The organism is Paenibacillus xylanexedens (assembly GCF_001908275.1).
Lineage (GTDB): Bacteria > Bacillota > Bacilli > Paenibacillales > Paenibacillaceae > Paenibacillus > Paenibacillus xylanexedens_A.
In genome coordinates this window covers 5,995,760-6,111,102 of record NZ_CP018620.1, presented here as the reverse complement: position 1 = coordinate 6,111,102, position 115,343 = coordinate 5,995,760, and the positions used below count along the sequence as shown (strand labels likewise).

The 115,343-nt window shown below is 42.0% G+C and carries 89 protein-coding genes and 1 pseudogene (2 of these 90 running past the window's edge); 75 read left to right on the top strand and 15 right to left on the bottom strand.

The annotated features are described in order from the left end of the window. Positions 1 to 924, bottom strand: the 5' portion of a protein-coding gene (gene fabV, locus BS614_RS26610) for an enoyl-ACP reductase FabV (protein ID WP_074096161.1). It extends 270 nt beyond the left edge of the window; the window shows 924 of its 1,194 coding nt (coding positions 1-924); the start codon lies at positions 922 to 924; its stop codon lies beyond the left edge, outside the window. A gap of 203 nt (positions 925 to 1,127) precedes the next feature. Here fabV and BS614_RS26605 point away from each other — a divergent pair, with 203 nt between their 5' ends. From BS614_RS26605 to BS614_RS26595, 3 genes are all read left to right on the top strand, one after another. Next, the gene (locus BS614_RS26605) at positions 1,128 to 2,408 is read left to right on the top strand and encodes a transcriptional regulator (protein WP_074096160.1); all 1,281 of its coding nucleotides are present in this window, start codon (positions 1,128 to 1,130) and stop codon (positions 2,406 to 2,408) included. 458 nt (positions 2,409 to 2,866) lie between these two features. Continuing rightward, positions 2,867 to 3,283, top strand: a complete 417-nt coding sequence (locus tag BS614_RS26600; protein ID WP_074096159.1) for a hypothetical protein — start codon at positions 2,867 to 2,869, stop codon at positions 3,281 to 3,283. A gap of 122 nt (positions 3,284 to 3,405) precedes the next feature. After that, complete coding sequence (locus BS614_RS26595; RefSeq protein WP_074096158.1) at positions 3,406 to 4,200, top strand: hypothetical protein; 795 nt, start codon at positions 3,406 to 3,408, stop codon at positions 4,198 to 4,200. Positions 4,201 to 4,298: 98 nt separating this feature from the next. On the opposite strand, the gene BS614_RS26590 is transcribed toward BS614_RS26595, so the two are convergent. Together BS614_RS26590 and BS614_RS26585 are read right to left on the bottom strand one after the other, a co-directional pair. Next, a complete protein-coding gene (locus BS614_RS26590; protein WP_074096157.1) occupies positions 4,299 to 5,114 on the bottom strand; it encodes a class I SAM-dependent methyltransferase in 816 nt (271 codons plus the stop codon). Positions 5,115 to 5,187: 73 nt separating this feature from the next. Next, a complete protein-coding gene (locus BS614_RS26585) occupies positions 5,188 to 6,129 on the bottom strand; it encodes a helix-turn-helix transcriptional regulator (RefSeq protein WP_074096156.1) in 942 nt (313 codons plus the stop codon). Positions 6,130 to 6,474: 345 nt separating this feature from the next. On the opposite strand from BS614_RS26585, the gene BS614_RS26580 reads away from it, so the two are divergent. Next, on the top strand, positions 6,475 to 7,908 hold the full coding sequence (locus tag BS614_RS26580) for a glycoside hydrolase family 1 protein (RefSeq protein WP_074096155.1): 1,434 nt from the start codon (positions 6,475 to 6,477) through the stop codon (positions 7,906 to 7,908). Between the two features lie 163 nt (positions 7,909 to 8,071). On the opposite strand, the gene BS614_RS26575 is transcribed toward BS614_RS26580, so the two are convergent. Continuing rightward, a complete protein-coding gene (locus BS614_RS26575; protein WP_074096154.1) occupies positions 8,072 to 8,737 on the bottom strand; it encodes a phosphatase PAP2 family protein in 666 nt (221 codons plus the stop codon). Between the two features lie 172 nt (positions 8,738 to 8,909). Here BS614_RS26575 and BS614_RS26570 point away from each other — a divergent pair, with 172 nt between their 5' ends. After that, positions 8,910 to 9,488, top strand: coding sequence for a hypothetical protein (locus BS614_RS26570; RefSeq protein WP_074096153.1), 579 nt, complete (start codon positions 8,910 to 8,912; stop codon positions 9,486 to 9,488). 308 nt (positions 9,489 to 9,796) lie between these two features. On the opposite strand, the gene BS614_RS26565 is transcribed toward BS614_RS26570, so the two are convergent. Beyond that, complete coding sequence (locus tag BS614_RS26565; RefSeq protein ID WP_074096152.1) at positions 9,797 to 10,582, bottom strand: AraC family transcriptional regulator; 786 nt, start codon at positions 10,580 to 10,582, stop codon at positions 9,797 to 9,799. A gap of 19 nt (positions 10,583 to 10,601) precedes the next feature. Continuing rightward, complete coding sequence (locus BS614_RS26560; protein ID WP_074096151.1) at positions 10,602 to 11,183, bottom strand: LysE family translocator; 582 nt, start codon at positions 11,181 to 11,183, stop codon at positions 10,602 to 10,604. A 203-nt stretch (positions 11,184 to 11,386) separates the two neighbouring features. Between BS614_RS26560 and BS614_RS26555 the strand changes: the two genes are divergently transcribed. From BS614_RS26555 to mmsB, 6 genes are all read left to right on the top strand, one after another. Then, positions 11,387 to 12,394, top strand: a complete 1,008-nt coding sequence (locus BS614_RS26555) for a substrate-binding domain-containing protein (protein ID WP_074096150.1) — start codon at positions 11,387 to 11,389, stop codon at positions 12,392 to 12,394. Positions 12,395 to 12,485: 91 nt separating this feature from the next. Continuing rightward, positions 12,486 to 14,354 carry a cache domain-containing sensor histidine kinase gene (locus BS614_RS26550; protein WP_074096149.1) on the top strand — a complete coding sequence of 623 codons (1,869 nt, stop codon included), beginning with the start codon at positions 12,486 to 12,488 and terminating at the stop codon, positions 14,352 to 14,354. Between the two features lie 8 nt (positions 14,355 to 14,362). After that, positions 14,363 to 15,661, top strand: a complete 1,299-nt coding sequence (locus tag BS614_RS26545) for a response regulator (protein WP_074097005.1) — start codon at positions 14,363 to 14,365, stop codon at positions 15,659 to 15,661. A gap of 318 nt (positions 15,662 to 15,979) precedes the next feature. Continuing rightward, a complete protein-coding gene (chvE, locus tag BS614_RS26540) occupies positions 15,980 to 17,065 on the top strand; it encodes a multiple monosaccharide ABC transporter substrate-binding protein (protein ID WP_036674459.1) in 1,086 nt (361 codons plus the stop codon). Positions 17,066 to 17,086: 21 nt separating this feature from the next. Next, positions 17,087 to 18,652 carry a multiple monosaccharide ABC transporter ATP-binding protein gene (mmsA, locus tag BS614_RS26535; protein ID WP_036674456.1) on the top strand — a complete coding sequence of 522 codons (1,566 nt, stop codon included), beginning with the start codon at positions 17,087 to 17,089 and terminating at the stop codon, positions 18,650 to 18,652. Then, complete coding sequence (gene mmsB, locus BS614_RS26530) at positions 18,621 to 19,784, top strand: multiple monosaccharide ABC transporter permease (RefSeq protein ID WP_036674453.1); 1,164 nt, start codon at positions 18,621 to 18,623, stop codon at positions 19,782 to 19,784. The genes mmsA and mmsB overlap by 32 nt, the downstream gene beginning before the upstream one ends. Before the next feature lie 70 nt (positions 19,785 to 19,854). On the opposite strand, the gene mgtE is transcribed toward mmsB, so the two are convergent. Continuing rightward, on the bottom strand, positions 19,855 to 21,225 hold the full coding sequence (gene mgtE, locus BS614_RS26525) for a magnesium transporter (RefSeq protein ID WP_051447459.1): 1,371 nt from the start codon (positions 21,223 to 21,225) through the stop codon (positions 19,855 to 19,857). A gap of 190 nt (positions 21,226 to 21,415) precedes the next feature. On the opposite strand from mgtE, the gene BS614_RS26520 reads away from it, so the two are divergent. The 12 genes from BS614_RS26520 to BS614_RS31875 all read left to right on the top strand — a co-directional run bounded on the left by BS614_RS26520 (position 21,416) and on the right by BS614_RS31875 (position 29,306). Continuing rightward, positions 21,416 to 22,162 carry a DNA alkylation repair protein gene (locus tag BS614_RS26520; RefSeq protein ID WP_074096148.1) on the top strand — a complete coding sequence of 249 codons (747 nt, stop codon included), beginning with the start codon at positions 21,416 to 21,418 and terminating at the stop codon, positions 22,160 to 22,162. Next, positions 22,159 to 22,713 (top strand): methylated-DNA--[protein]-cysteine S-methyltransferase, encoded by a 555-nt coding sequence (locus BS614_RS26515; protein ID WP_036617114.1) that lies wholly within the window; start codon positions 22,159 to 22,161, stop codon positions 22,711 to 22,713. Before BS614_RS26520 ends, BS614_RS26515 begins: the two co-directional genes overlap by 4 nt. A gap of 219 nt (positions 22,714 to 22,932) precedes the next feature. Next, positions 22,933 to 24,159 (top strand): amidohydrolase, encoded by a 1,227-nt coding sequence (locus tag BS614_RS26510; protein ID WP_074097004.1) that lies wholly within the window; start codon positions 22,933 to 22,935, stop codon positions 24,157 to 24,159. Between the two features lie 128 nt (positions 24,160 to 24,287). Beyond that, positions 24,288 to 24,698: a GNAT family N-acetyltransferase gene (locus BS614_RS26505; protein ID WP_074096147.1), complete on the top strand. Its 411-nt coding sequence runs from the start codon at positions 24,288 to 24,290 to the stop codon at positions 24,696 to 24,698. Between the two features lie 26 nt (positions 24,699 to 24,724). After that, complete coding sequence (locus BS614_RS26500) at positions 24,725 to 25,180, top strand: GNAT family N-acetyltransferase (RefSeq protein ID WP_167544424.1); 456 nt, start codon at positions 24,725 to 24,727, stop codon at positions 25,178 to 25,180. A gap of 17 nt (positions 25,181 to 25,197) precedes the next feature. Next, positions 25,198 to 25,626, top strand: a complete 429-nt coding sequence (locus BS614_RS26495; RefSeq protein WP_074096145.1) for a GNAT family N-acetyltransferase — start codon at positions 25,198 to 25,200, stop codon at positions 25,624 to 25,626. A gap of 41 nt (positions 25,627 to 25,667) precedes the next feature. After that, complete coding sequence (locus BS614_RS26490) at positions 25,668 to 26,369, top strand: DUF1361 domain-containing protein (protein ID WP_074096144.1); 702 nt, start codon at positions 25,668 to 25,670, stop codon at positions 26,367 to 26,369. A gap of 39 nt (positions 26,370 to 26,408) precedes the next feature. Further along, positions 26,409 to 27,038, top strand: a complete 630-nt coding sequence (locus BS614_RS26485) for a hypothetical protein (protein WP_074096143.1) — start codon at positions 26,409 to 26,411, stop codon at positions 27,036 to 27,038. After that, positions 27,035 to 27,364, top strand: coding sequence for a hypothetical protein (locus tag BS614_RS26480; RefSeq protein ID WP_244898207.1), 330 nt, complete (start codon positions 27,035 to 27,037; stop codon positions 27,362 to 27,364). The genes BS614_RS26485 and BS614_RS26480 overlap by 4 nt, the downstream gene beginning before the upstream one ends. Positions 27,365 to 27,440: 76 nt before the next feature. Next, positions 27,441 to 28,385 (top strand): GNAT family N-acetyltransferase, encoded by a 945-nt coding sequence (locus BS614_RS26475; RefSeq protein ID WP_074096141.1) that lies wholly within the window; start codon positions 27,441 to 27,443, stop codon positions 28,383 to 28,385. Further along, positions 28,382 to 29,122 (top strand): metallophosphoesterase family protein, encoded by a 741-nt coding sequence (locus BS614_RS26470; RefSeq protein ID WP_074096140.1) that lies wholly within the window; start codon positions 28,382 to 28,384, stop codon positions 29,120 to 29,122. Before BS614_RS26475 ends, BS614_RS26470 begins: the two co-directional genes overlap by 4 nt. A gap of 34 nt (positions 29,123 to 29,156) precedes the next feature. Continuing rightward, positions 29,157 to 29,306, top strand: coding sequence for a hypothetical protein (locus BS614_RS31875; protein ID WP_167544423.1), 150 nt, complete (start codon positions 29,157 to 29,159; stop codon positions 29,304 to 29,306). 110 nt (positions 29,307 to 29,416) lie between these two features. Here the strand turns inward: BS614_RS31875 and BS614_RS26465 are convergent, their stop codons facing one another. Beyond that, positions 29,417 to 30,319, bottom strand: coding sequence for an ArsR/SmtB family transcription factor (locus BS614_RS26465; protein ID WP_074096139.1), 903 nt, complete (start codon positions 30,317 to 30,319; stop codon positions 29,417 to 29,419). Between the two features lie 180 nt (positions 30,320 to 30,499). Here BS614_RS26465 and BS614_RS26460 point away from each other — a divergent pair, with 180 nt between their 5' ends. From BS614_RS26460 to BS614_RS26400, 13 genes are all read left to right on the top strand, one after another. Further along, a complete protein-coding gene (locus tag BS614_RS26460) occupies positions 30,500 to 31,990 on the top strand; it encodes a glycoside hydrolase family 43 protein (protein WP_074096138.1) in 1,491 nt (496 codons plus the stop codon). Positions 31,991 to 32,140: 150 nt separating this feature from the next. After that, positions 32,141 to 33,631: an IS1182 family transposase gene (locus BS614_RS26455; protein ID WP_244898206.1), complete on the top strand. Its 1,491-nt coding sequence runs from the start codon at positions 32,141 to 32,143 to the stop codon at positions 33,629 to 33,631. 285 nt (positions 33,632 to 33,916) lie between these two features. Beyond that, positions 33,917 to 34,462 (top strand): GrpB family protein, encoded by a 546-nt coding sequence (locus BS614_RS26450; RefSeq protein WP_074096137.1) that lies wholly within the window; start codon positions 33,917 to 33,919, stop codon positions 34,460 to 34,462. A 41-nt stretch (positions 34,463 to 34,503) separates the two neighbouring features. Next, on the top strand, positions 34,504 to 34,926 hold the full coding sequence (locus BS614_RS26445; RefSeq protein ID WP_074096136.1) for a hypothetical protein: 423 nt from the start codon (positions 34,504 to 34,506) through the stop codon (positions 34,924 to 34,926). Positions 34,927 to 34,956: 30 nt separating this feature from the next. After that, complete coding sequence (locus tag BS614_RS26440) at positions 34,957 to 35,478, top strand: cysteine hydrolase family protein (protein WP_074096135.1); 522 nt, start codon at positions 34,957 to 34,959, stop codon at positions 35,476 to 35,478. Between the two features lie 47 nt (positions 35,479 to 35,525). Continuing rightward, complete coding sequence (locus tag BS614_RS26435) at positions 35,526 to 35,960, top strand: hypothetical protein (RefSeq protein WP_074097002.1); 435 nt, start codon at positions 35,526 to 35,528, stop codon at positions 35,958 to 35,960. 538 nt (positions 35,961 to 36,498) lie between these two features. Continuing rightward, complete coding sequence (locus BS614_RS26425) at positions 36,499 to 37,035, top strand: GNAT family N-acetyltransferase (protein ID WP_074096133.1); 537 nt, start codon at positions 36,499 to 36,501, stop codon at positions 37,033 to 37,035. Between the two features lie 27 nt (positions 37,036 to 37,062). Beyond that, positions 37,063 to 37,542 (top strand): DinB family protein, encoded by a 480-nt coding sequence (locus BS614_RS26420; protein WP_074096132.1) that lies wholly within the window; start codon positions 37,063 to 37,065, stop codon positions 37,540 to 37,542. A gap of 37 nt (positions 37,543 to 37,579) precedes the next feature. After that, complete coding sequence (locus BS614_RS26415; RefSeq protein ID WP_074096131.1) at positions 37,580 to 38,452, top strand: aminoglycoside phosphotransferase family protein; 873 nt, start codon at positions 37,580 to 37,582, stop codon at positions 38,450 to 38,452. A gap of 135 nt (positions 38,453 to 38,587) precedes the next feature. Then, complete coding sequence (locus BS614_RS26410) at positions 38,588 to 38,935, top strand: hypothetical protein (RefSeq protein ID WP_081746078.1); 348 nt, start codon at positions 38,588 to 38,590, stop codon at positions 38,933 to 38,935. A 240-nt stretch (positions 38,936 to 39,175) separates the two neighbouring features. Further along, complete coding sequence (locus BS614_RS26405) at positions 39,176 to 40,177, top strand: endo-1,4-beta-xylanase (RefSeq protein WP_074096130.1); 1,002 nt, start codon at positions 39,176 to 39,178, stop codon at positions 40,175 to 40,177. A 204-nt stretch (positions 40,178 to 40,381) separates the two neighbouring features. Then, the gene (locus BS614_RS31660) at positions 40,382 to 40,552 is read left to right on the top strand and encodes a hypothetical protein (RefSeq protein ID WP_157116213.1); all 171 of its coding nucleotides are present in this window, start codon (positions 40,382 to 40,384) and stop codon (positions 40,550 to 40,552) included. 165 nt (positions 40,553 to 40,717) lie between these two features. Then, positions 40,718 to 41,536 (top strand): purine-nucleoside phosphorylase, encoded by an 819-nt coding sequence (locus tag BS614_RS26400; protein ID WP_036617166.1) that lies wholly within the window; start codon positions 40,718 to 40,720, stop codon positions 41,534 to 41,536. 119 nt (positions 41,537 to 41,655) lie between these two features. Here the strand turns inward: BS614_RS26400 and BS614_RS26395 are convergent, their stop codons facing one another. Further along, positions 41,656 to 42,732: a LacI family DNA-binding transcriptional regulator gene (locus tag BS614_RS26395; RefSeq protein ID WP_074096129.1), complete on the bottom strand. Its 1,077-nt coding sequence runs from the start codon at positions 42,730 to 42,732 to the stop codon at positions 41,656 to 41,658. A gap of 539 nt (positions 42,733 to 43,271) precedes the next feature. Between BS614_RS26395 and BS614_RS26390 the strand changes: the two genes are divergently transcribed. From BS614_RS26390 to BS614_RS26365, 6 genes are all read left to right on the top strand, one after another. Next, positions 43,272 to 44,132 (top strand): ABC transporter permease, encoded by an 861-nt coding sequence (locus BS614_RS26390; protein WP_223200008.1) that lies wholly within the window; start codon positions 43,272 to 43,274, stop codon positions 44,130 to 44,132. Positions 44,133 to 44,148: 16 nt separating this feature from the next. Beyond that, the gene (locus BS614_RS26385; protein WP_036617174.1) at positions 44,149 to 45,030 is read left to right on the top strand and encodes a carbohydrate ABC transporter permease; all 882 of its coding nucleotides are present in this window, start codon (positions 44,149 to 44,151) and stop codon (positions 45,028 to 45,030) included. Between the two features lie 55 nt (positions 45,031 to 45,085). After that, positions 45,086 to 46,696, top strand: a complete 1,611-nt coding sequence (locus BS614_RS26380) for an ABC transporter substrate-binding protein (RefSeq protein WP_157116211.1) — start codon at positions 45,086 to 45,088, stop codon at positions 46,694 to 46,696. A 25-nt stretch (positions 46,697 to 46,721) separates the two neighbouring features. Then, a complete protein-coding gene (locus BS614_RS26375; RefSeq protein WP_074096126.1) occupies positions 46,722 to 48,194 on the top strand; it encodes a glycoside hydrolase family 32 protein in 1,473 nt (490 codons plus the stop codon). 28 nt (positions 48,195 to 48,222) lie between these two features. Continuing rightward, complete coding sequence (locus tag BS614_RS26370; protein ID WP_074096125.1) at positions 48,223 to 49,122, top strand: ROK family protein; 900 nt, start codon at positions 48,223 to 48,225, stop codon at positions 49,120 to 49,122. 245 nt (positions 49,123 to 49,367) lie between these two features. Further along, entirely contained in the window at positions 49,368 to 49,811 is a 444-nt protein-coding gene (locus BS614_RS26365) for a GNAT family N-acetyltransferase (protein WP_074096124.1), read from the top strand. 242 nt (positions 49,812 to 50,053) lie between these two features. Here the strand turns inward: BS614_RS26365 and BS614_RS26360 are convergent, their stop codons facing one another. Next, on the bottom strand, positions 50,054 to 51,304 hold the full coding sequence (locus tag BS614_RS26360) for an MFS transporter (RefSeq protein ID WP_074096123.1): 1,251 nt from the start codon (positions 51,302 to 51,304) through the stop codon (positions 50,054 to 50,056). Positions 51,305 to 51,360: 56 nt separating this feature from the next. After that, on the bottom strand, positions 51,361 to 52,266 hold the full coding sequence (locus BS614_RS26355; protein WP_074096122.1) for an ArsR/SmtB family transcription factor: 906 nt from the start codon (positions 52,264 to 52,266) through the stop codon (positions 51,361 to 51,363). 254 nt (positions 52,267 to 52,520) lie between these two features. Here BS614_RS26355 and BS614_RS26350 point away from each other — a divergent pair, with 254 nt between their 5' ends. The 8 genes from BS614_RS26350 to pstB all read left to right on the top strand — a co-directional run bounded on the left by BS614_RS26350 (position 52,521) and on the right by pstB (position 61,579). Further along, positions 52,521 to 53,753 carry an MFS transporter gene (locus tag BS614_RS26350; RefSeq protein ID WP_084174946.1) on the top strand — a complete coding sequence of 411 codons (1,233 nt, stop codon included), beginning with the start codon at positions 52,521 to 52,523 and terminating at the stop codon, positions 53,751 to 53,753. 71 nt (positions 53,754 to 53,824) lie between these two features. Continuing rightward, entirely contained in the window at positions 53,825 to 55,147 is a 1,323-nt protein-coding gene (locus tag BS614_RS26345; RefSeq protein ID WP_074096120.1) for an LLM class flavin-dependent oxidoreductase, read from the top strand. A 133-nt stretch (positions 55,148 to 55,280) separates the two neighbouring features. Then, a complete protein-coding gene (locus tag BS614_RS26340) occupies positions 55,281 to 56,108 on the top strand; it encodes a sugar phosphate isomerase/epimerase family protein (protein WP_074096119.1) in 828 nt (275 codons plus the stop codon). 301 nt (positions 56,109 to 56,409) lie between these two features. Continuing rightward, positions 56,410 to 57,810, top strand: a complete 1,401-nt coding sequence (locus tag BS614_RS26335; protein WP_244898205.1) for a stalk domain-containing protein — start codon at positions 56,410 to 56,412, stop codon at positions 57,808 to 57,810. Positions 57,811 to 57,882: 72 nt separating this feature from the next. Continuing rightward, positions 57,883 to 58,746 carry a phosphate ABC transporter substrate-binding protein gene (locus BS614_RS26330; protein ID WP_017686974.1) on the top strand — a complete coding sequence of 288 codons (864 nt, stop codon included), beginning with the start codon at positions 57,883 to 57,885 and terminating at the stop codon, positions 58,744 to 58,746. 105 nt (positions 58,747 to 58,851) lie between these two features. After that, positions 58,852 to 59,820, top strand: coding sequence for a phosphate ABC transporter permease subunit PstC (pstC, locus tag BS614_RS26325; protein ID WP_074096118.1), 969 nt, complete (start codon positions 58,852 to 58,854; stop codon positions 59,818 to 59,820). Then, on the top strand, positions 59,817 to 60,728 hold the full coding sequence (gene pstA, locus BS614_RS26320; RefSeq protein ID WP_074096117.1) for a phosphate ABC transporter permease PstA: 912 nt from the start codon (positions 59,817 to 59,819) through the stop codon (positions 60,726 to 60,728). Before pstC ends, pstA begins: the two co-directional genes overlap by 4 nt. 95 nt (positions 60,729 to 60,823) lie before the next feature. Continuing rightward, positions 60,824 to 61,579 carry a phosphate ABC transporter ATP-binding protein PstB gene (pstB, locus tag BS614_RS26315; RefSeq protein ID WP_074096116.1) on the top strand — a complete coding sequence of 252 codons (756 nt, stop codon included), beginning with the start codon at positions 60,824 to 60,826 and terminating at the stop codon, positions 61,577 to 61,579. 210 nt (positions 61,580 to 61,789) lie between these two features. Here pstB and BS614_RS26310 read toward each other — a convergent pair whose 3' ends face one another. After that, on the bottom strand, positions 61,790 to 62,785 hold the full coding sequence (locus tag BS614_RS26310; protein ID WP_074096115.1) for a DUF3986 family protein: 996 nt from the start codon (positions 62,783 to 62,785) through the stop codon (positions 61,790 to 61,792). 1,263 nt (positions 62,786 to 64,048) lie between these two features. Between BS614_RS26310 and BS614_RS32655 the strand changes: the two genes are divergently transcribed. From BS614_RS32655 to BS614_RS26275, 8 genes and pseudogenes are all read left to right on the top strand, one after another. After that, the gene (locus BS614_RS32655; RefSeq protein ID WP_210436952.1) at positions 64,049 to 64,321 is read left to right on the top strand and encodes a DDE-type integrase/transposase/recombinase; all 273 of its coding nucleotides are present in this window, start codon (positions 64,049 to 64,051) and stop codon (positions 64,319 to 64,321) included. A gap of 10 nt (positions 64,322 to 64,331) precedes the next feature. Next, complete coding sequence (locus BS614_RS32650) at positions 64,332 to 64,625, top strand: IS3 family transposase (protein ID WP_210436951.1); 294 nt, start codon at positions 64,332 to 64,334, stop codon at positions 64,623 to 64,625. Between the two features lie 285 nt (positions 64,626 to 64,910). Next, a pseudogene (locus BS614_RS32645) lies at positions 64,911 to 65,054 on the top strand (hypothetical protein); the annotation flags it as partial. Between the two features lie 39 nt (positions 65,055 to 65,093). Then, a complete protein-coding gene (locus BS614_RS26295; RefSeq protein WP_074096114.1) occupies positions 65,094 to 65,522 on the top strand; it encodes a hypothetical protein in 429 nt (142 codons plus the stop codon). A 41-nt stretch (positions 65,523 to 65,563) separates the two neighbouring features. Further along, a complete protein-coding gene (locus tag BS614_RS26290; protein WP_157116209.1) occupies positions 65,564 to 66,067 on the top strand; it encodes an S-layer homology domain-containing protein in 504 nt (167 codons plus the stop codon). Positions 66,068 to 66,279: 212 nt separating this feature from the next. Beyond that, positions 66,280 to 67,227, top strand: a complete 948-nt coding sequence (locus BS614_RS26285; RefSeq protein WP_074096112.1) for a helix-turn-helix transcriptional regulator — start codon at positions 66,280 to 66,282, stop codon at positions 67,225 to 67,227. 67 nt (positions 67,228 to 67,294) lie between these two features. Continuing rightward, a complete protein-coding gene (locus BS614_RS26280) occupies positions 67,295 to 67,831 on the top strand; it encodes a DinB family protein (protein WP_074096111.1) in 537 nt (178 codons plus the stop codon). Positions 67,832 to 67,844: 13 nt separating this feature from the next. After that, positions 67,845 to 68,339 (top strand): EVE domain-containing protein, encoded by a 495-nt coding sequence (locus tag BS614_RS26275; RefSeq protein ID WP_244898204.1) that lies wholly within the window; start codon positions 67,845 to 67,847, stop codon positions 68,337 to 68,339. 42 nt (positions 68,340 to 68,381) lie between these two features. Here BS614_RS26275 and yidD read toward each other — a convergent pair whose 3' ends face one another. Together yidD and BS614_RS26265 are read right to left on the bottom strand one after the other, a co-directional pair. Continuing rightward, a complete protein-coding gene (gene yidD / locus BS614_RS26270; RefSeq protein WP_074096999.1) occupies positions 68,382 to 68,609 on the bottom strand; it encodes a membrane protein insertion efficiency factor YidD in 228 nt (75 codons plus the stop codon). A gap of 295 nt (positions 68,610 to 68,904) precedes the next feature. Next, complete coding sequence (locus BS614_RS26265; protein WP_036617217.1) at positions 68,905 to 69,126, bottom strand: hypothetical protein; 222 nt, start codon at positions 69,124 to 69,126, stop codon at positions 68,905 to 68,907. Between the two features lie 261 nt (positions 69,127 to 69,387). Between BS614_RS26265 and BS614_RS26260 the strand changes: the two genes are divergently transcribed. Further along, positions 69,388 to 69,981, top strand: a complete 594-nt coding sequence (locus tag BS614_RS26260; protein WP_074096110.1) for a YdeI/OmpD-associated family protein — start codon at positions 69,388 to 69,390, stop codon at positions 69,979 to 69,981. Here the strand turns inward: BS614_RS26260 and BS614_RS26255 are convergent. Continuing rightward, positions 69,978 to 70,277, bottom strand: coding sequence for an alpha/beta fold hydrolase (locus BS614_RS26255; RefSeq protein ID WP_074096109.1), 300 nt, complete (start codon positions 70,275 to 70,277; stop codon positions 69,978 to 69,980). The two genes, BS614_RS26260 and BS614_RS26255, sit on opposite strands and share 4 nt — an antisense overlap. 3,122 nt (positions 70,278 to 73,399) lie before the next feature. On the opposite strand from BS614_RS26255, the gene BS614_RS26250 reads away from it, so the two are divergent. The 16 genes from BS614_RS26250 to BS614_RS26170 form a co-directional block, all read left to right on the top strand. After that, positions 73,400 to 76,477, top strand: a complete 3,078-nt coding sequence (locus BS614_RS26250) for a cyclic peptide export ABC transporter (RefSeq protein WP_074096108.1) — start codon at positions 73,400 to 73,402, stop codon at positions 76,475 to 76,477. Between the two features lie 269 nt (positions 76,478 to 76,746). Then, a complete protein-coding gene (locus BS614_RS26245) occupies positions 76,747 to 76,995 on the top strand; it encodes an acyl carrier protein (protein WP_074096107.1) in 249 nt (82 codons plus the stop codon). A gap of 56 nt (positions 76,996 to 77,051) precedes the next feature. Continuing rightward, positions 77,052 to 81,560: a non-ribosomal peptide synthetase gene (locus tag BS614_RS26240; protein ID WP_074096106.1), complete on the top strand. Its 4,509-nt coding sequence runs from the start codon at positions 77,052 to 77,054 to the stop codon at positions 81,558 to 81,560. 499 nt (positions 81,561 to 82,059) lie between these two features. Further along, positions 82,060 to 82,779, top strand: a complete 720-nt coding sequence (locus BS614_RS26235) for a thioesterase II family protein (RefSeq protein WP_074096105.1) — start codon at positions 82,060 to 82,062, stop codon at positions 82,777 to 82,779. Then, on the top strand, positions 82,776 to 83,630 hold the full coding sequence (locus tag BS614_RS26230; protein WP_074096104.1) for a 3-hydroxyacyl-CoA dehydrogenase family protein: 855 nt from the start codon (positions 82,776 to 82,778) through the stop codon (positions 83,628 to 83,630). The genes BS614_RS26235 and BS614_RS26230 overlap by 4 nt, the downstream gene beginning before the upstream one ends. 327 nt (positions 83,631 to 83,957) lie before the next feature. Further along, on the top strand, positions 83,958 to 85,013 hold the full coding sequence (locus BS614_RS26220) for an HAD-IIIC family phosphatase (RefSeq protein ID WP_074096102.1): 1,056 nt from the start codon (positions 83,958 to 83,960) through the stop codon (positions 85,011 to 85,013). Next, a complete protein-coding gene (locus BS614_RS26215; protein WP_074096101.1) occupies positions 85,000 to 86,100 on the top strand; it encodes a KamA family radical SAM protein in 1,101 nt (366 codons plus the stop codon). The genes BS614_RS26220 and BS614_RS26215 overlap by 14 nt, the downstream gene beginning before the upstream one ends. 23 nt (positions 86,101 to 86,123) lie before the next feature. Further along, on the top strand, positions 86,124 to 87,434 hold the full coding sequence (gene fabD / locus BS614_RS26210) for an ACP S-malonyltransferase (RefSeq protein WP_074096100.1): 1,311 nt from the start codon (positions 86,124 to 86,126) through the stop codon (positions 87,432 to 87,434). Then, the gene (gene panD, locus BS614_RS26205; protein ID WP_074096099.1) at positions 87,427 to 87,792 is read left to right on the top strand and encodes an aspartate 1-decarboxylase; all 366 of its coding nucleotides are present in this window, start codon (positions 87,427 to 87,429) and stop codon (positions 87,790 to 87,792) included. Before fabD ends, panD begins: the two co-directional genes overlap by 8 nt. A gap of 43 nt (positions 87,793 to 87,835) precedes the next feature. Continuing rightward, positions 87,836 to 94,732 (top strand): non-ribosomal peptide synthetase, encoded by a 6,897-nt coding sequence (locus tag BS614_RS26200; RefSeq protein ID WP_074096098.1) that lies wholly within the window; start codon positions 87,836 to 87,838, stop codon positions 94,730 to 94,732. A 30-nt stretch (positions 94,733 to 94,762) separates the two neighbouring features. After that, positions 94,763 to 99,955, top strand: coding sequence for an aminotransferase class III-fold pyridoxal phosphate-dependent enzyme (locus BS614_RS26195; RefSeq protein ID WP_074096097.1), 5,193 nt, complete (start codon positions 94,763 to 94,765; stop codon positions 99,953 to 99,955). 96 nt (positions 99,956 to 100,051) lie between these two features. Beyond that, on the top strand, positions 100,052 to 101,860 hold the full coding sequence (asnB, locus tag BS614_RS26190) for an asparagine synthase (glutamine-hydrolyzing) (RefSeq protein WP_244898203.1): 1,809 nt from the start codon (positions 100,052 to 100,054) through the stop codon (positions 101,858 to 101,860). Between the two features lie 59 nt (positions 101,861 to 101,919). Further along, positions 101,920 to 102,936 (top strand): LLM class flavin-dependent oxidoreductase, encoded by a 1,017-nt coding sequence (locus BS614_RS26185; RefSeq protein WP_074096095.1) that lies wholly within the window; start codon positions 101,920 to 101,922, stop codon positions 102,934 to 102,936. Positions 102,937 to 102,976: 40 nt separating this feature from the next. Further along, positions 102,977 to 109,213: an amino acid adenylation domain-containing protein gene (locus tag BS614_RS26180; RefSeq protein ID WP_074096094.1), complete on the top strand. Its 6,237-nt coding sequence runs from the start codon at positions 102,977 to 102,979 to the stop codon at positions 109,211 to 109,213. A 24-nt stretch (positions 109,214 to 109,237) separates the two neighbouring features. Next, entirely contained in the window at positions 109,238 to 113,173 is a 3,936-nt protein-coding gene (locus BS614_RS26175) for a non-ribosomal peptide synthetase (protein ID WP_074096093.1), read from the top strand. A gap of 50 nt (positions 113,174 to 113,223) precedes the next feature. After that, positions 113,224 to 115,343, top strand: the 5' portion of a protein-coding gene (locus tag BS614_RS26170) for a non-ribosomal peptide synthetase (RefSeq protein ID WP_074096092.1). It continues 2,059 nt past the right edge of the window; 2,120 of the gene's 4,179 nt are visible here — the first part of the coding sequence; it begins with the start codon at positions 113,224 to 113,226; its stop codon lies off the right edge, out of view.

The following is a 115,343-nucleotide window of genomic DNA, read 5'->3' as shown; positions in this document are numbered from 1 at the left end:
TTGCAATTGCTCGATGCATCCTTCATGCAAGCCTTTTTCTTTCATGACCTTGTACAATGCTGAGATGTACAGCGGCACGACTGGAATCGCAGAACTGGATTGAGTCACCAGCGCTTTGGCTACAGTTAAGTACGCACGTCCACCTTTTGCACTTAGGCGATCATTCAGCTTGTGTGCAGTCGCTTCCAGATGATTCTTGGCTTGACCGATGGAACCATCACGATAAATGGCATGGGTAAGTTCAGGACCGATGTAGGAGAAAGCGATCGTTGTTGCATCGTCGGCAAGCACGCCGCCTTGTTGCAGGGCATCCATCCATAGTTCCCAATCATCTCCGCCCATAACAGTTACCGTCTGACGAATTTCCTCTTCGTTTGCCGGTTCAAGGGTAACGGAGCTAATTTCTCCTGTGTGGAAGTTCACCGTTTTGTTCGTGTAGGATTGTCCGATAGGCTTCAGCACAGAGTTAAATACTTCACCCGTGTTCGGATCGGTACGGCGTGCCGAGGCGACGCTGTATACAACCAGATCGACTTGACCGAGTTCACTGCGAATCAGTTCAACGGCTTTGTCTCGTGTTTCGTTTGCAAATGCATCACCTGTGATACTGTACGATTTGAGGCCTGCTTCTTCAGCGGCTTTTTCGAATGCAGCGGAGTTGTACCAACCTGCTGACGCTGTACGTTTCTCTGTGGAACTGCTTGGACGATAAATGCCGACTGTATTCGCTCCAGCTCCAAAGGCAGAAACAACGCGTGACGCCAGACCGTATCCAGTGGAAGCACCGATCACGAGCACATTACGCGGTCCTTTCAGCTCAGGCTGGGATTTCACATAATCAATCTGTTCCTGCACTTGCGCAGCGCAACCTACAGGATGGGAAGTGGTACAAATAAAACCACGTGTTCTTGGTTTAATAATCATTTATTTGCATCCTTTCATATTCAGCTCATGTTTCAGCATTTCGATAAAATGCTCTTACACATACTTTCTTATTGTAAAACAATTACCTCGGAAACGGAAACCGTTTCGTTTGATTTCGCCGGAAGGGTGGCGTTATATCTCTAATTTTGCGATGATGTGAATAGAATGTACTCGCTAGTTAGGATAGAAAGGACAGGGATACCATGCTGAAGGAACGCATTGAACTACTAAGCAAAAGAAAACAAATCTCCCGTAAAGACCTTGTGGAAGGTCTGGTCACGCAGGCACACTTTGCCAATATCCTGGCGGATCGTTATCCGCTACCTGAGGACTTGGCAGAAGCCATCGCCGGGCGTCTTGGGGTATCCCCTTCCTATATTCTAAAGGCTGCGGCTCAGGACGAGGAGACACTTGAACGGGCAGAGGTTATTTTCGAACAAATGTCTGTTCCAGCGTCGGCGATATCCGAAGATACGGTGCATGCACAGGCAGATCGGGATGACACGCTGACCGTTGAGCTGACAACGGCCTTGATGAAGGCGGTCTACTATCAGCAATTAAACGATGCAACGGCTCATGAGTATATACATACGTCCTACCTCAATTTTTACCTGGAGAAATACGGACGTCCAGACGATATTGATCTGCCGCGTCCGTTAGTCAAGGCACTTTTATTCTATAAAATACAATATTATCGCTCCAAAATGGCTTTTGTGGATGTATTAACTCATGCAACCAGGCTCAGTGAGCTGGCACTCCCTGGCAGTGAATTCTGGCTGTCTGTGCAAAATATCAAGATGGAAGCCTACATCCAGGTCAAACGGTATGAAGAGGCAAAACAGGTATTTGAGCTTACAATGCGTCATGTCTATGATCAGCGGATGTTCCATCGGTTGTCCGGGTTATATGTGGCATATAGTGGGTATTGTTTCGCGATGGGGCTGGTTCAGGAGGCACTTTCGGCATTAACCATGGCGGAGGCAAACCTCGTGTATGCCGGCAACCAGGGAGATTTGGTGACGGCGATTGCCAACAATCGGATTGTCATGTTAACGATGACAGGTGAACTGGATCAGGCACAGGCGGAGATTGAACGATTTGAGTCGCTATTGCAGCAGGAACCGGAAGAAACACAGCAGGCGATGCAGCCGCTCATCGGTGTATATCGATGCGAAGTAGCTCTGGCATGGAAGAACTGGGGCGTGCTCGCGCAGAGTGTAGATCAACTCTTAAAATGTGCAACGACACAGGACCAGCAGATGAGCGCAACCTTCTACCAGAGCCATCTGGCTCTTGCGCATGGAGATCGCGAAGTTTTTATGGAGCGGGCGCTTGCCTGTCTGCCTTATTTTGAATCCGCGCAGCATATCATGCGGCTTGAACCGTTATATGAGGGGATGGCCGTAGTATCGGAGGATCAGCGGAAATACAAGGAAGCAGCCATGTATTATCGGAAACTGGTCTATCTGTTACGCAAAAAGTAGAGCGGAAAAGAGCATGAAACTTCCTAAGTGAGGCATTATTTTGTCTACTGCCTACGTATTTTCCACAAAATATAGCTGCCAATCATGAAATGAAGATCGGTTAAGCAGATCTTTTTTTGTGAAATAAGTATAAGACTTTACCAAAGAAACGATTATCCGGTCATTCAAATACCGGATTTTTCGTTTTTTTTGTATACCGCCAGAAGGGTATTCAAGGACAAGCCGCGGTGTTTATAATTTAATTATAAATACGTGTTCAAAAAGTCTGGTTTTCAGTACCGAGAAGATGGAATGAAGCTAGAAATGGAGTAGCGGAGCGTAGGAGACCTACGTGAGCAACGGACATTTCGGCTGAATTTCATATTCGATGCTGATGATGCCGCTAGGCATGATTCGTAATCAAAAGTGGACTTTTTGAACAACTTCTAAAAACAAATAAAACAAATGAGGTGCTTGATATGGGATGGTTCGGTAAAAAGAACAAACAGGAAGATGCGATTGCCAAAGCGGATAAAATGATGAATAAAGGACTCACTGGCATGATGATGAAAGGTTTTGTATCGAAAGAACATCGGGAGGCCATCAACCAAAGTCTGGATTCGGCGAAGCAGGCACAGTTGGCAGCGAGTGGTTCTCTGCCTTTAACAGCTACGGCTACGGTGGTGACAATCACCGATACAGGCAAACTGATCAACTTTGATCCGATTGTTGTGCTTGTATTGGATGTGACAGAGACAAACGGCAACCAGTATCAGCGAACATTGGAGACATTGGTGTCCAAAATGCAGATTCCACGAGTAGGCGATCGGGTGGGATTAGGTCAGAATCCAGCGAATCCGTCCGAACTGATCTACATGGGTCTAGTGTCCATCTAGAAGGTATTTGGTTATAGACAGCGATACTCTATTTAAATAATGCGTATAACAACGATTAATAGATACATCATTAGAGGTTTTGATAGAGATATTAAGAGAAGGATTAAGAGAGGGTGGGTCATATGGTAGGTTTCCTGAGATTGATTGGCGTATTAACGGTGTTCGGAGTGGGGTTCTCCCCATTTCTGGCACAGCAGCTGTGGAATGATCCGTTTATGATTATGCAGGCATGGTGGTATACTCCGGCAATCTTTGCCGGGTTTGCACTGATCTTTGTTCCTGCGATTTTGAGCAATATTTTTGGCGTAGGTCGAGTGAAGACAGGTTTACCAGCAGTTGGGGTCATTAAAACTATACAACAGACAGGTACGTATATTAATGAACAGCCTGAGGTTCGGTTGGGTCTGACGGTTTCGCGTAAGGGGCGGGAGAAATACGATACGGAGATGAAAAGCGTCATTCCACTGACCTCCATGGCACAGTTTCAGCCGGGCAGTTTTATTCCGTTAGTTGTCTCCGTAAAGGATGAGCGCAAGGTAGGGCTTGATATGAAGGGGCAATTATCACAGGAGGATATGCAGCAATTGTTGGATGAAAAGATGGTACAGCAAGGGGTATCACCTGAAATGATGGATATTGCAAGAACAGGGGAAAAAGCGATGGCCAAGATCCTTGATGTCACTCCACTTGGAAGTGGAGGCAGTAACAAGATCAAGCTTCAGCTCAAACTAAGCATAACGAAAACGAACGGTGAAACCTTCAATGTGACAACGCAAAAAGAAATTTTGTCATCTGCGCTGCCGCAGGTGCAGCAAGGCCATATCATTAACGTCATCTATTCAAGACAAGACCCAACAAAATTGGTGTTGGCATTGAATGTACAGGAGCGACAATTAAGTGACTTATTCTCCTCTTGAGGATGTAGACAAAAGGAGGTCCTGCAGATCATGTTTATGATGTGTAGGACCTCCTTTTTCATTTTGGTATGTACGGAGATGCAAGCAACGGACGGTTTTCAAACAATACCAAGGCGCATGCGATAAGAAAAGAGTACTTTTCTTGTTTCTCCGTCAAATACACGATTAGCCAGCGCTCTGAAGTCGTCGGCCGCTGTTAATAGATCTTCCGCTCCGAGCTTCAACGCCGTTTGCAAGCCGCCTTGACTCAGGGCGAGATTGACATATCGATCGGCAGTGAATGTCTCGTGGTGATGAAATACAATTTCCCGGACATATCGGAACAGCCCGGACTGCTGAATCTGCTGCAAATGCCCATCCTTGCTCCATTTGTGTGCCTGACTATCTTGGGGAGCCAGACTGGCTGCTCGTTGATCTGCTTCCTTATTCAGCTGCAGATAGGCCTGTTCCAGCTGCCAGTCCAGCATTGGCGGCCAGTCGCAATCGTAGGCTGCAAATATGCCCCCTGTACGAAGTACACGTGCAAACTCGCGTAGTGTGGGTTGCGGCTCCATCCAGTGAAATGATTGGGAGCAGGTCAGCACGTCGACACTGCCATCTGGTAGTCCGAGGTCGTGAGACAAGCCGGACACAAACCGCAGGTTATCCGGCTTCCCGGCAGATTCCCACTTGGATTCCGCTACAGACCTCATGTCATCGCTGGGTTCAAAGCCAATGATGCGTTCTGCCTCATTAAGCCAGATCCACGATGATAAACCGGTGCCACAGCCAACATCTGCGACCATCCGCGGTGTGCTGCCAAGATATGTCGTTAGAATATCCACGACTTCAGTGGGAGCGGCTGGTCGGTTCTGATCGTATAACGTACCAAAACCTTTGAAACGTTCCACATTGTTGCGTCTAATGTCTTGCATGAATAAACCTCCTTCGGTCAGATGGATGACGGAGAGTCAGCTGTGATCAAAAGTTGTATAGGCCTATATTATATCATTCATTGTTGGGAAGTTTGTTCATGACGTTCTGCAAATGTTCAACGGCTTTGATATGACGCCTGAGCAATTCCTGTCCAACATGAACAGGCTCGATGACGGTCAACTCGGAACCAAACGACAGCAGGAAGGAGTAGAGCCATTCCCCTACATTCAAGTCGAGAGACACACGGAGCCTGCCATCAGGCTCTTTTTCAATGAGGGAAGGTTCGAAAAAATCATACACTCGGTATGCAATGATGCTGGAGAACGAGAGTGTAAGAGGAGTCAGAACAGGAGCTGCTTCTGATTCAGGGTCGTTTGATCCGACAGTAACAGAGTGATCGTGTTTTCTCGCCAGAAAAGTCAACTGGGTGATCCGTTTCATCTTGAATGTCTCGAATTCTTTACGATCAGGATCATCATGAATATAGCCTTTGAAGTACCATGTACTGTTTTTGAAAATAAGCTTCTGTGGCTCCACGGTCGGAATGCTCTTCTCACCATCCGAATTAACATAATGAAACGTAATCAGTTGATTCGTTAATATAGCCTGCTTCACCTGATTGAACAGTTCTCTCTCCTGCAGAGGGATGCTGCCCCATGGTGAGAAATTGAATTCGATCCAATCCAGCTTGTGATCAAAAAGGGCGGTTAACCGTTGCAGCATATGGGCACTGTTAAGATGTGGGATCGCACTGATGCTATATAGTCCCATCAAAATTTCATTCTGGTCTTCTTCCGACAACAGGGACTTGTCCATGACATAGTTGTCCATCAGATGGATACCGCCATGCTTGCCGGTCGTTGTATAGACGGGAATGCCCGCAGCACTCAACCGATCTATATCACGGTACACCGTGCGTACAGAAATCTCGAACATACGGGCGAGTTCGGGTGCAGTGGCTTTCTTTTTCTCCAATAACAAAAGCAACATTCGAAATAGTCGGTTATTTTCCATGCCATAATTATACCATGACAATAGGTGTCAGGGTATGGGTGGTACACTGGTGTAAAAGTCTTACCAAGACATTTTGACTCAGATTTATAATCTGTTCTTCATTTATTGGGGAGTAGTGAAGGGGACGATATCGATTCTGAAGAAACGAAGTGTTCGCTAAAAGCTTTCTGTAAGAAAGCTACTTCGGAAGCAAACGCTATCATGGGATTTTTCCATTTAGAAATGGGAATAAAAGAAATCCGAGGATAACAGCGATCAGAAGAACGATTCGTGACCGGAACGGCTACTCGCATAATATCAAGCACTTTATATCGAAATGAGTTAAATACGAAGGAGGAACTGGTCATGACAATGAAAGAAGGATTCTACTGGGGTGGCGCAACGGCTGCCAATCAATTCGAGGGTGGATGGAACCAGGGTGGCAAGGGGCCAAGCACGTCTGACATGATGACAGGAGGAACCCACACGATTGCACGCCGGATTACGCCTGTATTGGAAGAGGGCACGTATTATCCGAGCCATGAAGCGGTTGATTTTTACGGACATTACAAAGAAGATATTGCCATGATGGCAGAGATGGGCTTCAAAATGTTCCGCATGTCCATCAACTGGTCACGAATATATCCAAACGGTTATGATCTGGAGCCAAACGAAGAGGGATTGCAGTTCTACGATAATGTTTTTGCCGAGTTGAAAAAGTACAATATTGAGCCGCTCGTAACGATCTCCCATTATGAAACGCCATTCGGTCTGACACAGAAATATAACGGCTGGGCTTCCCGTGAAGTAATCGACTGTTATATCCGTTATTGTACAACCCTCTTCAACCGTTACAAGGATCAGGTCAAATACTGGCTGACGTTCAACGAAATCAACTGTCTGACGATGCCGATGGGTGCATATATGGCTGCAGGTATTCTGTTTGAAGGCAAAGAGACACTGGTCGACGGAGTGGATGATCCACAGACTCGTTTCCAGGCATTACATCACCAATTCGTTGCGAGTGCAAAAGCAGTGAAGCTGGGACATGAGATTAACCCTGATTTCCAGATCGGCTGTATGGTCGCTTTCATGACCACTTATCCAAATACTTGTAACCCGGACGATATGTTGCTTGCACAGAAGAAAGATCAAATCTCCAATATGATCTGCGGTGATGTACAGGTTCGTGGAGCGTATCCTGGTTTCGCCAAACGTTTCTTCGCCGAAGAAGGTATCCAGATCGAGATGCAACCGGGAGACGAGCAGACTTTGCGTGAAGGCTGCGTAGACTTCTATTCCTTCAGTTATTACATGTCTTTGGTTGAGAGTGCGGACGAGTCCCTCGAGAGAGCAGAAGGTAATCTGCTGGGCGGTATCAAAAATCCATATCTCGAAGCTTCCGACTGGGGTTGGCAGATCGATCCAAAAGGACTGCGTTACACACTGAATCATCTGTATGATCGTTATCAGATTCCATTGATGGTGGTTGAGAACGGTCTGGGTGCTGTCGATGTGGTAGAGGAAGACGGCTCCATTCAAGATGACTATCGCATTGATTATCTGAAAGGTCACATTGAACAGATGAAAGAAGCGGTAGCTGACGGCGTAGATCTCATTGCCTACACCATGTGGGGATGTATCGATCTGGTTAGCGCATCCACTGGAGAGATGAAGAAGCGTTATGGCTTCATTCATGTCAACAAGGACAACGACGGTAACGGAGACTTAAGCAGAACACCGAAGAAGAGTTTCCACTGGTACAAAAAAGTTATTGAATCCAATGGTGAAGAGTTATAATTTGGTGTAAAAAAACCAGATCCGTCTGTTCCCTTAAATGGGACAAGCGGTCCATGTGGTCCTGAACGAGTTCAGGACTACAATATATGAATATAAAAATACCCGGCGATCCTTCAGTTAAGGAAAGCCGGGTATTTCTTTGTGTAGTTCAATAGCGGGCCGCCTAGGCCAGCCTTCTGCTTTGCAGTTGGGACATGCGCTCCAAGTGCCGCCGATAAAACCATATGCATGTGGAGAGCCAGCAACCACTCAAGAAGTATCCGCCTACGATATCACTTGGATAATGCACCCCCAAGTAGATACGACTTATACCAATGGTCAGTATAAATACGGCGCTGGCAACAATCATCAGCACACGTCCTGTGACGGTGGGTACATGTTTCCAGATTAGAAAGGCCAGTCCACCATACAGGCTAAATGCTGCCATAGAATGCCCACTGGGGAAGCTATAGCCGCTCACTTCAATGATCCGGTTAATGGTAGGTCTGGCACGCTGGAATACCAGCTTGAGCAATGCATTTAACAGGGTTGAACCTGCGAGCACACAAGCCAGGAAGAGCAGTTCGCGTTTGTGTCGCAGGAAAATGTATAACACAATCATGGCGATGATGGTAATGAAGACCACTGGCATTTCGCTGCCGATCCAGGTGAAAAGGTGCATGAATTGTGTCATACCAGGGGATTCCAACCCCTGAATCCATCCGATTAAGGTATCATCAAATCGATGAATTTGGTTGTCGCTGATGGACAGGGCGATGCTTATAAAGGCGATCATGCATAACGCTGCAACGAGCAGCGGGAAGGAGATATTCTTTTTCCAGTTGTGCATCAAATGTTGAGTTCCTCCGTGATGGTTGATTTCGTATGTTGTGTCCTTGTGTATCTCGGACATAACGATATTTGTATTGTGCTATAATTTTACAATAAATATAGCAGCAATAAAAATATGTAACCTTAACAACGGTTGTTCAAGCAGAGAATGTAGGAGGGGAGCGGTCGGAATGAAACGACGTTTGGTGATGTGCATGTTGATCTTACTGTTGGTTACGTCTGGGTTAGCTCTATTTCCCGGAGAGAAAGTGTATGCTTGCAGTTGTGTCGAGAGTGATGTTCAAGAGAGATTGAAGACAAACACAACTGTATTTACAGGAGAAGTGGTGAAGAAGGGACGTTCTCAACAGTCGAAGCATGATGGCTTATTAAGAGAGTATACCTTTGATGTAGATACTGCATGGAAGGGGGTTAATGCCAAAAAGATGAAAATCCTTGCGAGTGACGGAGGGTCTGAATCCTGTGGCATTCAATTTGAAAAGAATCAGTCCTACCTGATCTATGCTTATCAATATGAAGTGGATCATAAGCTACATACGAATCTGTGCAGTCGCAATGTTCCAATTGAACAAGCTGGAGACGATCTGAAATTGCTGGGTGCAGGAAAGGTTGTAAGTAAAGAAGATTTTGGAGAAACCAATGATGGTGGTGGGCGAACTGGGCCTTTCTATCTCATCTTATATGGCGGAGTCATTTTATTAGCAGCGTTGGCAATCGTGTGGACCTGGAGACGAAAGAAAAGAATCTGATTGCCCAACGGAAAAAAAAGCTAATCCCCGTACAGAACGTTAAGAAACATTGACGTTCTATACGGGGATTTTTAGGAGTGGCGGCAAAATTGTATCCATTTGGAGTCGGTTCTATCGATCCGATGGAAATATATAAATTAAACTAAACATTTACACAAAACGGAGAGGACAGAAAGAACTTGAAGAAGCGGAGCGTTCGCCTTTATCACCGGATTTTCCCTTTATAAAAGGGATCAAAAAAATCTGGGGATAACAGCGATCAGAAGGTTATTCTGTCATCGGAGTGGCCAGTGTAAATATTCTTTAGTTCAATTTTTATAGTTTAGCTGCAACATGTATTCATAAGCTGTGACACCAAATACCCGTTTGAAATGTCGGTTTAGATGGGTCAGATCGACGAATCCGCAATCGGCAACAGCAGCATAGACGTCCTTCTGCATTTCGATGGATTGACGGGCACGCTCCACCTTGCAGTTTAAGAAAAACTGGTAGGGGGATATGCCTGCATGTGCCTTGAATTCACGGATAAATTGAAACTTGGACATGCCAAATTCGGAGCTCAGGTTGTCCAACTTGAGCAGATCTTCGGTGCTGCAAAACATGATTTCCTTGGCTTTTCGAACCAGACTGTCCTGAGGCAACCAGAGCTTGGTGTCCATTTCCTTCTGAGCCAGAAGGTGAACCAGATCGAAGACCCGTTCGCTGCACTCGGCTTCGTTCTGTCTGAGTTGAACGGCATCGTTCAGCATCAGGATACTACGTGCAAGCTCGGGATCATAGACGATGGGACTTCCAAAACGCAATTCCTTTTTGCCTATAATCTCCTCTACTAATTCAGGCTTCAAATACAACATCACATAGTCAATGCCAGCCTTATCATAGGAGCTTCCATCATGGGACTGTTCACGGTTAAACAACATGACACCATTTTGGTGAGAGGCCTGATATTGTCCGTCCAGGTTGTATTGTTGAATGCCACGCAGGGTTACGCCGACCGCATACTCTTCGTGGCAATGTTTTTTGTATGCAAAATCGGTAAAGCTGGCGGATAGTGCCAGCACGTCTTGCGACTTTTTATAGTTAAACCGTTCCATGCAGCACACCTCCCAAGCTTTAGATTAATCCGGATACTATAATGGCTGAGTATAACAAAAAAAGAGCCATGAGAATACTCAGTAATTTTTGGTGGCGATTCAGCAACGTTCTGAAAACCGTGCCAAAAACAACCCAACTGGAATATGCCAGAAAACCAATGAAGGTAATGAGCACCACGAACAGAAACGATGAGAATGAGCTTTGATAAAAGGGCAATACATAGCTTGGAATGACAGTGAAAGTAAACATGACCACCTTTGGATTCACAAATTGCATGACGAAACCGTTCCATAATCCGGTAACTTGTTTCGGTTCATCCTCGGTGGTACCCATCTTGTAGATCTGGTACGCCAGATACACCATGTAAAGGCCGCCGACAATCTGCATCACCTTCAGAATTCCGGGTAACACTCCCGCAAGAAGCTGATTAAGAAAAGCTGATGCGGTAAGCAGCAGACCAAATGCCAGCGTAGCTCCCCACACATAGTGCATCGTTTGACGTGCCCCAACGTGTTGTACGGAAGAAAGAATTACGATATTGCTGGGGCCAGGTGTGAACGTAACGACGATGCAGTAGATTAAAAAAGATGCAAGATTCATGATGGTGCTCTCCTCTGGTTGTAGTCTAGTTCCATGATCATACGTCCAGAGAGAGAAACCATATAGTACATTATTGCAACAGGTACACGGATAACAACAGGAGCTTCCGTTTAAAAGATAAGGGGTAGTTTTCTTTTTGAATGATTGCGTTTACAATTTAAACGAAGTACAAGGTGATCAGACGACTTGAGGAAGTGAACGGAATGAAAAAAATGCTGCTGGTTTACATTTTACTAATATCAGCATTTGCGTTGTATGTGTTGAGATTTGAATACACCAGTCAGGTAAACAGTTCTTGGGAGGACCGTGGGCTGCGCGGTGATATCGGAGAGACGTATATCATGATTACATTCCAGTCCGGGCTGGAGTATTGGAAGAGCCCGCTCAAAGGTTTCGAGGATGCCGCGGATGCGCTTGGCGTGACCGTAGAATATCGCGGGGCTACCCGGTATGATGCGAAGGAACAGACCATGGTAATCGAGCAGGCTATCGCTCGCAAACCCGCGGGCATTGCCATATCTGCAATCGACCCACAATCGCTAGTTCCAGTGATTAACAAGGCAATCGACGCAGATATCCCTGTTGTATTATTTGACGCGGATGCACCTGATAGCCAGGCCTATTCTTTTCTTGGGACAGATAATTACAAGTCGGGTGTAATGGCTGCTGATAAAATGGCTGAACTGCTGGGGCGTGAGGGAGAGGTCGCGGTATTAACCTTGCCTGGGCAACAAAATCATGAAGAGCGGACGAAGGGCTTCCGCGATACGATCAAGGAGAGATACCCTTCCATGCAGATTGTTGAAGTTGCAGACGGACACGGTGATGCGATGGTATCCAGAGACGAAACACAGAGAATGATGAAGGAACATCCCGAGCTGGCGGGAATTTTTGTGACTGAAGCTACCGGAGGGGCAGGAGCGGGGGAAGCCGTTCATACTGTCGGGGACAGACATCCATTGCAGATTATTTCGTTTGATACAAATAAGACTACATTGGATATGATCAAGAACGGTACGATCTCAGCTACAATTGCACAGGGAACCTGGAATATGGGATATTGGTCACTCCAATATCTGTTCCATCTGCATCACCAGTTAACGGTTCCGGCCCCATCCTCATCCGGTGAAAATGCACCGCTTCCCGTGATGGTGGACACAGGGATCTCTGTGGTGACACGCTCGGATGTGGATGATTACTATGCCAAATAACAAGGGAGATTTCAAGAGTCCAAGGCCTTGGAGCAGGAGAGCAATTCTCTCCACTTTCAGGAACGGGATTCGGCGTTTACGCTTGCGTAATATGCCCCTTCGCTACCAGCTGATGCTGCTTTTTCTGTTATTCGCCATTGTACCTTCTGTAGGACTTGGGTTGCTTGTGAACTGGACGGTGGAGCGCGTAGTTGAGCGACAGGTTGAAGGGCATACCATGCAACTGATTGGCAAAGTGAATGAAGCTCTTAACAGCAAAATGGAGAATTTGCAAAACATGACCTACCTGATTGCCTTTGAGCCGGATATTGATGCTTTTATGAACGACAAAATGCCACCGAATGATGATGCAGGCATCGAACCGATGAACATGGACATAAATGCAGCAACGGAGCAAAATCGGTTATATGGTATCAAGCAGACCTTGCAGGGGTTCACAACATTGTATCCTGAAATCGCCGGGATTGTTCTCGTCAATGCAAGTGGTGACTATATTAGCAACGAGATGTATCCCCGAGCGGAACAGAGCCTGATCCAGGAAAATTGGTATCAAAAAGCTTCGGCCAATCCGGGCATCTTCATGGTGTTGGGTCAGCCGAAAGAGCGTAATCTCACGACACATGTACGGTACAAGGATGATGAGATTGTATCGGTTGCACGTTCCATAACGGATGAAGCGTCAGGACGTGTGCGGGGCGTGATTATGATTGATCTTAAACTAAGGTCCGTCTCTCAGGCTGCCCGTAATGTAACCTTGGGGAAATCCGGTTATGTGATGGTGACTGATGCAGAAGGTCAAAGTGTATACAAGCCGGAGCACCCGCTAATAGAACACATTCCCACAGACTGGTTCCCCTCCGGTGAGAGTGGAACATTTACCGCCGATACAGAAGGTGGAACGTTATTATTCATGTATCAGTCGTCTACCTTTACAGATTGGAGAACGGTAGGGGTATTTCCCACAAGAGACTCGATATCCGAAGTACGCCAAATCCAGTTTTACGTGGTTAGCTTTGTATTTGTGGTGTGTTTGTTTGGCCTGAGCGCCTCTTTATGGTTCTCCCGTTCCATTGCTCAGCCCATTTTCCGGCTCATGTCCTATATGCGCAGGGCGGAGACCGGCAATCTCAGACCAGGCCGCTGGAGCGATCGTGCTGACGAGATTGGCATGCTTGGCAACAGTTATAACCGAATGCTGGCACAGATTAGACAACTGATATCATTAAATGAATTGCGGGAGCGGCAGAAGCGCGATGCTGAAATGCGGAGTTTGCAGGAGCATATCAAACCACACTTTTTGTACAATACCCTGGATACGATTCATTGGATGGCACGCAAAGAGGGTGCAGAAGATGTGTCCGGCATGGTTGGCGCGTTATCTCGATTATTTCGCATAGGGCTTAGTAAAGGACAGGATTACATTCCGCTGCATTCCGAGATTGAACATATGACCAGCTATATGCAAATTCAGCAGACACGATACCGCGATCGTCTTCAGTATACATTGAATATTCCAGAGGAACTGCGGGACCTTTTGGTGTTAAAGCTGCTGCTTCAGCCCCTGATAGAGAATGCAATCTATCATGGAATCAAAGGCAGGCGTGGGCCGGGACACATTCGGGTGGAGGCCAGATTGGAACATAACAGACTGCTGCTGACCGTTCAGGATAATGGAGCAGGCATGTCCAACGAACGGCTTGCCGAGATGCAGCATCTGCTCGAAGCTCCTTTGGCAAGTTTGGAAGCGTCTTCGCCTGGGATGACAGGCAAAAGTTATGGAATGTTGAATGTGCAGGCCCGTCTCCGGCTGTCCTTTGGCGATGAGTACGGTATTGTGCTGGAGAGCCAGGAAGGTGAAGGAACGAGTGTGACCATCATTCATCCGTTGATGCGAGAGCTCCCACCAACCAAGCAAATCAATAACGAAGAGAGGCAGGAGAGTGAATGGGAAAATTCATGAAATCGACCGTGACAGCTTCCACTGAAACAGATGAGACATCCGCATTGACTACAGTAATGGAGATTACGCCGGATAGCCACATGGCTAAGAAATACCGCGTGCTCATCGCTGATGATGAACCGATCATTCGTGAGGGAATTCGGGATGCAATTGACTGGACAACTCTCGGGATGGAGGTTGTTGGTGAAGCGGAAGATGGCGAGGAAGCGCTGGAACGGGCGGCTGACTTGGGTGTGGATATTGTTCTCGTTGATATGAATATGCCATTCCTGAACGGAATCGAACTAATCCGTGCCCTTCAGCAGAAGTGCCCGGGCTGTCGTTACCTGATCATCTCGGGACATGATGAATTTGCATATGCGCAGGAGGCGGTTCGACTTGGCGTAGAGGATTACATCTTAAAGCCTGTGCAAGCAGAACAATTATATACTGCACTTGAGCGATTACATAAGCGACTTACTGAAGAGCACCAGAGGACGGCATATGTACAGCAGGCAGCTCATCAGATTGAACGTAATATCCCGTTGCTTCGCCAGCGATTTATGCTGGAGTGGCTGGAGGGGCAGGCTGAAAGGAGGGATCTGACGGAGCAGCTTGTGTTTTTGCGGTTGCCCCCCGTCCCACCTGTGCAGATTGGGGTCGTACGGTGGCCTGCCGCTGAAGCGCGTCAGACGATACTGAGAGAGAATGATCGTCAGTTGTTTCTGTTTGCAGTGGAAAATATAATTAGTGAACTGCTGGGGGACGTGCCACATGTCCTGTTTCGGGACGTAAGCGGGTCGATCGGCATGTGTCTGTGGCAGGAAGCTCCCGAAGAAATAGAGTCCCTTCTGGAACAACAGATCAGTTCTTGCCTGAATATTGCCATTCATGCTCATGTGGCGACGCATGCAGGGACACTGGAGGAGACGCCGGATACGTACCGTCATTGCCGTGAACGGGTATACGGGGAAGTGCAGTTGTCCCCTCTGGTGCGCCGGGCAAGACAACTTATTCACGAAGAATATGCGGAGCGGGAACTGACCCTGGAATCACTCGCTTCCCGTCTACAAGTATCTGCCGTATATCTTAGTCGTGTGTTGAAGAAAGAGCTGAATGATTCCTTTGTCACGCTTGTCACCCATGCTCGCATTCGTAAGGCTATACAGCTGTTGGACTCAACAACACTGCCGATCCACACCATCGCTGAGCGTGTAGGTTATGACACCCAGCATTATTTCAGCACTGCATTTAAGAAAACAATGGGCATTTCGCCAGTGCAGTATCGAAAGAACGGGGGAACGGCTTATCATCCTTCTGCGAATTAAATATCGTATTACAGTGGTTCATTCAGACGTATGATAAATGAGATGGATATGTTCTACTTCGTGTGAAGCGAAGTGGAGCATGTCCTTTTTTTTGACTCTGGAATGGTAACTCATGGATCACACTTGTACTTTAAGCGTTTCTATCAAAAGTTAAATTTTTATAAAAAAAGTTCAAAACGTGCAAAGACCTTATGGCTTCTCCAATGCTACGATTGGTCTCAGATAGGAACAGCAAGCAACAGGATGCACTACATGTATTGTAAGCGTTATCTTATAACTCATTCAGAACCGTATGACGTGAGGAAAGGGGAACTTCATATGAAAAAAGGAGCAATGCTCATCTGGCTTCTGGTGATGACCTTGATGCTTTCGGCCTGCAATCTGGCAGAGAGTGGCCCAGGCAGTAAAGAAAAGGGATATGTCGGTATATCTATGCCAACCAAATCATCAGAACGATGGGTGGGAGACGGGGAGAACATGGTCCGTCTGTTTCAGGAGCAGGGGTACAAAACCGATCTTCAGTATGCTGAGGATGTGGTCGAGAATCAGATTTCACAGATTGAAAACATGATCACCAAAGGTGTGGATGTGATGGTCATCGCGTCCGTGGATGGCAACACATTAACGGATGTAATAAAGAAAGCGCATGACGAAGGGATACAAGTGATCTCGTATGATCGGCTCATTCGCAATACGCCATACTTAACCTATTACGCCACGTTCGACAATTTTAAGGTGGGTGTGCTTCAAGCCTCCTACATCGAACAAAAGCTTGGACTCAAGGATGGAAAAGGACCGTATAACATTGAGCTGTTTGGTGGCTCTCCTGATGATAATAACGCCTATTTCTTCTTCGACGGTGCGATGTCTGTCCTGAAGCCGTACATCGATTCCGGCAAGCTGGTCGTGCGCAGCAAGCAGATGACGATGGCTCAGATTGCGACCTTGCGCTGGGACGGAGCACTGGCCCAGTCACGGATGGATAACCTGCTGAGTGCGTATTACTCGGGTGATAATCTGGATGCAGTATTGTCTCCTTATGATGGAATCAGTATTGGTATCATTTCATCTTTGAAAGGGATTGGTTACGGTACTTCGAACAAACCGCTGCCCGTTATTACAGGACAGGATGCCGAACTTGCCTCAATCAAGTCCATTGTGGCCGGGGAACAGACGCAGACGGTGTTTAAGGATACACGGAAGCTAGCGGAGAAGACGGTAGAGATGGCCAATAGTATTTTGCAAGGAAAACAGGCGGAAGTTAATGATAAAACATCATATAACAATGGAATTGAGGTTGTTCCGGCGTATCTCTTGGATCCGATCTCGGTGGACCGTACAAATGTGGAGCAGGATATCGTTGGTACACAGTATTACACGAAGGAAGAGATCGGACTGAAATAATAAATGAAAGGAGCACATCCCATGGCCGGAATCATTCTGGAAATGAAAAACATCACCAAAACCTTTCCTGGCGTCAAAGCGCTGGAAAATGTCAATCTGAAAGTCCGTGAAGGCGAAATCCATTCCATATGTGGTGAAAATGGCGCAGGTAAATCTACGTTGATGAAGGTACTGAGTGGTGTATATCCACATGGCACGTATGAAGGCGACATTTTATTTCAGGGCAAAAATTGTGAGTTCAAGGATATTAAGCAGAGCGAGGATCTGGGAATCGTCATTATCCATCAGGAGTTGGCCCTTATTCCCTACCTTTCAATCGCGGAAAATATATATCTGGGCAACGAGCGTGCGAGCAGAGGAATTGTCAACTGGAAGGAAACTTTTGTAGGTACACGAGAACTGCTCTCGAAGGTGGGACTGAGCGAAAATCCAAACACGCTGGTATCCAGCATTGGGGTAGGCAAGCAGCAACTGGTCGAAATTGCGAAAGCGCTCTCCAAAAAGGTGCGGCTGCTTATTCTGGATGAGCCAACCGCTGCGCTGAACGAGGACGACAGTGAAAATCTGCTGCAGTTGATGCTGGAATTCAAGAAACAGGGCATCGCCTGTATCCTGATCTCACACAAGCTGAATGAGGTATCCAAGGTATCCGATTCGGTGACTATTTTACGGGATGGCAAGACAATTGAGACGTTGGATATGAAGAAGGAAAAAGTGACGGAGGACCGGATTATTAGCGGAATGGTAGGACGTGATCTCACTAGCCGTTATCCGGAGCGTCATGCCACCATTGGAGAAGTTATCCTTGAGGTAAAGGACTGGACGGTATATCACGAACATCATGCCGAGCGAAAAGTACTGGATCAGATCGATATGAATATCAGACGTGGTGAGATTGTAGGGATTGCTGGGCTGATGGGCGCTGGGCGTACCGAACTTGCCATGAGCATATTTGGCAAATCCTATGGCCGGAATATTTCGGGTCAACTCATTAAGAATGGTAAACCGATCCACAACAATACCGTCACAGAGGCTATTCAGAATGGGTTTGCTTATGTGACAGAAGACCGCAAGGAATACGGACTCATTCTGATGGATGACATCAAGCGCAATATTTCCTTGACGGGTCTGAGCAAGCTGACGCGAAACGCGGTAGTGAACGAGCGTGAAGAAGTACTGGTAGCGGAAAAGATGAAGAAAAGCATGAACATCAAAGCACCAAGTATTTTGCAGAAGACCGGTAATCTGAGTGGAGGCAACCAGCAAAAAGTGGTGCTCAGCAAATGGATTTTTGCCGGACCAGATATCCTTATCCTGGATGAACCTACCCGCGGTATTGATGTGGGAGCGAAATTCGAAATCTATACGATCATTCATCGGCTTGCTGCTGAAGGCAAGGGCGTACTGGTAATCTCATCCGAGCTTCCGGAGGTTCTTGGCCTGTGTGACCGGATCTATGTGATGAATGCCGGACGAATCACCGGTGAAGTCAGCCGGGAGCAAGCATCGCAGGAAACGTTGATGAGATATATGACCAAGTCTGGAGGCGGCAAGCATGGAAATGATAACAAAACTGTTCAAAAATAATATCCGTCAATATGGCATGATTATTGCCCTGGTAGTGATTATGCTTTTGTTCGAGGTACTTACAGGCGGGCTGTTGCTCAAGCCGATTAATATTACAAATTTGATTTTGCAGAACAGTTACATTTTGGTGCTGGCGATCGGAATGGTGCTGGTCATCATTACCGGGCATATTGACCTGTCTGTTGGTTCCATTGCAGCCTTTGTTGGTGCCGTTGCCGCAATTATGATGGTTGATTGGCAGCTTCCGGCTTGGCTTGCTGTCATCGCTTCCTTACTGGTTGGCGCTTTGATCGGTGCATGGCAAGGCTTCTGGATCGCCTATGTGCGAATTCCGGCATTTATCGTGACGCTGGCAGGTATGCTGCTGTTCCGAGGCTTGACGATGATCGTGCTGGAGGGACAATCGATCTCTCCTTTCCCGGGTGGATTCCAGAAAATAAGCTCTGGCTTCCTGGCGGACATTCAATTCTCAGGTTTTGGTCTGGTATCCATCATTGTGGGTCTTGTGCTCACCGTCTGGTACATTGTCAATGAACTGCGGGAACGCCGTTCCCAGCGAAAATATGGATTTGAGGTCGTGTCACAGGGACTGTTCTTGCTCAAGTTGATTGTGGTGGCTGTTGTGACAAATCTGTTTACGTTTGTACTCGCAAGTTATGCAGGTATTCCGAATATCCTGGTCCTGCTGTTTGTCCTGATCGTTGTGTACTCCTTCGTTATGAATCGTACTGTCATGGGACGGCATGTGTATGCGCTTGGAGGTAATGAGAAGGCCGCAGGTCTGTCTGGGGTCAAAACAAAAAAGGTAACCTTCTGGGTTTTCGTGAACATGGGTACACTTGCCGCGGTATCCGGGTTGATCTTCGCCGCACGTCTGAATGCGGCTACGCCAAGAGCAGGTACCAACTTCGAGCTGGATGCCATTGCGGCCTGCTTCATCGGTGGTGCTTCCGCTTCAGGGGGCATAGGTACGGTATTTGGTGCCATCATCGGTGGTTTGGTTATGGGTGTGCTGAATAACGGGATGTCCCTGATTGGTCTTGGTATTGACTGGCAACAGGGGATTAAGGGATTGGTACTGCTGCTCGCTGTAGCGTTTGATATCTATAATAAAAATAAAAGATCAGCGTAAAACTTGGTAAAATGAAAAAAACAGACCTTGATCTCAGGATCAGGTCTGTTTTGCTGTATGCCCAACTTATTTACATCAAGGCATCGAGGAAACGTGTGGCGATGCCAAAATAGATAAACAGGGACAAGATATCATTCAATGTGGTGATTAATGGGCCAGAGGCAACAGCCGGGTCGACTTTGAAACGACTAAGCAGAAGCGGGATGCATGTACCGGTCAGTGTACCAATGACCAGAGTGAGGAACAGAGATACCCCAATAATGGCACCCAGCAGCCAGTCCCCTTGCCAGAAATAAGCGATGACGGTGATCAGTAATCCACATACCAAGCCAATCATGATGCCTACCTTGATCTCCCGACCAATCAGTGCGAGTACGGTGGCTTTGTCGAGTTTGCGTCCGATCAGTCCGCGTACCACAACAGCCAGAGACTGCGTTCCTGTGTTACCGGTCATACCTGCGATCATCGGCATGAAAAATGCCAATGCCACAACCTGATTGAGTGTATCCTCAAAGAAATCCACAATACTTCCCGAGATTAGACCAATCAATAGAAGCAAGATGAGCCAGGGAAGCCTGCGTCTGACGGCCACGAGTGGTTTGGTATCAAAGTCGATATCCTTGCTGCCGCCCCCCATCTTGGCCAAATCTTCACTTGCTTCATCCATAATAATATCGATGACATCATCCATCTGAATGATACCGCATAACCTGTGATTTTCATCCACCACCGGAAGTGCAATAAACTCATAACGCTGTAGAAGCTGTGCTGCTTCTTCCTGGTCCATATCTACCGTTGCATGGATCACCCGCCGGGTCATCAGTTCTTCAACCTGGGTCTTATCGTCAGCCAAGGCAAGGGATCGATAACTCACGACACCGACCAGTTTGCCTTCATTATCGGTTACATAGAGATAACTGGAGGCTGAGATATGCATGGTACCTTGCGATTGTCGTAAGGCTTCCTTGGCTGTCTCATGAGCGAGCAGGGTCCGATATTGATCTGTCATGATGCGTCCTGCCGTTTCCGGCGGGTAATTAAGCACGGATCGGATAATGGCAGAGTGATCTAGGTTCATGTTGGAAAGCAATTCTTCTCTGCGTTTGGCAGGCAAATCGTGCATGAACCGGATCAGATCACTTTTGTCCATCTGCTGCATGACTTCAAGTGTTCGTTCCGGCCCAAGTCGTTCAAACAGTTGAATCTGTTCGTGCAGCTTTAAGGTCTCGGCGAGATCCGCCAGAGCATCGGGTTTGAATAGAAGCAAAAACCGATTGGTTTCTTCTTCAGGGAACTTTTTATATACAAGTGAGAGGTCGTAGGGATGCAGTTCTTTCACCAATTTATAGAAATCGGGAAGGTTCCGGGATTGTACATGTTGCACGAGTTGTTCGGTGATCTCCTCCACGGAGAAATCTTTCTTAGTATGAGGTCCGTTCATATCGATACTCCTTTCTATTCGGTCAGCTTCATATTTTTAAACGAAATGGGTTGGGAATTAAACAAATGGAGAAAAAATGAGAGTCCCAAAATGATATTGTAATCTTGCTCAAACATTCGATATGGGCTTACAAACAGCCACTTCAAGGATATACTTGTTGTACAGCAACAGACGAGGAGGACATGCGCTAGTGGAAGTAGATATCAGAACACAATTGCTCAGCATGGTTGAGCCGGAGTATCAGAAATTCTCGGCTGCACTTATTCCCAACATCACGAATGTACTAGGTGTAAGGTTGCCAGCCTTACGAAAAATTGCCAAGCAACTTGCCGCCGGGGACTGGCGCACGTATCTGGAAACGGCAGAGGATGAATATTTTGAAGAAGTGATGTTGCAAGCAATGGTCATTGGACATGTACAGGCTGATCTGGACGAACTGTTAAAGGCTATTGAAACATTTGTACCGAAGATTGACAACTGGTCGGTGTGTGACAGCTTCTGTGCTGGACTGAAATATACGAAGGTTCATTCGGAGCCCATGTGGGCGTTCTTGCAGCCGTATCTGAGATCTGATCAGGAATATGAAATCCGGTTTGGTGTGGTAATGCTGTTGAATTTTTATCTGAATGAGAGATATATCGATCAGGTTCTATCTGCATTGGATCAGATTAGACACGAGGCGTATTATGTGAAAATGGCAGTTGCTTGGGCCATCTCAATGGCTTATGTGAAACAACCTGAGGTGACTATGCGTTATCTGCACCATAATACCCTGGACGATTTTACGTATAATAAGGCACTTCAGAAAATCACGGAATCTTATCGCGTGGATCCAGAGAGCAAGCAGATGATCCGCAGTATGAAACGTAAGGTGAAGAAGCAGATTACTAGTTCTAGCATTAAGCATTCCACCAGGGAGAGGGCGGTAAACGAATGAGAAAAAAGTTGATGTACACCACGATGCAGTTGGACGGTCGTCCATGGGTGCTGCTCGCTACGGAACAGGGATTGTGCCGAGTGGTCATGCCCAACGAAACACTGGAGGATTGGAACGGCTGGATACAGAAAGTTGCACCTGGCGTGGAACTGGAAGAGAACGAGGATGCTCTGAAACAAACAGGTATGATGGACTGGTTACAGTCCTATTTTGCAGGAGAACCCATGGCTTATACAGATGCGATCCCACTGGACTTGATTGGAACGAACTTCCAGCAGGAGGTATGGAGAGAGCTAGGGCGTGTGCCTTACGGTGAAATTCGGACCTATGGTGATATAGCTGCTGCAATTGGAAGACCTTCGGCTGTGCGAGCAGTTGGGGCCGCAAATGGGGCTAATCCGATTCCGGTTCTGCTACCATGCCACCGCATTATAGGGGCTAATCGCAAGCTGACCGGGTTTCGTGGAGGTCTGGAGATGAAGCGCAGACTGCTGGATATCGAACAGATTGAAGGCGTGACCGATGGAGGACATGCGCGGTTTCATTTTTAATAGACTCGCGTAATCAAGAAGATTAAGGTGATTGGACAGGGCAGGCACTTTATTGTGCCTGTTTTTTGCATGTATTAAGGTAGCGTAATGCAAACGTTTCGCATATGGAACACCAACGTTTTACGTATTTTTGCCCGGTGAAACCGTATGGTACCATGGATCATAGATCAATCGGTATCCGGGGGACGTAATGCCGGGTAAGAAAAGAGGGATGACATGATGAAGCAGGCTTATTGGTTAACAAACGTGACTGTGGAGCGGAGTTATGTTCGGGAGGGAGAACAGGTGATGGGGACACGGACAAGCCCCGCTCATCTGCGGATTAAAGATGGAGTGATCGCGGAGATTGTGGAAGGAAACAACCCGCTGTCTAGCGATCTACCACAAGTAGATGGCAAGGGACTTCTGCTGTTGCCTTCGTTCGAGGAGGCACATATTCATCTGGATAAAACCTACTACGATGGGCCATGGACAGCCGTTAAGCGTATCTCTAGTATTTTCGAACGTATTGAAGAAGAGAAGGTTCTGTTGCCCAAACTGCTACCAGATGCTAAGCGTCAAGCGGAGAGTATTCTGACCTTGATCCAGGGGTACGGCTCCACTCATGTACGTAGTCATTGCAATATTGAACCCGTCAGTGGCTTGAAAAGACTGGAAGCGACGCGGCAGGCTCTGGAATCATTTTCGGGCAAAATCTCTTCGGAGATCGTGGCTTTCCCGCAGCATGGACTGCTTCGCTCCCATTCAGTGGAGCTTATGGGCCAAGCGATGAAGGAAGGTGCAACGCATGTGGGCGGACTTGATCCTCATACGGTGGACGAACAGATCGAGAATTCACTGAACGCCATAGTTGAACTGGCTGTTCAGCACCAGGCGGGCATCGATATTCATCTGCATGATGGCGGGCAGGCTGGCAAACAAACGCTGTTGGAACTCGCGAATCTGACCGAAACAGCAGGGCTTCAGGGTAAAGTTACGGTAAGTCATGCGTTCTGGTTCGCCCGCGCAGAGCAGCAGGAAGCAGAAGATATGGCGCAGCGAATGGCCTCGCTTGGGATGAGCATTGCTTCCACGGTGCCCATTGGCAGAACGATGATGCCTCTTCCCATGCTCCACCGTATGGGCGTGAACGTGAAGCTGGCCACAGACAGCCTTACGGATCATTGGTCTCCTTTTGGCAATGGGGATATGCTTGAGAAAGCGGGACGATTCGCAGAACTGTACGGATATAGTGACGAACTGTCCTTGTCTCAATCTTTGGCATGGGTAACAGGCGGTATTACACCGCTGGATTCACAAGGGGAACAAGCTTGGCCGAAGGTAGGAGACACCGCGAGTTTTGTATTGGTGCATGCGAGTTGTTCGGCGGAAGCCGTTGCGCGGCGATCTGCGCGGCAGGCCGTATGGTACAAGGGGCAATTGGTCAGCGGATCAACAGCGGATTGAGGAAAATAGAGCAGGTGCAGCCACGGGAAACCGTGGTTTTTTGGCATGGGAGAAAAAGAGGAAAGAACTGTTCGCATATACCACATTTTGGGTTATGATGGACGTAGTTAATGAAGGGAGTATTACAAATGAAGATTGAATACGCAACGGAAGCTGACTACGACTATATCATTGAAAGAGATCGGCATATCCATCAACCACTTGTGAAAACGAAGATTAGTGAGAAAGAAATATTCATCCTATGGGACGAGGACGAGGGATCAAGAGTTGGATGGATGAGGTACGGGTACTTTTGGGATAACCTTCCCTTCATGAATATGATCTGGATTGATGAACCCTATCGAAACGGCGGATATGGCAAAAAAGTCGTGCATCACTGGGAAAATTTAATGAAGCAACAAGGCTTCGATACGGTGATGACTTCAACGCAATCAGACGAACATGCCCAACATTTCTATCGAAAGCTGGGGTATGTTGATGCAGGGGCTCTGTTGCTGGATACACAACCTTTGGAGATTATGTTAATCAAGAAAATTTAGTGAGTTAGCTGCAAGGAGAAATGATTGTGGATGTGAAGAAAGTAACCCTACAACCCATAACCAAAGAAAATGAACTCGAGTGCATCCACCTTAAACCACGGGAAGATCAGCTAGATTTGGTCGCTAGCAATGCCGATTCATTGATTCATGCAACGAAGGAAATTACGTCCAAGCCATACGGCATTTTGGCAGAGGATCAGATGGTCGGTTTTATTTTATTTGATAACGAGATCTACAATGACGGATATTACTGGATTCTGCGCTTCATGATTGATGAGAAGTACCAGGGGAAGGGTTACGGCAAACTTGCTATTCAAGAAGTGGTTCGTATGTTGCAAGAGAGAAGTGACTGCCAGCAAATCAGGGTATCCCATGTTCCGCATAACATCGCGGCAAATGCGCTGTATAAGCGTTGCGGGTTTCAAGAAACGGGAGAGTTTGAAGACAACGGTGATATCATTTTAAGTTATCAAGTGAGGTAACAAGGAGGGGAAGCTTGATGATAAGAGAGGCAGAAGCTAGAGATGCAGCGGTTATCGAAAGATTGTATAAAGAATTATTGCCAAACAACTTAAACACGAAGGTACTGGCAGAACGGATTGAAGAGGTTCGGAATAACCCAAACAGTTTCTTGTTTGTGTATGAAATGGATGATCAGGTAATCGGCACGGCTCATTTACATATTTGTCTGGATGCTTTGGTGGAAAATAGACCATTCGGCGTAGTTGAGCGGGTTATCATTACGGAACATGTGCAGAGCAAGGGATATGGATCTGAATTGATGAAACATATAGAGCATGTATGTGTGCAGAAAAATTGTGTGAAGGTGTTTCTTACGAGCGGATCATCCAGAAACGAAGCACATCACTTTTATACGAAATTGGGATACAACGGAGAATCCAGCAAGGCATTTAAAAAGTATTTATAACTTATAACATTCATCAAGGAAAAGGAAGTAGAAGCAAAGAAATGAAAGATAACAAACATCCAGTTCAAGATCTCCGACTCATCGTTACTTTGCTCGTGGCTACTCTTTGTAGTCTAGGTGTTGTGATGTATTTACGTGCCCAAACAGATACAAATATGTATCGATTTTTAAGTTGGGATATGTTCCTGGCATGGGTACCCTTCATCATCTCATCCTGCATTAGATACATATTCAATAAGAAATTAACGACAACGAGCATGATATGTATGGGGCTGATGTGTGGAGTATGGCTCTTTTTTCTGCCCAATGCGGCCTATCTTTTTACGGAGATTCTGCATTCATTCAGATATTTTGATGCTCAAGGGGAGGTTAGATTTTGGGTTAATATTGATTTTTGGTATGGACTCACCCTGACGTTTGCCGTAGCGATCATCGGATTGCTGCTCTCGACTTGTTCAATCATTCAAATCCATGGCATGTTAAACAAATTAATAAATAAGTACATTAGCATGATGGTTGTCGGTGTTATTTTGCTATTGAGCAGTATAGGGGTCTACATTGGTAGATTTAATAGGTGGAATTCGTGGGATGTATTATCCCGACCTGGGAAGATCTTCGTGGATCTTGTGAATGATTTTAATGCAGCGAACAGCATAATGGTTGAGTTTGTTGCCATTGTATTTACGGTTCAACTTTTTGGCTACGTTATCGTATCTTTGCTAACCGCAAGGTCGGGTAACTAATTATTCCATTTGAAAGGGTGAAGGAGGCAATATCACACGATGGGTAATCTTAATTTTATCGATAAACTTCCTCACATTAGTGAATGCAAACAGATTCTAAAGGCAGCAGCTATGCTGGATGCCATTTTGATGCCGGAATGGGAGTACAGGTATTACTCGTATAATTCCCAGTGGGACACGAATGAGCAAATGGCATCCATGAGAGATGGGCAAGGAGATCATTATTTTGCAATATTCAGTCCGAATGGGCTGATTATTAAAGGCTTTGATAAAGAGTATACACTTCAGCATAAGGTTGATAGAAGTGAGGTGGTAAAAAGCGTTCCAGAAGCATTTAATACTTTTGTGGTAGAGCCGGCATTTGTAATGGATCAGACGACGTTCTGTATCTGGAGTGTGGCGGATCAGGAAGGGTGGTCTGCGGGCACGGAGCTTGGGGATCATGAATACGAACTGTTAGAGATTTTGGTAGGCGGCGCGAAATATTATCATGCTTGGGCACAGGATTACTACGAGATAGCGTTGGATATCAAACTGGTTGAACAGGTATTTGATATGAAGCCGATCGATGAGGTCTTACTACAGCAATTAAATGATGAACTGAAATTAAGTGATATCGAAGGTGAAATTGCAGAAATTGGATACCCGGATAAGGATATGAAGGTGTGAAGGTGATAACCCAAGAAATCACGGAAGAATTGTTGGCTGTGATAGATATGTACCAAAGAAACGCGCGGCAATTGATCGACCAACTGATATTGGAAACCGATCAGCCTGATCGGGCGGAAATTCTCGAAGGTGCGTACCATTTGCTGACCAATGCGGATGTAATCCACGGAGAAGAAGAGTTAACGGGAAACTGGTATTTTGATGTTCACGGCGAGCACTGTATGTTCAAGACATTAGAGGTTTTCATTGGTAGTCTTCGTATTTCGAGAATCCGTTTAAGGACATGTTGGATTTTTTCGAACTTTTGGAGACACAGCATGTGTTAATTCATGTTCACGGGGTGGCGTATAGAAAAATGATTTGATTGCTTGCCATTTAATTAAAACTGAGGAGGAATTACATATGGGTTTAACTGAGTGGTCTACAGATATTCTTCAATATAATCTGTCGGATGAATATTCGATTCGCAAAGCTGATTTTGCTGAATGGGGATTATATTGCACGGTTTATTATGATATGCGTTATGTCGGATTTTTCAGAGAAGAAGAGTTCAGTTCTTCCAAGATCAGTGCGTACTGGATTTACAAGGGGGAAAGCAAAATAGGTGGCGTGAGAATGGAGCCTAACCAGATGTATCATTTGTTTTTTATCCCGCCATTCCAGCAGTGCTTTGAGGTATTGAAGCTTCTGAAGCATAAATTATTACAGTGGTCGGATCGCACCAAACGTATTCTGACCTTTGAGATTCTTCCAGACCAAGTTGATCTATATGCAAGAGCTGGATTCTGGCCAGTGGAGTTTAAATGTCGCTGGATGCAGCGGCCTACAGATCACTTTGAAATCGAATGGGACAGCAGGGTAACCGTGAAGAGTCCAGAGATTATTGAAAGTGAAACCGGCAATAGAAAATATGTGAATGAAGATGAAATTGCTCAATGTGACCTGGAGAGTTTTGCAGGAAGTCTTGAAGCTACACGAAGAAAACATACCACTCTTGCAGATTTTATACCAAGTGATGACCCTAATTATACCAATGAAATTCTGACCGAAGCGTCCACGCTTGTATATGACAAGGAAACGGGACAGCTTATTGCAAATTGTCGCTTGTGCTTGCAAGATAATCAGGCTGCTGTGTATAGCATAGGTGTTCGTCCGGCCTATAGAGGCAGAGGTCTGGCTACGCTGATGTTACAGAGAGCATTAAATGCACTTAAGGGTAAGTATCCCGTTTTACGCTTGTATGTGATGCAAGGAAATGATGCGGAGTCCGTGTATCTGAATCTGGGCTTTATTCCGGGTGTGCAGGAGATTCAGACGATGTATATTCCTGAGGAGGAATCACAATGAAGGTTGCCATCTTAACCGATATTCATGGGAATGTTCCTGCGCTTCAAGCGGTATTGGTTGATATCGATTACAGAGGAGACATTGAGCATACATTTTGTTTGGGGGATATGATCGGTATTGGCCCGTACTCCAATGAAGTGATCGAGATGTTGTACAGCCGCGAAAATATGATAGCGATTTCCGGGAATCACGAAGAGGCCGTATTGAGTTTGCTTCAAAATAAGGGTCCATTAGAAGGGCACAAAGGCATGGCCGAGCATCACGAATGGATTGGTCGGCATTTGAGTGCAGAATCGATCAAGAAAATTCAAGCTCTACCGAAATTCGTTGAAAAAGAGGTAGAGGGACATCGGTTCCTTCTGACTCACTATCATATGAACCATGACAAGCTGGATGTCATCGATAAAGAACCATCCGGAACCAAATTGGACGCGAAGTATCAGGGGACGGCCCATGATTTGGTTTGTTTTGGTCATTATCATATTCTTCATTATTATAAGACAGATCAAAGAGTATATATGAATCCGGGAGCTTTAGGCTGTAATGATCTTGCCATAGCTAGATATGGCATCGTGGATCTCCAAGAGGGCAAAGTGGACGTGAAATTCATTGGCGTTTCATATGACAACAGGGAGTATCTGAAATCGTATGAACGGTTAAACGTTCCGGATCGGGCTTTTATTTTGAAGGCATTCCATGGGAATCAGTTGGAGAGAGAGGATAGTGAACGTTCGTAGCAATGTGCTGCTACTTTGGAAAGGAGAGATTTACATGGGAATGATCATTATGTTGGTGGTGTATCTGTTCCTCGGTATTTATGTTGTGAAAGTTGGAATAGATAACTCAAAAAATAGCCAGCACACCAAAGAAATATTATCAGAGTTAAGGGAGATTAAGGAACTGTTAAAAGAGCAAAGGTAAGGATTGATTAGGCTTGTGCTTTAAAATTTGCTAAGGAGCAGCATTTTCGGGTGCCTCCCTCTCCTGTAGGTCAGGAAAGGGAGGATTCTTGTGCAGCACAGCTAGCCACTTTAACCCAATACGCGAATAACAATATCCTGATCATGATTACCAAAACCAGCACCATAGATCGTTAATCCCCCTACATTGGGGCTTTCTTCGTCAACCGTGAAACGTAGCGTCCAGAACGGTTCGCCTAGTTTGACATCTTTGAGAGTAATGTCTGACATCCGCTCACCATCCATATAGGTACCGTAGGCATCAATACGAATAGTCTTCAATAATCCATACTGATTTACATTACGATGCCACCATTCCGGCGTATATTTGCCGCGTGCTGCTCTGCCAAAGTCGGCAGGGCTTGTCCACGTTCCAAGAGAAACGCCGTTGAAGGTGAAACGAATATCCGAAGGCCAATGATCTCGCAATCCCGGAGCCTCAGAGGCTAGTTCCATCGAAATTTCAATAGCATCGGTTATCTGGTCAGGAAGGACAAAATTTGGTGTTTTATATTCAACATAGCCCTTCCCAAACCACAAGATAGCAGCGTGTACACGCTCAGGATCAAGGAAGTAACGGGGATCATCCCATACGCCGATTTCTTTCTCAAGTGTCCCTAGCCCACAGGTAGGATGAATATCAAAAGCAGTGTAGTGTCCAACGGCTATCGTCTGTTCTCTGGTTCGTGATGTTTGGCTTGCGGATGGCAGCTCGATCTCAATATGATTTTGCTTGAGGTAACATAATTTATGCGTCCCTCCGTTGATCCGAACTCGTCTGCTCCCAATTAGACCCGCATCCTCCAGTTTGCGAATATGCATCGTGACAATGGAGGGGCTAAGCTCTAATACTGCGGCAATATCCTTCACATTCATTTCGCGATCTGCAATCATATCCATGATTCTCCATCTGACTTCACTTGCCAGCGCCTCATATAAAGGAAGGAACTGTGGCTCCCCGTTTGCTTTGATCATCTGTACAACTCCCTACCCTCAATCTTCTAAAATCACATATATATTAATTTAATAAAATTAACTCCAAGATGCAATCTAGGTTCATTGCAAGTTTACAGCCAATGGTGTTTAATTTTTTTAGTTGTTACGAATTTGAATTCTTATATTTATGAATTTTATAATAAGAGGTGGAGTGGAGTAATGATATACAATAACCCTGTTGTAAAAGGTTTTTATCCAGACCCTAGTGTGATTAAGGTGCACGATACATACTATATGGTGTGCAGTTCTTTTCAATATTTTCCGGGCGTACCGCTCTTTGAAAGCAAGGATCTGCTGAATTGGAAGCAGATTGGTCACTGCCTGACTCGTAAAAGCCAGATTCAGCTGGAGACGGTGAACAGCTCCGGGGGTGTATTTGCCCCAACCATCAGGCATAATGACGGGCGTTTTTATATGGTCACAACGAATGATACGACGCATCAGAATTTCTATGTCTGGACGGATAATATCTACGGAGAATGGTCTGAGCCTATCTATGTGGATCAAGGCGGAATTGATCCGGATTTGTATTTTGAAGATGGAAAAACCTTGTTTATGAGTAACGGGGTGGATGATGAAGGCGTTGGCGGAATTGTCCAGTGCGAGCTTGAGATTGAAACTGGCCGCAAACTAACCCCGAGTCGTTCGATATGGAACGGAACAGGTGGACGATATCTGGAAAGTCCGCATCTCTATAAAATGAACGGTTATTATTACCTGCTTGCAGCTGAAGGAGGCACCGAATATGGTCATATGGTTACGTATGCTCGGGGAACTTCTTCTTCGGGACCGTTCGAAGCTTATGCGCACAATCCGGTTCTAACCAACCGCAATCTGGGAGGTTATGAGTTGCAAGGTGTGGGTCATGGTGACCTGGTTCAGGATGATTTGGGAAACTGGTGGCTCTTTCACCTGGGATTCCGTCAGATTGGCAGATGGGCTACGTACCATCATCTGGGCCGAGAAGTATTTCTGACTCCAATTACGTTTGGTGAAGATGGATGGTTTACAGCTGGGCATGAAGGCACAACACTGACGAGTTTTGAGACCAATCGTATCCCGGATACGGTGATCCAGCAGGATAAGAAGCATTATACGTTTGCAAATACAGACTGGAACCTCGACTGGTGTTACCTTCGTCATCCAAATACAGAGCATTATCAGCTTGAATCAGACAAGCTTACGCTAACAGGAACCGATGTAACGCTGGACGTTCCAGCATCCCCGACGTTCATCGGACTACGTCAAAAAGACTTTAATGCAACAATTTCAGTCGATGTCAGTGTAAAGAGTGAAGAAGCCGGGATCACGATCTACATGGATGAGAATCATCATTATGAAGTGGCTATTCGTGGGCTGCAGGACGGTTATAAGGTGATTGAGCGTCTAAATATCGGTGATATCAAATCGATAGAACATGAAGTGGATCTGGGAAATAAACAGCATGCAACGCTGGTGATCCGCTCAAGCCAAGAACGCTACAGTTTCCTGTTCCAAGCAGATGGTGAAGAGATTCTGCTGGGCACGGCACAGACGAGATACCTATCATCGGAGGTGGCAGGAGGTTTTACAGGCGTACTTATTGGGTTATATGCGAACGGGCAAGATACTTTAGCTGAGTTTACAAATTTCAAGTGTGATTATCATTAAGAAGTTAAGGGGAGGCCCTAACGGGAGGCCACTGAAAAACGATTACAGAATATGTAAGTGAGGCTGATGAGCGATCATCAGTCTCTTTTTTTACCATTAACTTTATTAATTCACCGCGGCAATATGATATAATTAATTGAGGTGACCATAATGTTAGAACTTAACAAACAACAAACGCTCTCCTTTCATAGCGAGCTATATAATTTCATTCCCCAAAATCATTTACTTATTCGGATTCATCAACTTATCGACTTTTCATTTATTCTTGAATTTGTTGGAGAGCAATATAACCTCTTTTATGGCAGGCGTGCGAAAGATCCCGAGATGTTGTTTCGATTGATCTTCATTCAAAAGTTGTACAACCTCTCCGACGAGAGAGTCATTGAAGAAACCAAAGTTAATCTGGCGTACAAATGGTTCATTGGGCTGAACCCGGAAGATCCTTTGCCCGACTCTTCGCTGCTTTCTCTCTTTCGTGTTCACAAAATTGGGGCCGGTGAGGTTGAAAATCTGCTGACTGAGGTCGTTAAACAATGCGTAGAAAAAGGGCTTGTGAAATCGTCGGCTATCCTCGTGGATGCAACCCATAGCTATTCTAAACATGAAGCCTCTAAACCGCTTCAAGTCCTGAAACAAGCTGCCAATCGTTTGCAGCGAGCGGTCAAAAAGCATAATAGCAAACTGCTAAAGCAGTTGCCCAAAATGCCTGAATTCGAGGGGGAAACCAGGGATAAGGAAAAACAGGCACTTGCTTATCTTGCTGATCTAGGCGATACCGTAGAACAACTGCTTCCCGATGCCGAAGGATCATTGAGGTCACGTCTGGAAGAAACGAAGAAGATCGTAAGCGATGAACGATTATTAACTTGGAAAGGGGTACAGTCGGCAATCGATCCCGATGCCCGGTTTGGCTGGAAAAGCGCGACGACCTCATTTTTCGGCTACAAAGAAAGCATTGCTATGACCGAAGATGGCATTATTACGGCTATGAAAGTTGAGCCGGGCAACGCGAGTGATTCTAAAGCATTCCCTGACCTGATCAAGCAAACCGCCGAAACCGGACTCGTAGTAAATGAAGTACTCGCAGATAAGGCCTATGGTAGTTTTACAAACCTCAAACTTCTCGCGAAGGAAAACATAATTCCTACCATTCGGCTGAATGAAATGATGCTGTACGGGCATCAAGATGAGCAACGTGAGAAGTTTGTTTACCACAAAGATAGCGAATCGGTCGAATGCCCGGGAGGGCATCACAGTATTCGCAAAGCGAAAATGGGACGTAAAAACGGGAATGAATGCCAGAGGTTGACATTCTTTTTTGACGTTGAGAAATGCAAGGCATGTCCGCTTCAAAAAGGCTGTTACAACACAGGTTCGGATTCCAAGACATATTCGGTTCCCATCGTGCCCGATTTTAAACAAAAGGCGGTGGAGTACCATGAATCTGAATCCTTCAAGCTACGGTACCGGATGCGGTACAAGATTGAGCAGAAGAACCATGAGCTAAAGAACCATCACGGTCTGGCGATTTCACAGTATAGCCGAGGCCTTCTTGGCATGCGAATACAAGCAGTCCTGACCGCGATTGCTGTAAATGCGAAGCGAATGGTGAAGCTGGCCAACCCAAAAGTGGCTCGATAGTTGGGTAGCCCCGTTCTCTGCAAAGCAATGGATGACAAAAAAGTCTTGGCTTTGTTGCTTCAGGCAACAAAGCCAAGACTTTTTCAGTGCTCTCCCTAACGGGCCTTCTCTTTTTTTTAATTTGTGTAAAAATATAGATATATTAATAATTGCGAATAAAGATCTAAACTTGGAAAAAGCTCCTGTTATTTATATGGCATCACTAAATAATCTACATGTAACAAAAGGTTAAAAGAACGTGTTATTTAATTATAAAGCTTGATTGGATAACCAAGGAGGAGTTGTATGGAGGATCAATGGAGAATCGCAAAATATGACCCGGCATGGCGTGATTTGTTTCTCGAAACGGGTTCGAAATTAAGAGAAGCGTTAGGAGAAAAGGCCGTGCGGATTGACCATGTTGGGTTCACTTCAATTGTGGGAATAGATGCGAAACCCATCATAGATATACAAATATCTGTTTCCCAGTATGAAAATCTGTTGGACTACAAACATGAGATCGAAACAGTCAGATTTGTATTCAGAGCAGAAAATCCAGATAAGACTAAACGTTACTTTCGTGAAGAACCCGGAAACAGAAGGATACATATACACGTTAGACAGGTAGGCAGTTTCTCCGAGCAGATGACCTTGCTGTTCAGAGACTATTTAAGGGAGCACCCAGAAGATTGTTTGAACTATGCGGAAGAAAAGCACAGACTCATGTCACTGTATAAAGTTGAGCGTCCCAAATATGTTGAAGGAAAAGGGCCAACGGTGTGGAGGATATTAGAGAGAGCACATCGTTGGTCTCAAGAAATCGGATGGCAACCGGCAAAATCTGATGCATGAGCACATCCAATGAATAGAGATAACTTACTTGGAGTGATGAGATGAACATGGGAAGAAAGCTGATGACAACGGTTCTAACCATCATTTGTTTTACTTTGGCTGCAAGTCTCATATCGATGAATGAATCCTACAGTTTTGATTTTTACATTCTTATTTATCTGGTATACGCGACTCCCTTGATCCTGTTGATCGGGCTACCTTTATCGATATTGCTAGACTATCTGCTCAGCCGAATACAATTCCCTAATCATGTGTTGTATCTAAGTACGAGGATATTAGGCTATGCATGTGCTGGAGTTTTGGGCATGTACATCTATTATCTGGTCATGGGCGCAGGAGAAGCAATCTTGGATTTCAAAGAGACATTAGTTCTGACCTTATTTGGCGTTCTTGCCGCTATCCTATTTGTACTGATCGATATGGGATTGGAAGTTTTGTCGAAGATGCAAAGAAGAAAGAGCTGAATTAAATTGAATTGTCAGGAGGAAAGCAAGATGACAACGCATTGTGCACTTCTAATCATTGACGTACAGGTAGCGATGTTTGATGAAGCAGATCCCGTATATCAGGGGGAACGATTGCTTCAGAAGATCCAGGTATTAATTGCCAGGGCCCGTGAAGCAGGGCATGCCATCATATATATCCAGCACAGCGAAGGGTCAGGCAGTCCACTGGAACGAGGAACTCCGGGGTGGGCCATTCATCCATCCATTGCACCTATAGCTGGTGACCTCGTTATTGAAAAGGAGACACCGGATTCGTTTCACAAAACCGATCTGCATCTGAAATTGCAAGATAATGGCGTGAAGGAGTTAGTCCTTACGGGAATGCAGACCGAGGTATGTGTAGACACGACATGCCGCAGAGCATACAGTCTGGGATACACCGTCAATCTGGTTCAAGATGCGCACAGCACATGGAATTCAAAGACGCTTCAAGCGGAGCAGATTATTGAACATCACAATACGGTACTGAGACTGTTTGCCAACGTGGTGGATACGGAGAATGCGCTGTAATGCTAGGAAAACGTAGGCGATTCTGGTTTTTCATAGGTGCGGCAATCATGTTTCTGTATTTTCTATTTACGAGTAACCCTGATCCAAATAAACCGATTTCAAGAAATCAAGTGATAAGCACAGAGATGAGCATAGTCGTGTACACTAGGACAGGCGACGGTGGAGCACACGTTAGCATTGACAATGTTACGTTAAGTAAAGAAGACATTAGCCGTATAGTCGGCTGGCTGAATGCAGCCCCGGAATCAGACAGAATACCAGTAGATGATGTCACAGGAAGCATTAGTGCGGGAATTGCTTTGAGATTAAAGCATAACGCTGAAATTAAAATTCAATACAATCGGAAACAGATTATTGTATCCACAAAAAGCAGATTTAATAGAGATTCGAAATATATACTTGATCAAAAGGACTTCAGAGACTTTTTGGATCAAAAGTTGGAAGGGACATATTTTGGTGAAGATACCGTTAGTGTTGAATAAGGGGGAGATGTATTGACGATTAACAAAAGAATAATGAATCTATCAGCCTGGCTTGCTGTATTAGCCATCATATGTATTCCTGGAACTTTACATACTGAAGATGGACCGCTCCGAACAGAGTATGGTTTCCCGCTCCGATTCTTTACGGATTATCATTATGCTAATTCTGAGGGAACAATCTGGTTTATATCTGGCATCTATTTAAATGTACTTCTATATTTGTTCAATGTCCTGTTTATTTATGCAGGAATTCATGTAATCTTGTATATAAAAAAGAAATTAACTAAATAAATTCAACAGAATATTTACACGAAACGGAGAGGACAGAAAAAACCTGAAGAAGCGAAGTGTTCGCCTAAAAGCTTTCTGAAAGAAAGCTGCATCGGAAGCATAGGCTCATCCCCGGAGTTTCCCATTATAAAATGAATCAAAAAAATCTGGGGATAACAGCGATCGGAAGGTTGTTCTGTCATCGGAGTGGTAAGTGTAAATATTCAATAGTTTAATTTATATAGAATATCAAGATGGAGTGATTACGATGAAACAACTTCCAGTAGAATGGAAGTCAGACCGACTTATTATCTCGAATGTGGAAGAATCCGATATTCCTGAACTTGAGTCCATATATGAAACCAGTCGGTACTTGCATCAATGGGATGGACAAGAGCATGATGGGAACTATGTGAAAGAATGTTTTGAAGAAGGCCACCTTCCGCCGGGAGGCAGGCTGGAGAATTATCGAATTCAATCCATTCGCACGAATGAGGATGACCGCTATATTGGTTTGTTAAGTGTATACCATGGGTATCCCTCCGAGGATTCGATCTATCTCGAGTTTCTATATATCCAGAGCGAGATCCAGAAGCAGGGATATGGACAAGAATTAGTTCAGGCGTTGACGCGTCACTTTTCCGAACTTGGTTACAAGGAAATTCGAATCAACGTAGCGCTCAAAAATTGGACTGCATTACGCTTCTGGATCAAATCCGGATTCAATCAGATTAGTAGAATTTATGGTGATCTTGAACATTCGGAGGATACCTTTGCCCATACAGAATTGATCAAATCTCTATGAAAAACATCGATAAAGGGGAATATACCAATGGAAACATTCTTTCGTTATAACTGGATGGTGCGTGAGCAATGGTATGTGTGGTGTGAAGATGTACCGCTTGAAGAATTGCTTCGGCCTCGGACGGGCGGAGTAGGCAACATATTACAAACATTATTTCATATCATTGATGTAGAGTGGAGCTGGCTTCAGTTGCTTCAGGGCAAACCGGATGATGCGGAAGATTTTGCAAATTACCAGAATCTTGAGGCAGTAAGGCGACTCGATCGCAAGTTACGTCCTGATGTGGAGGCATTTGTTACAGCATGGGAGTCGAGTATGGAAAAAAGAGCTTTTATTGATCATCGCTCAGCTGGCAAGGCCATTACAGATTCATGGGGAGAAGTTATGCGACATGTGATCGCCCATGAGATTCACCATATGGGACAGCTGTCGGTATGGGCCAGAGAACTAGGCAAGCAGCCAGTATCCGCCAATGTCATTGGCAAAGGCCTAATTATACCTGATTAACAGGGATAGGCTGTCATAACATGGAAGGAGGAGAACGATGACGATTCAACTTAACCAGGTTAATTGGGTAGAACTGGATGAACGTATTCAGCAGGTGATGGAACAGGAGTATCAGATCATTCCCTTGCCACCCGGACTGGAAGCAACTGTGATGAGAATCGAAATGGAAGATCAGCGGTACGTATTGAAAGTTTGGGACAAGGATTCTAAACCGGATATCGCCAAACAATATCGACTATTGTCCAAGCTTTATCAAAGTGGAATTCGTGTTTCCAAACCCTACGGTTGGGGATTAGACGAGCAAGAGAATCAAGTGCTGTTAACGAGTTATGATGGAGAGCGGATTACCCAATTAACACAAACCAAACTGGCACATTTGGCTGAGCGATTAAAGGAGGTCCATCGTTATCCGGTGAATGAAGTGAGTACTGGAGAAGATGAAGAATACATATTCAGGTACGATTTTGTTCAATACTTTTTTCCTCAAATTGAATTACATGACGATATAAATAATCTTCTGGCAAACTTGATCCAGCAGGTCCAGATCAGACAGGACCGCTTGATTCATGGCGATTATAATCTGGGAAACGTTCTTGAGATGGACGACGATTACACCATCATCGATTGGACTAATGGGCAATATGGTGATCCAAGGTACGATCTGGCATGGTCTGTGTTTCTGATCACCGTCTATAATGGGGAAAGTTATGGCGAGATGTATCACGCTCAATTTGCACGTTCTGCAAGTTATACGTACACGCTGGAAGAGGAGCAGGTTTTTGAAGCGATAGCTTGTCTGCGCTGGATTCTGTTAAAGCGTGTTGGGAATGTACCCATGGGGCCAAATGTAATTGAACGGGCTCACAGCATGACTGTCCATAATCCATATTTGAATGAAAATCTGCTGTAATCGTAATACGGGGATACACAATGACGACAATATACGATTAAGTAATAGAAAGACCACTTTTTTCGAATAAAATAAACAACCAGTCCTAAACTAGCGATCCTCGCATACCTATGATAGTAGAGGAGCGTGATCGATATGGAGCAGAAAGTGCAAACCTACTTTGAACTGAAACAGCAGCAAAAAGATATTGAGCAGCAGTTGTCTGTACTACGAGATGAGATTGTCGCGTATTGTGCGGAACAAGGGGTGTATGAGACGCAGGTTGGTGGTTACACCGTGAAAACAGTGCTTCAGAACCGGAAGGAATACGATGATCAGAAGCTGTATGCTTCTCTTCCAGACCCGGACATCTGGCGATTGTTGTCCAAAGTAGACAGCCATAAGCTGAAAAGCCTGATCAAGCTGAACATTCTGTCCGAGGAACAAATTAACCCGGCATGCACAGTGAAACAGGTGACCTTGTTACAGGTGGACAAGCTGTAAGGCTTCATATCCTCTTTGTACATGAGTTGAATTTAATTGAACAGCCCGATCACAAAACACCTTCCGAGAAATGTTCTGTTTAGATGAGCAGTGGAACATACGTGGAGGTGTTTTTTGTTGCGCGAACAGGGCCCGGGATCATAAATAGTTAAATATGAGGGGGAAGAAGTATAATTTGTTCATTGTAAGCGTATTCAACAAACGATATGATGGATAAAAACTGGCAGGGAGGAATTGTAAATGCCAACAGAAGTTCCATCACTACATGCTGCGTACGCTAATACGTTCAAAATAGGTGCTGCTGTACATACCAGAATGTTGCAGTCCGAAGGGGATTTCATCGCCAAACACTTCAATAGTATCACGGCTGAAAATCAGATGAAATTTGAAGAAATTCACCCGGAAGAGAATCGTTATGATTTTGAGGCGGCGGATAAAATTGTTGATTTTGCTGTTGCCCAAGGGATTGGGGTTCGCGGACATACTCTGGTCTGGCATAATCAAACATCGAAATGGGTCTTTGAGGATACCTCAGGTGCTCCCGCTTCCAGAGAGCTGGTATTATCTCGCTTGAAGCAACATATTGATACGGTAGTAGGTCGGTATAAGGGGCAAATATATGCGTGGGATGTCGTTAATGAAGCTGTTGAAGATAAGACCGACCTGTTCATGCGGGACACGAAGTGGTTAGAGCTGGTGGGGGAAGATTATTTGCTACAAGCGTTCAGTATGGCTCATGAAGCTGATCCAAATGCTCTTCTTTTCTATAATGACTACAATGAGACGGATCCGGTCAAACGGGAGAAGATCTACAATCTGGTTCGGTCTTTGCTCGACAAGGGAGCGCCTGTACACGGGATTGGGTTGCAGGGGCATTGGAATATTCATGGTCCTTCGATTGAGGAGATCCGAATGGCTATTGAGCGTTATGCTTCACTGGATGTGCAGTTGCATGTTACGGAGCTGGATATGTCCGTGTTTCGTCATGAGGATCGTCGAACGGACCTCACCGCGCCAACTTCAGAGATGGCTGAGCTACAGGAGCGTCGATATGAAGAAATCTTTAATTTGTTCCGTGAGTATAAATCATCCATTACCTCTGTGACGTTCTGGGGAGTAGCGGACAATTATACCTGGTTAGACCATTTCCCGGTACGCGGACGCAAAAATTGGCCCTTTGTTTTTGATCAGCAGTTGCAGCCAAAGGAATCATTTTGGCGTATCATTAACCCTATGTCCTGAACATCAGGGAAGTGGAGAGAATCGGTCACGATGTGGCCGATTTTTTGCTGTAGTCAATATAGATTATACAGTGCGGTTATCTCGTGCATGATTAGAGGCGTTGATTTGTATGGATGATAAGTATATGGTTTTTTATGGAAGTTTATGATAGGGTAAAAGAAAGGCAATCTCGAACAATATTCTTTTCCGAAATGAGTTGAGAAGATGGATCGCACCCGCAATTATCTGTTAATATTTGCAGGAAACTTGGTCGCTGCGTATTGTATTTTTGAAGAAGGTACTTTTGCCAAACCGCTGATGTTTGCTACATTGATGCTGTTACTGATCATGACAATCGATTACATGAAAAGTAGAAACAAATATACATTGGATTAGGGTATGTCCATGTTTTTAAACGATTCTGGAGCATAGGGTCGTTTTTTTATTGTATATAGAATAGCTTCCATTTACATCATGACCATTGTTCATTACACTTGATGAGTAACACCTCATTAACTCAGTTTTTGTTAACTCAATTCAGATCATCAGGAGGATATCATTATGCATCAATCCGCACATATTCAGGAAGCAAGAGATTACATATTAAACCGAATCCATACCAAACCTGCCGTAGGCATGATTCTAGGTTCGGGACTGGGAGCGCTCGCGGACGAGATTGAAAATGCGACCGTTATTCCGTATACAGATATTCCGTATTTCGCTCAATCGGAGGCTATCGGCCATGCCAATGAATTGGTTATTGGTGAACTGATGGGCAAAACGGTTGTAGCGATGAAAGGCCGCCTTCATTATTATGAAGGTTTTACATTGGACGAAGTGACTTTCCCCGTTCGGATCATGAAGGCGCTGGGTGTCGAGCAATTGCTTATCACCAATGCATGCGGAGCCATCAACACAAGCTTTGAGCCGGGTCAACTAATGCTCATTACAGATCATATTAACCTGGTAGGCAATAACCCATTGATGGGACCGAATAATGCTGAACTGGGTGTTCGTTTCCCAGACGTATCACAGGTATACAATCGCGAACTGCGCAGCATTGCCCTTAAGGTTGCAGAAGAGCAGAATGTTGGCCTGCAGCAAGGTGTCTATGCATGGTGGAGTGGCCCGGCATATGAGACACCAGCGGAGATTCGCATGATTCGTACGATGGGTGCGGATGCAGTGGGTATGTCCACAGTACCTGAAGCTATTGTTGCCATTCATGGCGGTATGAAAGTACTAGGCATTTCCTGTCTGACCAACATGGCCTGTGGTATTCTGGATCAGCCGTTAAGTCATGATGAAGTTATTGAAGTGGCTGCGCAAGTGAAAACAACCTTTATAGGACTTGTAAAAGGCATCTTGAAAGAGATCTAATCGCGAGATAATTTTTTATCTATGCCACGATGGATAGGATAGAGTTTTCATCCAACCAAATCGAAACCACAAAAAAACGTATGCTTCACGAGCTGTTACTCGTGAGACATACGTTTTTTTTATTTTGCAGAACTATGAACCATCTGAGAATGATCGGCCATGATTGCTGGTGTGGACTCCCTGATAATGGGTTTGGTCACAATGTGGGAGACCTGATACGGCTGTGTCGGGTTATTAATCCGGGATAACAGCATCTCCGCAGTCTTAATGCCCATCTCATTACTATAAATATGAACCGTTGTTAATGCTGGCTCAATAATTCGAGATTGGGGTGCATTATCGAATCCGCATATCGCAATATCCTGCGGCACAGCGACATTTCTGTCTTTTAACGCCCTGATCAGATCGACTGCAATGAAGTCATTAGCGCATACGTAAGCGGAAGGTAGGGATGCCAGCTCTGCCACTCGCTGGTTCAACCATCCTGGCTTGGAGAAACAAAGGCGATCATTATCTAGGATGCAATGGGACAGGTCGACCTGCAACCCCGCTTCCAGCATAGCACGGTGATATCCAACCCATCGTTCATTAAAGCTCTTGCAGTGATTGTAATCTCCGACGAATCCAATACTTGTGTAGCCGTTCTCAATTAATTTTGTGGTTAACTGATAGATGCTATGTTCATTCTCCATGAGTAGCAGATCTGCTTGGAATTCGGGATAACATATGTTGGAAGCGCAATCGATAAAGATGGTGGGAATGCCCAGATCGGTAATCAGCTGTGTATATTCCAGATCAAATAATTCAATGCAAATGATGCCGTCTACTTTGGCTATATCAAAATTGTTGGGAAGTGTAAGTGTATCTTGATCGTCTTCACGCACGATATGAATCGAGAGATTGTATCCCTCCGCACTGATTCTTTTCTCCAAACCACTGATTAACAACGAACCAAAGTGAGATGTATTAGGCAGGTTTTCAGTTAACAGGGCGATATTGCCCGGAGCCTTGGATAGAACATGCTCATTGTCCATATAGGCAAACTGTTTATATTTAAGTTCAATTGCTTTTTTAATTACACGATTTCGGGTCTCATCCGGGATGTTTCCGCTATCATTTAATGCTTTGGAAGCCGTATTCCTGGAGATCCCCAAAGCATCAGCAATGTCTTGTATCGTGACTTTTTCCTTTGCCATCTAATGCTTCACCTCTAATCCTCAATAGTTATCCATATTCTTCTCTAAGTCAAATGTATAATAGAACGGGACAAATAGCAATCTCTGTTTTACAAATGCACAATTGTATTTACATTTAGATAGTCGAATTCTATTTTCATAATGTTCCAGAATTTTCGTTGACTAGTGTAACAATGATGATCCATTACAGTAATAATATAGAAATATCTATGCGGGTATTAACGATTCAGTGCTGTATATATGCAAATTCAATCCTCTTTAGTTACATTAATGCAAAGATAAAATGATCAAATGCACAAATATTTTTTTACAAAACGTATTGACTAAATCCGTTGAAACCTGATAAATTGTAAATTATTAAATAGGCAATTGTAAATATTGAAAGCCCTTACTGAAAACAATTGTCAACTTCTAGAATGAACGGGGGTATCGTGTTGGATAACATAGCCGACAGCAAAAAGGGCGGAGGAAGGGTACTGAAAGTGAGGACGACAAGCGGTCATAGGTTACAGCAGCTCAAAAAAAATTACTTTTTATATATGTTGCTTGCACCAGCCTTAATTTTGACTCTTATCTTCAAGTACATTCCGATGTACGGAGCCATCATTGCGTTTAAGGATTTCAGTCCGATCAAAGGCATCATGGGCAGTGATTGGGTGGGACTGAAGCATTTTGAGAAATTTATAGCTTCACCCAATTTCGATATCATTTTAATGAATACGCTTAAACTCAGCTTTTTGGGATTGATATTCAGTTTCCCGGTGCCCATCTTACTGGCACTCATGCTGAATCAGGTACGCAAAGCTGGCATCAAGAAAAATATTCAATTGTTTCTGTACGCACCCAATTTCATCTCGGTTGTCGTTGTTGTGGGTATGCTGTTCATCTTCCTCTCACCGACAGGGCCGATTAATCAATTAGCCACATGGATTACAGGTCAGCCGATTATGTTCATGTCTGAACCGGAATATTTCCGCTGGATCTACATTTTGTCCGATATCTGGACTGGAGCAGGCTGGGCTTCCATTATATACGTCGCGGCCTTGGCCAATGTTGATCCGGAGCTTCACAATGCGGCTAATCTGGATGGAGCGAATCTCCTTCAGCGTATTCGCCACATTGACCTTCCAACGATTCGTCCGATTATGGCTATCGTCTTTATCCTTGCAGCTGGCGGGATTATGTCCATTGGATTTGAGAAGGCCTATCTGATGCAGACGTCCATGAACCTGCCTTCCTCCGAGATTATTGCCACGTATGTCTACAAGGTGGGACTACAGTCTGGAGATTACGCTTATTCTGCGGCAGTTGGATTGTTCAACTCGGTTATCAATGTGATTTTGCTGGTGACGGTGAATCTGATTGTGAAGAAATTGAATGAAGGCGAAGGCCTCTATTAGGAAAGGAGTATTATCCATGGTTGTTAAACACACGGGAATGGATCGGTTGATCCTCACACTCAATGCTATCTTTCTCACCTGTGCTGTACTGGTTGTGGTTGTTCCCCTGATTTATATTGTTATCGCCTCATTCATGGACCCCACGGTGTTACTGAATCGTGGACTGTCCTTTAATGTATCGGACTGGAGTCTGGACGGATATCAGATGATTTTGTCCAATCCAGCCATGATCCGGGGGTTTGCAAATGCGGTATTGTACTCGGTTTCCTTTGCACTGATCACCGTGACCGTATCCATATTTGCAGGTTATGCATTGTCGGATGATAGGCTCGCGGGACGTGGATTTTTCATGATTATCTTTATCATTACAATGTTCTTCGGCGGGGGATTAATCCCTACATATCTACTCATACGTAATCTCGGCATGCTGGATACGGTGTGGGCGATCATCATCCCTGGAGCCGTTAACGTCTGGAACATCATTCTCTCCAGAACCTTTTTCAAAGGAGTCCCTCGAGAACTGAAAGAAGCTGCAAACGTGGATGGCGCCTCTGAGATGAAGATTTTCTTCCAGATCGTCATTCCATTGTCGAAACCGATCATTTTTGTACTCGCGCTCTATGCGTTCGTTGGTCAATGGAATTCCTATTTTGATGCAATGATCTATCTCGATAATCCGAACCTGCATCCGTTACAGCTCGTTCTGCGTTCGATTCTGATTCAGAATCAAGCTGCTCCGGGAATGATCAGTGATCAATTAGCAATGGCTGAATTGAAACGGCTCTCCGAGATGATTAAATACTCAGCGATTGTCATTTCGAGTCTGCCACTCATCATCATGTATCCGTTCTTCCAGAAGTATTTCGAAAAAGGTGTCATGGTCGGTTCCCTCAAATAGTGAACAGCCTGCGATACAGTAAGTTGATCCAATCCAACTCATGGAGGTCATTATTATGAAAAAAGTGAACAAATCCAGAAAAGCCGTTACAACGGCATCCATTTCCATGTTATCTGCAATGCTCTTTTTAACCGCCTGTGGCGGAGGTGGAGGCGGCGGCGCGGCAAGTGAGGCGCAATCCCCTGATGGCAAGGTGACATTGAATTTTATAACACAGAGCTCTCCGCTGGCTCCCGCTGATCCAAACGACAAGCTGATTAACAAGCGACTCGAAGAGAAAACCAATGTGCATATCAACTGGAAGAACTATACGAGTGATGTGTTTGCAGAAAAAAGAAACCTGGCGGTCGCCAGCGGTGATTTGCCGGATGCCATTTTTGATGCAGGTTACGGGGATTATGATCTCCTGAAACTGGCGAAGGACGGGGCGATCATTCCACTTGAGGACATGATTGAACAACACATGCCCAATCTGAAAAAGGTGCTGGAGGAAGCTCCCGAATACAAGAGCATGATTACGGCTCCAGACGGACATATTTATTCATTCCCATGGATTGAAGAACTCGGAAGTGGCAAACAACGGATTCAGGCAGTGGATAACTTACCCTGGATTAATGTGGAATGGTTGAACAAGCTTGGACTGAAGATGCCAACGACAACCGAAGAACTGAAAGAAGTACTGATCGCGTTCAAAACTCAAGATCCAAATGGCAACGGTAAGGCCGACGAAATTCCGTTATCTTTCATTAACAAACCGGGCGGAGAAGATCTGACATTTCTCTTTGCGGCATTTGGACTCGGAGAGAACTGGGATCATACCGTGGTAACCAATGATGGGAAAGTGGTCTTCACGGCAGCTGATGAAGGCTACAAGGAAGCGGTTAAATACATTCATGAGCTGGTTAAGGAAGGGCTGATCGATGTCGAATCGTACCAACAGGATTGGAACACGTACCTGGCGAAAGGCAAGGATAATAAGTACGGCATGTACTTCACATGGGATAAGGCTAACATTACAGGCATGAATGATACGTATGATGTTCTGCCTCCGGTTGCCGGGCCTAACGGAGAGGTCAATGTCACAAGAACAAACGGAATAGGACTTGATCGTGGTCGCATGGTCATTACCAGCAGCAATAAGAACCTGGAATCCACAGCGAAGTGGGTAGACCAATTGTACGATCCGCTCCAATCTGTGCAGAACAACTGGGGTACCTATGGAGACGAGAGTCAGCAAAATATTTTTGAATTCGATGAAGCCAAAGGCATGCTGAAACATCTTCCGCTGGAAGGATCTGCACCTGTGGAACTCAGACAAAAAACCAGTATCGCAGGACCATTGTCCATTCTCGACAGTTATTATGACAAATACACAACCAAACCGGAAGATGCGGCTTGGCGCATGGAACTTCTCGACAAGGTTATGGTTCCGCATATGAAAGCGGAGAACGTATATCCAAGTGTGTTCTTCTCCATTGATGAACTGGATCGATTGTCCACAATTGAGACCGATCTCTTCGCCTACGTGTTACGTCTGCGTACAGAATGGTATCAGAACGGGAAAGTAGATCAGGAGTGGGATGCTTACTTGAAAGAGCTGGATCGCCTTGGATTGCAAGAATGGCTACAGATTAAACAAGCGGGATATGACCGTAATAACAAATAAAGAAAAGTACGGAGGAGAAACCATAATGTCGACAATTCTTAAACAAGATTACAGAAATGAATACCATTTTTCACCGAAAGAGAAGTGGATGAACGACCCGAACGGCATGGTGTTTTTCAATGGGGAGTATCACTTGTTCTATCAGCATCACCCACATGGAACCACATGGGGCCCCATGCATTGGGGTCATGCAGTGAGCCGGGACCTGATCTCCTGGGAGGAACTTCCGATAGCCTTACTCCCCGATGAGAATGGCACTATATTCTCGGGAAGCGCCGTAGTGGATTGGAATAATACGACCGGATTCTTTGAGGGTGAGCCAGGATTGGTTGCTATTTTCACCCATCATCTTGAAGTTAAAAACCAAGATGCCATACAAACCCAGAGTCTGGCATATAGCAAAGACAGCGGCAGAACCTGGACTAAGTACGAGGGTAATCCGGTATTAAAGCATGAGTCCTTTGTTGATTTCCGTGATCCCAAAGTGTTCTGGCATGAGCAGAGCAAGGAGTGGGTTATGATTATCGCTTGTGGTCAAACGGTATGTCTGTATCGTTCTCCCAATCTGAAGGATTGGAAGTTAGGAAGTGAATTTGGCGCCGGGATTGGTTCACACGATGGCGTATGGGAATGCCCCGACCTGTTCCCGCTTGCAGTGGATGGCGATTCAGGGCAGGAGAAATGGGTGATGCTCGTTAGCATCGGTGCAGATCCTGCTTTTATTGAAGGCTCCAGAACACAATATTTTACCGGAGATTTTGATGGAACTACATTTGTCCCAGACGAGGCATCCCATACGGTTCGCTGGATTGATTATGGTCGGGATAACTACGCAGGAGTTAGTTGGTCTGACGTTCCTGAGGAAGATGGAAGACGCCTCATTATCGGCTGGATGAGCAACTGGATGTATGCCAACCAGACGCCAACCAATAACTACCGTGGAGCAATGACCATTGCCCGGGAGTTGACACTGGAGACAAGAGCGGGAGAAGTTATATTAATTCAACGTCCTGCACGTGAACTTGAGCAAGCCCGTACGCTTGTATTGTCCCTGCAGGATGCTTCGATTCAGCAAGTGAGTGAGGAGTTGAACACTTTGCAACTCGTGAACTATGAGATCCATGCAGAGTGGACTCAGGATCAGTCGTTCCATTTTGCACTAAGAAGCAGCGCAGATCACGAGACGGTCGTTGGTGTAGACTCGATCCGAAGTGAAGTGTACGTTGATCGTAGTCGATCGGGCATCGGCAATTTTCATGAACTTTTCCTGAGCCGTCATACAGCTGAGTTAAAAGAAGTGAACGGAAATCAAAGTTTGCGTATCTTTGTAGATCATTCATCTGTGGAGGTATTTGCAAATGATGGTCAGGCGGTTATTACGGATCTGATCTATCCGGATGCGGATTGCCAAGGCATCTTTGCTCATGCAGAAAATACAGATCTGGTTTTCTCTTCACTTCATATCTATGAGATATCATCAACCAAGGCTACAGGTTAATTGTAATGAAGGAAAGGGGCCCAAAACGATGCGTATTGGAGCTATAGAAGCGGGCGGAACAAAGTTTGTATGTGGTGTAGGTAATGAGCATGGACAGATTGAAGATCGGATCAGCTTTCCAACAGAACATCCGGAGACTACCCTTGCCAAGGTGATCGACTATTTTAGGGATAAAGATGTGGAAGCCATAGGGATCGGCTCCTTTGGTCCGATTGATCTGCAACCGGATAGTCCCACCTATGGTTATATTACGACCACACCTAAGCCTGGGTGGGGAAACTGTAATGTGGTTGGAACTTTGAAGCATGAATTTCCGGTTCCTTTTGGATGGGATACGGATGTGAATGCTGCCGCGCTCGGTGAAGCGACGTGGGGAGCGGCGCAAGGACTGGACAACTGTGTATATTACACGATTGGTACAGGAGTTGGTGTTGGACTTGTGGCAGGGGGCCAGCGAGTCCACGGATTGCTACATCCCGAGGGCGGACATATTCGGACAAGACGCCATCCAGACGATCACTTTGCCGGATTATGCCCATATCATGGCGATTGCCTGGAGGGGATGGCTGCAGGACCAGCCATTGAAGCTCGCTGGCAAATCCCTGGCAGTGAACTGCCGGCAGATCATCCGGCGTGGGAGATCGAATCCTTTTACATTGCGGAGTCGATTACTACGGCCATCTTGCTTCATTCGCCGCAGAAGATCATCTTGGGCGGTGGAGTGATGCAGCAAGATCATCTGTTTCCTATGATCCGGGAGCAGGTAGTGCGGAATCTCAATGGTTATGTAAATGTAGCCCCAATCACGCAACATATCGACCAATATATTGTGCAGCCCGGATTGGGCCAGCATGCAGGCCTATGTGGTGCGTTAGCATTGGGTCTGGAAGCATTGCAGCATGCAGCACAAGCGCCACATGCTTCGTAGTTTTCTTAAATAATCTTCATCCCAGAAGGGACGGTTGCGGATTCGCTTATTTGTATAAGCAAGACTGCACCGTCCTTTTTGGGCTTTTTTATTTTTTTGAGGAGTTCAATAGTTTTGAAAAAAAATAGTGCGTTCTAAAATCCGGTGTTGCTCAAGTGAGTTGCCAAAGGTATGATTTTTAGTGTTCTATAGTGCGATAAGACATTCAAAAATTAACGTGTCTCTAATGGAAAGGAATTCAACAAATGAACCCAATAACAATGCGTCAAGCTGTACAGGCAGACCAAGAGCAACTCGCTGATTTGCGAGCCTTGGTATTATACGATGATCTAACCAGACTGGGAAGGTACGATGATGTGAAGGTGCGTGAACGTTTCCGGAATACATTCAATCCTGCCCAGACACAGATTATTGAAGTGGAGGGTTCAATGGTAGGTTGTGTAGCGTTGAAGTCCAAGTCTGAGGCATATCTATTGGAACATTTCTACATACATCCCGATTATCAAGGCCAGAGAATAGGAACTCAGGTACTGAACATGCTGCTGGAACAGGATGAAGTTCAGGGGAAACGTGTTATTTTAAATGTTTTGCAGGGAAGCCCTGCTCGTCGATTGTATGAACGATTTGGATTTGTGTTGGATAGTGAAGACGAGGTTGATGTGTTTATGTCGGTCCAAGTGCCGGAATAGTATGATTACCATACGTAATCAAGTTCACTTCATATTTACAGGTTAATGGAGAGTATAGAAAAAAATATTAAGAAGCGAAGAGTTGGCTTTTATCTCACAATTACCTATGTCGGGATACCGATCCCGCATGTTTGGAAAGTGAGGATAGATGTTGTATCATGGCATGTTTGAAGTGAACTGCTATCGTTGTCACACGTCAAAAGCGTCGTTCCAATAAAAAGGGACGGCGCTTTTAGTTGTTATTAACTGCTGGTAATACAAACTTTATTGGATGGCTTATGTAGTAGAGTATCGAGGTCACCATTCAAATCTTTCAGATTCGGGAGAAATGAAGCAGCTATCGAACAGATGAAAGGAAGAAGACCTAAAGACAGAAAGAGGAAGGGAAGGCCAAAGACTTCTGCAACCGTTGCACCTGCAAAAGCGCCTACGGGTTGTAACCCTCCACCAATCAGAAAACGGATCGAATTAACCCGGCCTTGTAGAGAACTGGGCACAAGCGTACCATGTAACGAAGAGCTTAGAGAACCGAAGAAAGGTCCGGCTGCTCCTGCAGCACATAAGGCAATAAGTGCAAATGGGTAACTCGGAAATAGTCCCAACAAAGCGTTGAAAAGCCCAATCACAGCTAAACTGCACAGCATGACCGTGCGTCTTCTCTTGATTTCACCCATCCACGAGATAATAGCTAGTCCTGCTAGTGTGCCAAATGCAGAAGCGGTGGTCAGAGTGCCCATGGCGGCGGCATCCCGGTGAAGTACTTCGCGGACAAAAGGAATCATCATGGTCCAGATGGCTACGGAGGACATATTGCTGATCGAAACCATTACCATAATCGAGAGCATGGCTGGGAATCGCCGATAAAAAGAGAAACCCTCTCCAATATCTCGGATATAAGATTTGAGAGAAAAAGATGCTTGAGCTGCTGGTTTCTGCATTGTGGGCAGATAGAGCAGTGCGGTGATGGCTGCAATGTAGCAAATAGCGTTGATGCCAAGTGTTGGTAACGCTCCGGATGCAGCCGTTAGAGCTCCGGCAATGGCAGGTCCCAGCAAAGCAGCGGCATTTCGACAACCATCGATCACTGCGAATGCCCGCAGAAGTTTGTGTTCGCCAGCTACACCTGGTACAGTAGCCATGGCCGTTGGCATGAAGAGGGCGGAGCAGGCTCCGCTGAGTGCTGCGGCGAGAAACAGGTGCCAAAGTTGTAATTGGCCCGCAATACCCATACTCAGTGGCAACAAAAGAGCCAACAGTCGTACTGCAGCCAATCCGGCCATGAACCGTCCACGATGCAGTCGGTCTGACAGCGGTGATCCAAGTAGCCGGAAGACTACCTCAGGAATGCTGAAGCTTAGTGCCATAGCACCCATGGCTAGCTTAGAGGCAGTTAATTCATAAACAAGCCATTCCATGGCCAAAAGACCAAACACATCACCTAGAGAACTAAGAGTAACAGTAGCCAATAAACCGTAGTAACTTCGCTTCAGCATTAAGTTTCCTCCATATGATAGAATAGTGCAATTTGTGGAGAAGGAAATGCTTGAACTCAACCTTCAATATAAGCTCCAATCTGCCGTGGAAGGTTGTTTAGAGCTTCCAAGCGCAGGCTATATTCGGTGTTTTTGTAATCATAATGCACGATAATTAGCCCGGCTGCTCGCAAGGCTATTAGATGGTAATGCACCGTGCTCTTGGACAGTCCAACCTCACGGACAATTTCAGTGAAGGTCAGCTGTTTACCAGCCAGTAGTCTTAAAATGAACAGTCTGTTTTCATCGGACAGTGCCCGGGTTAGACGCAGTAACCCAGGGTCTGGTCGTCCCGGTTCTGTTGGAAGAATATCGCAAGAATAATTAGTGAAGATCATCTCGTCAAAGATCACTGAGGTGACAAATGGACGTGCATGATATTGAGGGATGAGGATTATTTTTTTTAGCGTATGGTTGGGATATATCCTCATGCCCTGTGTAGCTTGTTCATAGACCTCTTGGTCATTCGTCCCGTTCAGACTGGAACGTCTCGATTCAGCTTCCAAAAAGAGTCCCTCAATAATTGCCGGATCGATGTGCCCAAAATACTGAGTATCCCATTCTCGTAGCACTTCGGATGTCCGACTGCGCAATTCGGACAGATTGGAGGGGACAGATAACTTAAAGCGAGCGGCGATGTCATACAATTGTCCTGAGGACAACTCTTCAAGCCAATTCAAAAAGCCATTCACCGAACGTTCCCCTGAACAGCTCCATATATATGGCGCAAGGCTGAAATTGTCTGTGGCTTTCATCGTATCTCGCATTTGTTGAAGTTTGGCTGGAGAGAATCGATCCTGTACATCACGAACCCACCGTTTCCCGGCATCCAGGTTAGTATGATTTTGTTTACTCATAAAAGCGCTCAGGGTGCTTACACATTCATAAATTGGCGCAAAATCAACTTCTACTGTGTAGTTCATAAGAGTATAATTCCTTTCTGGATTAGTTCTATATTTATAGAACAAGTGATTAGTTTTATACTATACGAACTTATTTGTTGTTTCAACATAAATTTTCCATGTTCATACCAAACATCCTATTTCCACAAAACCCATTCATTTAATTCTTGAATGGGTCTATTGAACTTTTCTATTATACTTTCTGATGACGTTACCCTAATATGGATAATAACCTACTTTTTATATAGGAATTATATAGTATGGAGAATGCCAAGATGCCACAATGGAAGAGAAATCTGTATATTCTGTGGTTCGGCCTGTTTTTCAATCATATGGCGTACTCGCTATCCGTTCCGTTCTTTCCTATATTCCTGCAAAATGATCTCGGTATCCAGAGTGGCTTGGAAGCTTGGTCGGGTATCTCCATCTCCATCAGCTTTCTGATCAGCGGATTATGCGCACCCTTCTGGGGATCACTGGCTGATAAATATGGCAGCAAACTGATGCTGGTCCGTTCCGGAGTGGGGCTAGGCATTGCACATCTGGCTAACTTCTTTGTGTATGATCCGTATACGTTTATCGCGGTGAGGGTCTTTCAGGGACTCATGGCTGGTTTTCATCCCGCCTCGATTACTCTGATCGGCACCAATACTCCGGAGAAACAGGTGGGTTATGCACTTGGCGTGATCTCTACGGCCAGCGCTGCGGGCGGAATTCTTGGTCCTCTTGTCGGTGGTGTATTGAGTCACTGGATCGGACTGCGGGGATGTTTCATTGCATCCGCTGTAATTACATTGCTCGCGGCTCTGATGGTCCTCGGTGTTAAGGAGTCACGACAAACTCGTACGATCGTTCCAACGAAGATCATAGGGGATTTGAAAAGAGCGGCTTCCACGCCGGGTTTGATGCGAATCTACGGTTTGATTCTCTTAGTCTCGACCTCCGTGCTCATCATCGAACCGGTGCTGACGCTCTATGTGGTCCAGATTGGCGGAGATGTTGGCAGTGCAACACTCAGTGCAGGAATTGTCTTCTCGGCGATTGGTGTGGCAACCGTCATTATGGGGCCGCGATGGGGGAAGATTGGTGGAAGGATCGGATACGAGAAAACCCTGTTTATCGGTCTGATCGGCGGTGGGATTGGCAGTCTGCTGCAAATGACAGCAACGAATCTGATTTATTTTGGCAGCCTGCGATTTGTTTATGGTCTATTCTTTGCCGCGGTCTATCCGGCGCTTAATGCCCTGATCATCAAATATGCTGATCACGATTTTCGTGGGAGGGCTGTCAGTCTGAGTCAGACGGCGAGTCAGTTCGGTATTGTGCTTGGACCGTTAATTGGTGGTTTTCTCGGTGGATGGATCGGCATTCCGTATATTTTTCTATTTACAGGGATTGTATTGCTTGGAGCGGCTTGGGCAGTCCGGGTAAGTGATGTGAAACAGGCGGATAAACCGGGATTAGGCATGGCAACAGCAGAAGTTAGCGGAAACAGCATAAAGAAATGATGAAACGACTCTCAGAGATAAAAGGATACTCGAACTGAATGGTCATCACCACAATATAGGGAGGAATATATATGTCGCAACGACAATTGAAGTTGGGAGCCAATCTGAACGGAGTGGGTAACAGCATTTCCTTTTGGCGTCACCCGGATATTCCAATTAACGCGAGCGTTAGTCTGGAATTCTACAAGAAGCAGGTGCGTATCGCGGAAAAAGGGAAATTTGATCTGCTCTTTATTGCAGATGGCCTCTTCATTAACAAGAAGTCCAATCCACATTTTCTCAATCGCTTCGAACCTCTCACGCTTCTGTCCGCACTCGCCGGGGCAACTTCCCATATCGGGCTGGTTGCTACATTGTCTACTTCCTATAGTGAACCCTTCACGGTTGCGAGGCAATTTGCTTCGTTGGATCAATTAAGCGGTGGGAGAGCCGGATGGAATGTGGTCACTTCACCTCTGGAAGGATCGGCACTTAATTTTGGCAAAGGCGAACATCCGAACCATGCGCTGCGCTACGAGATTGCGGAAGAACATCTGAATGTGGTCAAAGGCCTTTGGGATTCCTGGGAGGATGATGCCTTTGTCGGAGACAAGGAACAGGGCGTATTCTTCGACCCTGCCAAGCTACATACGCTGAATCACAAGGGAAAGCACTTCTCCGTACAGGGTCCGCTTAATGTGGGGCGTTCGAAGCAGGGTCACCCGGTGATTTTTCAGGCGGGCTCATCCGAATCTGGTAAAGATCTGGCCGCCCGATCCGCAGATGCCGTCTACACAGGACATGAGACGCTGGAGGAAGCAAGGGAGTTCTACCGGGATGTGAAGGCAAGAGTGGTGGCTTATGGACGCAAGGCAGAAGATATCCTGATCTTCCCGGGCATCGGCCCCATTGTGGGTAGAACAGCGGAAGAGGCTGAGCAGAAATATCAGGAAATTGCCGAACTGGTGAGTATTGATCAGGCGTTGAATTATCTGGGACGTTACTTCGATCATTACGACTTCTCCCAGTTCCCGCTGGACGAACCTTTCCCTGAGATTGGGGAGATCGGCAGCAACAGCTTCCGCAGTACAACAGACAAGATTAAGCAGCAGGCACGGGAACAGGGGCTGACCCTGCGCCAAGTCGCGTTGCTGGCATCCACTCCACGTACATCGTTCATTGGTACACCGGATCAGATCGCAGATCAGATTCAGGAATGGTTTGAAGGCGAAGCGGCAGACGGATTCAATGTTCGTACCGTGGTGCCCAATGGATTGGAAGATTTCGTGGAGCTGGTTGTTCCGGTTCTGCAAGAACGAGGGCTGTTCCGTACGGAGTATGAACATGAGACGCTAAGGGAGAATCTGGGTCTTGAGATTCCACGTAATCGGTATACGTTGGAGAGTGTGAGATAGAAAAGATAGAGCGGTAATGACGTTAAATTAACGTTGTTGCCGCTCTTTTTAATGGTTTCTTTTTCGGAGAGTACTGCTATTATAAAATGATATACAAGCTGCAATTCCAGACGAGTCACAGGAGGCGATTGGGATGATTAGAGGGTTAACGAATGCGGGACTGGGCAACATCGAGTCTGATGAACAATATATCATAGATGCGGCCAAGCACGGATTCGGATCTGTAGATTTGAATCCGCTCTCATTGATTGAAACGTATGGCAAAGAACAGGCACAACATCTGCTGGAAAGCAATCAGGTGATTATCGGTTCATCGGGGCTGAGGGTGGAGTGGCGGACGACAGATGAGCAATTCCGTGAGGGATTGCAATCGTTGGTCGCTATGGCAGAAGCTTCTGCTTCGCTGGACTGTTACAGCTGCTGCACGTATATTTTACCCTCAACGGATCAACCGGCAGCGCAATTTATGGTCGCGGCTACGAAACGCTTGAGACTCTGCGCAGATATCTTGGACGCTTACGGGATTAAGTTGGGTCTGGAGTTTGTGGGATGCCACCATTTGCGGACGCAATGGAAGAATCCGTTTATCTGGCGTGTGGACGATACGCTGGATTGGATCGAGACGATCCATGCGCCTAACGTAGGTTTGTTGGTGGATTCCTATCACTGGCATACAAATGGTTTACCGATGGAAGATCTGTTGAAGCTGAAGAAAGAGCAGATTGTTCATGTGCATATCAACGATGCTTATGATTTGCCAATCGAGGAATTGAAGGATGGAGAACGCTTGTACCCCGGCGAAGGGGTCATTAATCTGGGTGGATTTCTGAGAAATTTGCAAGCGATTGGCTACAACGGTGTGGTGGCTCAGGAAGTACTGGCACCGGCATCGAATCTTAGTACGAACGAACTATTCGCCAAGTCAAAGGCTGGTTTCGATCAGGTGTTTGTCACAGTATAATGTGTGAGAAAATATATAATGAGAGCAAGGGCCCATACATTCTGTATGGGTCATTTTGTTGTTTTAACAATATGAATGTGCTGATATGAAAACATTGACAATTCGTTAACAATTCCAAGATTTTCCGTTTACAATTCGCTCCTATAATTACAAACGTGATAGGTCATTTTTACTATGAACGTGGAAGTTTGGGGGGATGAGGCGGACAAGCTCTCATATTGATGATACATGCAGCATACCAGACAACAGGGCACGGCATACAAGGCAAATTATATGGAGAAAAGAAGGGTGACCAAAGCCAATGTCAATGAAAAAGGTGTTAGTAGTGTCCATGGTAGCCACAGCGTTAACAACTTCTGTGGTTAGTGCAGTATCAGCTGCTCCTGCAGTGAAACCTGCAGCTAGTACAGCTCAGGTGCAAAACTCCACGCTTACAATAAACGGAAACAGCGTCGTCGTTCGTTCCATCGTGAAGAATGGTGAGACCCTTGTGTCGCTCCGTGATGTGATCAAGGCTATTGGCGCACAAGCGGAAGTACAACGTGGAACGACCATAATCAAGCTAAATGGTCACACGGTGACACTCCAGAACAATGCGAAACAACTTCTGGTGGATGGCAACAAAGTGAATTTGAATCAACCGGTTACAATCATTGGAGGTACAAGCTACGTTGCGCTCCGACCATTGGTATCCAGCGTTGGCGGTACAATCGTCAAGAGAAGCGGAGCGCTGGAAGTTAGCACGGTAGCATTGCTCGAAGGTGCGGATAATCCCCGTTTTGCCGGAGCGGATAAGCTGATCGTTTCCAAGAGTGATGATAATGGCCGAACCGATTATCTCGTGAATACAACGAGTGGTAAATACGAGCTGTTGTTAACGACAGATGGCGGATCGGATCTGGTTGTTTCCCCGAGTGGTGATCAAGCTGCGTATACCAATGCGGAAGGTTCCGTCTACGTTATTGATCTGAAGACAAAGGCTTCGAGATTAATCACAAGTGACACAAGTATTAAACCGGAATTGGTATGGTCTGCGGATGGAAGCGCCATTTATTTCCTGCAAGGAGATAAAGGGTCGGTGATTGCAAGTCTTAATCTGGCTGATGGCGTAATTAAGAAACTGGTTGAAGACAAAGTGGATTACAAAGAAAACCTGAATGTGTCTGCGGACGGCAAAAGATTTATCTACACAGTGACGACACTTGGCAAGGTAACCTCCGATGCAACCAATGTAGATGAAGATAACGTGTCTATCGACTTTTCAGCCAATCAACAGCAAATATTTTCGTATAACAACGGTATAACAAAAGCGGAAGCGACGCAGTTAACGACTACAACGGATGACAAAGTGTTTGTATGGTCCGTTGACGGGCAGAAAGCCTACTACGTAAGTGTACCATCCGAGGACGGCAATGCTTCGCTGCAATCTGTGGATGCATCCCAGAAAGCAACAACGGTGTATGGTGCGTACGATGTAGAGCAAGTGATTCTGTCGGGTGACATCTTGTATGTATTGGCTGCACAGGATGACAGCAACAGCGTCATTATTTCCATCGACACAGTGACAGGAAAACAAACCAAGTTATATACCGTATCTTCCGATGTATCCTCCATTACCGTTGCTGGATCACAAATCGCCGTGATTGAAGACGACCGAGTTCTGGTACAAGCGGGTGGCAGCTGGAGAGCCGTTACGAAGTGATTTTTTTGATCCAAGAGTGATAAGCACATAATCGCAATTAACTATTTTATAATTCGAGAGGAGTTTATAAAAATGAAAAAATGGATCAAACCTTTCACGGCAATGCTTATGGCAGTATCCCTAATTGGTGGACTTGGAGGCGCAACGACGGCATCTGCTGCCAAGAGCACGGAGAAAGGGAAAATTGTCATTAACGGTTCCTCGGCATTGCTCCCACTGACTCTTCAGGCTGCAAGTGAATTCAAGAAAGATAATCCAAAAGTCAAAATCTCGGCTTCCGCCGCAGGTTCCATTACAGGTCCTCAATCCGTACGTAAAGGGATTGCTGACATTGGTGCTGTGGACTGGGATGCATCCAAGGATGTACCCGGCTTCAAGAAATTTGATGGAATGGTAGCCAATCCAGTAGCAGTAACGGTATTCACGGCTGTTGTTAACACGAATGTGGGTGTAAGCAGCCTGACCACGAAACAATTGCAGGACATCTTCTCCGGCAAAGTGACCAACTGGAAAGACGTTGGCGGTGCGAATGCCAACATCGTTGTTGTTAACCGTAAGTTTGGTTCCGGCACACGGGTCAACTTCCAGCAAAAAGCGCTCGACGGTAAAGATTTCATGAGCAAAGGTGACAATTATAAAGAAGTTGGTTCCAGCGGTGATATGAAAACAACCATTGAAACCACACCCAATGCGATCGGTTATATTGACCTTCCTTATGTAACTAGCAAAATGAAGGCTGTATCCATCAATGGTGTGGCACCAACTGAGAAAAACGTTCTGAACAAAACCTACAAAGTATGGGGTATCGGATATTACATGACCAAAGGTCAACCTACCGGTGCAACCAAAGCGTTCATTGAGTACATCCAAAGCAGCAAGTTCCAGAACGGTTCCCTGAAAAAGCTGAAATTCATTCCGCTTGCGGCTGTAAAATAACGGCGCTTCAAACGTTCGTCATTCTCACATTTCATAAGAAAAGGGATAGCCAGCTTCTGCGCACGGTCGCAAGCTGGCTTCTCTATGTGAAAGGAAGAGCACTTCATGATCGATTTGAATCCATCCCCGAACAGCCCCGCCCCGAGTGAGCTTGGTACGAGCCTTGGTAAGGCCGCTGAATCGGGCACGCGGTTTAACCGTAAGGCGCGTCTAAGGTGGTCCAATAACCTGTTTCGCATGGTGTGCATCGGCAGTACGATCTTTGTATGTCTGGTTCTCTTATGTATCTTAATTCTCATGTTTCGTACGGGCGTTCTTACTTTTGCGGATGTATCGCTGCGTGAATTCTTTTTCTCCACCAACTGGGACCCGGAAAATGAACATTATGGTGCACTGACCTTTATCCTCGGAACACTGGCTCTTACGGGTCTCACCATGTTGTTTGCCATTCCACTCTCTGTCATCATTGCTGTATTTCTGGCCGAAATGACACCCAAATGGCTTCGCCATATTCTACGACCTGTATTGGATCTGCTGGTGGGTATTCCTTCTGTGGTGTACGGTTTCCTGGGACTGACGATCCTCATTCCATGGCTAAGGGATATTAGTGGACGTGATCTGGCTGACGGGTTACTCGCTGCGTCCATTGTATTGACCATTATGGTACTTCCCACGATTAGCCGGATCAGTGATGATGCCATATCTGCTGTTCCGAACAAATACCGTGATGCTGCCTATGCACTCGGCACGAACCGATTCCAGACTGTGACTCGTGTCGTCTTACCTGCTGCAAAAGGCGGGATCATGTACGCGGTCATTCTTGGAATGACTCGTGCGATCGGTGAGACGATGGCGGTGGTGATGGTCATTGGTAATACAGCGCAGCTCGCCAACAGTCTGTTCACGCCAACAGCTGTACTGACCAGTAATATCGTCATGCAAATCTCTAGCGTCGAATTCGACTCCACCTGGAATCATGGTCTGTACATGATGGGCTTTATCCTGCTCGCCATTTCGATCCTGATGATCGTTATCGTAAGATTGCTTCAGAAGAGAGGGGACCGAAACGTATGAGTGTGAAGAAGCAGGCGAACGCTGTCGTCCCGTCTTATTCTTTTGGCAAACGGAGAAGTTCATCGATGGTGATGGATCGGCTCTTTACCGGCATGGTATGGGGCGTTGGTATTGTCGTCATTTTGTTTATTGTTGGACTGTTATTTTTGCTGTTGAACAAAGGATTGCCGCTGCTCAGCTGGGATTTCCTATACGGTGTTCCGAGTGAGATTGAAGAAGGCGGAGGGATCGGCCCGGCACTGTTCAACTCGTTCTATGTGTTAATTCTGTCCCTGCTCATTTCCATCCCGATTGGTATGGCGGCAGGCATATATCTGGCAGAGTTTGCACCAAACAATAAGTTAATCGAGACCGTTCGTATTTGCGTGGAGGGATTGTCCTCTGTGCCATCCATCATCTTTGGATTGTTCGGTATTGCTCTGTTTGTGGAGTTTTTCGAAATTGGTCTTACCATTCTGGGCGCAGCCGTCAGCCTTGCTTTCCTGAACCTGCCTGTGCTTACCAGGGTAACAGAGGAATCCGTCAGGGCGGTTCCGGTGGAACTTCGCAATGGATCATTCGCACTGGGTTCAACACATCTTCAGACGATCCGCCAAGTGTTGTTGCCGGTAGCTATCAACGGGATCATGACGGGTATTTGCCTGACCGCAGGCCGGGCATTTGGTGAGAGTGCTGTCATTATTCTGACCGCTGGGGTGTCTACATCCGGGGAAATGTGGGACTTTAATTTGTTATCGCCGGGAGGAACCCTTGCGGTACATCTCTGGTACGTTCAATCGGAAGCCATTGTGCCGGATGCCGAGGAAATTGCGCAGAAAACCACAGCGGTGCTGATCTTTGTAGCGTTACTCATTAATGTTCTGTTCCGTGTACCCCTGTGGTTGAAAGCACGCAAAAATCAAGCCTGATAAAAGAGGATACCGCTAATCGGTATCGTCTGGAACAACGCCAATTTTCTAAGCTGAATCTGCAAATCATTCCATTCAACCCGGGAGGGCACCTTGTGCAACCTATTATTGAGATCAACAAATTGAATTTGTATTATGGTCAGTTTCAAGCGCTGAAGGATGTTTCCATTGAAATTCCTGAGCGGGCAATTACTGCGTTTATCGGACCATCGGGTTGTGGCAAATCAACCCTGCTACGTACGCTCAACCGCATGAATGACCGGATACCCGGCACACGGATAGAAGGTACAGTGGCTGTAGGGGGAACCGACATCTACAATGGGGAAGTTCATGTGGAGACCCTTCGCAAGAAGATCGGCATGGTCTTTCAGCAACCGAACCCCTTTCCAAAATCCATCCATGACAATGTGGCATTCGGTCCCAAACAGCACGGTATCCATGGCAAGAAAAAGCTGGATGAGATTGTGGAGCAGAGCCTGCGTTCCGCTGTCTTGTGGGATGAGGTAAAAGACAACCTAAAGCGCTCCGCACTAAGTCTGTCCGGTGGACAACAACAACGTCTCTGCATCGCACGTGCGCTGGCAGTGGAGCCGGATATTCTGCTCATGGATGAGGCAACCGCTTCACTTGATCCTGTGTCTACCTTCAAGATTGAGGAACTGACGCATGAATTGAAGGAGCGTTATACCATCGTGATGGTGACGCATAACATGCAGCAAGCCGCTCGCGTATCCCAGCAGACGGTCTTTTTCCTGAACGGCGAAGTCGTGGAATATTCCGCTACCCAGAGCATGTTCGCCGAGCCAGTCGATGTGCGTACACAGGATTATATTAGTGGTAGATTTGGGTGAGAAGTGAGTTGATCGTGGAAACATGTGAGCCTTCCAGAGATGATCTGAAAGGCTTTCAATGTCCATCGACTGACAGAGTGAGTGAAGTATGAGATATGATCCCTACTGGAATTATAGTAGTAATACTGGAATATGGCCAATCCCTATGCAAAGGGATCACTTTTAATATTCTTTTTTAAAAGGATAATTTATCATACCCAATAGCCTTACTTAATTGTACAATTTTATGCTTGCAAGTAAATTACATAAAGCGTGTGTTTCTTGTTCTTTTAATTCCTTTACATATTTGATTTGTGAGCTTAAATCAAGTCCTGAGATTAAATTTTTAAGAGAAGAGTTTCTCATTACAAGGGACAACCGATATACTTTTTCAAACAGATAATACAAATTTTCATCATTGATAATTTTATGCTCGTATAAATATTGAATCCTCTTTAACATTAACTTTTTATGATCGGAAACTACATGAAGTGCTTTTATCATACTTGCATTAGATGGCCTAGTAATTAACTGTTCTGTTAAAACATCATAAACATTCATTCCGAAGGTATGATCAAAAGCATAACTATCTATTAAACGATAGGTATCAAATGTTTTATTAGAGTGTAGATAATCTTCAATCATTTTTTTAAAATAGGGGACATCAAATATATACTTTTTACTGGAATTTAAAGATAGCAATTGTATAGAATCAAACTCAACATTTTTCTCTGGATATTGACTATGAAAAGCATTTTCAATTTCTTTAAAGCTGGCTGAACGAAAACTATACTTCCCATTCTCGAAAAAATCAGCAATATAAAATATATTTTCTGTTATTGAATAACCATATATAAATAAATCATGGGCATAGTGTTCTGTCGGATTGGAATAAGCTGAAATATAGTAGGTGTCCACACTTAAATAAATATAAAAATTCTTGTCTAGGTTAGTGGTCAAGAAGCTAATAAGATCAATTTTCAATTCAACAAAAGTTTCTTTTTGTAATTCTTGTTTATTTAATAATGGATGGTACTGTCTTGAAAGCGGTTCATAAAAATAAATCCAAAAATTTTGCTTCTCATCGATGGTCGATGCCAATTGAATGTGATTCATTAAAAGCCAATCCTCGAAATAAGGGTGCTGTCCACTAAGCATTGCTATGAAATTTGCATTCCTAGGATAAGATGTGATGATAGGCGTTTCTATATGCAATAATTTATTCATTGTGATCTCCTCTTTTAAAAACCTTGTGTTTTTTAATTGATAATGTAAATAGTGATTAATCAACCAGCCTCAGAAGATTATATGTATAAAACTATACGGAAAAGGATCAAACGCAGTTACAAAAAGTCTTTAAGTAAAATAGTTATTCTAGAATTGGATAACTCTAATGTATAGAAGACGGTTCATGACTGTGTTGGCACAATCCAGATTTTCTGGAGTTAGTTTAAACTCAGTCCGATTAAGATATATTTCAATGATTCAGATTTTATATTCTCCTTTCTCATATTTTATTAATATTGTACCTCAAATCATATTTTTATAGATAGTACTTTTCCGTGGGATTTAGATTGGATTTGGATTGTTGGAATATTCAATAAATATGAGTTGGACGCTCATACTCATCGAACATGATGGATATAAAACTGGATTAAACTTAAGTATATTATCTTTAGTAAATCTGAATAGCTATAAATTAGGTCGAAGTATTGCTATAAAAATTATAAACTTAACTCTAGGAATAATCAGTCCGAATTATAACAACGTTAATATGGTTAGCGCAAAATCATGTGATTTTAAACACAAGTAAAGTATCTTAATCGAAACAAGCGTATCAGAAATTGTGAAAAATTTAAAAGGTAGAAGTGTAAAGAAAGTGGTATTATCCTCTCAAGATAGTCAGTAAAAAAAGGGATGACGTTAGAGTGATCTCAACACTGAGAACCGGAGGTGATTTTTACTATGCCAGCAAAGAAAGGTCAGACTTATAATGGATACAGTGGAGAAACGAAGAGTGGAGGAAAGTTGGGTGTACAGCCGAATTATGGATATTTTTGGTTTTAGAAGGAAAATTCGGTTATCGCATGTGTGCTTAAAAGCCAAAACGAAGAGGGTTTTGAGGATTAGCGGGGACGCTGGAGAAGAAGCATTTTAGCAGTACCTAAGAAGAAAATGCCTATTTGAAAGCACAGGTAGATTATCTAAACAAGCTCAATCCAAACTTGCACGGGGAGGGAAGCTGGGTTTCGAAGCCCGGTGCCAGTCCATTCGAGAAATAAGCACGTGGGCTCCCGTAGTTTGGCTGTGAAGAAGTTACTACAAGCGGAAGAAGAACACTGCCTGTAGAGAGAAGCGAGCAGAACGGGATGCGGATCTTAAAGCACACATTCTAGGGACTCACCGACTCCGCCCGTATTTCGGTCACAAACGTAGCGAATCGCCTTGGGAAAAAGAGGTTTCGTGGTGAATCACAAGAAGGTGAGTCTTTTGATAAGAGAACTTCACATTCGTTCCGTGATTCGAAAAAAGCCTCTGTTTGCTGACCGAAAACGGTCGGTTCTGTTCCACAATATCTTAAACCGGGAATTTTTGGCCAACACTCCTCCTCAGAATCTGGTGACTGACATTACGTATGTACAAATTGGACATGAGTTTGCTTATCTCTGTGTCGTGATGGAGTTGTATAACAATGAGATTATGGCTTGGGAACTTTCCGAACGAAATGACTTAAAACTCGTGACGAATACGTGGAGAAGTTGAAAAGCGGCCAATGCTCCATTCAGATCAGGCATTTCAGTACAACATCCAAACATATGCCAAGCATCTTGAAATGAAAAAGATGATAGGAAGCCATTCTCGCCGTGGAAATTGTTTCGACAACGCTTCTATTAAATCGTTCTTTTCCCGTCTAAAAATGGAAAAGTTGTATTTGGAGAAACTTCAAAATCTGGGGGAAGCACGGAGCAAAATTACGAATTATATTTCGTTTTATACCGAGGAGCATATCCAGAACAAACTCGGCTACGTTTCCCCGATTGAATTCCCGAATAACGTAGCCGCATAATAGAAAACTCTTTTATTATTGTCTACTTCACGGGTCTATGACCAAAGGGGTCATGAGAATAAATTTAATTTGTTTCTGAGTGTAATACACGTGTTCTCCAGCCCAAAACATACTTTCATCTAAATAAATAGATTCTGAGAAAGTCGATTCCTCTTATAAAATATATGCCCTTGTGAAGATACAACTAATATTTGTATCTTCTTATAATTTCAAAATTAAAAATCCATCAGAATTTGTTTAGATCCTATTCGTATAATGATGAAAATTGGCATATGGTTTTGATATATAGAGGCATTTAAACCCAATCTTCGTGAGTGTGCCAAACCTTACAGTGACGCACAGGCGGTAACCGATACATTTCAAGCAATCGATCTGGGCGATCTGAACGCGGTCCATTCCGATCTTACCCTTCCTGTTGAAGGGAAGCATGGAGCAACCATCAGCTGGTCCAGCTCCAAGCCGGAACTAATGAATAACGAGGGCAAGCTACTGACGCTTGAGGTGGAAGCGAATCAGCCGGTCCAAACGGGTTTGAAAGACATCGTGCAATTCAATGTTCCATCGGGAGCCATTGGTTCCAAGGATGCGTTGCAAATATCTGTGGTTGCGAAGGATAAGTTGCAGAATACATCTTCCCTGAATGTACTGGGACAAGCTGTACAGATTAGCCGCAGTGGCGGAAGAACGTTGAATGATCAGGCGGAGTTGAGTATAAATGTGGCTTCGGCAGATTTGCCGAATGGTACCCAACCTGCAATCTACTATTATAATGAAGCTCGCCAGAGCTGGCTATTTATCGGTGGCAAGACGAATGCAGCAGGAAGCATAACAGCCAATGTAAATCATCTGGGTACATTCGTTGTGTCCAGTTACACACGAGTGAATCTATTTACCTGAATGGACACTGGGCTTCTGACTACGCAGATCGCTTGTTGGGCATGAACGTAGTTCAAGGTTGCACAGATGGTACATTCCAACCATCGAAGAAGATCACACGGGCAGAGTTTGTTACGTTGCTCAGTAAGGCGCTGGCATTGAAGTCCGTGGAGTCGGATCTGACATTTGCAGATCAAGGTAGTCTGCCAGACTGGGCAAAAGGTGATATTGCCGCAGCCGTGCAAGCCGGAATCGTGAAAGGCTATGGTGATAACACATTTAAGCCTGATCGGACCATTACCCGTGCCGAGATGGCAGTCATGATGGCGAATGCGCTGAAAGTAAGTTCAGATGCACAAGCCGGAATGTCCGGTAATACCTCCGTTAAACCAAGTTTCACTGATGCATCGCAGACGCCATCTTGGGCACAAGAAGCACTGGATGCAGCGGTGCAGGCCAAGATTGTGAGTGGATATACAGACCATACGGTTCGTGCAGGAAGTGAAACGACTCGAGCGGAAGCTGCGACGATGATCTATAACTTGTTGCTGGCCATGTACGTGTAAGAGGTAACGAAGATAATTAACCGTATATAAAGCAGATATAAAGCAGATAAAAAAACTGATATCCTTTTGGGGTATCAGTTTTTTTGGGATTAAGACTATCTCATCTTGGATGGTATTTGAGAAGTTCCATAGCATTAATTCACGAAACGAAAGGGCAAGTTACTGTGATAGAATGAGTTAGGTTTGGATGATGAAACGGTGGGGGCTAGAAAATGAACAAAACAGAGCGGCAGCTTGCGATTACGCTTGAATTGCAGCGAAGAAAGATGTTACGAGCAGAAGATTTAGCTTCTCAATTTGAGACAAGTGTACGTACGATATATCGAGATATTCAGGCATTAAGTGAGGCTGGTGTTCCGATCATGGGAGCTCCGGGTCATGGGTATTCCCTCATGGAAGGATATTTTCTGCCCCCGGTAAGCTTCACCGCAGAAGAAGCCGTATCCCTGCTCATGGGAGCTGATTTTATCGAACAGAGAATGGATACAGAATACGCGATGGAGGCTAAGTCGGCTCAACGCAAAATTGAAGCGATTTTACCTGAATCCGTTCGTGACGAATCAACACGTGTTCGGGAAACGATGAGACTGCTTCATACGGTTGAACCTTTAACCCGAGCACGGGTGAAAACATACCTTAACCAGATACGTAATGCCATTCTGGATCAGCGTAAAATCAGCTTTATGTATCTGAAAAAAATGCCAGGAACGGATGGAAATCGGTATAACATGCGAGAGGTTTCACCCTATGGCCTCTCACTTGTTCAGGAGAATTGGATGTTAATTGCACGTTGTGATATGCGACAAGACATTCGTCATTTTCGTTTGTCACGGATGACTGAACTTTCCGTGCTGGAGGATCAATTCCTTTTGCCACCGGATTTTGATCTTAACAGTTATCGACCTCCTGACGACCGTAACGAGCAAGTATTAATTAGGGCTAAACCTGAAATCACTGACAAAGTTATGGAGGCCCTGCATTTTTATATGGATGCATTTGAGGAGCAAGAGGAAGGTTTCATTTTTCATTTTCGTGTCCGCTACCCGGAAGAAATATTGCATTATTTACTTGGCTGGGGTGGAGATATCGAGGTCTTGGAGCCGGAGTCTTTACGCTTCCGAATGCAGGAAGTAGCCAAAAACATCTTAAAACACTACTGACATACACCTGTCAGTAGTGTTTTTTTATACTTTGATATATCACAGATCAAGAGGAGTGGGTTGAAGGATGAGAAGTACAACGGAAGTATTGAAATCATTTGAAACGGCAGTAGAACGATATTTGGCAGAACTGAACAAATTGGATATGGGGAGCTTACATAAAAAACAAAGTGAAGAGGAATGGTCCATTGGACAGATGTATGTACATTTGATTCAATCAGCGCTTTTCTTGCATCTGCATAATATTGAGCACTGTTTGAGCAGCGGGGATTCAACATTAAACTCGGGTGAGGAAAAAACAGAACTGGGCAGGCAAGTGTTTGAATTAGGACAATTCCCTCCCGTGCCTGTTAAAGTCCCTGCTTCCCCGCAGTACACCCCGCAACCACCCGAGAGTATAGAGTCCTTGATCGATGGGCTTCACGAGGTAGTGGATCGGATGAGAAGCACGGCATCTGTTTTACACCAAGCGTCCGTAAACAACAAAATACGTCATCCAAGGCTTGGCGTTCTAAGTGCTCAGGAGTGGTTTTTGTTGATAGAGATGCACTACAGACATCATTTTTTGCAATTGGATCGATTGAAATCCAATCTGGAAATGTAAATGAGAGAAGGGAATGGAATGGAATGTATCCATGAAACCAAATCAGGACAGTAGATATTGGATTGGTGTTGTATCTGCTTCTCATGTAAATGTAGCCGTAGAGGGAGGGTTTGCGCAGTTGTGCCATGGCAAGTCAGCGCTGTTGCGACAAATGTCCGCGGGTGATTGGCTGATATACTATTCTCCACGCACAGACATATCAACTGGAAAGCCACTTCAGGCTTTTACTGCTATTGGTCAAATTACCGACGACAGGATATACCAATATCAGATGTCGGAATCCTTTATACCCTTTCGCCGAGATCTGCGTTATCTTCCGTGTCGAGAAGTAAAGATCGCAACGTTGTTAGACCAACTCAGTTTTACACGCGGTAATCGCAATTGGGGGTTTCCATTTCGTAAAGGTCATTTTGAAATTGGGGCTGAAGACTTCATGATGATAGCTTCCTCCATGTTGGAAGAAGAGATACAGCCACTGCTCGGTATTAGCTTAAGCCAGAAATGTTAACCAAAGCAAAAGGCCCATAGATTGTCTATGGACCTTTTAATTTTAAGGATAATCATATCCTCCACCGTTGATATTACATTTGCGAAGACGCTGGATGCCCAAGGATAGACCTTTAATCGCCCCGTATTTCTCAATAGCTTGAATCATATACACAGAACAGCTTGGTTCAAAACGACATTTGTTCCTCACCTCAATGGGGGCAAAACGTTGATAAATTCTAATACTCCATATCAGGATCACTCTAACACGTCGTAGAACTATGAATAACATACTTGCTATGAAAACAATCTGGGCACTCAGCAAAGCATATACTGGAATGAATGGATTCAAGAGATAGAAACATATCATAGAGATGATTAGACCTGCGAATAATGCAAGTGTAACGTTAAGCAAAGACTTCAACCAATCGATTTCTGGAATAACATGAGTTCTTATATAGAAACTGCTTCGAGGATCGTTTTCTTCATGATGTGTATGTAAGAGTCTAATAAGTTCTTCTTCGGATGGCATGTTATTAAATATCAGTTCCTCAGATTCTGAGTTTCTCATGATTGTTGTACTATTATTAAATCTCTCTGTAGAAAATAAGCATATAATGATGCGTTGTAACAGGTTGCTGGAGACAACCGGGCTTCTCAGTGACGGATAGCGACTCCATCGATTGATAGGTCCATCCAGATTGTGCTTTGTGATTAATGATATCCGCAAATAAATTAACAGCAGCCTGAGTATCACCTCGGTTTACTTGAACATTTTTCGGACCTGGAACAACTGTGTACTCTCTCATTTAAATCTTCCTTTCGTATGTTGGAATTATGGCAATAGACATTCCATTATTTTACTATGGGGATGGTAAACTGTCGATTGAAACTTATTAGATGGGATTGGATTAAATGATAGGCCATCTAACAGGATGGTCTTTGTTGCTATTAAGGTTTAAATTCAAGTAGAAAAGTCAATAAAAGCTCTGTAAGCAACGCTGTACAATCCACTGAAAACCAGTACAATTGAACCTATAAGAACATGAGATAAAGAGAGGTATTTCTCCATGACGGATACAAGTGGGAATCGCAAAGTTGACGGCTATCTAAAGAAACTCAAAACGTGGAAGGAAGAGTCCACGAAGCTGAGAGAGATTATTCGGGATTTTGAACTGACAGAGGATATGAAGTGGATGCATCCTTGTTACATGCTGGATGGGAAAAACATCGTTTTAATCCATGGGTTCAAAGAGTACGTAGCCATTCTATTTTTCAAAGGTGCTCTGCTGAAGGATACGCACGGCATTTTGGTCCAGCAAACGGAGAATGTACAGGCAGAGCGCCAGCTTCGCTTCACCAGTCTGGAGCAGATTGTGGAGCAGGAGGCTTGGATTAAAGCCTACATCCAACAAGCGATTGAGGTGGAACAAGCCGGACTGCAAGTGGAAATGAAAAAAACTGCCGAATATAGCGTTCCCGAGGAACTTCAGCAGCAATTCGATGAGAACCCTGCTTTCCGAGATGCATTTGAAGCACTGACACCCGGACGTCAGCGGGCATATCTCTATTATTTCTCACAACCAAAGCAATCCAAGACAAAAGTGTCACGAATAGAGAAGTATATGCAGCCGATCCTGGAGGGCAAAGGATTGAATGATTAAGGTGTTTGCTTAATAAAGGTATCTACCATCCAATCCAAAAATCTACGCTTCTCTTCATAATGTGGGTAGTGAGCCGAGTTTTTATAGGCAATGAATTCCTTTTGGCTTCCTTCAATGTGATCAAAAAACACCTTGGCGGCATGGGATGAAGTCATGAAGTCGTAATCTCCCATAACAAAATATAAGGGGAGGTCCAGCTTCGTAATCAAGGATGGCAAAGGACGGCTGAGGGCTTCACTTATCAGTATTTCTTGAGAATAGATGATCCCTTTATTAAAACGAATGGCATCCAGCATATTATATTCATCGCTGAAGAGTCCAACATAATTTTTCGTAAATAAGCGAATTCTTCTTAGGTGTGAATCTTAACTTGAGATACGTGTTCTACAATACAGTAATTAAAGTGAAAGAGAGATCATTCCTATCAGTTTATTTTTCTAAACATTGTATTAAACGTTCTCGAAATAAAATAATTATCATAATATACAATTTTATGTATAAATGTTTTTATTGAAAATTAAAATTTGTATGATAACCTATATTTAATTTGAAAGTCTTTTAATTCAAATAATTCAAGTTTAGGAGCATTCTATATCACTAATTGTATGCCTTGGCATCATTATTAACTTACAGGATGGCATGGTATAAAACTTTTGCTTCGATCTTTGTTACTGATTTGAGTGACTCTGACAGGATGTTTAAAGATGGCTACTCAGCCACTAATATTACAATTCAAGCTTTTAAACTAAAAGAATATACAATTTAATTCTCCTGAGAAAGAACTAGGTGGGTAATTTGGTTACGCGTATATTATTGAAAATCTTTGACTTTTGTCTGTGTTCCTAATATATCAAGAGTGTCATAGCTAACTTTTTTTGATACCTGTGTGTATAAAAAGCCTATTCTCCATTCTTAGACATGCTCCCCTCATAGTAGACAGTAGAAAAAAACAAAACTTAATCTACACTGAGAGGGAGGAGTGTCAAAACGAAGTCAGGTTTCCCTCGAAGCGAAGTTACGCAATGCGGTGAAGCAGTGCCTTGCGTTGCGTTTGTGTCTAGTTCAAACCAGGAGCCAAGCAATTAGGAGATGTAGTCCGTATAAAATTAGGCAATGAATATGGAAATATAAAGAAGAGAGGGGTTGCGCGGATTTGTGGAATCTAGAGCTTAGCATGTGTACCCCAATGAGCGCTTAACAAGGTACGGTACAAGAAGTATTGCAAGGGTGTTCCTCCATAGAAAAGTCAATCCAGACCTATCTTATTTCAAGTCGAAGCGTTTTATAGAGATGGATTTCTAAGTATAATCAAGAGATAGTATGGAGAAACATCCTTCATGGTAGAGGACGATCTCACATAAAAAGGATGTAAAACCACATTGGAGGAACAAATCAAAATTATAAGATATACCCTCACACGTGAACTTGACTATCAGTAAGCGGCTGAGAAGTATGACATAACTTATTCGCAAGTATGTGCATGGGAGGGGAAATATCAATCGGGTCAAGAAGAGGCTCTCCTAGATCATCGGGGCGTAATAAGTATGTAGAAGACTGAGCGAACATGAACGACTCAAGTTGCTGATCAAGGAACTGTATGCCTAAAATGAATATCTGGAGATGGAGAATAAAGTTGGCAGAGATATGGCGATGAAAATTACCTTAAACCTTGTTCGACATGTAGAAAGGTATCAAGCAATGCAAGAACTACATCGTGAAAAGGTATGATCTGTCTATTACAGATGGTCAGAGTGTGAAAGCTTCTGCGAGGGAACGTGAAGTACGTATACTGACTAAAGAAGTGAACCATCATAGACAAGAGTATGGAAATTTGGGCTATCGTCAAATACGTACCCAATTAAATCGAAAATTGAACAGAAGTACAACAAAAAGCGCTATTGCCGAGTTATGCGTGCTCTGTACAGAAATCAATGTGGCTGAAAATAAAATGAACCTCAACTTCGAACCGTTGCTCCGAATGTCAAATGGTGTACCGATGTGAAAGAGCTGAACTATGGTAACGGGCGTAAAGCGTATTTAATTTTCATTATTGATGAATAGATAACTCAATTGTTTCATGGGTAATCGTTCATTTTCAACAACAATAAACTCGTGATGGATACGTTGAAAAAAGCCTATGCCACATACTAGTAGAAGTATGGATTTACAAAGAGCATTTCTTGTTAAAGCAGCTGTTTGGAAAACCAGCCGATCAAACAATTTTGGGTTACGTACAGGTCAGAAAATTATTAGCTTACGAAGTATGATAGTTATGAAAGTCTGTACATGACAGTCCGTCGTGATATCAGATACTATAACCACTGATGTTATACGGAGTGGGACGATCTGGCTCCGAATGAGTACCGCAGAGCAACGCAAAAGATAACTTAGCACGTTCATTCGAGCTAAGTTATCTAAACGAACCATTTTTTTGTTTTACTGTCTACTTAACGGGGAGCAGCTCACTTACCTATTCGTCTTGAATTAGTACACCGTAAAAAAGCCTGTTGCTATTATGTTATTGTTGTTCGATGTTTTCAGCTGTCATTGCAAGATACCACATTTAATTAATTCTGAAAGTGAGTAAAGAGATATAAATAAATTATAAAATCCATTAGTGTAAAATAATTCAAAAAAAACACTATTATCGGTTGTTTGAATTTTATATATACATTTTTGTTTATCTTTTATATAATAAAATTGTATTTTTTAATGAGATTAAGTAATAAAGTAAAAAGATAGGATTCTAAAAAACTAATCAAGTTTGTAAGTAAAGGGATTACTTATTAAACGTAATTAATTAATCGATGTTTCGGCACGTTAATTAATGATTAGCCTTAAACCAGATTTTCTAGTAGTGCAGTAAACTCAGCATGAATGGGCGAAGCTATGTCTTAATTGAAAGCTAAACAACCCTATTTTTATATATATGAAAAACATTTCATGTTCATCAGCATTGTCTGATGAACATGAAATGTTTTTTTCTTTTTTTGATTAAAAAAAGAAACGGATATTTGTTTTATTTGAATTAGAGCATTTAAGTGTGATTTTTCTTGTTTTCCTTCATATTACTCCTTTGAAGATACTGGGACTCGAACTTGAATGACAAGTTAGCGATTTGGGTATTTGATGAAAGCTAATACCTTTAGGTATAAAGTTTTGTTACGAAGCAGAAATGGCATTTAATTCTTGAGGTTAGGACTGCCAAATAAATGTGTTATATATAATTTTCTATTTCGACATTAATAATTTTGAACTTTGAAATACCTAATCTAGGAATAAATAATTATCAATGATTCGTGAAATTAATGATGATACAGATTGAAAATGAATCCTAAATGCCTCTGATAGTATGACAATAATTCTCAAGAGAGTTCAGAGTGAGTAAAATACTAAGATATATGAAAGAGTGGGAAAAATGGTGGTACACAAACGGAAGTTGGTATTATGTGTTCTAGTGATGCTTATGATTTACAATGTGTTTTTTATTCTTTCGGTGCAAGCAAACCCGCTTGATAAAAAAGAGGGGTTAATTGGTGATTATATAAGAAAACAACAAAAAGCTGCGAAAATACCTGGTATAGCGGTCATTGTCGTACAGGGAAATGAAATTAAGTATCAACACTATTCAGGCTATAGTGATATTGATACTAAAACTCTTGTAACTGGAAATACTTTATTTGAAATGGGCTCAAACACGAAAGCATTCACTGGTCTGGCCATTTTGCAATTGGAGAAACAGAAGCTTATAAAATTGACGGATCCGGTTGAAAAGTATTTGCCTTGGTTTTATATGAATTACAAAGGAAAGAAATTCGAAATAACCATTGACCAACTTCTACATCATACTTCATCAATTCCACCAGAAACGATCGGCGAGATACCTGTTTCAGTTGCAGACAATGCTCTGGAACAGACAGTTAGAATGTTGGTAGGTAAAGAACTGTGGCAGAATAAAAACATGCTACCAGGCGAGTATTTCATGTATTCGACAATAAATTACGATATTCTCGGCTTAATCATTCAACAAGTATCTGGCCTATCCTTTGAGGAATACATGCAGGAAAATATTATTAATTCCCTTGGGCTTGAGAGTACTTATATGAAGCATGACGACGCCGTAAGAAATGGACTTGCAACGGGCTATAAGCTTGGTTTCTTTAAACAGCATGCCTACAACGCTCCGAGATTTCGTGGAAACGTACCCGCTGGTTATTTGAATTCATCACCTGCTGATATTGCCAAATGGATGCATATACAGCTTGGATCCGTTGAGCCGATAGAATTTGACCCGGAATTAATAAAAAAGTCACATCAAATTGATGGAAGCGTCGCTCCTGATTCTGACGGCTCTTCTTACGCTAGTGGTTGGTCGGTTTATCAATCAGGAGGCGGGGAAATTTCGCATGGAGGGACAAATCCTAACTTCTCATCATTCATCGTTATGCGTAAGGATGAAAAGTTGGGAGTAGCTGTCATGGGGAATTTAAATTCCGATTATACTGCAGAAATTGCCAATGGGGTTATGTCTATAATGAGAGGACGGACTCCTGTTGAACCCCTTCCAGATACATACAGTAAACTGGATAAAATTTCCTCAGTGTTGTTAGTGATAATTGGTCTTGTTATCCTGATTGTAATTTATCTTATCATACGTTGTCTTAAGGAAGTCATCAATGGCGATCGTTGTTGGACAGGCATTGACCGCTGGCAAATAGTAAAAATAAGCGGGGCTATATTTTTTTTGTTTGCTTTCTTAAGTGGGTTATATTATTTGCCTAAAGTACTGTTATTCAAACTTCCGTGGAGTGCATTAAATATATGGGCACCATTTACACTAGTTCCTGCGATAGGCGCTGCAGCTACCTTTGGTGTGGTGTATGCTATCTACCATATTCTGATGTTGCTTTTCCAAAAAAAAGGGGGTAAACCCTATATCACCTTACTTATGCTTGGCATGATAAGTGGTTTCGGAAACGCTTATATTATTTTTGTCATTAACCAAACGTTTGGTAAAGATGACAACTTAACTAGCGGACTTCTTTTTTATTTTGCACTCGGTATTTTAATGTATGTATATGGACAACGTTACATTAGTACTAGACTAGTGGCATTGACCAATAATTTAGTCTATGAAAAACGTTCTGAATTGATAACTAGGATTTTAAAAACACCATACGAAAAGTTGGAGAAAATAGAGTCTGGACGGCTATATACTGTGCTAAACAATGACACAGAAAACGTAAGTCGTTCTGTTAATGTTGTCGTTTCAGGTGTGATTTCCTCTATAACGCTTATATGTTGTTTTATTTACCTTGCCCTGCTTAATATTTATGCATTGATACTATCCATGATTGTTATATTAGTTGTTGTAGGATTATATTTTTGGCTGGGAAGTAAGGCAGAAAAGCTTTGGGACGAAACACGTGAGATCCAAACAGTTTTTTTTAGATTAGTCAGCGACATGCTTCACGGATTTAAGGAACTACGACTTAGTAGGGCGAAAAATCAAGAATTTAAAGAACATCTAAATGAAAGTTCAAATATTTATCGTATTAAAAGGACTGAAGGTGATATCCGATTCGCAAATGTAAATGTAGTGGGAGAACTTTTATTTACAGTTGTTATTGGAACTGTGGCATTTTTTTTCCCAATCATCTTCCCAAATTTGCTAACAAAAACTGTGCAGACTTACGTTTTTGTATTTCTTTATATAACTGGCCCGGTAAACGGCATATTAAATGCATATCCTATGTTATTGCAAATTCGCATATCATTGAGGCGTATTCAAGACCTATCCGCAGAAATTTCCCAGATCCAGGATAGTTCGAGCGAATTATTAAACTTGCAGATAGCTTCGGATATGAAGATAGAGCTCTTAATGCAAAACACTGGCTATAGCTATGGAGGGGAGGAAAGTGGTCAATTTGTAGTTGGACCATTCAATCTTAAATTCCAATCGGGAACAGTTACTTTCATAACTGGTGGAAATGGCAGTGGTAAAACGACATTGGCTAAATTAATAACAGGTTTGTACAAACCGACATACGGAGATATCTATATTAATGGAAAAATAGTAGCTCCCGAGCATATGGGTGAGTATTTTTCGGCAATTTTCAGTGATTATTATTTATTTGAACGTTTGTATGGAATTAATTGTTCTCAGAAAGAGGAGCGGATTGCTACACTTCTTCATGGCTTACAACTTGAGGATAAAGTGACGATTCGTAATGGCCATTTTTCAACAACATCTCTTTCCACTGGGCAAAAGAAAAGATTGGCACTTTTACTTGCTTATTTGGAAGACAAGCCAATTTGTTTGTTTGACGAATGGGCAGCTGATCAGGATCCTGAGTTTCGTCGACATTTCTACTATGAGTTGTTGCCTGAATTTAAATCTATGGGGAAATGCATAATTGTTATATCCCATGATGATAGGTACTTTCACTGTGCAGACTTTTTAATTCAACTGGAGAGAGGCAGACTGGTGAACTGAGTTTTAGAGAGTGTAAATTTCTTCAGAAAATAATGGATGCATCTATTTCGTTTATAGATCCTGAAAATGAGCTTCTGCTGAGAGCTCCAATTTTTAATTCTCTAAAAAAGTCAAGGATTTTCTAAGGAAACAATTAGCACTAAACACTAGAATGATATTTAACCCCAAAAGCCATAGATGGGGTCGTAAATTCATAACCTAACTTTTGAGTAGACTACATGTTCGGCTTGACAACTCGTCAAATATAAAAGTATTGGAGAGATAACAAGATGATTGAAATGAAAATAAAAAATATTATTATTGAAATACTAGATCTTCCTGATAATACTTTATTAACAAATGATCTAGTTGGTATTGGATTAAATTCAATCAGTTTTATTCGCCTTATTGTTAGTATAGAAGAAAGTTTTGGAATTGAAGTTCCAAACGAATTTCTTAGTATGGAGAATTTTTCGACCATTAGTGAGTTAGTTGTTTTTGTGGAAAAGGAAATAATAGGGGAGAGTATTAGAGAGTAATATTTTTTGTCAGAACAACTATCAATAAACTTTAACAGTAGATTGGGGGAATAAATATGGTAGTAGAACAAAAAAAAGTTCCTTTAAGTCATCCTCAAAAGAGGATTTGGTATATCGAGAAAATATATCCAAATCATTCGTTACATAATATTGGTGGTATCGTGTGGATTAAAGGATGGGTAGATGTTGCAATCCTTGAAAAAGCTATAAATATATTTATAGAGAAACATTCAGGGTTAAGAGTTAAGATTACAGAAAATGAAGACAAAGTCTTTCAAGAGTTTGAGGCATATAAGCAAATTCCACTGACAATGCTGGACTTCTCTAATTACGATCTTTCAGAAAATAAAGTTAAGGAATGGGCAACTTCACAATTTACGAAGCCGTTCAAACTTCTTGACCAGCAATTATATGAATTTATTATTGTAAAGACTTCTGATGAGAGATTTGGTTATTTTGTAAAAATTCATCATATTGTATGTGACGGATGGAGTATCCAAATTATGACCGAAGAGATTAATCAGATTTATAATAAACTGATCCACGAAGAGAATGTTGAGATCCAGAATAATAACGGTTACGAGGATTTTATTATTAAGGAACAAAGATATGTATCCTCTAAACGATTTGAAAAAAATAAACTCTTCTGGATGAACAAGTTTAAAACGTTGCCTGATAATTATTTAGAAGCAAAAACAACTGAGCTATGTGGCACAAGAAAAAGTTTCTGGATTGATCGATCACTTACAAACAAAATAAAGAGTTACTTGCAAACAAATACCTCTTCTATAAATACATTTTTTTTGTCAATGATATTAATTTACCAACACAAATTAACACAAAAAAGTGATCTTATCATTGGGACGCCATTATTAAACAGATCGGGAGCAATAGAAAAGAAGATAATTGGTATGTTTACAAGTACATTAGCATTTCGCACTTCAATGGAAGGCAGTGAACTGATCACCAGTTTTATAAAGCGAGTGAATAAGGAGTTGAAGGAGTGTTATTATCACCAAAGATATCCTTATGATTTGTTAATTCAAGAACTGGAACTTAGGAAAAGAGGATACGATCAACTTTTACAGATAAGCGTAAATTATTACAACACTAAACTGAACAACTATTGGAATGACTTCTCGATGGAATATGAGGAACTGTATTGTGGCGAACAACTTAATTCTTTACAATTCATTATTAAAGAATGGGATAGTACAGGTCGATTAGAGATTGTTATTGATTATTTAACTGGCGATTATACTGATGAAGACATTGAAAATATGTTCCAACGGTTAATTTTATTGATTGAGCAAGTGCTAAATCCATTCGATGTCTCAACTATCGGTGATTTGAGGATTACTTCGAAACAAGAGCGCTATCTACTTACACAAAAATGGAATTCTACTGAAGTAGAATATTTAGGTGATAAACTTGTTTATTCGCTAATAGAGGAGCGAGCAATTTCTACGCCTAATAAGATCGCAGCTATATGTGGAAATGAGCAAATGACGTATGCGTCTATGATTGATTATGTCAATATGTTGGCTGCCAAACTCCAAAATGAAGGGGTCAGAAAAGGGAATATTGTAGCATTGCTAATCACACATTCTTTTGAAACTCTTATATCTATTTTAGCTGTTATGAAAGTTGGAGCGACTTATTTACCTTTGGATTTAGCTTATCCAGCAAAGCGAATCAAGTACATTTTGGAGGATAGCCAAGTTTCCTTAGTTCTAACTAATGTAGATTTTCCGTGTGGAATTAAGTTTGACGGGAAAATCATGTTTGTGAACAGGTTAACTCTTGAACGAGTAGATTCGTCTCCTAACCTGGAGCCCATCTATATTTCGTTAGAAGACCCTGTATATATTATTTACACTTCTGGTTCCACTGGTAATCCAAAAGGGGTAGTAATAAATCATCGGGGCTTACTTAACTATACTTTGTGGGCCGGAAAAACTTATTACACAAAGGAGAATGACGTCTCTGCATTATACTCTTCTCTAGCTTTCGATTTGACGATTACTGCTATTTTTCCGCCGCTCATTAACGGGCAATCTATCTTAATATATCCAGCCAGCGAAGATGAGTTTATTATTCGTAAGATCCTTGCTGATAACATCGTTACGGTTCTTAAATTAACACCTGCTCATTTGTCTATGATCAGAACACGTGAGAACACAGAGTCTTCGGTACGTACTCTTGTGGTGGGTGGAGAGGATCTTAAGGCGGCAATAGCAATGGAAATCTACAATAGCTTCGGTAGGAGAGTAACATTAATAAATGAATACGGCCCCACAGAAACTGTTGTAGGATGTATTACTCACCAATTTGATCCGGAGGTGGATCATCAAGGTTCAGTTCCTATCGGTCGCCCAATTGCAAATACGCAGGTTTATTTACTGGACGATAATATGCAACTGGTTCCGAGAGGACAAGTAGGAGAACTATATATAGCTGGCGATGGGGTGGCCATAGGTTATTTAGGCCAGTCCGAGATGACGGAAAATCGATTTGTGTTCAATCGTTTTTCTGTAAACAAAGGTATGATGTATAAGACAGATGATCTGGTATTCTGGCGTCCTGACGGGAAGTTGGAGTACGTAGGACGTAAAGACTCACAAATTAAGTTGAACGGATACCGAATTGAGATGGGGGAAATTGAGAATCAGCTTTTGAGAGTGGATGGAGTTAGCGAAGCAGTCGTGATTGCTTGCTGTGATGAGAATAACAAGTCTGCTTTAGCGGCGTATCTTGTTTACCAACGGGAGGATTTGACTTCATTTGAAGTGCGAGAAGCCCTTCTGGAAATAATGCCTGCCTTTATGATTCCGCAATACTTAGTTTTTATGAATGCGCTCCCAGTAACAGTGAATGGCAAAATCGACCGTGGAGCACTACCACTTCCACAGACAGCCGTAAACAACAGACTTCCAATGTCCAATGATGCATTAGATAAGCGTAAAAAAATTGTTTTAAAAGTTATGAGTGAGGTTTTACAATCAGAGGGAATTTCATTAAGAGATAATTTTTACTCGTTAGGTGGAGATTCAATAAAAGCAATTCAGGTAAAAACGCTTCTTAACATAGAAGGCTTTCAGCTTCAGGTTAGTGATGTTTTATCGTTTCCAGTCATCGGCGAGCTTGTATATGCACTGAAAGAAGAAAATAGTAAGAGGGCTATTAGAGAACCTTCTAAGGGATATGTGAAGTTGACGCCTATTATTGATTATTTTATCAAGAGTAACTTTCAAAATCCTCATTATTACAATCAATCGATTTTGTTAAATTTGAAAATTACTTTCTCATTCGAGCATATTCTAAATGCATTTAAACAGCTTATTCAGCTGCACGATACACTTTTACTCAGGTTTGATAAATCGAACTCCAAGTTACGTTATTTTTCTAATTTTTCTGATCAGCCGGAGCTACTTGAGGTCATCTCACTTGACAACTGTGCACCATATGATATCGAAAGAGTCGTTCTTGAACAATCGCTTATATGTAAACAGAGTTTGCATATAGAGAGAGGTCCTTTGTTCAAAGGTGTTTTATTTCAAAGACACATCGGCGAAGATTTGCTCTTATTGACGGCTCATCATTTGATTGTAGACGCTGTATCATGGCGCATTCTATTGGAAGATTTGGATCATCTCATTAAATCCTCAGCGGGTGTTCAGAAGGCTCCAACTTTGCTTACTTCGGACTCTTATCGAAATTGGTCTGAAGCACTCTCAGGATATCATGATGAAATTGAACATGAAACTATTTACTGGTCTAACATGCTGCAAGACCAACAAGCTCCTTTGAATTTTGATCTCAGATGTGAAACCCTTAAAGTAGGCGATACCGAAACTATCCATGCTGAATTAGATGTAGAAGTTACAAAAGAACTATTCACGAGTGCGAATCGAGCGTATAATACTCGACCAAACGAGATACTGGTAGCAGCATTAGCAGTTACCTGCCATGCTATGAGCGGAAAGCGTAGTTTTGTCATAGAGATGGAGTCACATGGCCGAGAGGCGGTTTTTCCGGATTTAGATATATCACGTACTGTGGGCTGGTTCACATCTATGTATCCGCTTCGTTTAGTCGTGCCTGAAGCTGATCTCGGAAAACAAATCAAAAGTATTAAGGAAGATCTCCGTAGTGTGCCCAATCATGGTATTGGTTACGGAGCATTAGTACTTGCTAACAAACTGCCGACTTTTACCGAAAAAACGATCCGGTTTAACTACTTGGGAGAGATAGACGATCGTATGGAGAAAACAAATTTCGAGTTGTCGACCTTGAACACAGGCAAGGATCAGGCTGAAGAAAACGAATTTGATGCAATGCTGGAAATTATAGTATTAGTAAAAAATAAGCAGTTATGCGTTGCTGTCACGTTCAGCAGAAAAGTTTTTTATATTGAAAGTGTGGAACGATTTGTACGTGAATATATTATAAACCTTCAACAAATGGTTAATCATTGTCTTGGAATGGAAGAGCCACAGTTTTCCCCCTCAGACTTTGACTTGGTAAGTTTGACTCAAGGGGATTTAGATCAACTTTTTACTTAAGAAATCTTTAGTATTTTAAAAGTGCACACTTCTTAGTGGAGTGAAAAATCAACTGAATGCATTAATTCAAAGAAAAAACGAGAGGATTTGATAATATCAGATTTTATACCGGTGTTATACAGGGAGCATGAACTCTTTAAGAAACAGAGATATTATATTTTTTTGTTAGGTATGCTAGTTATTGAAGAGTTTTTACAATATATTAACTCATATTAAATATTCTATATATTATCAAAGTGCAAATTACAGCTTAAAGAAGTAAAAGCATCAAAAAGAGTAATAAAGCTTGGGATATTTATTACTAACTGTTAAGAGTTTCTTATCCTTTAGTCGGGTGAGCCATATGATTTATTCCTAATATTGTCCTTTTTAATAAAGAATCCATGCAACTGTTCATTCAGGTAAAAGGATAGTATGTTCAAAATCTAAAAGGAAGATGTGATAAGGTAAATAATCCGCCCTAATTATAGCGCTTTGTAAGATAAGGGAGATGAGAAATTTGAAGCGTTCACGATTATATTGTTTTCCTCATGCCGGTGGATCCTCAGCGGCTTATTATAGTTGGAAGAATCATATCCACCAATCGATTGATATCTTTTCGTTAGATTATCCTAGTCATGGGCAGCAATCAAATCTTCCCTTATGCGTGACGATGAAAGAACTTGTTGATTATTTATATGGAGTGATTGCTCCAACGCTGGATTCAATTGATAACTTTTCTTTTTTTGGATATAGCTTTGGGGGAACAGTTGCATATGAAGTAGCACATCGATTGATGGAAGCAGGTTACGCTACTCCAGAATATTTGTTTATGGCAGCTGTGGGTAGTCCAGCAGCCATCAATAAGAACAGATATATTCACTTATTACCAGATCAGCAATTCCGTGAGTATATTACAAGCCTAGGGGGTACCTCAAAAGAGGTTTTTGAAAATGCTGAGTGGTCTAAGATATATACACCTATTTTACGTAATGATTTGAAAATTCATGAACTTTACAAGTTTAATCCGTATAGAAGACCCCTGCCTTGCAGTCTTACAGTTTTCTTTGGAAATAAAGATCCGCTGGTGTCTGGGGCAATTGAAGAGAGCAATTGGAGTAAACTTGTTTCCAAGGGTGTAGACATTCATTCATTTCCAGGAGGCCATTTTTTTATTCAATCGAATTTAGAGTCATTGATTATGCAAGTTACTAATAAATTGGTAGGTGAGGATTTATGAGAAGAATAGGTGTAGTTGGAGCAGGGGTCATGGGAGTGGGGGTGACGCAGAATTTGGTGCAGTCGGGCTTTGAGGTCGTTCTCGTCGACACCACCGAATTAATTCTTGAGAAAGCAAGACGGAAAATAATACAGGATATCCGCTTTCAAACTTTTTTCAGAAAAGAAGAAGCGAGTGTTCCCACAGTACCAGTTGAAGACCTTATACAACGTATTACTTTTACTACAAGATACGAGTTACTGGCAAATACTGATTATGTTATCGAAAATGTTGTCGAAAACTGGGAAGTGAAAAGTGGTGTTTATCGTGAATTGGATCGTGTATGTGCTCCAGACTGTATAATAGCGGCTAACACTTCTGCTATTTCCATTACTCGTCTCGCTTCGCAGACAACCAGACCTTCTCAAATTATAGGGATCCATTTTATGAATCCGGTGCCTCTGAAAGAGATGGTTGAGGTTATTCCAGGTTACCATACCTCCGATACGACTCTCGATATGACTGAAATTTTGCTCAGAGCAATGGGCAAAGATTGGATCATCGTAAAAGACTTACCGGGTTTTGTCTCTAACCGCGTTCTAATGCTCACTATCAATGAGGCAGTCTTCTTGCTACAAGACGAAGTGGCATCTGTAGATGAGGTCGATAAAATATTCAAAAGTTGTTTTGGACATAAGATGGGACCACTTGAGACAGCTGATTTAATCGGGTTGGATACAATCCTCTTTTCCATAAAAGTACTTTACGAGAGTTACAACGATAGCAAATACAGGCCAGCTCCACTCTTGAAGAAAATGGTTGATGCCGGATTGTATGGAAGAAAAAGCGGACAAGGATTTTACTCTTATTAATGTCCCAACGATATATTAAAAGTAGAGGAGATAAAAACATGAATGAAATCAAATTAAAAGTTAGAAATTTTCTGACGCGATTCGTTGGACCAAACGAATTGAAAGATACAGATAACATATTTGAACTTAACATTGTCAATTCGTTATTTGCAATGCAATTGGTACACTTTCTGGAATCGGAGTATAAAATTATTTTTACTAATCAGGAGCTAGATATCTCCAATTTCCAGTCGCTTGAGGCAATCGCGAACATTGTTTTTTCTAAATTAACAACAAAGAATACAAATAATTAATTTATTTTGATAAGTCATTTTATGAGGAGAATCTATGAAACCTAAGCAGATAAAATGTTTAGTATGGGATTTGGATAACACCTTATGGCAAGGGATTCTTGCAGAAGATACTTCCGTATACCTGATTAAGAAAGCTGTAGACCTAATCAAAGACTTGGATCAAAGAGGTGTCCTGATATCTATAGCGAGTAAAAATGATGAAGATTTAGCCATGCGTAAACTGAAAGAATTTGGCCTTAGTGACTACTTCATTTATCCACAAATTCATTGGGGCAGTAAATCAGAATCTATCCGTATCATTGCCAGTGAATTGAATATTAACTTGGATGCTATCGCTTTTATTGATGATCAAGATTATGAGCTAGAGGAGGTACGTTATGCATTGCCGGAAGTCATGTGTATTCACGCAAATCAGGTTGGTACAATCTCGAATTTATCAGCATTTAATCCAAAGTATATAACTGAAGATTCTAAAAACCGTCGTTTGATGTATATGAATGATAGAAAACGACGCGAGTTTGAAGAGGAAATGAATGGCCCACAAGAACAGTTTTTGTCATCCTTAAATATGAAATTGACAATTGGTCCACTTAATAACGAAGATTTGAAACGGGCAGAAGAGCTGACGATACGCACTAATCAGTTAAATTCAACTGGAAATACGTATGACTTTGAAGAACTCCAAGATATGATTAATTCAAAAAAATTTATTCCGTTGATTATCGGTTTAAGTGACAGATTTGGCGATTACGGGAAAATAGGGCTTGTCGTGATTGAGGTGAAGGAAGGAAAATGGATAATTCGATTAATGCTGATGTCTTGTCGTGTGATGTCTAGGGGCATCGGTTCTATAATTATTCGAATTTTGATTCAAGAAGCACAACTTCGCCAAGTTAATCTGCTAGCCGACTTTGTTGATACAGGGCGTAATCGTATGATGTATGTAACATATAAATTTGCAGGCTTTAGTGAGAAGAATTATGTGGATGATATCCTAATCTTGGAACACAATAATGTAACTAATATTACTCTTCCAGATTACATCCAAATTGATTGCCAGCAGATAGGGGGGGAACATGAAGGGGCCTAAATATATAAGAAGCATAAACGACATAAATCAATTGAGCACTGAGATTAAACAAAGTCTAAATCCTGTAACGGACAAATTTGTTTTTAGAATAAACGAATATTATATGAATTTAATCGACTGGAATGATCCAAATGACCCAATCCGCAAAATAGTAATTCCATCCGAAGACGAACTTCAAGAATACGGACGTTGGGATTCTTCCGATGAAGAATTGAATTACGTTGCACCAGGGTGCCAACATAAATATGCTACTACTGCATTGCTTATTGTATCTGAAGTATGCGGTGCATACTGTCGGTATTGTTTTAGAAAGCGCCTGTTCCGGAATGACGTTAAGGAAGCAATGTTAGACGTCAAACACGGGATCGATTATATCCGACAACATCCTGAGATTAATAATGTGCTCTTAACCGGTGGAGATGCATTTTCATTGTCTACTTCAAAACTGGTGCGGATTATTCAGGAGCTTAGAACGATAGAGCATGTAAAAATCATTCGCATTGGTTCCAAGTTTCCAGCATTTAATCCGATGAGAATTTATGAAGATGATGTACTTCTTAATGCGCTAGCACAATACTCACAGATGGAAAAAAGAATTTATGTGATGTGCCATTTTAACCACCCAAGAGAACTTACACATGAAGCCAAAAGATGTACAGACTCACTTCTTAAAGCTGGAGTTGTGCTGGTGAATCAAACTCCAATTTTAAAAGGAATAAATAACGATCCATCAGTCTTAAAAGATCTACTTGATCAGTTGTCTTGGGCAGGAATAACGCCTTATTACTTTTTTGTCAATCGTCCTGTTGCTGGTAACAAAAGTTTTGTATGCAGTTTGCGTGAAGTATACGAACTGGTCGAAGCGGCTAAGAGAGAGACTTCAGGTTTAGGAAAGCGCGTTCGTTTGTGTATGAGCCACTCTTCCGGAAAGATCGAAATTTTGGCTATAAAAGATAAAAAAGCGTACTTAAAATATCATCAGTCTCGTGAGAGTAGGTATGGGGAACTCATGATTCTCGAATGTCCCGATGATGCTTCATGGTTTGATGATTTACCAGGAAGCAAAGACTATTGGTCTCAACCTTAGGCAACATACAGGGGGCTAGAAGATTGAAGAAAATCGCTGTTTTATTTCCGGGACAGGGTGCGCAGTACATTGGGATGGGACGAACCTTCTATGAAGCGTATCCATTTGTAAAAGATTTATATGACGAGGCAAGTGATGAACTAGGAGTCGATCTGGCGAAGTTATGTTTTGAAGGACCTATAAGTGAATTAAATCAATTGGATTTTATGTTACCTTCGATATTTGTAGCGAGTGTTGCTTCTTTTCAAGTGTGGCGATCAGAACTAGGGCTGGAACCTGATTTTTTAGCTGGTCACAGTCTTGGGGAGTTCTCCGCATTAACATGTAGCGGCGCCGTATCATTTGCTGATAGTCTCAGGATCGTGAGAAACAGAAGTCAATGGGCTATTGAGCAAAATTTAATAAAAAAAGGTGCAATGACAATAGTAGAAAATATTGATTCTGCTACGGTTGAAGCAATCTGTAAACAGAAGAGTACTACGCACGAAGATGTAAGCATAGCGTGTTATAACGGTTTGAAGCAGTTCGCTATTTCGGGGCAAAATGAGGCAGTTTTACGTGTCGAGAATAGTATAAAATCTAATGGTGGGGTGATTACCCCCTTGTACATGGGTGTAGCCATGCATTGTTCCCTAATGAACGAGGCGGCAGACTCTTTACGTGAGCTATTGGCTCGGACGAGATTTACCTCTCCTCGATGGCCTGTGATTTCCAATGTACATGCGAGTCCTTATACGACTGTCGATAACATAAAAAATATTCTTTGTGAGCATATGGTTCAACCTGTCAGATGGAATGAAACAATTGAATATATTATTGCACAGGGAGAAGTTTTGTTCGTAGATTTAGGACCAAAAAGCATATTAAAAGCTTTAATCAAAAAACAGTGGAAGGGCATTGAAGTTTATGCTTATAACGAGAAAGAGGAGCAGACAATTCTCAAGTCCTTGGCTTCTGAATATCGAAAACTTCCTATAAAGAGCGAGTGTTCGGATTCTGCCAGTCGAAATTTTCTGGAAATATGTGTAAAGGAATCTCTATGTACTAAAAATAGAAACGAAGATGTTCAGAGTTACAACGAATGTATTATTGAGCCTCTGCACAAGTTAAAGCAGTTGTTAAGCTGCATACAAAATGGAGAAGGTAAACATAGCGGCAATGAGGCTTTAAAGCTTGTTTTGCAGATTTGGTCCTATAAGAAAGTTCCCGTTATGGAACAGGTGTTTAGACTACAAGCTATGAAAAAAAGCCTTCCAGAACATAATGAATTATTCAACAAAATCATACTAAATATATCCAATAACCAACTAGAGGAGAGATTTAATAATGTTTAGACTTATGCATAAATCAAAAATTCATAGAGCGACGGTGACCGAAGCTTGTTTGCATTACGTTGGTTCGATTACTATCGATGAAGAACTAATGGAACAAGCTAATATTGTTGAAAATGAAAAAGTACTCGTCGTAAACATTAATAATGGTTTAAGATTTGAAACATATACAATTTCTGGTCCAAGGGGATCCGGTGTTATTTGTATCAACGGAGCAGCTGCAAGGATGGCCCAAGTTGATGATAAAGTCATTGTGATTTCATTTGGCATTTACAATGATAGTGAATTGGACAACTTCATGCCAAAAGTGGTTATAGTGGATGATCAGAATAAAGCTATTGTTGATGCTGTTGCCAGATAATATTATATTATTGTTTTTATTAGTCATGAGGAGATGACACAATGTGATAGAAGGTAAACTGGATCCGAGTAATGTAACCAATATTATACCTCTTACCCCATTGCAAGCCGGTATTCTTTACGAAATGCAATTAACAAATAAAGAGGATCTTTATATCGAACAGCTATCAATTACTTTTGAGGGCGAACTCGAATTGAATCGTTTTCAAGTGGCATGGAATTATGTGATTCAAAATAATGAAGCTTTACGTACTGTGTTCCGATGGGAGCAGTTAAAAAGTCCAATACAAATCGTACTAAAAGAAAACAAGATTTTAATACAAGAAATTAGTCTTATGTCAGAACACATAATTGATCAACAATCTGAGTTGGAGCAAATTCGGCGAAGGGACCTTCAAACTCCTATTGATATAACAAAGTCATGTCATCGCATGACTGTATACCGATTAAATGAGTCGGTCTTTGAAGTCATTTTTACATTCCATCATATAATTTTAGACGGTTGGAGTACGGGCATTGTTATTAATGAGTTACTTCAAGCCTATAAAAATCAACTGTCACAACCGGTGATAAAGGCCCAGTTTAGTAGTTACATTCGACATATAACTAATGATAATTTAATAGGAAAAGAAGTGCAAAAAAAATACTGGCAAAATTATTTACATGATTATGTCAGTACTGCGGCATTCCCTAACTTAAATGAGGGAGCTAAGGGGAAGGGAAAATCTCAATTAGAAATGATCATCCCCGATCACGTTATCCAGCAATTAAAGAAGATAACAACGAAATATCATGTTACACCTGCAGCAGTTTTTTATTCTGTCTGGGGCCTATTGCTACAAAGATTTGCTGGAACAAAGGATGTTATCTTTGGTACGACGATATCAGGTCGTCATATCGCACTAAATGAAGTTGAGGAAATCGCTGGTTTGCTTATCAATACACTTCCGTTGAGAATAAAAACGGAAGGTAGCATGCCGTTTTATAGCACTATTCAATCTGTTGGAGAACAGTTGAAAGAAAGGGAGCCCTTCTCCAACACTCCTCTATACGAATTGACTAAATGGTTAAATGCGGACAAAGGGGAACCTTTGTTTGAATCAATTATTGTTATAGAAAACTACCCATTATTCATGGAAGAAGTCCAGCAGACAGAAGAGTTGCAAGTCGTCTCATACAACATGCATGAAACTACCAATGTGAAAATAATGGTAGAGATTCTCACCTTTGACCAATGGAAGATAAGATTTCTATACGATAATTCTGTGCTTTGCGATGATACAATAGAGCTGATCAGCAAATATTTTAATTGCATACTGGAAGAAGTTATTTATCAACCGCGCAATGAGGTCGCCAACCTTCCACTGATGAATTATACCGAAGCTGATACTAATGTACAATTGGCTGAAAAATTCATCCCTGAGATGTTGCAAGATGGGGTTCATAAATGGATAGAGAATTGTGCCGCGAAATATCCAGATAAGATTGCTTTTGTATGTGAGGAGTCTAGCTTAACTTACTCACAGTTAAATGCAAAAGCCAATAAAGTGGCATCGTTACTTAGACAACAAGGGGTAGGGAAAGAAGATATTATCGCCATTCATATGGAGCGTTCCTCAGAACTTATGATTTACATTCTCGCTGTCATTAAAGCTAATGCGGCTTTTCTCACATTAGATACAAGGTTAGCGGTTAAAAGAATCGAGGTTATGTTAAATGAGAGCGGTGCCAAGTTTTTAATATCCTCACTCTCCAACTTTGAGGAGATTTCTTTTTCAGGGAGAAGAGTAACTCCATTTCTCGAACCTGAACTTATTAAGGAGTCTAGTTTGAATTTGGATTTGCCTTTTCATCCTAATCAACTGGCTTATGTTTTCTTTACATCGGGTTCAACAGGTAGGCCAAAGGGCATTCTGATTGAACATCACAGTTTAACTAATTTTATTTCCGGATTTTGCGAACAAGTACAATTCCATAATTATTTTAAGATTATTTCTATCACTAATGTTTCTTTTGATCCATTTATTACAGAAACGCTATTGCCTTTATCCCAGGGAATGACTGTAATTATGGCTACGGAGGAACAATGTGCGGATCCACAATTAGTCAATGAATTAATTGTAAAGTACGAAATTGAGGTTATTCAATCCACCCCTTCAAGAATGATTTCATTCTTAGAAAGTAGTATATCAACCAAAGCGCTTGAGTACGTTAAACTGATTCTGATTGGTGGGGAAAGTTTCCCACAAGCTCTATTAAACACTCTGCGAACAAACACCATGGCACGCATTTATAATATTTATGGACCTACTGAAACAACCGTCTGGTCATCTGTCATGGATGTTACTGAGCGGGATGTTTGTATTGGGCCTCCGATTCATAATATGACCTATATGGTATTTCACCCAGACTATAAATGGTCCTTACAGCCAGTTGGAATGATCGGAGAAATTTATATTACAGGTTCCGGTTTAGCTAGAGGCTATGCCAATAGAGATGATTTAACGAATCTGGCTTATGTAACCAGTCCTTTTAAACCAGGAAAACGTATGTATAAAACAGGAGATCTTGGCAGACTCAACGTGGATGGCACTATTGAGTTTTTAGGACGTAGAGACTCGCAAGTTAAAATCCGTGGTCATCGTATTGAGTTGATGGAAGTAGAAAAAGTGCTGAATCGTATTTCAGCTATTCGGCAAGGAATCGTTATGGATCAAATCAATATTGACGGTGACACATACTTATGTGCCTACGTTACTCTGAACCTTATGGGGGCAGAAACTGAAGAGGCAATTCGCGAGCAGTTGTTGGACTATTTGCCTGGCTACATGATTCCCGAGAAAATAGTTGTGATGGATGAGCTACCTCTTAATTTTAATGGGAAAGTGGATAGAAGTAGGTTGCCTAAAACAATATGGACGAAGCCAACGTCTGATGAGATAGATTTACCTGAGACGGTACTTCAAGTTAATCTAATAAATTTATGGAAAGAAATTTTAAATTGCGAATATTTAGGCATTCACGATGATTTTATGAGATTAGGCGGACATTCGTTAAAGGCAGCTGCTTTATCTAATCGACTACGTAATGAACTCCATATTCATGTGCCGATCCAGGATATTTTCAACTTTCCAACTATTTCTCAACTCTCTACCCAAATTTATCGCTTGCAGGAACAAAAGAAGATTCAGGATGTAGAAGAACAGGTTCTGCAAGTAAGGCCAGAGGTTCGTAGTCGTTCTGTAACACCTGCGCAAAAAAGATTGTTCGTTATACATCAGATGGAGGAATTTCAAACGGCATATAACTTATCAGTTGCTTATTCTATAGAAGGAATTGTTCATCATCAATTGATTGAAGATGCAATTAAAGTCCTAATTAATCGACATGATTCATTAAGAGCCTCGTTTGAAATAGAAAATGGTGAAGTGTATGCCACATATCACAATGAAGTTCCTTTTAAATTACATTCTGAGCACGCAGAAGAAAGTGATTTCGAGTCACTATTTCATGCCTTTCAGAGTAGTTATGATTTACAAGTACCGGGACTTCTAAGAGCAAAGCTATTGAATTTTAGTAATCATAAGTATGGATTGATGTTGGAAATTCATCATATTATTGCAGATGGAACTTCGATTTCCATTTTGATGAAGGAGTTCATTGATCTTTTGCAGGGGAAGGGGCTGCCTAGCGTTCCTACTCCTTTTAGTTTCTTCAACCAAAAGCAGCAGGAATATTGGTCATCCGATCAATTCCAACAAGATGAATCATACTGGTTGAAATTATTTGAGAAGTCAGTTCCAGTTTTAAATTTGTACACGGATGAGCAGAGACCGCTAAGCCCACATTATGAAGGTGAAACTTATAGTTTTACGATAGACGATTTATATAAGAAGAGGTTAAGCGGGTTTTCACAATCTCATCGTGTAACCTTGTATGCATTGTTGCTAAGCGCTTTTAAAATTTTGCTGCATAAATATACCGATCAGTCGGATATCGTAGTTGGTATGCCAGTATCAGGTAGGGTAGCAACTGAATTCGATAGTACGATAGGGATGTTTGTAAACACTTTGCCTGTACGTTCCCATCTTTCCAACAAGGTTAAAGTAATTGATTATATCCGAGAGGTTCAGACAAGCATTTTTTCAGCTTTAGAACATCAGCAATATCCATTGGAACTGCTAATAGACAAACTCCATTTGCAGTTTGATAGGAATCGACATCCGCTTTTCGATACGTTATTTGTTATGCAAAACAGCGACTATGAGGTTGTAACACTTAAGGAATTAACTCTCAAAAAAGAACCTTATTATAGTAAAATTGCAAAGTTTGAATTGGCAATGGAAGTACTTGAGCAGGAAAAGGGACTAACTTTCTTATTAGAATACCGAACTAATTTATTCAATCGGGATTCTATTATTCGCTTCACAGAGTGTTATCGCGAACTGTTAGGGAATATGCTCGATCAGTATGAGGTGAGTTTAAAAGAGCTGGACTTTGTGCCAGCAGAACAACGTGAGGTTGTATTAAATTTTTTGAGTCCAGCCATTCCTGATATATCTAATGTATGCATACATGAAAAATTTGAAAGCAAAGCGGCAAAAACACCGGACGCGATAGCGATTTCCTACAATGATATTTCGTATTCTTATAAAGAGTTGAATCATTACGCGAATCGACTTGCTTGGCATTTTATAGATCAGGGTGTCAATAAGGGAGAGACCGTGGGCATCATTCTAGACCGTAGTCCTTTGATGTGGATATCCATTATGGCTGTACTAAAATCGGGCTGTGCTTACTTACCGATTCAACCGGATTGTCCACAAGACAGACTTCAATTTATTGTCAAGGATAGTGGTTTGACACTCATAATTACTCAAGAAAACTATGTGGATACTATCAATAGTTTGTGCCAAGTAATTAATGTATCCAATTATGAACAATCGTATCAGGAAGATTTGTCGCACAATCTAAATATAAAAATGGATCCTACGGAATTGGCTTATGTGATCTATACATCCGGTTCCACTGGTGTTCCCAAAGGGGTGCAAGTAGAGCATCAAAATGTAATGAACATACTGCAGGAAATGAATCATCTATATCCTCTTACTGCTCAAGACGCATATTTATTAAAGACAACATACACGTTCGATGTGTCAGTGATGGAATTGTTCGGATGGTTTTCAGGAGATTCAGGTAGGTTAGTTATCCTGGAAGAGGATGGGGAAAAGGATCCCTACTACATTTATCAAATGATTGAAAAGCATCGGGTTACCCATTTAAACTTTGTACCTTCAATGCTAAAAGTTTTCGTTGAATCGATAAAAAATAACTCAAACAAGTTGAATCAACACAATTTGAAATATGTGTTCTCCGCAGGAGAACCGTTAACATCTGATATCGTGCAAGTCTTTGCTCAAGTATTCCCTGATGTTTGTTTAGAAAATGTGTATGGTCCTACTGAGTCAACTATCTATGCAACTTACTATTCACTGAAGGGCTATGCAAATTTCAATACTAATAAAATTCCGATTGGACGTCCGTTTCCTAGTATTTATGCTTATATTGTTGATTCCAACAACCGAATCCAACCAATTGGGGTACCCGGAGAATTAATACTAGGTGGAGCGGGGGTAGCAAGAGGATATATCAAGAGACCTGAGTTGGATGATCTAAAATTCAGCCAAAATCCCTATGGAAAAGGGAGGTGGTATAGAACAGGTGATTTAGCTAGATGGACTGCTTCTGGACATATTGAATATTTGGGTAGAATGGACACTCAAGTGAAGCTAAGAGGTTATCGAATCGAGTTGGAGGAAATTGAGAGTTGCATTCAACAATACAAGATTGTGAAAAAAGCAGTTGTTACACTTCGTGAGGAAGAGGGAGTCGATCCATATCTTGCTGCATACGTAGAATCAACTGAAGAATTCTCTACAGTAGAGCTTACGAATTATTTAAGAGAGAGGTTGCCAGCTTACATGGTTCCTCTTTCAATAACGATCATGGAGCGTCTACCCCTCATGGATAGTGGTAAATTAAATCGAAATATGTTACCTCAACCAGTATTCACTCGAGATAGCTTATCTCAAAAGTATGAACAACCAGTAACAGATACGGAATTGTTCCTGGTGAGAACCTGGCAAGAGCTTCTCCCGTATTCCTCGAATATCGGAATAGACGATAGCTTCTTTGATCTTGGCGGCAATTCATTAAGGATTGTCCAAATGAAAGAGAGGATTGAGCAACAATATCCAGCTAAACTAACAGTAGCGGATTTGTTTACTCACAGGACCATTAGAAACATTTCAATGTTTATTGATAAACAGGGGGATACAGAGCAAAAAATTGAGTTGGTTAGTGTAAGGATGCCTGAGCATTATTTTGTTCGCGATATTGTAGGGAAATCAGAATATGATTCGTTTTTTATTCAGCTAACTTCGGAAATGGTAACCGAACTTGTTAACGCTCGCAAAACAGTGGGATACGATGAAAATGTCATTTTTACAGGGGTTTTTTCTTACTTGCTTTCCCAGTTGCAAACCACGAGTGTTATTTGGTTATACCTAGTTGAAACACAGGGGCGTTTTTCTGGGAGAAAATATGATTTATCTAAAATAATGAGTATTGAAGAGTTGTTCCAGTATTCTCATGTATTATTAAATTCTCCACCTGCTATAAACATTTTATGGCGTGACCTGAATAAATCATTTAATAGATTTCAACATGAAGGGGCTACCCCTCTTCTTACCTTTGAGTCGGTTCCTATCCATATGCTGTTAAGGATATTTGATTTCATCTGTTATTGGGAGTTTACGGAAGATAGGGTCGCTTTACATTGTCATTTTGACAAGAATTTCTTGAACCGTGAGAGTATGAAAGAACTCATGCTTATGTATGTAAGGCTATTGGAAAATGCGGTTATACCAAAAAATAATTAATTCAATATAAAGGAAAGGAGTCCGATTAGAATGGAGTTTAATTCAGCAATTAAAGGCTTGGAGCTACATTCGTTAAGTAGTTCAAGTATAAAGGTGCAGGAACAGGCGTCTATTTCTAACAGAGATATCGCAATCGTAGGAATGAGTTGCATGTTTGGAGAAAGTTTAAACAAAGAACAATTTTGGGGATTTTTGCACGAAGGTAAAGATATGATTAGAGAGTTACCGCTTAATCGTCACAAAGAGATGACGAGCTTACATCAAACACTGAATCTCTCAGTTAGCAAGGAGGCATTAGCACAAGAAGCTGGCTTTTTAGAGAATATTAGTTCATTTGATAATGAATTCTTTAATATTTTGCCTTCAGAGTCAAAATTAATGGATCCACAACAACGACTGTTCTTACAGAATGCGTGGCACACGATTGAGGATGCGGGATATTCAAAAGAAATTAAGGGCACTCGAACGGGTGTGTTTTTAGGCTATGGCAGTGACTTTAGAGAAGAATACAAAACATTGATCATGCATGCTGCACCAGACCTGTATGAGCGCTCGATACAAGGCAATTTGAGGTCTATTATGGCCAGTCGAATTTCTTACTTATTGGACTTGAAAGGCCCTAGCATGGTAGTTGATACGGCATGTAGCTCATCTCTAGTCGCAGTTCATTTGGCATGCAAAAGCATCCGCTCGGGGGAAAGTAATATGGCGATTGCAGGTGGAATAGATGTCCGCTTAGTCCTTCCCCGCTTGCAAAATGTTGATATTGGAATTCTATCTTCAAACGGTAGGACGAGAAGCTTTGATCGTGACTCTGATGGTTCTGGAAGCGGCGAGGGAGTTGGATCAGTGTTGTTAAAACCACTGAAACAAGCGCTGAAAGACAGAGATCATATTTATGCGGTTATTAAAGGTTCGGCAATCAATCAAGATGGGAAGTCCATGGGAATCACAGCACCTAATCCGGTCGCCCAAGAGGAGGTTCTAATTGATGCTTGGAATGATGCCCGAATCGATCCGTCGACAATTTCATATATTGAAGCGCACGGATCTGGAACCAAGCTGGGGGATCCAATTGAGCTAGATGGACTATCGCGAGCTTTTAGTAGATTCACCGATAAAAAACAATTTTGTGCTATCGGTTCTGTAAAGTCAAATGTTGGTCATTTAGGCAATGCTGCAGGTATCGCAGGGCTTGTTAAATCGGTGTTAGCTATGCAGCATAAGAAAATTCCTGAGTCTTTGCATTTTCATTATCCAAATACAAATATAGATTTTGCCCAGTCTCCAATTTATGTGAATAATTATTTGCAGGACTGGGAGGTCGTAGGTGAGGACTTGAGAAGGTGTGGTGTCAGTTCCTTTGGAATGAGTGGAACGAACTGTCATGTTGTGTTGGAAGAATGGCTCGAACCAGAAACTGCGCCCCAAAATGCTGCAAGTGAATATTACATTTTCATGATTTCAGCTAAAACATTTTCATCTTTAACGCAAACACTAAAAAATTATCAACATAATAAAAGTTATCGAGAATTCAGAATCGCAGACCTAGCTTATAGCGCATCTGTTAGAAAAGAGCATTACCCGTATCGAATGGCATTTGCAGTGAGAAATTCTGAGGAATTGTACTCGAAACTACATGCATTTGGTGATAAAGACCGGCTAAATCCAAATTTAACAAACGTAGGTTATTTCAAAGTAGTGCCTGAGGATAAAGATTGCCGATCAAATGGAGAAATCACGCTAGTTGAACAGCAGAAGTTAAGCCAACAATTGGTACTGAAATTGAATGAGTTCATTCAATCTGGCGCCCGTGACGAGAGTCTGGCTAATGAGGCAATATCGCTTTATCTAAGTGGGGCAGACGCTGACTGGAATATCCTGTTTAACAAAAACGAAAGATGGATTCCGCTGCCTGCATATTCGTTTGACCAATCGAATTACTGGCTTGAATTATCTGACGAGACAGCTAACTTAACAAGTATCTCAAAGGTGGAGTGCAGCATGTTAGCTAACAGCCCATCATCAAATATTAAGAAGAATAATTTTACAGAAGAGCGATTTCTAAAAGTTCTATCACAGATCCTTGGAAAACAACCGGATCAAATTGATGTGTTTACCGACTTTTTTGAGATGGGCATGGACTCCATTTTACTTGTCCACTTAATGAATGGGGTTAAAGATGAGTTTAATCTTGATTTGCAATTAAGCCTTCTTTTTAGCGAATTATCATATCCATACAAGCTGATTGAATATTTGGAGGTTCATGCAGAGGACAGATATAGAAAGGAGATTAATCTTCCAACTAACTCTGCTAAAAAAAGTAGTATAACAATAGAAGGTGGCCATTTGTTAGACAGCTTGTCTGGAAATAGATCTTCTCTTGAGAATATCATACAAACCCAACTGCAGATTATGGCTGAGCAATTAAAGGTTCTAGGGAATTTGGAAGGGGAGAAATTGTCTGGAAGTCAAATGAGCATCAGCAACGCTCAGTCTATGCAGCCATTAAATAAACCCTACGTGCCTTTTCAAAAAAACGATATCAATTTTCCAAATAGAAAACTTTCTACTTATAATGAGCAGTTACAGAAGTTCAGTGAAGAATATACAGCTCAAACTAGTCATTCTAAACAAATGGCTCAGCGTTACCGTGCTCAATTTGCAAATAATAGGAACGTAGCTGGGTTTAGGCCGAATTATAAAGAAATGTTGTATCCTATCGTTGTTCAAAATTCGAAAGGTTCCAAAATATGGGATATAGATGGGAAGGAATACATTGATCTTTCCATGGGGTTTGGCGTCAACTTGTTTGGTCATAATCCTCCATTTATTATGCACGCGATTCAAGAGGAATTAGGACATGGCATTGCTCTTGGTCCGATGTCCAGACTAAGTGGCGAAGTAGCTTCACTGATATGTGAGCTCACCGGGGTGGAGAGGGTTGCTTTCTTTAATTCAGGAACGGATGCCAATATGGTAGCACTCCGGCTGGCTAGGGCATATACGAACCGTTCAAAAATTGCAATATTTGCTGGATCTTTTCATGGGACGTTTGACGGTTTATTGGGGAGGCAACGGATGAGTGGAAATGAGGTTCATCGTGCGGTTCCGATTGCACCAGGAATCCCAGCAAGTATGATGGAAGATCTGCTCGTCTTGAATTACGATGATCCGCAGTCTTTGGATCTTATTGATCAATATGCTGATCAGATAGCGGCTGTTTTGGTAGAGCCTGTTCAAAGTAGGAGGCCCGATGTACAACCAAACTCATTTTTACAAAACTTAAGAAACATTACGCGAGAAAAGGGAATAGTTCTTATTTTTGATGAAGTAATCACAGGTTTTAGGATTCATCCCGGCGGGGCTCAAGCTTGGTTTGATGTGCAGGCCGACCTTGTAACGTATGGCAAGGTTATTGGAGGAGGCATGCCAGTTGGTGTTGTGAGTGGAAAAGCACCAATCATGGATGGAATCGACGGAGGTTATTGGGCGTATGGAGACGATTCATTTCCTCAGAATGAAAGTAAACGAACTTTTGTTGCCGGAACTTTTTGTCATCATCCTCTTGCAATGGCCAGTTCGCTTGCAACACTGAAATATTTAGCAGGTGAAGGGCCGGCGCTACAAGAACAATTGAATCGAAGAACAGAAAATCTGATTAGGGAGATTAATCAATATTTTGAAACGCACCAAATCCCTATTCACGTGGTATCTTTTGGGTCACTGTTTAGATTTCAATCGAGCGAAGACTTAGAGTTCTTTTACTACCAATTGATTCATGAAGGGATATATATATGGGAGGGACGTAATTGCTTCTTGTCTACCGCGCATTCCGATGAAGATATAGCAACTATCATTAAAACAGTAAAACGGAGTTCTGAGTATCTCAATCCGAACATCATGGTAGAGACAGGAGAAAAAAACGTTTATGAATTAACTTCTGGACAATCAATTATGTATCTTGAGGAAACTCGGAATGGAAAAGGAATCAAATACAAAGTTCCAGGTTGTTTACTCATAGAAGGGCCTCTTGACTATAGCAGGATTAATGAAGTAGTCGTTAGTCTAATTGAGCGGCATGACGTGCTGCGAACATCGTTCCAACTAGTTGAGGGAAGACCTGTTCAAATCGTGCAAGAGAAGATTGAGTTTGAATTAGAGGTTTTCTCGAATCTTACGGAACAAGAAGCAGTAGAGACATTCTATCGTCCTTTTAATTTATCTAAAGCACCGTTATTTAGAATTGGTATTACTGAATTAGAGCATAATCGTAGCTTGTTTATGATAGATTTTCATCATCTCATCTCAGACGGATTGTCTGTCGTAATTTTTCAGAAAGAGTTTATGGAGTTATACCAGGGTAGGCAATTAGAGCCTGTAGAGTGGCAATACAAAGATTTTGTGCGTTGGAACAGTCAACACATGTTATCTCCTGAGATGAATGAACATGAACAATACTGGCTTGCTCAATTAGGAGAAGATCCTCCTGAGCTTCATTTCCCTACAGATTACAAGCGTAGTGAATTATCTCTCTGCGATGGAGAAAAGTTGGTGTTTATCTTGAATAGTACGGTCACCAAAAAAATCAAAGAACTAGCCCGTACTTCCCATACCACACTGTTTATCGTTTTACTCGCGATGTATAACGTTGTACTCTCAAAAAGTACGGCGCAGGAAGACCTTTTAGTTGGTACCTCTGTTATGGGGCGTTTACATCCCAAGACTGATAAGGTTATGGGCATGTTTTTAAACTTTCTGGTTCTGCGCAATCAGTTTGTATCAACGAATACTTTTAACCAGTTTTTGGAACAGGTGAAGAGTAATACAGTAGAAGCATACGCCCATCAAAGTTATCCCTACCATAAACTTGTAGAAAAGCTTAAGAAAAAAGCAACGAATATTTTCAATACGATGTTTGTGATGGATAATTACCCTTCTACCCAATGGATATCCGATGAGCTAACTGTAACTGGTTATCCTTTAATGCAAGTGCCATCCGTTCTTGATTTTCATGTAGAGGCGTTGGAAGTATCTGACGAGATTCAGTTGTCTCTAATTTATGCAAAGGCTTTATTTCATGGTGATACAATGGAGCAATTTGGAAGAAATATGGTTCAGCTATTTGAGTACTTAGCTGAAAACCCTGATGTTAGGTTATCTAAAGCTGGAAGTAGTGATGATAATTTAGACAAACAGTTAGAGGAATTTATGTCGGATTGAGACATGTAGAGATCCATATTAATGAAGAGGTGACCAATACCATTGTGTGGGATATGTGGAGTATATGATGTTCAATTTCAGAGCAGGGCAGAGTACTTGATAGTTTCTAACATGATAGACAAACTAAAGCATAGAGGTCCTGATGGGACAGAAGTTTATGCTGATAATTGTGTTGGGCTAGGTTTTAGCCGCCTTAGTATCATAGATTTAGAAGGCGGGATGCAACCGATTTGGAATGAAGATCGAACCATTGTGATGGTTTGCAATGGAGAGATTTTTAACTATAAAGAATTAAGATTAGCGTCACAATCAAAAGGTCACATCTTTCGTACTAATACAGACGTAGAGGTCATCATACATTTATACGAAGAACATGGAACTTCGTTTTTAAATAAATTAAATGGACAATTTGCCTTCGCCCTGTATGATTTGAAAGAAAAAAGAATGTTTTGCGCTCGCGATCAAGTTGGGATTGCACCGTTTTATTATACGTTCGTTGATGGCATGTTTATTTTCGGTTCCGAGATCAAAGCCATTTTAGAACACCCTTCTGTCGGTAGAGAAGTTGATCTTGTAAGTTTAGATCAAATATTAGCTTTGCCTAGTATTGTGAGCCCTAGAACAATATTTAAAAATATTAGTAGTCTTCCAAGTGGTCATTATATGACTATCTGTGAAGGGGCTTCACCCCAAATTTATGAGTACTGGGATCTTATATATCCGAAACTTGATGAAGCTCTCCCATTTCGCACGGAAGCAGAGTATATAGAGAAGGTCGATGAATTATTGACTAAAGCTGTTTCTATGCGGTTGCAATCCGATGTGACTGTAGGAATGTATCTGAGTGGGGGCTTGGATTCCTCTATTATATGTTCCAAAGTAATAGAAATCTCCTCAAGTCCCCGGACAGCATTCTCTGTAGATTTTGCAGCTGAAGATTATTCCGAATCTAGGTTTCAGCGTATTATGATAGATCATCTAAAATTAGAACATGTGGTTGAGTTGTGTGATGTCTCGCGGATAGTAGATGGTCTTTCCAGTGCTGTTTATCATGCCGAGTGTATATTGAAAGAAACCTATGACACAGCCTCATTGTTATTGTCGAATGCAGCAAGGAAGAATCAGACCAAGGTTATCTTAACAGGTGAGGGTGCTGATGAGTTGTTTGCAGGTTATATGAGCTATAAATTCGATAAGATAAGAAATAAATCCGGAAATGTGTATCAGAATGATGAAAAAGAAAATATTTACAGACAAAAAATGTGGGGTAACAAGCATTTTTTTTACGAAAAATATTATGCTCAAGACGAAGTTAAGCGACGCCAACTATACTCAAGTCGTATGAACGAAAAATTTGAAAGTTTCAATTTTATTGATTATCCAATTATCAACTCAAAGCGTATACAAAATATAGATCCTTTGCACCAAAGATCCTATGTTGATTTTAAAACGAGACTACCCGACCATTTGTTGTCAGATCACGGTGATCGGGTTACATTTGCTAACTCTGTTGAAGCGCGTTATCCTTTTTTGGACAAAGATTTAATCGAATATGTCAGACTCATGCCTACTAATATGAAACTTAAAGGGATGGATGGAAAGTATACATTGAAGATGCTTGCGGAATCTTTAGTTCCTAAGGAAATCATTAAAAGACCTAAAACCCCCTTTGCTGCACCAGGTAGTCCAGAAATACTGCGCTATAAGTCAGAACATATTGAGTCAATTTTGTCATACGATACAATTAAACGGCAAGGATATTTTGATCCTGATCAAATTGAATCATTGAAAAAAAGGTATTCCTCGGATTCCTTTAGGTTGAAAGTTCCATACGAAGAGGATTTACTTATGCCCGTCATTACATTCGGAATGCTAATTGAACAGTTTAAGTTACCTGATTTATAACTAAAAAAATTTATAGTATTTAAGAATAAAACGATTAAATAGAAAGAAGGTCGGAACAAATGGAGTTCTGTTGGGCTCTGCCAGTCACATCAAATAGTGGTGATTATAAGGGATTAATGGACACTCTGCTCAAACAGACGAAGGCGGCTGAGCACCATGGGTTTGATTCAGTGTTAGTCGCAAGTGTACCTAATACATTTGATCCTTGGATTATGGGAACATTTTTAGGCTTTGAGACCTCGAGAATTCGTTTATTAGTGGCGCAAAATACAAATCATATGCTACCAACCTACACAGCAAAGGCTTTAAATACATTAAATGTACTATTGAATAATCGGATCGACATCAATATTGTTACTGGAAGTTCTTCTATAGCACTGGCAAGAGATAGTAGACCAGAAAGTCATGAAGCTAGATACAGAAGAACTGGGGAATTTACACATATAATGAGTTTATTGAGAGATGGACTCACTTCTTACGACGGGGAGTTTTTTGGGATAGCAAACGCTGATATTTATCCCAAGGAAAGTACGGATCAGAAGGCGCGTTTGTTTGTAGGTGGCAGTTCAGCTAACGCAATTAACGTCGCAGCTAAATATGCGGATTATTATCTTATGTATGCTTGCGATTATTCAACGATAAAAGATCAGTTTGATCATGTTACAAAGACTTCTTTCCAATATAATCGACAAGTTAAAAAAGGTGTTTTGGTAGATGTTATTGCCCGCGACACAACGGAAGAAGCATGGGAGGCTGCTAATAAGCTTCTTCATGAGACCCCTAAAGCCTATAAAATGTTAACAAAATATTATACCAGTACTGCTGATTCTGTGGGTCTACAACGTTATAGAAATCTTGATTCATCAAACAATTACGTCATTGACGAGTTTTTGTGGGCGGGGTTAAGTCAAATTAACCCTTCTGTCTCTGTATCCATTGTCGGAAGTTATGTGGAAGTTATTCAAGCTCTTAACAGATTTAGTGAAGCTGGAGCTGAATACATACTGTTGACTTCTATGTTAAATGATAATGAGGTTGAAAGGATTGGAACTCACATACTTCCTCATTTCAAATGAGTACGGCTTGCTTGCTAATCTATATGAGGAGGGAACAATCATGCAAAATGATACAATTCAAGATGCATTAGCTCGTGTTTTTCAAAGCGCAGGAAAAAACGATAAGGCAATCCAGTACGGGCAACATTATCTAACCTATGAAGAGTTGGATGCCCAGACTACTAAAGTTGCGAATGCACTGTTAGCTAAGGGGATTGAAAGCCAGACTAAAGTAGGCATATTGCTTGAAAATCGAGTTCAATTTATAATCGCACTTCTTGCAGTGCTAAAGATTCGTGCTATCTTTGTACCTTTGGATTATTATTATCCAATGTCCCGCTTAAGGACATTCATGGAAATTTCTGAAACACAAACTGTGATAAGTGATAGAAGATTTAATAACAATCTCGCTCTATGTGAAAACAGAGAAAATCTCTTCTTGCATTTTGAAAAAGATTTGCTAAATGTTGATGCGCCTCAATCACTCGTCAGACTTGATTATGATCCTGATGATAAAATTAGCATTTATTTTACTTCCGGGACAACTGGGACACCTAAGGCGGTTTTAGGCAGAAATGGTAGCGTGGCTCATTTTATTAATTGGGAGATTTCCAGGCTTGAATTAAACTCGATGGTGCGAGGAAGCCAATTTACTCAGCCGGGGAATGACGCCTTTTTAAGAGACTTATTTGTACCTTTGTTTGTTGGGGGGACCGTTTGTATTCCAGAGGATCCTCTGACAATCCTAGAGTCAAACCGCATAAGAAAGTGGATCGAAGATGCGAGGGTTGACGTTGTACACTGTACTCCGAGTTTATTTAAAATAGTTAATTCCAAACAAACAATTGGTAACGCTTTCTCTGATTTGAAATTTGTCTTATTGGTTGGTGAGGCCATTAACCCTAATGAGCTGATCAAGTGGTATGAGCGTCTAGGTAATCGTATTCAGCTCATTAACTTATATGGGTCAACCGAGACATCTTTAGCAAAATTTTATTATTTCATAAAGCCGGATGATGCTAAAAAAGAAAGAATTCCAGCAGGTAAGGCACTGCCCGGGGTCAGATCGATAATTCTGAATAATGCAATGGAAGTTTGTCGCCCTGGGGAAGTTGGGGAAGTTTATATTCGTACTGCTTATTTAAGCCATGGTTATTATAAACAGCCGCAGTTGAATGCAGAAAAGTTTATTCCTAATCCATTTGGAAAGAATCCTAATGACTTAATCTATAAAACTGGAGACTTGGGTAGGATGTTGCCTGATGGAAACTTAGAATTGTTAGGTAGAATGGATCGTCAAGTGAAAATAAGAGGGAATCGCATTGAACTTCAAGAGATTGAGTCTAGCGTATTGGGTATCCCGTTCATTACGGATTGTGTAGTTGATTACCGTAAGGAAGATGAAAAAGATCCTTACTTGGTATGTTATTGGGTATCAGACGAGATCTACACAGACGCTCAGCTTAAACAACGACTACAGCAGCATCTACCCGAGTATATGTTGCCTACCTACTACATTCAAGTTCCATATATCACCCTAACAATGAGTGGCAAAGTTGATTATAAATCGCTGCCTGAGCCTTCAATCCATAAAGAGAGTGATATAGTAGAGCCAAGGAATCGCATTGAGCGCAAGTTGTTGGATATTTGGAACGAAGTACTCGAACTGGATCAGAAGAGCGTTACAGATAGTTTCTTATCTTTGGGAGGACATTCTTTAAAAGTCATGTCATTGGTATTGAGAATCTATGAAGAATTCGGAATCGAGTATCCTCTGGATGTGGTTTTTCAGTCACCTACGATTGAGGATATGGCAACATACATTGAAACTATGGAAGGTGAACTCAACAATGGCGAAATTAATCGTAATACGGAAGAAGAGAGAAGTTTTCCAGTAACTTCTGCACAAAAGCGACTTTTTTTGCTAAATCAGCTTGAAGGCGATAACGTTGCTTATAATGTTCCTTTCGCAATTCGGCTAGAGGGCAAAGTTGATCAAGGCCGATTACTTGATTCTTTACAAAAACTAATCACCCGCCATGAGACGCTACGTACTTCGTTTCACATGGTTGACGAGCAAATTAAGCAAATCGTGCATTCTAATGTAGAGCTTCAGCTAGAAATTGTGAAAGCAAACGAGAATGAAATAGATGATATGATTCAACAAAAGATTCAATCCTTTGATTTGAGTCATCCCCCATTATGCAAAGCTACATTATTTAAACTTGAGGGGGAAATTTATATTCTGCTGTTTGACATGCATCATATTATTTCCGACGGAAGTTCCATAAGTGTCATTCAAAGAGATTTATTTTATTTTTATAATGAGATGGAACCTCCTAGAATTAGTGTGAGTTTTAAAAATTACTCTATTAACGAGAATATAGATTCTACCAATGCCAGATATGAAGCGAGTCGCAACTATTGGAAAAATAAATTGAATGGTCAGTTGCCAGTTCTAAATTTACCTACTGATTTTCCGCGGCCGTCTGTACAAGGTTTTCAAGGTGATAGCCTGGTATTCGATATTGAGCCAAATACCTTAATCAAACTAAAAGAATTGGCTGATAATACAAATTCTACACTATTCATGGTGTTGATATCTGCTTTTTTGACGTTATTAAATAAGTACACTGGTAACACAGATATTTCAGTTGGGACGGCAATTTCTAACCGCAAACGGCGAGAGGCCAAACCGCTTGTGGGTATGTTTGTAAATACTGTAGTATTAAGGAATGAAATTGATCCTCATATGTCTTTTGTTGAATTACTTCGATCAACTAAACAAACGGTGGCAGAAGCTTTTCAGCATCAGGAGTTTCCTTTCGAGGATATCATTGAGATGCTTCCGTCTCAGCGGGATTTCAGCAGGAATCCACTATTTGACACCATGTTTATTCTCCATAATATGGATTTAGAGTCCATTCCAATGGACGGGGAATTAAAAGTGTCTCAGCATCCAATATTGAGTAGAACAAGCAAGTTCGATTTGGTTTTCAATGCGATTGAGCAAAATGGTAGATTAAAATTTCAAGTAGAGTTTGCGACAAGTTTATTCCATAAGTCTACCATCCAGCGTTGGGTATTACACTATGGTCGTGTGCTTGACAGCGTAGCAGGCAATCAGCAAATTCAAATTAAACAAATTTCTATTTTGCCCCCATCGGAAGAAAAGTGGCTGATGGAGGTTGCTGGGGAAGCGGAACAATTACCTCAAAAAGGGATATATGAAATTTTTAACAATTCCGTAGTTGAGTTTGCCGATCGTCCGGCAGTTATAACGGATGATTTTGTTTGGACATATGATAAGTTCAGCAATGCAGTCAACAAATTAGCTGGGGATCTGAGCAAATATGAAGTTACTTTAGGAGAAGCTGTGGGGCTGGCAATGTCGCGTTCCGTTCATTCTCTTACTGCCGTGATTGCTATCTTAAAACTTGGAGGAGTATGCGTTCCGGTAGATCCGGAAGATCAATCTAAAGTTAACAGCCAAATATATGCAGCATGCAGCATCAGAATTATTCTCTGCATTGAAAATGATGAGGTTGTCATTCGTAAGTTGACGAACAGCCGAAGTGTCGTGCCGCTGGAGAATACCGCGTTTATTATTCACACATCAGGATCGACCGGTGTTCCTAAAGGCGTTCTCATTTCTCAACTCGGAGTGTTAAATCATGCTTATAGTAAAATCAAACTATTAAGTATACAGGCTGATGATATTGTTTCTTATAATTTAAATGTTCAATTTGTGGCTTCGATATGGCAGGGAATTGCTCCTCTTTTAGTCGGTGCAGCAGTGCGAGTCTGTAGCGAAGAGATGACAATGGATCCTTATACATGGTTACAACAGATGTCTGTTGATAATGTAACTATCATAGAAATGACACCGTCGTCACTATATAGTTATTTACGGATTATCTCGTTTGAGAATTTACCTGTTGATTTGCAAACAATAAGGTTTCTTCTTTTAACAGGTGAAAAAGTTACGGCAGATCTGGTCAATCGTTATTATTCAATGCATAGTACGCTATTGGTTAATGCATATGGTCAGAGCGAATGCTCTGATGATACTGCACACTATGTAATTCCTATGGATAAAGATACACTAAAAGTGCCGATTGGGAAGCCAGTGCAGAATATGTACTTTTATATCTTGGATGATCAGATGCAGTTTGTGCCTATAGGAGTTAGTGGGGAGCTTTATATTTCTGGGGTCGGTCTTGCAGATGGATATGTGAATAGAGAACTGAATCAAGGTATTTTTATTTCACATCCACTAGGCTATAATGACCGGCTCTATAAGACAGGTGATTTGGCTAGATGGCTGCCTGATGGAAATGTAGAATATATTGGTAGGGCAGATACGCAAGTGAAAATACGTGGCTATCGCGTTGAGCTCAGTGAAGTCGAGCATCATATTCTAGCACATGAAAAAATAAATATGGTTGCTGTCGTATCGAAAAAGAGTGGAGATCAAATTCACGAGTTGATAGCTTACTATCTCGCGGATACGATACTTGAAGCAAGGGAAATCAGATCATTTTTAACAGGCAGAATACCACATTATATGATCCCTAGTAAATATTACGCGATAAAGGAAATGCCTCTTACCAAAAGTGGGAAAGCAGATAAACGATTGCTATCTGACATGGACCTAAGTGAAGAGGTAGTTTTTAGACAAATTGAAGAACCTATAAGCGAAATTGAATCTAAGTTAATTGAGATATGGAAAGATGTTCTTAATTTGGAATATATATCAATTAATGATCATTTTTTTGAGTTGGGCGGGCACTCACTTAAAGCAACATATGTGATGCATAGAATTCAGAAGAAAATGCAAGTAGAGATTTCTTTGAAAGATATTTTTAAGTATCCAACGATTAGAAGCTTAGCTAAGTATATTGAAAACTTAAATGACATTAAATTTCATAGTATTTTTCCTGTACAGCGAAAAAGTTATTATAAAACTTCGACTGCGCAAACACGTTTATTTGCTCTAGAACAAAGCAGCGATTTAGGTAATGCTTATCATTTACCTGGTGTAATTATGATTCAGGGTGCATATGACCAGAAACGTATTAAGCATGCGTTTAAAGTGCTTATAGAAAGGCACGAAGCGTTAAGAACATCCTTCTTCATCCAAGATGGACAAGTGTTTCAAAGAATTCATGAGGATGTTGATTTTGAAGTTGAACATATTCAAATCAAATCTCTCGAATTCTCAGAAACGATAATTGAGGAGCAGTTAGAAGCGTTCTGTAGACCTTTTAACTTATACGATGCTTCTTTATTCAGAGTTCGTCTTATTGTAGGTAACGGGAACCATGGACTATTGCTTTACGATATGCACCATATTATTTCAGATCGAGTTTCTTTAAAAATTCTAACTAGTGAGTTTATACGCATATATAATGGAGATTCCTTACCTGAGGTAACTCTTCAGTATCGCGATTTCAGCGAGTGGCAAAATAAATTTTTAAAGAATGAAGATGTCAAAAAACAAGAGGATTTTTGGTTGAAATCCTTATCCGATTATTCTGATGACGTTGAGTTAGTAACTGACTATTCGCGAACGCCACACATAAATTACTCCGGTGCTAGCTATTTGTTTGAAATGGATGCTGTGATCAAAAATAAAGTTCTTGAGATGGCCAATGCATTGGAGTGCACACCTTACATGATATGTATGGCAGCTTTCAGCATTTTCTTGAGCAAATACTCGGGCCGCCAAGACATTGTCATTGGCTCACCAATTGCCGGAAGAGGTCATTTGGATTTGGAGAATGTAGTGGGCCTCTTTGTTAATACAATGCCGATCCGTATACAGCTAGACAGAAGTTTGACAATTCGTGATTTCATAAAAAATGTTCGTAAAGTTTGTATGGAAGTTTTTGATAATCAGGATATCCCATTTGATCAAATCGTAGAGCTAGCTAATCCGAAAAAAAAGTATGGTAAAAATCCTCTCTTTGATGTTGCCTTAGTAATGCAAAATATAGATGTTCAGGAAAAAAATGCTCCGGGTATTTCGTTTGTTCCATATGAAGTTAAATCGAAATACTCTAAATTTGAACTTACTTTGGAAATTGTACCTGATATAGAAGACTGGTCATGCGTCTTTGAATACCGAACTCAGCTTTTTCAGGAGGCCACAATTGAGCGTTTTGCAGAGGATTTCCTCTCAATCATGGAAGACATAGTGACGGAACCGGAAAATTTACTTTCTACTCTTTCCTTGCATTCCATGAAAAATAAAATAACAGAATCAAGTCTTGCTAAGTTTGATCTTCAGTTTTAATTATTTGTTTAGGAGGTGCTTCAGGTGAAGTATAATTCTATCACTAGTCAAATCATGATTAACGATCCCAGCCTCGCTAGTGAAAAGAGATTTTGGGAAACGCAATTAGTCGGGCAGCATGTGAGCGCATTTCCCCCTGATTTCTCATCCCATATGAACCCTAACATGGAAACATTGAGTTTTGATATGCCTCAGGAATTGCTGGTTTGTCTGAGGGAAAAAGTGAATAATTCTGACATCGGATTTTTCATTTATTTGTTGGCAGCGTTGAAATGGATGCTTTGTAAGTATAGATATACGGATACAGTCATTGTTGGTGTACCTGTGTTTGGTTTAGATTCTCCTAATAAGAGAATTAATGACATGTTATTAGTTCGCTCGGACATACATTCTTCGCTGACAGTAAAAGAATGGCTTAATCTTGTTAAATCCAATGTATTACAGGCTGATTCGAACCATAACTTTCCAGTTGTTGATTATATGCAAAAGATTCATGTAACGAACGAAGTTCAGGGGGGTATCCATACTTCTATAAGAATGGATGGACTCCATCATCAAGAGTATGGCCAGAATTTGCAGCACGATTGCATGATTCATATTAGACATAGGGAGACAAATATCCAAATAGATTTTGTGTATGATGCGGCGTTGTATGCAAGGGAAAGCATCGAGCAGGTCTTTCAGCATTGGATGTATGCACTTCAATTATTCGGTAATAGCTCGGAGCTCCAATTGAATGAATTGGAGCTGTTGACTGCAGATGGTATGAAAAATCAACAGCATTGGGCATCTCGTGATGAATGGCTTGGTAGAGGGAAGACATTAATTCATACGAGATTTGAGGAAATAGCTCGGTTATACGCCAATAGAACAGCAGTTGTATCGGAACAAGAAGAGTTAAGTTATCAAGAATTAAACAATAGAGCTAATATTCTGGCCCATCATCTTCGAGATCGAGGGGTTAAAGAAGGAACAATTGTGGGTCTAATGCTTGAACGTTCTATAGATATGATTGTAGCCATATTGGGAGTACTTAAGGCGGGAGGGGCATATTTGCCCCTAGACGCTGAATATCCCCAAGAACGTTTGTCATACATGCTTCAGGAGAGCGGCGCCAGTCTAATGATAGCTGATCAACCATTAGACTGGGATATTGGCTTGATAGTGTTGAGTGAAATGAATTGGAATGTTGTGAGAGGAAACCTGGTTCCCGTCAATAGAGATAATGACCTAGCTTATATGATTTTCACATCAGGAACAACTGGCCAGCCGAAAGGGGTTATGGTCGAGCATAAAAATGTCATTCAACTTTTATTAGCGAATGGTAAGTTTAATTTTGGGCCAATGGAAGTATGGTCTTGCTGTCATTCATTTTGTTTTGATTTCTCAGTATGGGAAATGTACGGGGCACTCTTGTATGGCGGCAAGCTTATTATTGTATCGAAAATGACAGCAAGGAATCCGAGAGATTTGTTGAACTTGCTTAGGAGAGAGAAGGTAACAATACTTAATCAAACGCCGACCTCTTTCAATATGATTTCTGAGGAGGAGATGGAGCGACAGGATACAGGATTATACCTGCACACCATTATTTTTGGAGGAGAGAAATTGAACCCAGGAATACTCAGAAAGTGGAAAAGTAAGTATCCAATAGTAAAGCTCGTAAACATGTATGGAATTACGGAAACAACGGTGCATACGACTTACAAGGAAATTGACGAAGCTGATATTGAATTAGGGGTAAGCAATATCGGCGTTCCACTAAATCATCACTCATTATTGGTTTTAGATGATAACATGAAAAGGATTCCAATCGGGGCTATTGGAGAACTTTATGTAAGCGGTGAATGTTTGGCTCGCGGATACAAGAACAACCAAGCTTTGACTGATGAGCGTTTTATTCCGCATCCCTATAAGTCGGGAGATAAGTGCTACAGAACAGGGGACTTGGTTAAGTGGAATCGAAACACTGAACTCGTATATATCGGGAGAAAAGATCAGCAGGTGAAAATCCGTGGACATCGAATTGAAATCGGAGAAATTGAGCAGACTGCATTACATTGTCCGTTTGTCACAGATGTTTTCACTAAACTCATTCAGGATGATGACCAGCAAAAACTCTGTTTATATTACGTTTCTCAGCCGATTGTGCCTAATAAAGAACTCAGACAATTTTTTGATGATAAGTTACCGGCCCATATGATTCCAACCTATCTTATATCAATACCCATCATGCCAATCACGATTAACGGGAAGGTAGATAAGAATCAGTTGCCGGATCCTCTATCAGCTTTGTCAATGCCTAGAGAAATCAGAAGAGCCTCTGAGATTAATGAGCGAGTTGTAAGTGATGTTTGGCAAAGTGTTCTAAAAGTAGATGAGCTAAGTTTAGATGATAGCTTTTATGAATTAGGCGGAGATTCTATTAAGGCTATACAAATTGCCTCACGACTGCATTCGCAAGGGATGAACGTTGAAGTCGAACATATTCTCAAATATCCGATTTTGGCCGATCTCATCCCATTCATCGACAATTGTAATGATCAAGTGTTGCACAAAGTGTTTACGGGTGAAACTCAATTAACACCAATTCAACACTGGCTATTTGAATATCCACATGAGTTTGTCAATCACTATAATCAAGGAGTAATGCTTTTTAGCGATCAAAGGTTTGATGCGGAGGTGGTTGAGAAGATTTTTAAGTCAATTACAGACAGACACGACAGCTTAAGAATGACGTTTAACATATGTAATAATGTAATCGTCCCCTATATAAACGAGCGTAGTGGCAAGTATTTTGACCTAGAAGTTATTGATTATCGAGGTGTTCAAGATTATAGGACACAGCTGGAATGCGAAGCAGATAAGCTTCATTCAAAAATTAATATTCAGCAGGGGCCATTAATCAAGATATTAATTGCAAAGGCTAACCATGGTGATCATCTTCTTATTGTAATTCATCACTTAATTGTTGATGGTGTCTCGTGGCGAATATTATTAGAGGAGTTGGATATAGAACTTCGTAGCCTTAAGAATGGCAGTCTATCCGTAAGAAGGCCTACAACTTCTTATCATGAATGGTCAAATTATTTATACGAGCTCTCAGAGAGCGACACTTTGCAGGCTCAAAGGGGATATTGGAAATTTATAAAAGATTGTACTCAGCCTATTTTTGAAAGGGCTAATGGAACATCAAAGTTTAAACCAGTTGAAACGGAAGTGGAGGTTTTGTTCACTGTCGAGGAGACGCGTGTCTTGGTGAAGGAAATTCATCATGCTTTTAATACCCGAGTACATGAAATTTTGATAACAGCATTGGGCATAGCGCTCCATAATTTTACGGGAGATACTGAATTTGTAATCGATTTGGAGGGGCACGGACGAGAAGTAACTGATTCAGGAATTTCATTAACCAAGACGATAGGATGGTTCACTTCAATATTTCCATTTCATTTGAAAGTTTCTGCTCAGGATCTAACTGGAATTATTAAACAAACGAAAGAACAAGTACGTAATATTCCTAATGGGGGACTTGGATTTGGAGTACTTCGTTACTTGCAATCACCGAGTATTATAGATAGATCTTTGGATTTGAAATCGGATATCTTGTTTAACTATCTCGGGGAATTCGATAGTAGTATCGAAGGAAGTATCTTTAGTTTATCCGATATTAATGCGGGCAAGCCAACGCATCCAGATATAACAAGTAAATATGTGTTAGAAATTAATTCTTTAATAGTAGAGGAAAAGTTGAGAGTCACCTTTACGTACGACAGTCAACAATTGGATATAGGGGCTATAGAAAGCTTTACACGAGATTACAAGGAGCAAATTATTAAAATAATGCATTTTTGTAAGGGAAGGGCTAAACAGGAGAAAACTTTATCTGATTTTGCATACAAACAATTGACAAATGATCGATTAAGTGCAATTCAGCAATATTTAGAGAACATAAATTAATAAGGGGACATTGGTAATAGTTCACTTACCCTATAAACAAGGAGACTAGTATGAGTAGAGTAGAAATAGATAACATCTATCCGTTGACTCCAATGCAAAAAGGTATACTGTATGATTCTTTAGTACAAAAAAATCCTAAGGCCTATATTTTACAAATTACGCAGAATGTACATGGCAGAGTGAATCAAAATGTATTAAAGAAAAGCTTTGAGTTATTGATAGCCAAGCATGAGGCATTACGAACGGTCATTATACATGATAGACTTGGTGATCCACTACAGGTTGTATTGAAGTCTCGCAATGCTGATTTTTCTTGGTTGAACCTGGATTACGCAAGTTACCAGGTTTATTTGTCCGAGGATATTACTAGAGGGTTCAATGTAATGAAGGATCCATTAATTCGAATGTCAGTAGTTGAGCTATCGGAGGGGCATTTTAAATTCGTATGGACGTGGCATCATATTATTATGGACGGTTGGTGTATCGGAATTTTGATCAAAGACTTTATGAAATTTTACTATGATGATGGAGTGGATCCAAGTCAGTGTGGTTCTGAAATGTCCTCAAAATTAGATTATATTGATTGGATACAGCAGCAAGATTGGGACAAGGCTAAACTATTCTGGAAAGAATACTTAACAGGGTACGAAACCAATCTCTCTTTGCCGGCCCATACTAATGCAAAACAGGTTAAGTATGAGGGTGAAGAAATTGAATTTGTTTTAGATGGGAAACGTTTGGATGAAATGAAGGAACTGGCTAGAAAGTGCGGTGTTACTTTCTATTCAATGTTCCAAGGGTTATGGGGAATTTTACTAGGGAAATATAATTATTCAAATGATGTTGTATTCGGTACCGTCGTTTCTGGACGTCCAGCTCATTTGAATAATATTGAAAATACGGTAGATCTGTTTATCAATACAATACCGACTAGAATTAATATCCAAAATAATTCTTCCTTTTCTAATTGGATTAAGACAGTCCATGTTGATGCAATTAACTCGGTACCTTTTCAGTCTTGTCCTTTGTATGAGATTCAATCTTGTTCCGATTTGAAGGATCAACTAATCCACCACATTGTTGTATTTGAAAATTATCCTATGGAAGACCAGTTGAATATTTATGGTGAGGATTTCTCTGTCAAAGGTGAGGATTACTTCGAGCAGTTCACCTACAACTTCTCAGTAGTTATTTCTATGGATGAGGTAATGCGTTTACAATTCAAGTATAATTCGAATGTTTATGAAAAGAGGATGGTAGAAGAGCTATACACTCATTTTATTCGAATTGTCGATAATATTATTAATAATCCGTTAATAGCTTTAGATCAAATTTCAATGATTACTTTAGAAGAAAGTCCTGAAATCTTAAAACTTAACAATAAAAACCTAGAATACAATAAAGATATGACTATTCATCAATTAATTGAAGAACAAGTTAAGCGTACGCCTGATGCTACAGCAATTATTTGTGGTAACGAAAAGATTTCTTATAAAGAACTAAATGATAAAGCTGATAAATTAGCCCATATATTGAATAATTTAGGTGTTAAACCAAACTCAGTTGTAGGATTATGCATTGAACGTTCCATAGATATGCTCGTCGCCTTATTGGGAATTCTTAAATCAGGCGCTGCTTATTTGCCTATTGATCCAGAATTTCCTACAGAACGTAGAGAATATATGTTAAGACATAGTCAAGTTGAGATTCTTGTTACAGATTCGACACATCTAGACCTGTCAATAGGAGCACAATCAATCATTTGCATAGATGTTTCTTCGATTGGGCATGAAGCACTTATCACTAAGCCTGTAATAAACAGTTGCAAAGCGGATGACTTAGCTTATCTAATATATACCTCTGGATCTACCGGGGAGCCTAAAGGTGTAATGATAGAGCATCGGGCAGCTCATAATTTTATTCAAGCAATAAGCCAGTCTATTGAGTTTCGAGTAGGTCAATCCATATTGGCACTGACTACGATATCGTTTGATATTTCTTTTTTGGAGCTTATTGTGCCCTTGACTCATGGGATGAGGGTCGTGATTGGGCGTAAACAAGAAGTCGTGAACCCTAAGTCCATTTTTCAACTGATGGAGCGTTATGATATTTCTATGGTTCAAATGACACCTTCCCGGTTGGAACTTCTCCTCCTCGGGCCAGAGGCAAA

Bases quoted from the DNA above. Each gene is read 5' to 3' on its own strand.
- BS614_RS26605 (WP_074096160.1), top strand. From the start codon at position 1,128: ATGCTGAAGGAACGCATTGAACTACTAAGCAAAAGAAAACAAATCTCC.
- BS614_RS26600 (WP_074096159.1), top strand. From the start codon at position 2,867: ATGGGATGGTTCGGTAAAAAGAACAAACAGGAAGATGCGATTGCCAAA.
- BS614_RS26595 (WP_074096158.1), top strand. From the start codon at position 3,406: ATGGTAGGTTTCCTGAGATTGATTGGCGTATTAACGGTGTTCGGAGTG.
- BS614_RS26590 (WP_074096157.1), bottom strand. From the start codon at position 5,114: ATGCAAGACATTAGACGCAACAATGTGGAACGTTTCAAAGGTTTTGGT.
- BS614_RS26585 (WP_074096156.1), bottom strand. From the start codon at position 6,129: ATGGAAAATAACCGACTATTTCGAATGTTGCTTTTGTTATTGGAGAAA.
- BS614_RS26580 (WP_074096155.1), top strand. From the start codon at position 6,475: ATGACAATGAAAGAAGGATTCTACTGGGGTGGCGCAACGGCTGCCAAT.
- BS614_RS26575 (WP_074096154.1), bottom strand. From the start codon at position 8,737: ATGCACAACTGGAAAAAGAATATCTCCTTCCCGCTGCTCGTTGCAGCG.
- BS614_RS26570 (WP_074096153.1), top strand. From the start codon at position 8,910: ATGAAACGACGTTTGGTGATGTGCATGTTGATCTTACTGTTGGTTACG.
- BS614_RS26565 (WP_074096152.1), bottom strand. From the start codon at position 10,582: ATGGAACGGTTTAACTATAAAAAGTCGCAAGACGTGCTGGCACTATCC.
- BS614_RS26560 (WP_074096151.1), bottom strand. From the start codon at position 11,183: ATGAATCTTGCATCTTTTTTAATCTACTGCATCGTCGTTACGTTCACA.
- BS614_RS26555 (WP_074096150.1), top strand. From the start codon at position 11,387: ATGAAAAAAATGCTGCTGGTTTACATTTTACTAATATCAGCATTTGCG.
- BS614_RS26550 (WP_074096149.1), top strand. From the start codon at position 12,486: ATGCCCCTTCGCTACCAGCTGATGCTGCTTTTTCTGTTATTCGCCATT.
- chvE (WP_036674459.1), top strand. From the start codon at position 15,980: ATGAAAAAAGGAGCAATGCTCATCTGGCTTCTGGTGATGACCTTGATG.
- mmsA (WP_036674456.1), top strand. From the start codon at position 17,087: ATGGCCGGAATCATTCTGGAAATGAAAAACATCACCAAAACCTTTCCT.
- mmsB (WP_036674453.1), top strand. From the start codon at position 18,621: ATGGAAATGATAACAAAACTGTTCAAAAATAATATCCGTCAATATGGC.
- mgtE (WP_051447459.1), bottom strand. From the start codon at position 21,225: ATGAACGGACCTCATACTAAGAAAGATTTCTCCGTGGAGGAGATCACC.
- BS614_RS26515 (WP_036617114.1), top strand. From the start codon at position 22,159: ATGAGAAAAAAGTTGATGTACACCACGATGCAGTTGGACGGTCGTCCA.
- BS614_RS26510 (WP_074097004.1), top strand. From the start codon at position 22,933: ATGAAGCAGGCTTATTGGTTAACAAACGTGACTGTGGAGCGGAGTTAT.
- BS614_RS26505 (WP_074096147.1), top strand. From the start codon at position 24,288: ATGAAGATTGAATACGCAACGGAAGCTGACTACGACTATATCATTGAA.
- BS614_RS26495 (WP_074096145.1), top strand. From the start codon at position 25,198: ATGATAAGAGAGGCAGAAGCTAGAGATGCAGCGGTTATCGAAAGATTG.
- BS614_RS26490 (WP_074096144.1), top strand. From the start codon at position 25,668: ATGAAAGATAACAAACATCCAGTTCAAGATCTCCGACTCATCGTTACT.
- BS614_RS26485 (WP_074096143.1), top strand. From the start codon at position 26,409: ATGGGTAATCTTAATTTTATCGATAAACTTCCTCACATTAGTGAATGC.
- BS614_RS26475 (WP_074096141.1), top strand. From the start codon at position 27,441: ATGGGTTTAACTGAGTGGTCTACAGATATTCTTCAATATAATCTGTCG.
- BS614_RS26470 (WP_074096140.1), top strand. From the start codon at position 28,382: ATGAAGGTTGCCATCTTAACCGATATTCATGGGAATGTTCCTGCGCTT.
- BS614_RS31875 (WP_167544423.1), top strand. From the start codon at position 29,157: ATGGGAATGATCATTATGTTGGTGGTGTATCTGTTCCTCGGTATTTAT.
- BS614_RS26465 (WP_074096139.1), bottom strand. From the start codon at position 30,319: ATGATCAAAGCAAACGGGGAGCCACAGTTCCTTCCTTTATATGAGGCG.
- BS614_RS26460 (WP_074096138.1), top strand. From the start codon at position 30,500: ATGATATACAATAACCCTGTTGTAAAAGGTTTTTATCCAGACCCTAGT.
- BS614_RS26455 (WP_244898206.1), top strand. From the start codon at position 32,141: ATGTTAGAACTTAACAAACAACAAACGCTCTCCTTTCATAGCGAGCTA.
- BS614_RS26450 (WP_074096137.1), top strand. From the start codon at position 33,917: ATGGAGGATCAATGGAGAATCGCAAAATATGACCCGGCATGGCGTGAT.
- BS614_RS26445 (WP_074096136.1), top strand. From the start codon at position 34,504: ATGAACATGGGAAGAAAGCTGATGACAACGGTTCTAACCATCATTTGT.
- BS614_RS26440 (WP_074096135.1), top strand. From the start codon at position 34,957: ATGACAACGCATTGTGCACTTCTAATCATTGACGTACAGGTAGCGATG.
- BS614_RS26435 (WP_074097002.1), top strand. From the start codon at position 35,526: ATGTTTCTGTATTTTCTATTTACGAGTAACCCTGATCCAAATAAACCG.
- BS614_RS26425 (WP_074096133.1), top strand. From the start codon at position 36,499: ATGAAACAACTTCCAGTAGAATGGAAGTCAGACCGACTTATTATCTCG.
- BS614_RS26420 (WP_074096132.1), top strand. From the start codon at position 37,063: ATGGAAACATTCTTTCGTTATAACTGGATGGTGCGTGAGCAATGGTAT.
- BS614_RS26415 (WP_074096131.1), top strand. From the start codon at position 37,580: ATGACGATTCAACTTAACCAGGTTAATTGGGTAGAACTGGATGAACGT.
- BS614_RS26410 (WP_081746078.1), top strand. From the start codon at position 38,588: ATGGAGCAGAAAGTGCAAACCTACTTTGAACTGAAACAGCAGCAAAAA.
- BS614_RS26405 (WP_074096130.1), top strand. From the start codon at position 39,176: ATGCCAACAGAAGTTCCATCACTACATGCTGCGTACGCTAATACGTTC.
- BS614_RS31660 (WP_157116213.1), top strand. From the start codon at position 40,382: ATGGATCGCACCCGCAATTATCTGTTAATATTTGCAGGAAACTTGGTC.
- BS614_RS26400 (WP_036617166.1), top strand. From the start codon at position 40,718: ATGCATCAATCCGCACATATTCAGGAAGCAAGAGATTACATATTAAAC.
- BS614_RS26395 (WP_074096129.1), bottom strand. From the start codon at position 42,732: ATGGCAAAGGAAAAAGTCACGATACAAGACATTGCTGATGCTTTGGGG.
- BS614_RS26390 (WP_223200008.1), top strand. From the start codon at position 43,272: ATGTTGCTTGCACCAGCCTTAATTTTGACTCTTATCTTCAAGTACATT.
- BS614_RS26385 (WP_036617174.1), top strand. From the start codon at position 44,149: ATGGTTGTTAAACACACGGGAATGGATCGGTTGATCCTCACACTCAAT.
- BS614_RS26380 (WP_157116211.1), top strand. From the start codon at position 45,086: ATGAAAAAAGTGAACAAATCCAGAAAAGCCGTTACAACGGCATCCATT.
- BS614_RS26375 (WP_074096126.1), top strand. From the start codon at position 46,722: ATGTCGACAATTCTTAAACAAGATTACAGAAATGAATACCATTTTTCA.
- BS614_RS26370 (WP_074096125.1), top strand. From the start codon at position 48,223: ATGCGTATTGGAGCTATAGAAGCGGGCGGAACAAAGTTTGTATGTGGT.
- BS614_RS26365 (WP_074096124.1), top strand. From the start codon at position 49,368: ATGAACCCAATAACAATGCGTCAAGCTGTACAGGCAGACCAAGAGCAA.
- BS614_RS26360 (WP_074096123.1), bottom strand. From the start codon at position 51,304: ATGCTGAAGCGAAGTTACTACGGTTTATTGGCTACTGTTACTCTTAGT.
- BS614_RS26355 (WP_074096122.1), bottom strand. From the start codon at position 52,266: ATGAACTACACAGTAGAAGTTGATTTTGCGCCAATTTATGAATGTGTA.
- BS614_RS26350 (WP_084174946.1), top strand. From the start codon at position 52,521: ATGCCACAATGGAAGAGAAATCTGTATATTCTGTGGTTCGGCCTGTTT.
- BS614_RS26345 (WP_074096120.1), top strand. From the start codon at position 53,825: ATGTCGCAACGACAATTGAAGTTGGGAGCCAATCTGAACGGAGTGGGT.
- BS614_RS26340 (WP_074096119.1), top strand. From the start codon at position 55,281: ATGATTAGAGGGTTAACGAATGCGGGACTGGGCAACATCGAGTCTGAT.
- BS614_RS26335 (WP_244898205.1), top strand. From the start codon at position 56,410: ATGTCAATGAAAAAGGTGTTAGTAGTGTCCATGGTAGCCACAGCGTTA.
- BS614_RS26330 (WP_017686974.1), top strand. From the start codon at position 57,883: ATGAAAAAATGGATCAAACCTTTCACGGCAATGCTTATGGCAGTATCC.
- pstC (WP_074096118.1), top strand. From the start codon at position 58,852: ATGATCGATTTGAATCCATCCCCGAACAGCCCCGCCCCGAGTGAGCTT.
- pstA (WP_074096117.1), top strand. From the start codon at position 59,817: ATGAGTGTGAAGAAGCAGGCGAACGCTGTCGTCCCGTCTTATTCTTTT.
- BS614_RS26310 (WP_074096115.1), bottom strand. From the start codon at position 62,785: ATGAATAAATTATTGCATATAGAAACGCCTATCATCACATCTTATCCT.
- BS614_RS32650 (WP_210436951.1), top strand. From the start codon at position 64,332: ATGCTCCATTCAGATCAGGCATTTCAGTACAACATCCAAACATATGCC.
- BS614_RS26295 (WP_074096114.1), top strand. From the start codon at position 65,094: ATGAATAACGAGGGCAAGCTACTGACGCTTGAGGTGGAAGCGAATCAG.
- BS614_RS26290 (WP_157116209.1), top strand. From the start codon at position 65,564: ATGAACGTAGTTCAAGGTTGCACAGATGGTACATTCCAACCATCGAAG.
- BS614_RS26285 (WP_074096112.1), top strand. From the start codon at position 66,280: ATGAACAAAACAGAGCGGCAGCTTGCGATTACGCTTGAATTGCAGCGA.
- BS614_RS26280 (WP_074096111.1), top strand. From the start codon at position 67,295: ATGAGAAGTACAACGGAAGTATTGAAATCATTTGAAACGGCAGTAGAA.
- BS614_RS26275 (WP_244898204.1), top strand. From the start codon at position 67,845: ATGGAATGGAATGTATCCATGAAACCAAATCAGGACAGTAGATATTGG.
- yidD (WP_074096999.1), bottom strand. From the start codon at position 68,609: ATGTTATTCATAGTTCTACGACGTGTTAGAGTGATCCTGATATGGAGT.
- BS614_RS26265 (WP_036617217.1), bottom strand. From the start codon at position 69,126: ATGAGAGAGTACACAGTTGTTCCAGGTCCGAAAAATGTTCAAGTAAAC.
- BS614_RS26260 (WP_074096110.1), top strand. From the start codon at position 69,388: ATGACGGATACAAGTGGGAATCGCAAAGTTGACGGCTATCTAAAGAAA.
- BS614_RS26255 (WP_074096109.1), bottom strand. From the start codon at position 70,277: ATGCTGGATGCCATTCGTTTTAATAAAGGGATCATCTATTCTCAAGAA.
- BS614_RS26250 (WP_074096108.1), top strand. From the start codon at position 73,400: ATGGTGGTACACAAACGGAAGTTGGTATTATGTGTTCTAGTGATGCTT.
- BS614_RS26245 (WP_074096107.1), top strand. From the start codon at position 76,747: ATGATTGAAATGAAAATAAAAAATATTATTATTGAAATACTAGATCTT.
- BS614_RS26240 (WP_074096106.1), top strand. From the start codon at position 77,052: ATGGTAGTAGAACAAAAAAAAGTTCCTTTAAGTCATCCTCAAAAGAGG.
- BS614_RS26230 (WP_074096104.1), top strand. From the start codon at position 82,776: ATGAGAAGAATAGGTGTAGTTGGAGCAGGGGTCATGGGAGTGGGGGTG.
- BS614_RS26220 (WP_074096102.1), top strand. From the start codon at position 83,958: ATGAAACCTAAGCAGATAAAATGTTTAGTATGGGATTTGGATAACACC.
- BS614_RS26215 (WP_074096101.1), top strand. From the start codon at position 85,000: ATGAAGGGGCCTAAATATATAAGAAGCATAAACGACATAAATCAATTG.
- panD (WP_074096099.1), top strand. From the start codon at position 87,427: ATGTTTAGACTTATGCATAAATCAAAAATTCATAGAGCGACGGTGACC.
- BS614_RS26195 (WP_074096097.1), top strand. From the start codon at position 94,763: ATGGAGTTTAATTCAGCAATTAAAGGCTTGGAGCTACATTCGTTAAGT.
- BS614_RS26185 (WP_074096095.1), top strand. From the start codon at position 101,920: ATGGAGTTCTGTTGGGCTCTGCCAGTCACATCAAATAGTGGTGATTAT.
- BS614_RS26180 (WP_074096094.1), top strand. From the start codon at position 102,977: ATGCAAAATGATACAATTCAAGATGCATTAGCTCGTGTTTTTCAAAGC.